The sequence below is a fragment of the Streptomyces olivochromogenes genome, assembly GCF_001514115.1.
Taxonomy (GTDB): Bacteria; Actinomycetota; Actinomycetes; order Streptomycetales; family Streptomycetaceae; genus Streptomyces; species Streptomyces olivochromogenes.
In genome coordinates, this window is the sequence record NZ_KQ948462.1 from 228356 (window position 1) to 313223 (window position 84868).

Below are 84868 nucleotides of genomic sequence, written 5' to 3' on the forward strand. Positions count from 1 at the left end.
CCGCCCGCCCCGCCCCGAGTACCGGGTTCCTCGCCCCGAGCGGGGTGTTCCCCGCCCCGGGCGCCGTCGATACGGTGTCGCCGTGCCCGCGTATCCGCCGATGCCGTCACGCCTCGAGACCGCCCGGCTGACGCTGCGGCCGTGGTCCGGCTCCGATGCCGAGGGTCACAGCGCGCTCGTCGCGGAACGGGGCGACGGGCCGCTCCCGGTCGGACGGAGCCGCGAGATCATCGCGACCCTGCTCGCCGCGGCGGCGTCGACCGGCATCGCCCTGCTGCCCGTCGACCGCCGCGACACGGGCGCCTTCATCGGCTACTGCGGGCTCCTCGTCGGCCGGGCCTGCCTCGACGAGCCCGAGATCGCGTACGAGTTGTTCCGGAGCGCGCACGGGTACGGCTATGCGACCGAGGCGGCCTCCGCGGTGCTCGCCGCCGCGAGCACGACCGGGCGCGGGCGGGTCTGGGCGACCGTGCGCACCTGGAACGCTCCGTCGTTCCGTGTCCTCGAAAAGCTCGGGTTCGAGCGCGACCACGTCTCGGCCGACGACCGCGGCGAGCTGGTGTGGCTCACGCGCGCGCTGCCCCGGGCGCGCCGGAGTGACTGACGGCAGGTCGACAGCATGCCGGGCATGACCCGGGGGCGCCCATGTACTAGAGTTATCTCGACATCGAGATATCTGCCGAGGTGCACCGCAGTCGCACATTGTCGTCAGGTCTGACGGTAAGGCTTACCTAACTTAGCCTTACCTTAGCGGATCGGCCAAGACGTCGTGGCGGCAGGATGCGGTGGGAACGCGCACATCAATGAAGGAGACTGTCGTGTCGGCGAACAGCTTCGACGCCCGCAGCACGCTGCAGGTGGGCGACGAGTCGTACGAGATCTTCCGGCTGGACAAGGTGGAAGGCTCGGCTCGCCTTCCGTACAGCCTGAAGGTGCTGCTGGAGAACCTGCTCCGCACCGAGGACGGCGCGAACATCACCGCCGACCACATCCGGTCCATCGGAAACTGGGACTCCCAGGCGCAGCCCAGCCAGGAGATCCAGTTCACGCCCGCCCGCGTGATCATGCAGGACTTCACCGGCGTGCCCTGTGTCGTCGACCTCGCCACCATGCGTGAGGCCGTCAAGGAACTCGGCGGCGACCCGGCGAAGATCAACCCGCTGGCCCCGGCCGAGCTGGTCATCGACCACTCCGTCATCGCCGACAAGTTCGGCACCAACGACGCGTTCGCGCAGAACGTCGAGCTGGAGTACGGCCGCAACAAGGAGCGCTACCAGTTCCTGCGCTGGGGCCAGACCGCCTTCGACGAGTTCAAGGTCGTCCCGCCGGGCACCGGCATCGTCCACCAGGTGAACATCGAGCACCTGGCGCGCACGGTCATGGTCCGTAACGGCCAGGCGTACCCCGACACGCTCGTCGGCACCGACTCGCACACCACCATGGTCAACGGCCTCGGTGTGCTCGGCTGGGGCGTCGGCGGCATCGAGGCCGAGGCCGCGATGCTCGGCCAGCCGGTCTCCATGCTCATCCCGCGCGTCGTCGGCTTCAAGCTGACCGGTGAGCTCACCCCCGGCACCACCGCCACCGACCTCGTGCTCACGATCACCGAGATGCTGCGCAAGCACGGCGTCGTCGGCAAGTTCGTCGAGTTCTACGGCGAGGGCGTCGCCGCCACCTCGCTGGCCAACCGCGCCACCATCGGCAACATGTCGCCGGAGTTCGGCTCGACCGCCGCGATCTTCCCGATCGACGCAGAAACGATCAAGTACCTCAAGCTGACCGGCCGCAGCGAGCAGCAGCTCGCGCTCGTCGAGGCGTACGCCAAGCAGCAGGGCCTCTGGCTCGACCCGGCCGCCGAGCCCGACTTCTCCGAGAAGCTGGAGCTGGACCTCTCGACGGTCGTCCCGTCGATCGCCGGCCCGAAGCGCCCGCAGGACCGGATCATCCTGGCCAACGCCGCGCAGCAGTTCGCGCAGGACGTGCGCAACTACGTCGACGAGGACGACGAGGCGGGCAAGGAGTCCTTCCCGGCCTCCGACTCCCCGGCCTCCACCAACGGCGTACCGACCCGTCCGACCACGGTCACCGCCCCCGACGGCTCGACCTACGAGATCGACCACGGCGCGGTGACGGTCGCGGCCATCACCTCCTGCACCAACACCTCGAACCCGTACGTCATGGTCGCCGCCGCGCTCGTCGCGAAGAAGGCCGTGGAGAAGGGCCTGACCCGCAAGCCGTGGGTCAAGACCACCCTCGCCCCGGGCTCCAAGGTCGTCACCGACTACTTCGACAAGGCGGGGCTCACCCCCTACCTCGACAAGGTCGGCTTCAACCTCGTCGGTTACGGCTGCACCACCTGCATCGGCAACTCCGGCCCGCTGCCGGAGGAGGTCTCCAAGGCCGTCAACGAGCACGACCTCGCCGTCACCTCGGTCCTCTCCGGCAACCGGAACTTCGAGGGCCGCATCAACCCCGACGTCAAGATGAACTACCTGGCCTCCCCGCCGCTGGTCGTCGCGTACGCGCTCGCGGGCTCCATGAAGGTGGACGTCACCAAGGACGCGCTCGGCATCGACCAGGACGGCAAGCCGGTCTACCTGGCCGACATCTGGCCCTCCGAGGCCGAGGTCAACGACGTCGTGGCGAACGCCATCGGCGAGGACATGTTCAACAAGTCCTACAAGGACGTCTTCGCGGGCGACGCCCAGTGGCAGGCGCTGCCGATCCCGACCGGCAACACCTTCGAGTGGGACCCGCAGTCCACCTACGTCCGCAAGCCCCCGTACTTCGAGGGCATGGCGCACGAGCCGTCCCCGGTCACCGACATCGCCGGTGCCCGTGTGCTCGCCAAGCTGGGCGACTCGGTCACCACCGACCACATCTCCCCGGCCGGCGCCATCAAGGCCGACACCCCGGCCGGCAAGTACCTCACCGAGCACGGTGTGGAGCGTCGTGACTTCAACTCCTACGGCTCGCGCCGAGGCAACCACGAGGTCATGATCCGCGGTACGTTCGCCAACATCCGCCTGCGCAACCAGATCGCGCCGGGCACGGAGGGCGGCTACACCCGCGACTTCACCGTCGAGGGCGCGCCCGTCGCGTTCATCTACGACGCCTCGCGCAACTACATCGAGCAGGGCACCCCGCTGGTCATCCTGGCCGGCAAGGAGTACGGCTCCGGCTCGTCCCGCGACTGGGCCGCCAAGGGCACCGCGCTCCTCGGCGTCAAGGCCGTCATCGCCGAGTCGTACGAGCGCATCCACCGCTCGAACCTCATCGGCATGGGCGTCCTGCCGCTCCAGTTCCCGGAGGGCGCCACCGCCGAGACCCTCGGCCTCACCGGCGAGGAGACCTTCTCCTTCACCGGCGTCGAGGAGCTCAACAACGGCACCACCCCGCGCACGGTGAAGGTCACCACCGACACCGGCGTCGAGTTCGACGCGGTCGTCCGCATCGACACCCCCGGCGAGGCGGACTACTACCGCAACGGCGGCATCATGCAGTACGTGCTGCGCAACCTGATCCGCAAGTAGGCGATCCGGTAAGGCGGCCGGGCCGCACTCCTCTTCGCAGGGGTGCGGCCCTTCGCATGCGACGGCACGTCCGCGCGCCTACACCCAGCCGCGCTGAGCCGCCCGCATCCCCAGCTGGAAACGGCTCGCCGCGCCCAGCCGCTCCTGCAGATCGCTCACCCGGCGGCGCAGTGTCCGCAGGCTCACCCCCAGGTGACGGGCGACCGCCTCGTCCTTCATCCCGGCGGCCAGCAGCCGCGTCAACGTCCGCTCTCCCTCGGTGAGTTCCCCGTCGGCGACCGGCCGGCCGAGCGGCGTCGCCTGCTGCCAGGCCAGCTCGAAGAGCCGCTGCAAGGCGTCGGTCACCGCCGAGTGCCGGACGAGCGCCGCGCAGTAGCCGCCCGCGTCCGCGGCGGTGAGCGGCAGCATCGCGGTATGCCCGTCGACCACCAGCAGCTTCACCGGCACGGCGGGCAACACCCGTGCCTGTTCGCCGAGTTCGACCATCCGTAACGCGTGCCACAGGACGTCCGGATCCTCCAGCGCGGTGGCCGCGTAGACCGCGCGGTAGGACACGCCGCGGCTCAGCAGATCGGCCTGCAGGTCCAACTGCGGGGTGCGCGGGGCGAGATAGGGCGGGGAGTCGAAGAGACACACCTCGTGTTCGGCGCGGGCGTACAGCTCCTCCAGCCGCGCGGCGTTGGCGCCCTCGCCGTCCACCACCTCGACCAGCCGGGCGGGCCGTTCGCGCAGCAGCCCCGCGTCGTACGCCGTGGACATCTCCTGCGCGGTGGCGGCCAGCAGCTCGGACTCGGTCTCGCGGCGCCGGATCAGGGCACGGATCGCCACCCGTGGGTCGACGGCCCGCAGTCCGCCGACCGAGTCCGGCGGCTGCAGCAGACCCAGGGCCAGCAGCCGTTCGCAGGCGTCCCGGACCTGGGACCGGGAGCCGCCGGTCAGCAGAGCCCAGCCCGCCGTACTCGCGTCGGGCTGGTGCAGGACCGCCCGGTAGAGGCGTTCGTCGAAGGCGGAAACCCCCACCGCGGCCCAGGGGCTCGCGACAGGGGTCCGTCCGAGTGCCGGTTCATAAGCCGTGTTCGCCATGGCCCGGCACGGTAGAGGATCTTTGTTAAGCCTGTTGCACCGCTGTGAGCAGTGGTCCTGTTTCAGGCCTACTTCAGGCCATACGCCCGCAGCACGGTCTGGTCGACCTGGTTTCCGGCGGCGTCGGAGGCCAGCACCCGCAGCGACACGAACTCCGCTCCCTTCGGGTGCCTGATCTGCGCCCGGCCGTGGCGGACCTTCACCTCCTTCCAGGACGCGCCGTCGTCGTAGGACACCCAGGCCTTGAGCGAACCGGCCTTGACGCTCCCCGCCTGGTCCCGGAGGGAGAGCCCGAGCTTCGTCTTCTTCTTGGCCTCGGCGCGGTTGAGCAGATCGAGCCCGTGCAGGTCGTAGTCGACGGAGAGCACCGGCAGCGCCGTCTGCGTGGTCGTGTGCGCCGAGGCGAAGGACCACTCGGTGTGCGTGCTGGTCGAGTACCGCGCCCAGTCGGCCCTGCGCTGGGCGTCGAGTACGAAGCGGTACGAGGTCTGCGCCGCCGGGACGGTGAGGACGCCGTACCCGCCGATGAGCGAGTCGCCGACCAGTTGTCCGTCCGCGTACAGCTTGCCCTTCGCGGTGTCCTGCGTGCCGTCCGCGTATCCGTAGTGGCCGATCGTGGAATCACCGAACTCGGGCACGGACATGGTGAGTTGGTCACCGGTGCGCTGCGAGGGGCCGTACTCCTCGCTGCTCGCCGGGCGGACGACCTGGCGCAGCCAGTCCTCGGTGGGTTCCGTGCCCGCCCTGTCGAAGGTCCGCAGCGGACTCCACTGGCCCTTGCTCGCCCGCCAGTCGGGGTAGACGACATGCCAGGTTCGGGTGTCGGGGTCGACGTTGTAGTACTCGGTGCGCGAGGTACCGAGTTGCATGTACTCGCCGCTGTCGGCGGAGAAGAGCTGATAGGGGCGGAACGTGTAAGCGGTGTCGTAGCCCATCTCGCCGGCCGCGCCCCCGTAGTAGCGGGCCGTCCGCTTCACGGTGTTGGAGCTGTCGACGCGGTACGTCTGGTTCGCGGAGACGGCGCCCTTCTGCGCGAACAACACGTTGTAGACGTACGGACTGACCGGCGTTCCGCCCAGCTTCAGTGTGACCTTCTTGCCGGTCCGCAGCAGGCTGGTGAGCTTGGCGCCCTCCTCGCCGGTGGCGATCATGAGGGGCACGGTGGTCGCGTGGTCCACGGCTTCGAGCCAGAAGCCGGGTGTCTTGCGGTAGGTGATGAGATAACCGGCCCCGGCCGCGGTCGCGTTGGCCAGGGCGGCATCCGACCGCTCGGTCGCGCCGAGCCCGACCACCGCCACCTTGCCCTGGACGTCGAGCCCCGCGAAGTCGGCCGCCGTGCCGCCGCCCGCGTCGACCGCCCGCACGGTGTGGCTACCGCTGATCCTCGTCGGGAAGTCGTTGTACGTCTGCGAGTAGTACATCGACAGCGGAAGCTTCTCCGGGCCGAGGACGCTCGCCGTCAACTCCTTCGCGTACAGGCGGAACTTGGAGTAGAACTCGAAGCTGCCCCGAGTGACCGGCTTGGTCGGCGCCACGTAGATGTGCTTGGTCCACCAGCCCTGGCCGTAGGACATCCCGAAGGAGCTGCCCGGCCCTTCGCGGTGCCAGGAGGTGGTGAAGCCCTTGGACTCGGAGTCCTCCTTCGTCTTCGGCTTGATCTCCACGGCCTTGCGGGCGTCGAGGGTGATCGTGGTGTCCCCGTCGACCTTGATCTCGGGATCGCCGACGACCGAGGTGCCGACGGCCACGCCGCCCCCGTCGCGGTCGTAGATCCAGGTGCCGATGGAGTACGTGCCGGCCGGGACCCGCCAGGTGTTGGCGCCGGTCATGAATCCGTACTGGTTGGAGATCGCGCCGTTCAGCTCCTGCATGGTGTACAGCGCGGACCCGGTGATCGGCGCTCCGTCGCGGCCGATCAGGTTCACCTTCAGCTCGAACGCCTTCGGAGCCTTCTCGAAGCCGACCCCCGTGGTGACCAGGGCGCCGTCGCCGCTCGCCGTGACGTGACCCGAGTACCGGCCCTGGTCCTCCTTCGCGGGGTCGACGGAGACCGGGACGGTGGCGGTGCCGCGCGCGGGCACGGTCACCGAACCGGCGCCGGGCGCGGCCTCGGCCAGGGTCGAGGCGAGCTTCAACTCCACCGCCTTGTCGGTGGTGTTGGTGTAGGTGATGTCCTTGCTGTCGATGCCGGTGGCGTCGTCGTCGTACGTGCCGAAGCTCAGCGTCGAGGTCCCGAAGACGCCCTGCTCGACCGCCCGGACCGCGTCCACCCGGCCGTCGCCCTGCTGGTAGACGTCGGCGTCCGACTGGGTCTTGGCGGTGCTCGCCAGATCCGCCTTGATCTGCTCGCCCGTCCAGTCCGGATGCGCTTGTGCCACCAGCGCCGCGGCGCCCGCAACGTGCGGGGTCGCCATCGACGTACCGCTCGCGGTCGTGTAGTAGTCGTCGACCGGCGTGCCCATGGAGGTGCCGGAGGCGCGGGCCGCGGTGATGTTCACTCCCGGAGCGGTGATCTCCGGCTTGACCGCGGAGTCACCGAGGCGCGGGCCACGGCTGGAGAAGGACGCCAGGTGGTCCGACTTGTCGACCGCGCCGACCGTGAGCGCCAAGTCCGCGATGCCCGGCGTGCCGACGGTCTCGTCGGAGGGGCCCGCGTTGCCCGCCGCGATGACGAACAGGGTTCCGGTGGACGCCGAGAGCCGGTCCACCGTCTCGCTCAGCGGATCCGAGGGACCGGACGCCGTACCGCCCAGGGACATGGAGACGATCTTCGCGCCGGAGTGGGCGGCCCACTCCATGCCCGCGATGATCCACGACTCCTGGCCGTGTCCGGTGTCGTCGAGGACCTTGCCCACCGCCAGTTCCGCGCCCGGCGCCACGCCCTTGTACCGGCCGCCGGAGGCCGCGCCCGAGCCGACGAGGGTGGAGGCCACGTGCGTTCCATGGCCGAATCCGTCCTGTATCCCTTCGTCGGGTACGAAGCTCTCGGACTCCGCGATCCTGCCCGCGAGGTCCGGGTGTCCGGTGTCCACGCCGGTGTCCAGGACGGCGATCTTGACGCCCTTGCCGTCGAAACCGGCCTTCCACACGTCGGGGGCGCCGATCTGCGGGACGCTGACGTCGAGGGACGCCGAGACCTTGGCGTCCAGCCACAGCTTGTCGAGGCCGTCGCCGAGCTGCCGGGCGGCCTTCGCGGTGGGGGAGGTGCCGGGGGCCGGGGCGATGTCCGCCCAGAACGTGGTCGACGCGGTCGACTTCCGCGCGTTCAGCGCGGCGCCGCCGATACCGGGCAGGGCGCGCGTCCGGCGCGCGCCCTCGGGGGTCTCGGCGCCCTTCTCGTAGGTGGCGATCAGTGGGATGGCGCCGGTCTTCTCGTCGGCGTACCCCTGCTCGAGGAGTTGGCTGACGTTGAAGAGGGCCGGGTCGAGGCGGCCCGCCTGGACGAGCGGGATCGCATCGTCGGGTGTGACGCTGACCTCGCCGTTCTGCTCGGTGGTCACGAAGTTGACGCCTTCGCGGCCCTTGCCGTGCCGGACGTCGACGGCGTACTTCCCGTCCGCGCCGCCGGTGAGGGAGACCGTGTCTCCGGTGATGAGGGTGACGGTCCGGGTACTGCCCTGCGCCGCGCCCGATGAGGGGTTCGACGAGGGGGTCGGGGCCGCTGCCGAGGGCGCGACCGCACCCGCGAGCAGAGCGGCGGCGCCTGCCATGGCCCAGAGGGCGTGGAGTCTTCGCATCTGTGGGCTTTCCTCCCCTTGAGAGACCTGGTGAGGTCTGGACCAGCGTGCGGGCCGAGCACGAAGGGGCTCAAGGGATTCCTGTGGCCGGGGCGTGCCAATGCCCCCTTCGGTCACGGGGGTTGAGGACCGCCGGTTCCTCCCGCTAGGCCCTTCGCACGGCTGCGGCAAAGTCGGAACACAGGGTTCTCCCAGCGAACCGGGACAGGATCGTCATATGTCTGGCACCCGAAGCGAACGTCTCCACGCCACACGCGCCTCCGGCGACCCCGTCCACGGCGAGCGCGCCGGCGAGCGCATCCTCGGCGACGCCGCCCGCGTGCGCGGCGAGCGAGACGGGGGCGAGCGCCTTCGCGGCGGACGTGACGGGGGCGAGCGCCTTCGCGGCGGACGTGACGGCGGCGAGCGCCTCCGGGGCGGACGTGATGGTGGCGAGTTCGTCCGCGGGGACCGTGCGCGCGGCGAGCGTGACGGGGGCGAGCGCCTCCGTGTCGGACGTGACGGCGGTGAGTACGTCCGCGACCGCGTACGCGGCGAGCGTGACGGCGGCGAGTTCGTCCGCGGGGACCGCGTGCGCGGCGAGCGTGACGGTGGCGAGCGCCCCCGTGCCGGACGTGACCGTGGCGAGCCAGTCCGTGGCGCCCGCGTGCGCGGCGAAGGTGACGGGGGCGAGCGCCTTCGCGGCGGACGTGATGGTGGCGAGCGCCTCTGTGTCGGACGTGACGGCGGTGAGTTCGTCCACGGGGACCGCGTACGCGGAGACCGCCTCCGTGGCGAGCGGCCCCGTGGCGAGCGGCCCCGTGGGGACCGGCTCCGCGTGCTGATCGTCGACGACGAACCCGCACTCACCGAACTGCTGTCCGTGGCCGTCACCGAGGCCGGCTGGCGGCCCTACCCGGTCGCCGACGGGCACAGCGCCCTGCGCGCCGCCCGCGGCTGCGCCCCGCACGCGGTCGTGCTCGACGGGATGCTGCCCGACCTCGACGGAATCCAGGTGCTGCGCAGGCTGCGGTACGAGAATCCGAGACTGCCCGTCCTCATGCTGACCGCACGCGACGCGCTGGAGCACCGCATCGACGGCCTGTCCTCGGGCGCCGACGACTACGTGACCAAGCCCTTCTCCCTGGAGGAGGTCGTCCTGCGGCTGCGCGGACTGCTGCGCGGGGCCGGCGCCGAACCGCTCCGGGCCGACGACTCCGTCCTGGTACTCGGTGATCTCGTCCTGAGCGAGGAGACCCGCGAAGTGCGCCGCGACGGTACGCCGATCCAGCTCACCGCCAAGGAGTTCGACCTGCTCGGCCTGCTGCTCGGCCGCCCGCGCCAGGTGCTGAGCAAGGCCCAGATCCTCGACCACGTGTGGAGCAGCTCCTTCGACGGCGGCGGCAACCTGGTCGAGGTCTACATCTCCAGCTTGCGCCGGAAGATCGACAAGGGGCGGGCGCCGATGATCCACACCGTGCGCGGGGTGGGGTACGCGATCCGCCCGGTGGAGGACGGGAGATGAACCTCCGAAGCACCAGGCTCCCCGGACGCACCCGGCTTCCCGGACGCACCCGACCCACGGCGCGGGCCGGACGTTCGCTGCGCGCACGGCTGTTGCTCTTCATCAGCGCCACCCTCGTCGCCGTCTGCGCCGCGATGGCCCTCACCACCGTCTTCGCCCAACGCTCCTACCTGCTCGGCAACCTGGACCAGCGCGTCACCGACGCCGCCGAGCGCAGCCAGGGCGGCCTCCAGCGCCGCAGCGGCGACGACACGGACCTGGGGTTCCTCAACGAACGGGGACAGGCCGTCGGCACGCTCGCCGCCCGGTTCGACGAGGACGGGGGCATCCTCGCCGCCGAGGTCGTCACCCACGATGGCGGGCAGCAGACCCTCACCTCCGTCCAGCGCGCCGCCCTCGACGGCATCACCACCGACGGCTCCCTGCACACCCGTACCGTCCCGGGCCTCGGCAGCTACCGTGTCACCGCCCTCGGCGGCGACGGCGTCCCCGTGCTCACCGGGCTCCCCATGGGCGACGTACAGGACATGATCGGCCGGCTGGTCGCGGTCGAGGGCGTGGTGGCCGCCGTCGGCCTCACCGCCGCGGGCTGCGTCTGCGCGGTCGTCATACGGCGCCAACTGCGCCCCCTCGGACGGGTCGCCGCCACCGCCGTCGAGGTCTCCCGCTCCCCGCTGGGCCACGGCGAGGTCACCGCCCTGACCCGCGTCCCCGAACGCGACACCGACCCCGGCAGCGAGGCCGGCCAGGTCGGTGCCGCCCTCAACCGCATGATCGACCACGTGGAGTCCTCGCTCGCCGAACGCCGGCGCGGCGAGGAGGAGATGCGCCGCAGCGAGGAACGCATGCGCCGCTTCCTCGCCGACGCCAGCCACGAACTCCGTACACCTCTCGCCTCCATCGCCGGATACGCGGAACTGATGAACCGCGGCACCGAGCGGATCGAACCGACCCTGGCCTGGCGCCGGGTCTCCGCCGAGTCGGCCCGGATGACGGGCCTCGTCGAGGACCTGCTGCTGCTCGCCCGGCTGGACGAGGGCCGGCCGCTGCACGCGGCAGAGGTGGACCTCGCCGCACTGGTCGCCGAGGCGGTGTGGGACGCGCGGGCCGCCGGGGACACCCACAACTGGCAACTGGCGCTGCTGCTAGACACCCCGGCCCTGGTCGTCGGCGACGAGGCGCGCCTGCACCAGGTGGTGGCCAACCTGTTGGCCAACGCCCGTGTGCACACACCCGCCGGCACGACCGTGATCGCCTCGGTGGAGGCCACGGAAGCGGCCTGCGTGATCCGCGTCCGTGACGACGGTCCCGGCATCCCGCAGCACCTGCTCCCGTCGGTCTTCGAACGCTTCACACGCGGCGATGTCTCGCGCGCCCGCGGCGGCCTCACGGAGGGCGGCTCCGGCCTCGGACTCGCCATCGTCGAGGCGGTCACCGCCGCCCACGGCGGTCGCATCCGCGTGGAGAGCGCTCCGGGCCGTACGGAGTTCACACTCGAACTGCCCCCGGCCGACGGCATCAGGACCCCGGACCCGGCGCCCACTCCGGCGTCCGCGTCGGCCTGAAGCCCGACCACCCTTGGTGCCGTCCCTCGGCGACCTTGTGTCGCCTGTGTCGCCTGTGTCGCCTGTGCGGCCTGTGCGTGAGCCATGAAGGTCAACGAAATTGTTGACACTTCCTTCGGTGGCGACATACGTTCGCAAGCGCTGGACCAGGCATCAGGCCAAGGTGTGCGCCAAGTGCGGGTGACGGAACAACGGCCCGCCCCGGCGCCCGGAAGGGAGCGGTTCGTTGCCGTCGACCAGGCCCTCCCTCCGTCGCACTTCAGGTTCGCCTCGGGCTGCTCCCCGGGAGTCGTGTGCGCCCAGCGGGGCGGCGGCGCGACCCAGAAGCGCGTCCACTGCATCATCCGCACGCCCAACGGCAATTCGGCAACGACTACGGGAAGGAGCTTCTTCGACAGCACCATCTGACGTCACCCCACCATCGGTGACGTGACCGACTCAGGTGGTTTCTCAGTCATAGGAAAATCAGTACCTGAGTGGTTTCTCCGTCATGGCGAGGGCCGCACCCGTTGTCAGGGGGTGCGGCCCTCGTGCGTGAAGCGCTTACACGTGAAGCGTTTACAGAGGTGCTTGTGCGCGCTAACGTCCGAATGAGGTGGGAGCGCTCCCATGTGGCGGACCGGAACCCGCCGGGAGTTGCTCCCGCCTCACCTCACTTTCCCGAGACACCGAGCGAAGGGTCTGTTCGGCATGTCTGGAACTGTCATGAACGTGACAAGGTCCCGATTATCGCGGCCCACCCGCCGCCGCTCCCTCCTCCTCGCCCTCCTCACCGTCGTCCCTGCCCTCGGCCTGGTCGTCACGACCGGCGGAAAGGCGGCGGCGCACGGCACTCCCATGAAACCCGGCAGCCGTACCTTCCTGTGCTGGCAGGACGGGCTGACCGACACCGGTGAGATCAAGCCCGTGAACCCGGCCTGCAAGGCGGCCCAGCAGGTGAGCGGCACCACGCCGTTCTACAACTGGTTCTCGGTGCTCCGCTCGGACGGCGCGGGCCGCACCCGCGGCTTCGTCCCCGACGGGGAGCTGTGCAGCGGCGGCAACCCCAACTTCGCCGGCTTCAACCTGCCCCGGAGCGACTGGCCGCTCACCCATCTCACCTCCGGTGCCACGGTCGACTTCTCCTACAACGCCTGGGCCGCGCACCCGGGTTGGTTCTACGTCTATGTCACCAAGGACGGTTTCGACCCGACCAAGGCGCTCACCTGGAGCGACATGGAGGACCAGCCGTTCCTGACCGTCGACCACCCGCCGCTCAACGGCAGCCCGGGCACGGTCGAGGCCAACTACTCGTGGACCGGACAGCTCCCCGCGAACAAGTCGGGCCGCCACATCATCTACGTGGTCTGGCAGCGCTCGGACAGCGCGGAGACCTTCTACTCCTGCTCGGACGTCGTCTTCGACGGCGGCAACGGCGAGGTGACGGGCATTCACGACCCCGGCAACCCCACCGAACCCCCGCCCGGCGTCTGCTCCGAGACCCGTCGGACGACCAACAGCTGGACCGGCGGTTACCAGTCGGAGGTGACCGTCACCAACACCGGAGACGTGCCGATGCTCGGCTGGATGGTCGACTGGACCCTGCCGGGCGGCCAGTCGGTCGTCAGCCTCTGGAACGGCGACGCGACCTACAGCGGCCAGGACGTGATGGTGCACAACGCCGACTGGAACGGTGCGCTGGATCCCGGGAAGAGCGCGACCTTCGGGTACGTCGTCTCGGGCTCCGGCGGTGATCCCGCGACCGTGCTTCCCTGCCAGGTCGGTTGACCGGGCTCTGGGCGGACCGGGTGGGTGGTGTGGAACTCACCCGGTCCGCGAGCCCGGGCGGGCGAGGGGGGTTGCTGCCCGGGTTGGGGGTCCCCTGCTCGAGCGAAACCGAGAGCTTGGGGGAGCGTGGCTTGTGACGACCGAGGCGTGCGACAACGTTGTCTGATGGTCTGTACATGACTCTACCGCCTCAACCGACAACGATGTCAAGCGAGTTGAGGGATCACTGGGGGGCGCGTTGCGCCATAGGGGTGTGCGCCGAGCGTGCCTGCGGGGCCGCACGCGGTCTTCCGTGGTACCCGTGGCGCACGTTACTGTCCCTGCGGCTTGTGCGACCTGTGGTGCGCGACCCGTCCGAAGGAGGAGGGGCCGCGTCATGCGTTTCCGTCCGTCATCCGTCCTGCTCGCCGTCGCCCTGGCGGCCGCCGGGATCACCCCCGCCGTCACCCCCGCGGCGGCTGCCGCCGCATCACCGGACCTCGTCCGGGACCCCACCACCTACGTCGACCCGCTCATCGGCACCAAGAACGGCGGCAACGTCTTCCCCGGCGCCGTCGTCCCCTTCGGCATGCTCTCCTGGAGCCCAGAGAACACCCGCGGCGACGCCACCCGTACGGCCGCGCCGGGCGGTTACCAGTACGACGCCACCCGCATCAGGGGTTTCAGCCTCACCCACATGTCCGGCACGGGCTGCGCGGGCGGTAGCGGTGACAGCCCCTTCTTCCCGTACGCCGGTGAGGTCACGTCCTCCCCGGCGAGCGACACCAAGGACGCGGTGTACGCGGCCGACTTCGCGCACACCGACGAGACCGCCGAGCCCGGCCACTACAAGGTCGGCCTCGCCTCCGGTGTCACCGCCGACCTCACGGCGACCGCGCGCACCGGCTCGGGCCGTTTCACCTTCCCCGCCGACAAGCCCGCCTCGCTGCTGGTCCGCAGTGCCAACTCCGAGATCGGCTCGACCGATTCGACTCTGAAGATCGACCCGGCGACCCGTACGGTCTCCGGGTCCGTCACCTCCGGGAACTTCTGCGGCTACCTCGACCCCGAGGGCCAACGCGCCTACTACACGCTCTACTTCACCGCGCGCTTCGACCGTGACTTCAAGTCGACCGGCACCTGGCAGGACGACAAGCTGAGCCCGGGTTCCACGGAGGCGAGCGGCGGTACCGGCGGCTTCGCGAGCGGCGGCCGTCCCGTCGCGGGCAAGGGCGCGGGCGGCTATGTGGAGTTCGAGCCCGGCGCCGACCCCGTGAACGTCAAGGTCGGCATCTCGTACGTCAGCCAGGCGGGTGCCGCCGCCAACCTCGCGGCCGAGAACCCGCCGTCCCGCTCCTTCGCCTCGGTCCAGGACGCCGCCCACCGGGCCTGGCGCGACCAGCTCGGCGCGATCAGGGTCGGCGGCGGCAGCGACAGCGACCGCACCACCTTCTACACCGCGCTCTACCACGCCCTTCTGCACCCGAACGTCATCAGTGACGCCGACCGCAGATACCGGGGACCCGACGACAAGGTCCATGTCGTCGGCCGCGGCCACCGGGCCCAGTACGGCACCTTCTCCGGCTGGGACGTCTACCGCTCCCAGGTCCAGCTGCTGACCCTGCTCAGCCCGGACACCGGCTCCGACATCGCGCAGTCGCTGCTCGAACTCGCCCGGCAGAACGGCGGCGTCTGGGACCGCTGGCTGCACGGCGCGAGCGGCACCCACGTCATGAACGGCGACCCGTCCCCGACCGCGCTCGCCGGCATCCGGGCCTTCGGCGGCACCGACTTCGACCTGCGCGGCGCGCTGGACTCGCTGGTCAAGGCCGCGACGGTACCGACCGAGGGCGACCTCTCCTCCTCGGGCAAGCCGGTCCTGTCCGTCGGGCAGCGGCCGTCGCTCGACAAGTACCTCGAGCAGCACTACATGCCGTCCGTGTCCAACGCCTGGGGCGGCGCCGCCGAGACCCTCGAGATGTCCGGCGCGGACTTCGCGCTCTCCCAGCTCGCCACGGCGGCGGGCAAGAAGCAGACGGCCGCCGACTTCGCCCAGCGCTCCCAGTGGTGGCAGAACAACTTCAACCTCGCCGCGGACTCGACCGGCGGCTATATCGCCAACCGCAAGGCGGACGGCAGCTGGGTCACCGGCTTCACCCCGGCGACCGGCAACGGATTCGTGGAGGGTACGGCCGCCCAGTACACCTGGATGGTGCAGCACAACCCGGCCGGGCTCTTCGCCGCGATGGGCGGCCGGGACAAGGCACTCGACCGCCTCGACACCTTCTTCCACAACGCCGACGGCAGCTGGGCCTTCTCGGGCAGCGGTGGCGACAAGTCGGAGCTGGACAACGAGCCCTCGATCAACGTGCCCTACCTGTACGCCTACGCGGGCGCGCCCTACAAGACGCAGGAGACCGTCCGCGCCGCGATGACGGGGTTGTGGTCGACCCAGCCGGGCGGCATCCCAGGGAACGACGACCTGGGGGAGATGTCGTCCTGGTACGTCTTCTCCGCGCTCGGCATGTATCCGCAGGTCCCCTCCCGCGCCGAACTCGTCCTGGCGTCACCGCTGTTCACTCGGGTGGAGATCAACCGGCCCGGGGGCAACGACATCGAGATCCGTGCGAACGGCGCAGTCGCCGACGCCCCGTACGTGCAGTCGCTGAAGGTCGACGGCCGTACCAGCGAACGCCCTTGGCTCCCCGCCTCCTTCGTCCGCGACGGCGGCACGCTCGACTACACGCTCTCCGGTACCCCGAACCGCACCTGGGGCAGTGACCCGGCGGCCGCCCCGCCGTCCTTCCGCGAGGGCGAGCAGCCGTACCAGATCGGTGTGGGCCCGACCACGGCGACGCTCGCACCCGGCGGCAGCACGAAGCTCGACATCCGTGCCCTCGCGCTGAGCGGCGGCGCCGGCCCCGAGGTCCGCTTCAAGGTGGACACCCCGGCCGGCGTGACCGCGACCCCCGCCGAGGGCACCGTGACCGACGGCGCCCAGGAGATCACCCTGTCCGCCGGTGACACCGCCCAGCAGGGCTTCTACGACGTCAAGGTCACCGTGACATCGGCCGCCACCTCCTACGAGCAGCCGGTGGCCCTGACCGTCGCGGCGCCCGGCTCCCTCCTGGCCGCCTACAACAACACCGGTGTCTCCGACGACACCGGCGACCACGACGAGGCCGACTACGACGGCGGCGGCTGGAGCTACTCCCGTCAGGCCCTCGCCGCCGCCGGCCTGACCCCCGGCACGCAGGGCACCGTGGACGGCCTCACCTACACCTGGCCCGGCTCTCCCACCGGCCGTCCCGACAACGCCTCGGCGACCGCCCAGACCATCGAACTGGCCCACCCGGCCGACCGGTTGTCCTTCATCGGCAGCGCGGTCAACGGCAACCAGCAGACCCACGCGACCGTCACCTACACCGACGGCAGCACGGACTCCGTCGACCTCTCCTTCACCGACTGGACCGTCGGCGGCGGAGGCGGCACCGTCCAGTACGGCAACGAGACCGTCGCCAGGGCCGCGTACCGCAATGTCGCGGGCGCCGACAAGGACCCGGTGGCCACGTACGTCTTCGCCACCAAGCCCTTCCAGGCCCCGTCCGGCAAGACCGTCAGGAGCGTGAAGCTGCCGGACAACGCGGATCTGCACGTGTTCACCCTCGCGGTGAGCTGAGACCTCGACCGCACAACAGGGCGGGCGCGGAGAGTGATCTCCGCGCCCGCCCCGCCCGTGTGAGGGTGTCAGCCCAGCAGTTCCACCTCCGCGAGCGTCGCCTCGCTGTCGAGGACCAGGCGGTAGTGCGCGTACGAGCCCGGATGCGCGACCGAGAACACCCGGGTCTGCTTGTCCCAGGTGAAGGACTCACCGGAGCGCTTGTCGAGGTCGGTCCACGTGGTGCCGTCGGAGGAGCCCTGCAGGACCCAGCCCGCCGGGGCCTTGGTGTGATCCGCGGACGAGGTCAGGGTGTACTGGACCCCCTTGGCCGCGGCGGACGTCGGCAGGTCGACCGAGGTGACCGTGGCGTCCGTCGCCGACGTGTTGTCGAAGAGCGCGCCGTCACCCTTGAGGACGTCCGCGCGGGGCGTGGGCACCTTGTCGTCCTCGGTGATCGACACGGGCGCCGCGTCCTTGCCCGTGCCCCACGACGACGGCTTGGAGCCCATGTCGAACTCCAGCACGCCGCCACGGGAGATGAGCGAGTGGGGGAGCGAAGTCGACGTCCAGCGCTTGCCGTTGAACTTCACGCCCTGCACGTACACGTTCTTCGCGCTGTTCTTCGGAGCCTTGACGACCAGGTCCTTGCCGTTCTCCAGGTGCACGGTCGCCTTGGTGAACAGCGGGGAGCCGATGGCGTATTCGCCGCTGCCCATCACCAGCGGGTAGAAGCCGAGCGAGGAGAAGAGGTACCAGGCGGACTGCTCGCCGTTGTCCTCGTCGCCGTGGTAGCCCTGCCCGATCTCACTGCCGGTGTAGAGGCGGGAGAGGACCTCGCGGATGTTCTTCTGGGTCTTCCAGGGCTGACCCGCCGCGTCGTACATGTAGTTCACGTGGTGGGCCACCTGGTTGGAGTGCCCGTACATGCCCAGCCGTACGTCACGCGCCTCGGTCATCTCGTGGATGACCCCGCCGTAGGAGCCCACGAAGTCCGGCGAGGCCGTCTCGGGGGTGGCGAAGTACGTGTCGAGCTTCTGGGCCAGCCCGCTCCGGCCGCCGTACAGGTTGGCGAGGCCCCGTGAGTCCTGCGGCGCGGTGAAGGCGTACCCCCAGCCGTTCGTCTCGGTGTAGTCGTAGCCCCACACTCGCGGGTCGTACTTCGATGAGTCCAGGCGCCAGTTGCCCTGCGCGTCGCGGCCCTGGAAGAACCCGGCCTTCGAGTCGAAGAGGTTCACATAGTCCTGGGCCCGGTTGAGGAAGTACGCGGACTCCTCCTTGTAGCGCTTCTTGCCGGTCTTCTTGTAGAGGGCCTGGCCCATCTCGGCGATGCCGTAGTCGTTGACGTATCCCTCCATCGCCCACGAGAGGCCCTCGCCGGTGGCGGTGCTGGTGTAGCCGAGGAAGGGGGACGTCGACATGCCCTTGCGGCCCACGCCGGAGGCCGGCGGGACGACGGTCGCGTTCTTCAGGGCGGCGTCGTAGGCCGCCTCCGCGTCGAAGTTCACGCCCTTGACGTAGGCGTCCGCGAACGCCACGTCCGAGGAGGTGCCGGTCATCAGGTCCGCGTACCCGGGGGAGGACCAGCGCGAGGTCCAGCCGCCGTCCTTGTACTGCTGCACGAACCCGTCGACCATCTCACCCGCCTGAGAGGGCGTCAGGAAGGAGTACGCCGGCCAGGTCGTCCGATAGGTGTCCCAGAAGCCGTTGTTGACGTACACCTTGCCGTCGACGATCTTCGCCCCGGTGTGGGTGGGGGTGTCAGGACCGGGCATCGCGGAGAACGGCGAGGCGTACTGGTACTTCGAACCGACCTTCTCGAAGCCGGAGTTGGGGTACAGGTACAGCCGGTACATGCTGGAGTACAGCGTGGTCAGCTGGTCCGGCGTCGCGCCCTCGACCTCGACCTTGCCGAACAGCTTGTCCCACGTCTTGCGCGCCCGCTCCTTGACCGTCCCGAACGACGTGCCGTCGGGGATCTCCTGGCGCAGGTTGTCCTTGGCCTGGTCGATGCTGATGAGGGAGGTCGCCAGGCGCAGGGTGACCGTGTGGTCGGCGCCGGGCTTGAACTTCAGGTACCCCTTGACGCCGGACGAGCCGCCGTCCGTCACCGGCGCGTCGAACACCCCGTAGACGAAGAGCCGGGTCGCACCCGTCGACAGCCCGGACTTGACGTCCGAGTACCCGGTGACGATCCCGTTGTCCTTGTCCAGCGTGAGGCCCGCCTGCTCGGTCACGTTGTCGAAGAGCACGCTCGCGTCCTCACCCGGATAGGTGAAGCGCAGGGCCGCGGCATGGTCGGTGGGCGCCATCTCCGCCTTGAGACCGTTCTCGAAGGTCACCCCGTAGTAGTACGGGCGCGCGGTCTCGTTCTCGTGCCGGAAGGCGAGCGCGCGGGCGGTGCGGCCGGTGTCCGGGGTGCCCGCGGCGGCCGAGGGCATCACCTGGAAGGTCTGCCGGTCACCCATCCAGGGGCTCGGCTCGTGGCTCGCGCTGAACGCCTCGATGGTCGGCAGGTTGTCCGCGTTGTTCGCGCGCGCGTAGTCGTACAGCCAGCTCAGCGAGCCCGCGTTGGTCACCGGCGTCCAGAAGTTGAAGCCGTGGGGGACGGCCGTCGCCGGGAAGTTGTTGCCGCGCGAGAAGCCGCCGCTGGAGTTGGTGCCGCGGGTCGTCAGCGCGTAGTCGGCCAGATGCGCCTTGGGCTTCTCGGGGGCCACGGTCTTCAGCGCCACGTCGTCCAGCCAGCCGCGGAACTTCGCCGGGCCCTTGGGGGAGTCGTACGCGAGGAGTATCCGGTCGACGGTCTTCCCGGCCGCGACCGAACCGATCCGCGAGGCGACGTTGTTCCACTGGTTGACGTACAGCACCTTGGCCGCGCCCTGTCCCTGCGGCGTCAGCGCGAACCCGTGCTGGTCGACCGCGTTCAGGTCACTCAGATAGGTGCCGTCCGTGAACGCCAGGTCCACCGACACGTTCGTGGCGTCGTAGTCCCGGTCGCCGTCCGCCATCGAGGGGAAGATCCGGTACGACAGCTCGCTGTCGCGCCCGACACCCACGTTCACGTCGAAGACCTTGTTGTACGAGTACGCCCGGCCGTCCGCCTTGTGCGTACCGGCGTAGCGCAGGGCCCGCTTGCCCGTGAAGCCCGCGCCGGCCTTCGCGGTGGGGGAGCCGCTCGGGCCCCGGTCCACCAGCGAGAGCATGTCCTTGGGCGTCGGGTCGTCGCTCTGCCCCGTGGAGAACTGGACGTCGGCGAGCTGGAGGATGTCGCCGCCGTTGTTCTTGGTGACGTCGAGCCGGAAGTGCTGGTACTCGACGGGGCTCGCGATGTCGTACGACTTCGTCTGGAACCGCTCGCCGAAGGACTCGCCGGAACGGGTGTCGAGGCTCTTCCAGTCCTTGCCGTCCGTGGAGCCCTGGAGGGTCCAGTCCTGGGGGTCGCGCTCGTCGTGGTCGTTGGCCGACGTCAGCGCGTACGTGACCACCTTGACCGGGGCGTCGAAGTCGAACTCCGCCCAGCCGGTCGGCTCGAAGGTCAGCCACTTGGTGCTCGACTCGTCGTCGACGAGGTTCTCCTTCACCTCGCCCCCGCCGGTGTTCTCGCCGCTCGCGCTGACGTCCGTGACGTGGTCGGTGACATTGCCGGGGATGCCGCTGCTGTAGCCGCCGTCGACACCCGACGCGCGCTTTGCGCCGTCTGCTCCGGTGTCCACCGTGTTGAGCCAGGTCGGTGCCGGATCGCCTGATTCGAACGAGGAGGCGAACTCGCGATCGGCGGACGCCGTTTGGGCCGGAAGGGCAATCGCGGTGCCCTGCGAGGCCACCAGCAGAGAAAGCGCTACCACCCCCATTATCGTTGAGGAACCCCATCTGGGCCGAACCGAAGAACTCCGTCTGTACCGAGCTCTGTGCTGCATGCGCGAGCACCCTCCCTTTTTTCCTGGCTCGTTCGCCTCCGGGGAGCTGTAGCCGATGTCAAGAGCCCGACCGTGCTCAACCCTTCGGGCCTGCGCGCGCTCGCGCTCTCGACATCGGCGCGCCCCTTCGGCTCACTCGCGCGGCCCTGGACAACGTTGTCAGATTTGCTACGCAAGGACCAGTAGGGAGTCAAGTTGTCAGTGGTGTCAAGGGTGTTGGATGTGGCGCCCGAGATGAATATCGTGCGACGAGCTGCGCATTACTCCCATGGTGGGAGATTGGTGCCCTGTCGATCTTCCCCCGGGGAAGTCGCGGACGCCCCATATTTCCGCGAGGTCTCAACTCGGAAAAGACCCGCGGGTAAACCGGCTTTCGATCTTGCTCCGCTGGCGGGAAGTGGACTATACCTGTCGGCACCCGCCCAGCCGTTCGACGGCCGCGGGCAGGCACGTCCCGGGGGGAATCGGGCGTCGGCGGCCAGTGTGACGGGCAGGGATCGCCGCGTTGACCGACTGAATCCCTCACGCACGACCCCAGCTTGACCTAACCGCGGTGCCGGGGAGGATCCGGTTCACCGCCTGAGTCCTGGAGAAGGCGAGGACTTGAGCATGGGATCCACTTCCGCCGAGAACAGCAACACCGAGGGTGTCGGACGCCGTGACCTGATCAAGCGGTCCGCGGCCCTCGGTCTGATCTCCGTACCGACGATGAGCTTCTTGTCCGCTTGTGCGAGCAGTGACAGCGGTTCCGGTGACAAGGCCAAGGCCGGCAAGAAGACCACGAAGAACCCGCTGGGCGTCAACGAGACGGCCCCGCTCGCCGTCGTCATCTTCGACGGCGGATTCGGTACGAAGTACGCGACCGACGCCAACGCCCAGTACAAGACGGCCTACCCGAAGGCCAAGGTCAACTTCCATGCGACCCAGAAGATCCAGTCCGAACTGCAGCCCAAGTTCAACGGCGGCACCCCGCCGGACCTGATCGACAACTCCGGTGCCCAGCAGATGGACATGGGCGTGCTCGTCGGCAAGAAGCAACTCACCGACCTGACCCCGCTCCTCGACGCGCCGTCCATCGACGACCCGTCGAAGAAGGTCCGCGACACGCTGCGCCCCGGCATCGTCGAGATGGGCCAGTTCGACGGCGCGCCGGTCTGGATCATGTACTACGCGTACACCGTCTACGGCGTCTGGTACTCGCAGACCGCCCTCGACAAGCTCGACGCGACGTACCCCGAGACCTGGGACGCGATGCTCGCGCTGTGCGAGAAGGCGAAGAAGAAGGGCATCGCCGGCTGGACGTACGCGGGCAAGTACCCGTACTACCTGCCGTTCTCGCTCTACCCCTTCATCGCCAAGATCGGCGGCCGGGAGGTTCTCGACAAGATCGACAACCTGGAGCCCAACGCCTGGAAGGACCCGGCCGTCAAGTCGGCGTTCGAGGCGTACTACGAGCTCTACAAGAAGGGTTACATCCTCCAGGGCACCCCGGGCATCGACCACATCCAGTCGCAGACCGCCTGGGCCAAGGGCAAGGCGCTCTTCATCCCGAACGGCTCCTGGGTGGAGAACGAGTCCGCGAACGTCATCCCGAAGGACTTCAACCTGGCCGTCAGCGGCCCGACCGGTCTGGACAGCTCCGACAAGATGCCGTTCGGCACCATCTGGGCCTCCGGCGGCGAGCCCTTCATCGTGCCGGCCAAGGCGAACAACCCCGAGGGAGGCATGGAGCAGCTGCGCATCATGCTCAGCGAGGCCTCGTCGAAGAACTTCACCAGCCAGGTGAAGTCGCTGACCGCCTACAACGGCGGTACCGACGGCATCACGCTGACCCCGGGCCTCAAGTCCGGTGTCGCTGCCCTGGACAAGGCCGGGACCAACGTGGTCAACCCGCGGCTCCAGGACTGGTACGTGAAGCTTCAGAAGGAGCAGATCGGTGTCGCCGGTCTCGGCGAGATGATGGCAGGACGGCTGACCCCGGCCGAGGCCATCAAGAAGATCCAGGGCTACGCGGACGCGGCGGCCAAGGACCAGTCCATCAAGCACTACAAGCACCAGTAGCGGCGCGTGTCCACGCGTCGCCGGCGGTGGCATCCGCGATTCGATCGGGGTCGGTAACCATGCAACACGGCAAGTACCGGTTCATTGTGGGGTTCTTGGTGGCCCCCTTGGCGTTGTACGCGATCTTCGTGATCTGGCCCTTCGTCCAGGCCATCTACTACTCGTTCACGGACTGGACCGGTCTGAGCCCCGACTTCAAGATGGTCGGTTTCGCCAACTACACCAGAATGCTGCACGACGACATCTTCTGGAAGTCGTTGCAGCACAGTCTGCTGTTCGCGTTGCTGCTGCCGCTGGTGACGCTGGGCCTCGCGCTCTTCTTCGCCTTCATGCTCAATGTCGGTGGGCGGCGCCGAAAAGGCGCCGCCATCACCGGAGTGCGCGGTTCGGGTTTCTACAAAATCGCCTACTTCTTCCCGCAGGTGCTGTCGATCGCGATCGTCTCCCTGCTTTTCCAATTCGCCTACAACCCCAACGACGGTGTGATCAACGGGACGTTGAAGGCCATCGGCCTCGGCAGTGTCCAGCCGGACTGGCTGGGCGACCCGAACCTCGCCCTGTGGTGTGTGATGGCGGTGCTGCTGTGGAGCACGGTCGGGTTCTTCGTCGTGCTGTTCTCGGCGGGCATGGCGTCGATTCCGAAGGACTTCTACGAGGCCGCGCTGCTCGACGGCGCGAGCCGCGCCACCACCTTCTTCAAGATCACCCTTCCGCTGCTCTGGGACACCGTGCAGTCGGGATGGGTGTACATGGGGATCCTGGCGCTCGGCGCCGAGGCGTTCGCCGCCGTGCAGATCATGACCGTGGGTCCCGGCGGCCCCGACTACTCGACCACGGTCCTTCCGCTGTACGTGTACCAATCGGCGTTCCGTGACGCGAACGCCGCCTACGCCACCACGATCGGTGTCGCGCTGCTCATCGTCACGCTGCTGTTCGCGGCGATCGTGATGCGACTGGGCCGGCGCGAGCGGTTGGAGTTCTGACATGAAGACCACTGACACCCCGCCGCCCGTGGAACCGGTCGAGGACCGTACTCAGGTGGTGAAGGAGAAGGTGCCGCCGGAGAAGGCGAAGAGCAGTGAGGGCGGCATCCTCAACGCCTTCTCGCACGGCATTCTCATCATCTGGGCGATCATGGTCGTACTGCCGCTGCTGTGGGCGGTGATGACGTCTTTCAAGGACGACGACTCCATTTTCAGCTCGCCCTGGTCACTGCCGGACAAACTGCACTTCGACAACTGGTCGCGCGCGTGGTCGCAGGCCCACATGAGCGACTACTTCGGCAACACGCTCATCGTGGTGGGATTCTCACTGGTCGGTACGCTCGTGCTCGGCTCGATGGCGGCATACGTCCTCGCCCGATTCGAGTTCCCGGGCAACCGTTTCATTTACTTCCTCTTCGTCGGAGGAATGAGTTTCCCGATCATGCTGGCCCTGGTGCCGTTGTTCTACGTCCTGAACAACATGAGTCTGCTGAACACGCTGCCGGGTCTGATCCTCGTCTACATCGCCTACTCGCTGCCGTTCACGGTCTTCTTCCTGACCTCGTTCTTCAGGACACTGCCGACCTCGATCGCCGAGGCGGCGTTCGTCGACGGTGCCTCGCACACCAGGACCTTCTTCCAGATCATGCTGCCGATGGCCAAGCCGGGTCTGGTCAGCGTCGGGATCTTCAACTTCCTGGGCCAGTGGAACCAGTACATGCTCCCCACCGTGCTGAACACCGACCCCGACAAGAAGGTCCTCTCCCAGGGCCTCGTCGAGCTGGCGACCAGCCAGGGCTACAAGGGCGACTGGTCGGGCCTCTTCGCGGGCCTGGTGATGGCCATGCTCCCGGTGCTGGCCGCGTACATCATCTTCCAGCGACAGGTGGTCCAGGGGCTGACGGCGGGGGCTCTCAAGTAGGCCGAGCGAGATAACGGCCGCCGAATCCGTCGAACACCGAAAATTCCTCGGAGTACGTAATCCCTTCCGAATGCACGGAGGGGATTACGCGTATTCGGTCCCGCGCATTGGGTCCCGCCTATCCAGTCCCGCGCATTCAGTCCCGCACATTCGGTTCCACGTATTCGATCCCGCCTACTCGCTCCCGCGCATTCGGTTCCACGCATTCGATCCCGCCGGCTCGGTCACGTCCTCCAGATCCCCTCCGCCGGATCCCGCCCACTGGGTCCCGCATTCCCCGGTCCCCCGGAAACGGCTCCACCCGCCCGGAGGGGTTCCGCGGGAGCCCACGCCCGGCGGGGCAGCGCCGTGGTCTTGATCTGGTACGGCGGAGGCTGCGACAACTTGTAATCAGTCCGGGTGTGACCTGGGCCATAGAAGGATCTACGGCCCAGTCTGTCCCGCACACGTGTGCTCATCCGCGCCGGATGCAGCTCAACCTCTTGACGGGAGGTAACCCAAACAGCTCAGCTTAGAGTTCACTAGTTGGACATAGGCGGGGCCTCATCGTGGCGGCCTCGTACGCGGGAGGTCGTCGTGGAGACTCCGGGGTCGCAGTCATCGCTGCACCGAGCCAATCTGGAGCGCGTCGTACGTGCGGTGCGCCTTGCCGGTTCGCTCACGCAAGCGGAGATCGCGAGGACGACGGGCCTCTCCGCCGCGACCGTTTCCAATATCGTCCGGGAGCTCAAGGACGGCGGAACGGTCGAGGTCACCCCCACCTCGGCGGGTGGCCGCAGGGCCCGCAGCGTGTCCCTGAGCGGTGACGCCGGCATCGTCATCGGCGTCGACTTCGGCCATACGCATCTGCGCGTCGCGGTCGGGAACCTCGCCCACCAGGTGCTGGCCGAGGAATCCGAGCCGCTGGACGTGGACGCGAGCGCCGCACAGGGCTTCGACCGGGCGGAAGAGCTGGTCAGCCGCCTGATCGCGGCGACCGGGGTGGACCGGTCCAAGATCGCGGGCGTGGGACTCGGCGTGCCCGGTCCCATCGACGTGGAGTCGGGGACCCTGGGGTCCACCGCGATCCTGCCGGGCTGGACCGGCGCGAAGCCCGCCGAGGAGCTGCGGGGGCGGCTCGGCGTGCCCGTGTACGTGGACAACGACGCCAACCTGGGCGCGCTCGGCGAGCTGGTCTGGGGCAGTGGGCGCGGGGTCAAGGACCTGGCGTACATCAAGGTCGCGAGCGGTGTCGGCGCCGGGCTGGTGATCGACGGCAAGATCTACCGCGGGCCTGGCGGCACTGCGGGCGAAATCGGGCATATTACTCTTGATGAATCCGGCCCCGTCTGTCGCTGTGGCAATCGGGGTTGCCTGGAGACCTTCGCGGCGGCGCGCTATGTGCTGCCGCTACTGCAGTCCAGCCATGGCACGGACCTGACCATGGAAGGCGTCGTCAGGCTGGCCCGGGAGGGCGATCCGGGTTGTCGTCGGGTGATCGCCGATGTCGGCCGTCACATCGGGAGCGGAGTTGCGAATCTCTGCAACCTCCTCAACCCGAGTCGGGTGGTCCTCGGCGGCGACCTCGCCGAGGCCGGTGAGCTCGTTCTCGGGCCCATCAGGGAGTCGGTAGGCCGGTACGCGATCCCCAGCGCCGCACGTCAACTCTCGGTGCTCCCAGGGGCACTTGGAGGCCGTGCGGAGGTGCTCGGGGCCCTTGCTCTCGCGCTCAGCGAGATGGGCGATTCGACCCTTTTGGACGGATCACTGTCCGCGGGTGCCCCTGCCTTCACTTAGAGAACGCATGGCACCGTTGCCATCTCGTTAAGTATTTACTTCTTGACGTCGCACGCGTGGCCGAGTTGACTTCCAGCCACCTCGGCCGCAACGACGCGGCCTCGTCAGGGAGGTTTCAAGAGTGAACACGCGTATGCGTCGTGCCGCGTTTGCCGTTGCCGCTGGTGCGATGGCCGTTTCGCTGGCTGCTTGTGGCAGTGCCAAGGAGTCCGGCGACAAGAGCGACAGCTCGAGCTCCGCCAAGAAGGGCGACGCGATCAAGGTCGGTCTGCTCCTTCCCGAGAACCAGACCGCGCGTTACGAGAAGTTCGACAGGCCCTTGATCGAGAAGAAGGTCAAGGAACTGACGAACGGCAAGGGCACGCTCCAGTACGCCAACGCCAAGCAGGACGCCACCACGCAGGCGCAGCAGGTCGAGACGATGATCACCGACAAGGTGGACGTCCTGATCGTCGACGCTGTGGACTCCGCGGCCATCAAGAACTCGGTCCAGAAGGCCAAGGACGCCGGCATCCCCGTCGTCGCCTACGACCGTCTCGCGCAGGGTCCGATCAGCGGCTACACGTCGTTCGACAACACGACCGTGGGCAAGACGCAGGGTGAGGCGCTCCTCGCCGCGCTCGGCTCCAAGGCCAAGTCCGGCAAGATCGTGATGATGAACGGGTCGTCCACCGACCCGAACGCCGCCCAGTTCAAGGCCGGTGCCCACTCCGTCCTCGACGGCAAGGTGAACATCGGCAAGGAGTACGACACCAAGGACTGGAAGCCGGAGAACGCCAACGCCAACATGGAGGGCGCCATCTCCGCCCTCGGCAAGAAGAACGTCGTCGGCGTCTACTCCGCCAACGACGGCATGGCCGGCGGTATCATCACGGCCCTGAAGGCCGCGGGCATCTCCGTCCCGGTCACCGGCCAGGACGCCGAGCTCGCGGGTGTGCAGCGCATCATCGCCGGTGAGCAGTTCATGAGCGTCTACAAGCCGTACGCCCCCGAGGCCGACGCCGCCGCCGAGATGGCTGTCGCGCTCGCCCAGGGCAAGTCGCTCGACACCGTCGCCAAGGACAAGGTCGACAGCCCGACCGACAAGGCGATCCCGTCGGTCATCGTCGCGGTCGTCTCGCTGACCAAGGCCAACATCAACGACACCGTCATCAAGGACGGCGTCTACACGGTCAGCGACATCTGCACGAGCGCCTACAAGGCCAAGTGCGACGCGCTCGGCATCAAGTAGTCCGAGCAACTGAAGTAGCCGCCGCAAGTCTCTATCCACGTACGGGAATTCGTTCTTGAATTTCCGTACGGGACTTGCGTCATAGAAGCCCCTCCGGCGCCCCGCATCCATCAGCCCCGCAAAGCTAGGGCGGGGCGCCGGACGGAACACCCCCTCCACAAACTTCTGCACAACCTCCCGCCGGGTCAGGCGGCGAAGGAGATGGTTCACGTGTCCGCTACGCCTGTCCTGGCGTTGCGCGGGGTCTCCAAGCGATTCGGTGCCGTCCAGGCGCTCACCGATGTAGAGCTTGAGGTCCACGCCGGTGAAGTGGTCGCCCTGGTGGGCGACAACGGCGCCGGAAAGTCCACGCTGGTGAAGACGATCGCCGGCGTGCACCCCATCGATGAGGGCGCCATCGAGTGGGACGGCAAGGCCGTCCACATCAACAAGCCGCAAGACGCCCAGGGCCTCGGTATCGCGACCGTGTACCAGGACCTGGCGCTGTGCGACAACATCGACGTCGTCGGCAACCTCTACCTGGGCCGGGAGCTGAAGAAGCGCGGCATCCTGGACGAGGTCGAGATGGAGCGCCGCTCCCGCGAGCTGCTGGACACGCTGTCCATCCGTATCCCCAGCGTCCGCATCCCGATCGCCTCGCTCTCCGGCGGTCAGCGCCAGACCGTGGCGATCGCCCGTTCGATGCTGGGCGAGCCCAAGCTCGTCATCCTCGACGAGCCCACCGCGGCCCTCGGTGTCGAGCAGACCGCCCAGGTGCTCGACCTGGTCGAGCGGCTGCGTGAACGCGGTCACGCGGTCATCCTCATCAGCCACAACATGGCGGATGTGAAGGCCGTGGCCGACAAGGTCGCCGTCCTGCGCCTCGGGCGCAACAACGGCATCTTCGAGGTCAAGTCGACCTCGCAGGAAGAGATCATCTCCGCCATCACGGGCGCCACGGAGAACGCCGTGACCCGTCGTGCGGCGCGCAGCAATGGGGAGGCTCAGAAGTGAGCATCGACAAGACCTCTGAGACCCCCGAGGACCACGTCGTGGAGAACCCCGAGGCGGCCGCCGCGGCGGTCACCGCGGTCGACCCCCGGCTCCTCGTGCGCGAGCAGGGCCTCGCGGGCTACGCCTCCGAGTTCAAGCGCAAGATGAAGGCCGGTGACCTGGGCTCCATCCCGGTCGTCCTCGGCCTGGTCATCATCTGGATCATCTTCCAGAGCCTGAACTCCAACTTCCTCACCGCGGGCAACCTGTCCGACATCTCCGTCGCCATGGTCGGCACGGGCATGATCGCCGTCGGTATCGTCTTCGTGCTGCTGCTCGGTGAGATCGACCTGTCGGTCGGTTCGGTCTCCGGTGTCGCGGGCGCCGCGTTCGCGGTGCTGAACGTCACACACGGCATGAACGAGTATCTGGCCTTCGTGCTGGCCATCCTCACGGGCACGGTCGCGGGCGCGATCCACGGCTTCGTGTTCGCGCGCATCGGTGTGCCGGCCTTCGCCGTCACCCTGGCGGGTCTGCTGTTCTGGAACGGCTTCATGCTCCAGATCCTGGGCAGCAACGGCACCATCAACCTGGACAGCAACGGCCTCGTCGCCAAGCTGACCAGCTACTACTTCACCGATGTCGCCGCCGCCTACGTGCTCGCCATCGGCGTCACCGCCGTGTTCTTCCTCAGCTCCTTCTACGGCAACAAGCGCCGCGAGGCCGCGGGTGTGCCGTCCCGGCCGCTGAGCGAGACCATCCTGCGCACCGCGCTGCTGGCGATCGTCGCCTTCGCCGTGGCGATCACCTACAACCAGTACAAGGGCCTTCCGCTCGCCGTGGTGATCTTCATCGCGGTGCTGCTGATCACGGACTTCGTGCTGCGCCGGACCGCGTACGGCCGGAAGATCTTCGCGCTCGGTGGCAGCGTCGAGGCCTCCCGGCGTGCCGGTATCAACGTGGAGATGGTGCGGATCTCGGTCTTCGCGATCTCCGGTACGTTCGCCGCCATCGGTGGTCTGTTCATCGCCTCGAAGATCGCCTCCGCCAACCAGGGCGCGGGCGCGGGTGACCTCCTGATGAACGCGATCGCCGCGGCGGTCATCGGTGGCACCAGCCTCTTCGGTGGTCGCGGTCGTACGTGGAACGCGCTGCTGGGTGTGCTGGTGATCGTGTCCATCCAGTACGGTCTGGCGCTGCAGGGCATCGCGTCGCCGATCCAGTACATGATCACCGGTGGTGTGCTTCTCGCCACGGTCGTCATCGACGCCGTCACCCGCAAGACGCAGAAGACGGCCGGTCGCGCCTAGCGGTCGTCGGGGCACTGCCCCACGCCCTTTGAACCTGTGCCCGGTGCCAATGGCGGTGCCGGGCACAGTCATGTCCTGGCGGAACATTAGACTCGACAGGCCCGGCAAAGCTCGAACAGCTCTACTGCAAGGAGGCACGGGTGCCGCTGCTGACCCGCATCAGGGGACCGCGCGATCTGGACCGGCTCAGCCTGGAGCAGCTGGACCAGCTGGCCGGCGAGATCAGGACCTTTCTCGTCGACGCGGTCTCCAAGACAGGCGGCCACCTCGGCCCCAATCTCGGTGTCGTGGAGCTCACCATCGCCCTGCACCGCGTCTTCGAGTCGCCGAAGGACAGGGTGCTGTGGGACACCGGTCACCAGTCCTACGTCCACAAGCTGCTCACCGGCCGTCAGGACTTCTCGAAGCTGAAGATGAAGGGCGGCCTGTCCGGCTATCCCTCGCAGGCCGAGTCCGAGCACGACGTGATCGAGAACTCGCACGCCTCCACGGTCCTCGGCTGGGCCGACGGTCTGGCGAAGGCCAACGAGGTGCTCGACAGGGACGACCACGTGGTCGCCGTCATCGGTGACGGCGCTCTCACCGGCGGCATGGCCTGGGAGGCGCTCAACAACATCGCGGACGCCAAGGACCGCCACCTGGTCATCGTCGTCAACGACAACGAGCGTTCGTACGCCCCCACGATCGGCGGCCTCGCGAACCACCTGGCGACCCTGCGCACCACGGACGGCTACGAGCGCTTCCTCGCCCGGGGGAAGGACCTCCTGGAGCGCACGCCGGTCGTCGGCAAGCCGCTCTACGAGACCCTGCACGGCGCGAAGAAGGGGCTCAAGGACTTCATCGCCCCGCAGGGCATGTTCGAGGACCTGGGCCTGAAGTACGTCGGCCCGATCGACGGCCACGACATCGAGGCCCTGGAGTCGGCGCTGGCCCGCGCCAAGCGCTTCGGCGGCCCGGTCATCGTGCACTGCCTCACCGAGAAGGGCCGCGGCTACCAGCCCGCCCTGCAGGACGAGGCGGACCGCTTCCACGCCGTCGGCAAGATCCACCCCGACACGGGCCTGCCGATCGCCTCCTCCGGCGCCGACTGGACCTCCGTCTTCGGCGAGGAGATGGTCAGGCTCGGCCAGGAGCGCAAGGACGTGGTCGCCATCACGGCCGCGATGCTCCAGCCGGTCGGCCTCGACAAGTTCGCCAAGGCCTTCCCCAAACGGGTGTACGACGTCGGCATCGCGGAGCAGCACGGCGCCGTGTCCGCGGCGGGCCTGGCGACCGGCGGACTGCACCCCGTCTTCGCCGTCTACGCGACCTTCCTCAACCGCGCCTTCGACCAGGTCCTGATGGACGTGGCCCTGCACAAGTGCGGCGTGACGTTCGTGCTGGACCGCGCGGGCGTCACCGGTACCGACGGCGCCTCGCACAACGGCATGTGGGACATGTCGATCCTTCAGGTCGTGCCGGGTCTCAGGCTCGCCGCGCCGCGTGACGCCGACCAGGTCCGCGCCCAGCTGCGCGAGGCCGTCGACGTGACCGACGCGCCGACCGTGGTCCGCTTCTCCAAGGGCGCGGTCGGTCCGGCGGTGCCCGCGGTGGGCCGGATCGGCGGCATGGACGTGCTGCGCGAGCCGGGCACCGACGCGCCCGACGTACTCCTCGTCTCCGTCGGCGCCCTCGCGCCGATGTGCCTGGAGATCGCCGGCCTCCTCGACCAGCAGGGCATCTCCACGACCGTCGTCGACCCGCGCTGGGTCAAGCCGGTCGACGAGGCCATGGCCCCGCTCGCCGAGCAGCACCGCGTCGTCGTCACCGTCGAGGACAACTCCCGCGTCGGCGGCGTCGGCTCGACGATCGCGCAGGCCCTGCGCGACGCGGGCGTCGACGTCCCGCTGCGCGACTTCGGCATCCCGCCGCGCTTCCTCGACCACGCCTCGCGCGCCGAGGTCATGGCGGAGATCGGCCTGACCGCACCGGACATCGCCCGGCAGGTCACCGGTCTCGTCTCCAAGCTCGACGGCCGCTTCCCGGGTGCCGCCGCGCAGGCGGTGGACTCGGTGGAGCCCGCCCGCGACTGACGTACCACCTTCGAACGCAGGTCCATTGGGCCGGTTTCGCCACCCCGCACGGGTGGCGAAACCGGCCCATTTGCGTGAATCCGACCGCACCGGGGCATGCGCGGTACACGCCCCCTCGATCATGTCGAGGACATCAAGCGTGGAGGTAGGCCCGTGAGCAGCACCCTCTTCAGGACTAAGAAGGTCGAACAGTCGATCTTGGACACTGAGGAGCCGGAGCACGCACTCAAGAAGTCGCTGTCGGCTCTGGATCTCACCGTCTTCGGCGTCGGTGTCATCATCGGAACCGGCATCTTCGTCCTCACCGGCAAGGTCGCCAAGGAGAACGCGGGCCCCGCGGTCTCGCTGGCGTTCGTCGTCGCGGGTGTCGTCTGCGCCCTGGCGGCGCTGTGCTATGCGGAGTTCGCCTCCACGGTCCCGGTGGCGGGGTCCGCGTACACCTTCGCGTACGCCTCGCTCGGTGAGCTGCCCGCCTGGATCATCGGCTGGGACCTGGTGCTGGAGTTCGCGCTCGGTACGGCGGTGGTGGCCGTCGGCTGGTCGGGGTACGTGCGCTCGCTCCTGGACAACGCGGGCTGGCATCTGCCGGGCTATCTCAGCGGGCGTGAGGGGTCCTCCGGGTTCGGCTTCGACATCCTCGCCGCCGCGCTGGTGCTGGTGCTCACGGCGATCCTGGTCATCGGCGTGAAGCTCTCGGCCCGCGTCACCACGGTCGTGGTCGCCATCAAGGTCACCGTCGTGATGATCGTGATCATCGCGGGCGCCTTCTTCATCGTGGGCGACAACTACACGCCCTTCATCCCCAAGGTGCAGGCCCAGGAGGCGGGCAGCAGTCTCAATGCCCCGCTCGTCCAGCTCATGTTCGGCTACACACCCACCAACTTCGGTGTGATGGGCATCTTCACCGCCGCCTCCGTCGTCTTCTTCGCCTTCATCGGCTTCGACGTGGTGGCGACGGCCGCCGAGGAGACCAAGAACCCGCAGCGGGACATGCCGCGCGGCATCATGGGCTCGCTCTTCATCTGCACCGCTCTCTACGTGGCCGTGTCGATCGTCGTCACCGGCATGCAGAGGTACGACCGGCTGTCCATCGACGCCCCGCTCGCCGACGCCTTCAAGGCGACCGGGCACCCCTGGTACGCCGGCGTCATCAGCTTCGGCGCCGCCGTCGGTCTGACCACGGTCTGCATGATCCTGCTGCTCGGCCAGACCCGGGTCTTCTTCGCGATGAGCCGCGACGGACTGCTGCCGCGGTTCTTCTCCCGGGTCCACCCCAGGTTCCGCACCCCGCACCGGCCGACCATCCTGCTCGGTGTGATCATCGCGATCGTGGCGGGCTTCACCAGCCTCAGCGAACTGGCCGAACTGGTCAACATCGGTACGCTCTTCGCCTTCGTGGTCGTCGCGATCGGCGTCGTCATCCTCCGCCACACCCGCCCCGACCTGCATCGCTCCTTCCGCACCCCGCTGGTCCCGCTGGTCCCGATCGTCTCCGTCCTCGCCTCGGTCTGGCTGATGCTCAACCTGCCGGCCGAGACCTGGCTGCGGTTCGCGGTCTGGATGGTGATCGGCTTCGGCGTCTACTTCCTGTACGGCCGCTCGCACAGCCGTCTCGGGCGGCACGGGGAGACGACCGAGGCCGGGGTGCACCCGCCGCGCCCCAAGACACAGTGATCGGACCTTATTGATGCTCCGGCCCCGTATGTCCCGTTTCGGTGGAGACCGCGGGGCCGGATAGCGTGCACCGTATGCTCGCCGGGCTCCTGGAAACACCACGCTCCGCAGCCGCGTCACGGATGTCGGGCCCCGGCTACTGGAGACGGCTGCTGCCCGTCCTCGGGGTGCTGGTCTGTCTCACCCGGGCCCCCTCCTTCGTACGGCCGCTGTGGAACCCCGACGAGGGCTATCTCGCCGTACAGGCGCGGATACTGGCGGGCGGGGGAGAGCTGTACGAGACCGTCGTGGACCGCAAGCCTCCGCTCGTGCCGTGGCTGTACGAGGCGGCGTTCGCGGTGTTCGGCTCCGGTTCGCTCACGTCCGTGCGCGTCCTCGCGATCGTGGCCCAGCTGTCGACCGCCGTGCTGCTGGCCTCGCTGGCCCGGCGTCGCTGGGGCGATCAGGCCGGGCGCACGGCCGGGGTGCTGTACGTGCTGGTCTCGATCGGGCTCAACCCCGAAGACGCGCAGGCGGCGACCTTCGAGGTGTTCATACTGCCCTGCACGACGGCCGCGATGTGGTGCGCCGACCGGTGCCGCTGGGGCGCCGCGGGGGTCGCCGTGGCCTGCTCCTTCCTGACCAAGCAGACCGGCGGGGTGGTGCTCGTGCCGGTGCTCTGGATGCTGTGGCGGCAGGAGACGGCACCTCGAAGAGGCCTGCTGCGGCTCGGAGTTGGCGTGGTCTGCCCGGTCCTCGGCGCGGCGCTGCTCACCACCCCGGCGGGATTCCTGTTCTGGACGGTCACCGGTTCGGGTGCCTACGTCTCCTTCACGGGCTCCGAACTCCACGTCCTGTCACGCGGGTTGACCAACACGGGGATCCTCGCGGCGGCCTGCGCGGGCCTGATCCCGCCGATCCTGCGGGCGCTGCGCGTGGCCCGCACCGGCGCGGCCGAACTCTGGCTGTGGCTCGGCTCGTCGGCGGTGGCGGTCCTGGTCGGCTTCCACTTCTTCGGCCACTACTACCTTCAACTCATCCCGTCCCTGGCCCTGTTGGCGACGGCCGCGCTCCAGATCCTGCCCCGCGAACGCCTGGTGACCGCCGTCCTCGCCTCGGGCTGCTGCTGCGCGCTGTTTCTGGCCTGGGGCCTGCTCGCGCCACGGCCCGAACTCGGGCACGCCCAGCGCCTCGCCGCCGCCCTGGACCACCGTACGGATCCCGGGGACCGCGTCCTCGTGTGGGGCATACACCCGGAGACGTACTGGCTGGCGAACCGGACCCCCGCCAGCCGCTATCTGACCGCCGGGCTCCTCACCAACTACAGCGGGGGCCGCGACGGTCCCCAGGTCGGCGAGAAGTACGCCGTCGAGGGCGCCTGGCCGGTGTTCCGCGCGGAACTGACGGCCCACCCACCGGCCCTCGTCGTCGACGACTCCCGGGGCAAGCCGTACGCCCCCGACCGGGTCGGCTCGCTGCGCCGGCTGCTGGCCGCGGGGTGGGAGGAGGCGGGCACGGTGGACGGGGCGGTGCTGTACACCCGCACGGGGCCGCCGGACTGACCCGGGGCCGCGCCGCACACCCGGGCTCGCCCCACCCGCTCGCCCGCCGACCTGCCCCGGCCCACCGGTCGCGCGCCGGCTCAGGAGGGCCCCCGTACCGTCCGGGGTCCCGCCACCTCCGCGCCCGACTCGGTCACCCTGCGCCGCAGTTCACGGTCCGCCGTGATGACCAGGACGGGGCGGTCACCGGCCTCGGTCACCACCTCCACGATGCGGTCGTCGCCGCTGCCGGGTGCCTCCACGACCCGTACACCGGGGACGGACTCCACACCCTTGGCCGCGCCCTCCACCACGAGGACCAGCTCCACCGGACCCTCGTGCCCGGGCAGCCCGTCCCGGACGAGCCGGTCCCGCAGCCGCTCCGCGGCACCCCGGCGGTCGCGCCACCAGCCGTCGGGGACGGAGCCGACGACGTTGGCGGCGTCGATGATCACGAGCAGAGGCTGGTCGGTCATCCGACCAGCGTCCCATGAACGGCTGTACGGACATCGGCTTGAACAGCCGTTTGAACGGCCGTCACACAAGCTTGAGGAAACGTTCATCCTATGATGGGGCGCGCTAGGCCTCCCGCGTGCCCGCACGCGGAGGCGGCAGGGGAGCCGCGCCGAGTGTCATGGGAAAGGGCAGGTCACGTCATGCGGACCAGATCCGGGCGCGCCGCCGTCCGGGGCAGAGCGAAGGCCGACGCCGACGCACCCGGGGGAGCCGGGCGGCACGTGGCGGACACCGTCGTCGGCGGCCCCTGGCTGGTCCTGGGCAAGGACGGCAGGCTCAGCGCTTACGCTCACGGCCGTGCGGGGCTGCTGCGCTGGACCGAGGCCCGGCGGGGCGGCTCGCGGTGGACGGGCCCGGACGTCTTCCCGGCGGCCGATCTGACGTGGGTGTCCGTGGCCCAGGGAGCCGATGGCTATGTCCACTTCCTCGGCCGGCGCGAGGTCCGCAAGGGGGAGGGTCCGCCCGCCGTCGAGATCGTCCACGCCATCCAGTACCAGACCGACCGCCCCGTCGCCGAGTGGCGCTCGCTCGGCAATCCGCACAAGGACCGGGACAAGGCGGCGCGGCTCGGCGTCCCGTCCGGGGCGGTGGGCCCGGACGGCACGGTGCACGTCTTCGTGCGCAACGCCGGGGGCGGTGTGATGCTGCGCAGGGAGCTGCCGGGCGGCAAATGGGGCCCCTGGACCGACCTCAAGGGCAGCCGCGTGCAGGATCCGGTGGCCGCGGTGGTCCATCCCTCCGGTCGCGTGGAGGCGATGGCCGGGGGTGACGGCTGTGTCATGCGCTGGGTCCAGGAGGAGCCCGGCGGGGACTTCCGGCAGGCCCCGAACATCCCGCTCGCGGTGGCTCCCGGCAGCGCCGTCGCACTGGCGACCGGGCCCGACCGGGCGACGTACTACTGGACCGACCCGGCCACCGGCGGGATCGTCGCGCACCGGCCGGGGAGTTGGGTGATCCCGCTGGGCGGCGCGCCGGCCGGGGAACCCGTGGTGGCGCTCCGCGCGGTTCTCGACGGCTACGACTGCACGGTGCTGGCCCATCGCGACCTCGACGGTCAGATCATGCTCGCCGCCTGCGGCACGGAGAACGAGCAGGCCGGGCTGTGGTGGTCACCCACCGGCGAGCGCTGCGTGGGCGCACCGGCGGCGGCCCTCGACGCGTACGGGCGTGTCGTGCTCGGGATGATCGGCGCGGACGGTGCGTTGTGCGTCGCGCGGCAGAACGGTGACGGGGGTCTGGTGATGGCCCCGTCCATCCGCGTCTGACAGCGGAGACCGACGGAACGGTCCTGGCGGAACGGTCCTGGCGGAACGGTCCCGGCGGAACGGTCCCGGCGGAATGGGTCCGACGGAACCGAAGCGACGAAACGGCGTGCGTCGGCTTCCGCCTGTCGCCTCCACGCGTCCGTCCGGCCCTCGCCCACGGCACAGTGGGCTCATGAACGCAGATGACAGGGACCTTCTGGCCCGGTCCCGTGTGGTGACCAGGCTGCCCGCCGAGGAACGGCCCGGCGGGCAGTTGTACCGGTGCGGAGGCGCGGAGTTCGCCCTGTTCCGGTCGGCGGGGACCTCGCCCGGCACCTTCACGCAGATGGGGTGGGACGTCGACGACATCGAGGGCGCGTGGTTCCGCGACAGCGAGGGGAACCTGCCCAGCCTTCAGCAGTCGGTCTTCTGAGCGGGTCCCCCACGGCGTCCTTCAGGACGTGGTGCCGCCCGTCGCGGGTGACTTCTTGGCCGACTCGGGGACCGTCTCGTCCTCGCGCAGGGCCTTCCAGAGTCGGCCGGCCTGCGGCTGCGCGGCGACGACCCGGTTGGGGTCCTGGGTGTCGTACCGGACGGGCAGCATGATCGTTTCCATGCTGCCGGGGTCGATGGCCTTGAGGCTGCCCCCGTACTTGGCGAGCTTGGTGAGGGAGCCCAGGCCGGAGTCGGTGGTCAGCGCCTTGGTGGCGGAGCTGGCGATGTCGTACAGCTTCGCCGGGCTGCCCAGTACGTCCTGGCGCTTGACCTCAGCGAGCACGGCGAGCATGAACTTCTGCTGGAGACCGATGCGGCCGAGGTCGCTGCCGTCGCCGTAGCCGTAACGGGTGCGGACGAGCCTGAGGGAGTCGGTCCCGTCGAGGTGGTGGGAGCCCGCGGTCAGGTCGAGGCCGGTCTTGGAGTCCTTGATCGCCTCGTCGAGCTTGATCGTCACTCCGCCGAGGGCGTCCACGAGGTCCTTGAACCCGGCGAAGTCGATCTCCATGTAGTGGTCCATGCGGATGCCCGAGATCGACTCGACGGTCTTCACCACGCAGGTCGGACCGCCCAGTGAGTAGACGGAGTTGAACATCACGCGCTTCGCCGCGGGCAGTTGTCTGCCGGAAGCGGTGGTGCAGGCGGGGCGGCTGACGAGCGTGTCGCGGGGGATGCTCACCGCGGTCGCGCGCGTGCGCCCCTCGGGTATGTGCACCACCAGCGCGGTGTCGGAGCGCGCGCCGCTCACGTTCCCGGTGTTGAGGGCGGCGTTGGCGCCGGACCGGGAGTCCGAGCCGAGCACCAGCAGATTCTGGCCACTGGTCGGCACCTTCTCGGGGCGGTCGTCCCCGAGAACCTTGTCGATGTCGACGTCGGAGAGGTTCGAGTCGAGGCTCTCGTACATCCACCAGACCGTTCCGCCCGCCCCGAGCAGGACGACGGCCAGGCCCAGGGCGATCCAGCGCCACACCCGGCGGCGCCGCGGCGGCTTGCCGTCGCGCTTCGACGGCGCGCGCCTGGATCTACGGGGGCCCGACTCCGTCTCCGTCAGGGCGTGCGTCATTCCGCGGTGTCCTCTCGCTGCCGGCTCGCTGCCGAAAATCGAACGGGGGAGGGCACGAGTGGGGGGAGAGGCCGAGCCCGAGGCGGCTCACGTGCCGCGATGTGGCAGAACTATAGACCGACTTTCGAACAAACTCGGCGGCGGCCGGTTCATGAGGGCGTTACCGGAGGTTCACCCCAGCTGTGGACAGCTGTGTGTTTTCTGTCATTTGTAATCACTGTTGACAGTTGATGATTCACCTAGTGATGATGTGCCAGACCTGTGAAGGTTAAATCTTTGGTGTGAATGAACCGTCGATGTTGACGGTGTGGACGCGGTCGCGGATTCGAGCCGGGGGGCACGAGGGCAGGCGACCGTAAGTGTGCTCGCCGTCGGTTTCCGGCCAGGCGAGGAATGAGGAGGGTGGCTGTGCCGCTGCATGCGTCTGCCCATGAGGGGCAGCGGGTGTGACGACCGTTTCCGACCCCGCCGTCCATCGGGCGGTGGGTGACTCCGGCGGTGCCTCGGGGGCTCGCACCGGTGCCGCCGAGCAGGCCTCTGCCCGGCCGGGGCACTCCGCGCCCGACCCCGAACGGGGCGACGTCTACGTCGAGTCCGGCCTGACCCCGCTCTCCGCCCGCGAGGCGAACCGCAGCGCCCTCACCGCACTGCTCGCCACGGTCGGCGTCGGGTACTTCGCGGTGCGCGGCACCTCGGACCACGGCACCGTCGTCGCCGTCGCCGAGGAGGACCGCGAGCGGGTGCTCGGTGTGCTGTTCCGGGGTCTGAGCCAGTACCCGGGACACCTGAGCGTCACCGATCCCGACCGGCCCCGCCAGGCCGGCCCGGTCTCCTCGCGCGACCCGAAGGCCTGGCGTGAGGTCGCCACCGCGCGCGTCCTCCAGGTCAGCTGGTCGCGCACCGATCCCGGCCGCCATCTGCTGCTCGGCCACGAGTACGGCTGTGCGATCGAGTTCTGGCAGCGTCAGGGCACCCACCTCGTGGCGCCCCGCGCCAACCGCGTCACCTGGGCCGTCGCCGCCGACGGCGTGAACGTCCTGGGCGCCGCCCGGCTGTTCAGCCGGTTCGTGTCGGACTGGACCGAGCGCCGCCTCGCGCCCGCGCTCGCCACCCGGCCCGAGTTCCTGGTGAACTGCGCCGACGACATCGCCTTCCCCGTCGACGCCGTCTACACCTGGGTGGACGGCAACGATCCCGCCTGGAAGCAGCGCAAGGCGCAGGCGAAGGGTGAGGTCTACCACGCCGAGTCGGCGAGCGACGCGCGTTTCATCAGCCGTGACGAGCTGCGCTACTCGGTGCGCTCGCTGCACCTGTTCGCGCCCTGGATCCGCAACGTGTACATCGTCACCGACGACCAGGTCCCGGACTGGCTGCGCGAGGACCTGCCGGGTCTGCGCATCGCCTCCCATTGCGAGATCTTCCGCAACCCCGCGGACCTGCCGACCTTCAACTCGCACTCGATCGAGAGCCAGCTCCACCACATCGAGGGGCTCGCCGAGCACTTCCTGTACTTCAACGACGACATGTTCATGGGCCGCCCGGTGGCGCCGCACTCCTTCTTCACCCCGAGCGGCACCGCGCGCTACTTCCCCTCCCGCAACCGCATCCCGCAGGGGCCGGTCGTCGCGACCGACACCCCGGTCGACGCGGCGTGCAAGAACAACCGCGCGCTATTGAAGAAACGTTTTGGCAGAGTGATCACCCAGCCCATGGAACACATCCCGTACGCCCTGCGCCGCAGCGCGATGGACGAGGCCGAACGGGACTTCCCCGAGGCCTGGGCGCGGACCTCCGCGAGCCGCTTCCGGGCCATGACGGACCTCTCACCGACCTCGTCCTTCGCGCTCTACTACGCGGCGCTCACCGGACGGGGCCAGCCGGGCTCCATGCCCTTCACCTATCTGCAACTGGCCGTGCCCGACCTGGCCGACCGGCTGCAACGGCTGCTGGACGGCAGGGACCAGGACACCTTCTGTCTCAACGACGCCTTCTCCACACCCGAGGACATCGAGGCCCAGCAGGAACTGCTGGACGGATTCCTCAACGCCTACTTCCCCACCCCCAGTCCCCACGAGATCGGCCCGCACGAGGCGGGCCCCGACCCACTCGACCCAGACCCCTCCGGTCCCCACGAGCGATGAAACGGAGTTCATGACGTGTCCGACCCGACGTCGATGAGCTCCGCGGCCCACGTCTACAAGCGACTCGTTCCCCAGCCGCTGCGCTCCGCCGCGGCCGGCACCGTCCCCCTGCGGGTCCGCCGCAAGGTCAAGCGCGGGCTCGCCCGGACCCTCGGCCGCCGCGAGGCACGGCTGCACCGCCGCGCCCTGCGCCGGGTGCGCAAGGCGGAGTTCGGGCACTCCGAGCGCCGGATCACCGCCCCCGACGGGCGGGTGGGCCACATCCACACCGGCCTGACGATCGACCTCGCCCGCCGTCTCGACCACGACCTGGTCACCTTCGCGCTGGACGCCGCCGACATCCCGTGGTTCGCGGTGCCCGCGCTCGACGACCGCCGGATCTGCCTGGCCGTGGAGCAGCGGGACAAGGGCGCCGTACGCCGTGCCCTGCGCGCGCTGATGGAGGAGCACACCGGATACGTCGTGTCGGTGTCCCCCGCGAAGAGCGACACCGAGACCGTCCCGGCCAGCCATCTGAAGGCCTGGAAGCACTTCGGCAAAGCCAAGGTGATCCGCCTGACCTGGCTGCGCACCGAGCCCACCGAGAACCTGTGGGTCGGTGAGGACCAGGGCATCGAGATCGAGTTCTGGACCGTCAACACCGACCTGCCCCAGGAACGGCTGGTCGGACCGCGCCCCAACCGGGTCCAGCGCACCGTCCCGAGCGACGCGCTCGGCATCGAGATCGGACTCGACCGGCTCTCCGGGTACTGCGACATCGACGGCGACATGGACCCGACGATCACGCTCGAGAACTTCGACATCCCCCGGCTGGAAGAGATCACCTTCCCCGTCGACGCCGTCCTCCTGTGGCAGGACGCCACCCCCTGGGGCGAGGAACTGCTGCGCGCCGCACTGCGCTCGCTGCACCAGTACGCGCCCTGGGTCGACGTCGTCCACGTGCTCGCCGAGGCGCCGGTGCCGGGCTGGCTGCGCGCCGACGACCGGCTCGACATCGTCCGCGCGGCGCCGGGCGCCGAACGGGCCCTGCACCAACTGCCCGACCTCGCCGACCACTTCCTGCTGCTGCGCCCCGGTGCCCTGATCGGCCGCCCGGTCCGCCCCTTCGACTACTTCAGCCCGCACGGCGCGACCCGCCCCCGGCGCGGCCCCTGGAACGCCGAGGAGTCCTTCGCCCCGTGGACCCGCGCCGCCTACACGGCCACCGGCCGCGTCACCGCGCACGGCTACACCGCGGGCCCCCAGCCCTACCGCCGCGACACCCTCGCCCGGCTCGCGGCGGCCGGCACCACCCCGCCCGAACCCGCCGACGGACAGCGGCTGCCAGCCGTACCCGGCACCCACCCCATGGACGGGCTCGTCCACCACTTCGGGTACGTCGAAGGTCTCGCCGACCCCTCCGGCGAGGCGTCCGTGCTGCTGCACGCCGCCCTGCCCGGGATCGAGAACCGTCTGGAGCGACTCCTCGTCCGCCGGGACACCCAGCAGATCCACCTCTTCGGCCTGGGCTCCGAAGAGGCACACCGCCGGGGCGGCACCGACGCCGTCCACGACTTCCTCCGCCGCTACTTCCCCGTCGCCTCCGCCTTCGAGCACGGGGAACCCGAAGACCCGGACACGCATTCGTGAGCACTGGCAATCCCGAGGCATCCGCCGCGGTCGGGGTGTACCGCACTCTGGTCCCCACCGGCCTCAGACGCCGGATCGCACGGCGCGTGCCGATGCGGCTGCGCATGGCCCTCAAGCAGCTGCTGCGCCGTCTGCAGTCCCTCACCCTGGGGGCCAGGTTCTTCCGCGGCCTGCGGGCCCGCCGCCGCTGGCCGCACCTGTTCGGCGAGGGCGAGCGGCTCGCGGTGCTCCCCGGACGGGGCGCGCAGATCGCCCTCGTACGCCCCACGGTGTCGCCGCTCGGGTTGCGCGAGGCCAACCTCGAACTGGTGGCGACCCTGCTGGAGGAGGCGGGCGTCGACTACTTCGCGATCCGCGGCAACTCCGACTTCCGCTCCAGCCTGGCCGTCGCCGAGGCCGACCGCGACCGGGTCCGGGGAGCCCTGGACCGCTCCGCGCGCACCGGACCCGTCTACGTGAGCGCCTGCCACGGCGACAAGGCGACGGGCCGTACGGCGCTGTGCGGCTCCCGGCGCGGCCGGCACGTCACCCACGCCTCGCGGGTGCTGCGCGTCGGCATGGTGTGGAGCGACCCGAAGGGTTCCCTCGTCCTCGGCCTGGAGTACGGCTGCGACATCGAGTTCTGGCAGCCGAGCGAAGGGCGTCTGATGGCCCCCCGCCCCAACCGGGTCACCGAGGACGTCGCCCCCGACGAGCCCCGGGTCACCATCCCGGTCAGCCGGCTCACCGGCTTCGCCGCCCTGCACACCCGCCGCACCCGCTCGGTGCGCACCATCCGGCCCTGCGCCGACGCGCTCCCCGAGGACGTGCGCTTCCCGATCGACGTCGTCTACACCTGGGTGGACGGCAACGACCCCGCCTGGCAGCAGCGGCGCGCCGCGTTCGGACACGGCGGCTATCACACCGAGTCCGCGAACGCGGCCCGCTACATCAGCCGCGACGAACTGCGCTACTCGCTGCGCGCGCTGGAGCAGAACGCCCCCTGGGTGCGCCATGTCTACGTGGTGACGGACCGTCAGCGCCCGGCCTGGCTCAACGACCGCCACCCGCGCGTCACCGTCGTCGACCACTCCGAGATCTTCGACGACCCCAGCGCGCTGCCCACCTTCAACTCGCACGCCATCGAGAGCCGGCTGCATCACATCAAGGGCCTGTCCGAGCACTTCCTCTACTTCAACGACGACATGTTCCTGGGCTGCCCCGTCACCCCCCAGGACTTCTTCCTCTCCAACGGCATGACCCGTACGTTCTTCTCGCCGTCCCAGGTGCCCCGCTGGGACCTCACCCAGGGCGACCGCCCCGTCGACGCCGCGGGCAAGAACAACCGGCGCCTCATCCTGGACAACTTCGGCTCGGCCATCGTCCAGAAGCTGCGGCACGCGCCCTACGCCCTGCGACGCAGCGTCCTTCAGGAGATCGAGCGCGAGTTCGCCGGCGCCCACCGGCAGACCTCGCTCAGCCGCTTCCGCAGCGCCACCGACATCTCCATCCCGTCCTCGCTCTACCACTACTACGCCTACTTCACCGGCCGGGCGGTGCCCTCGACCATCGGCTTCGCCTACCTCGACCTGGCGAAACCCGAGATCCAGCGGCGCCTGGGCATCCTGCTGGCCCGCCGCGACCGGCAGGCGTTCTGCATCAACGACACCCTCTCCGACGGCCAGGACACCGAACGCCAGACAGCCATGCTCAGACGATTCCTCGACGCGTACTACCCCGTGCCCAGCCCCTTCGAGCGGAAGGAACCCGAGATCCGGTGAAGATCTCTTTCCTCATCAACAACATCTACGGCATCGGGGGCACCAACCGCACGGTCATCAACCTCGCCGAGGCGCTCGCCGTCCGCCACGACGTGGAGATCGTCTCCGTCTTCCGGCGTTCGACCACCACCAAGTTCGAGATCTCGCCGCGGATCACCGTGCGCGCCCTCGTCGACCTGCGCCCCGGCTCCACCGACCGCGGCGCCGCCGGCAGCGACGAACCGAGCGAAGTGGTGCCGCGCCAGGAGGAGTTCTACGCGCAGTACAGCAGGTTCACCGACGGGCGCATCATCCGCGACCTGCAGAAGACGGACGCCGACGTCGTCGTCGGCACCCGCCCCAGCCTCAACCTCTTCGTCGCGGCCCACACCCGCGACGGCGCGCTGCGCGTGGCCCAGGAGCACATGACCCACCTGGCCATCCCGCCCGCCGTACGCGCCGAGATGTCGCGCGTCTACCCGCGCCTGGACGCCGTCACCACCGTCACGGAGGCCGACGCCCGGTCGTTCCTGGAGAACACCCCCATCCCCGGCATCCCCGTGGTGGGCATCCCCAACAGCGTCCCGCAGCCCGCCGTACCGCCCTCCGACTGCGCGCACAAGGTCGTCGTCAGCGCCGGCCGCATGCACCACATCAAGCGCTACGACCTCCTCATCCGCGCCTTCGGCATGCTCGCCGAGGAGTTCCCCGACTGGCAGCTGCGCATCTACGGCGACGGCGGTGAGGCGGGCACACTGCGCACCCTGGTACGGGAACTGGGCCTCGCCGGCCGCGCCCTGCTGATGGGCGGCTTCTCACCGATCGAGTCCGAGTGGGCCAAGGGGTCGATCGCGGCGGTCACCTCCAGCGCCGAATCCTTCGGCATGACCCTCGTCGAGGCCATGCGCTGCGGCCTGCCCGTCGTCTCCACCGACTGCCCGGTGGGCCCCCGGGAGATCCTCCGCGACGGCGAGGACGGCTTCCTCGTCCCGAACGGCGACGCGGAGGCGATCGCCCAGGGCCTGCGCCGCCTCATGGCCGACGAGACACTCCGCCGCGACATGGGCGCCGCCGCACTGCGCAACGCCGCCCGCTACGACCCCGCCGCCGTCGCCGCCCGCTACGTCGACCTCTTCGAGGACGCCGCCCGCCGCCGCGCCGCCGCCGTCCGCGGCTACCGCGCACCGGCGGGCCCCAAGGAGGCCGCCACCGCCCAGGTCACCGTGCCCCCGGTCTCCCTCGGCGCGGCCACCGTGGACGTCACCGCGGACGACGCGGGCTGGCTGCGGTTCGCCGCCGACGGCCCCGGCGAGGGGCGGCAGCGCTGGCAGTTCGTGCTGCGCCACAAACCCTCCGACGACGACCGCCGCCCCGACCTGCCGCTGCGCACCGTCCGCAGAACCCTCGACAACGGCGGCACCCGCTACACGGCCGCCCTCACCCCGTCCGCCCTCGACGAACTCGGCGACGGACGCTGGCAGGTGACCATGCGCAGCCCGAAGTCGCCCGCCGTGCACATGAAGGCCGGCCTGCGCGACACCCGGGCGCTCATCGACGCCCGCGCCCGCCTCATGGCCCGCCCGACGATCCGCTCCGTCGGCTGGAACCTCCCCTACGCCCAACCCAACGGCCGGCTGATGCTGCGCACCGTGCTGCGCCAGGAACACGCCGAGTGCACCTCGGTCGAGGTGACCGACACCGGCATCAGCCTTGCGGGCGTCCTGTGCGGGGAGCGCCGGGTCGAGCCGGGCGCCCTCTTCGTGGTCAGCCGCCGGGGCCGCTACGAGAGGAACCTCACCGTTCCCGTCGAGATCCTGGGCCGTCAGGGGTTCCGTGCCGAGGTCCCCGTCCGGCGGATCGTGGACCTGCGCCTCGCGCGCTGGGAGGACTGGGACTGGTGGCTCCAGCCGAACCCCGCCGACCGCCGCAAGGTCCGCGTCTGCCACCTCCTCGAGGACTTCCCCGACGTCAAGGGCGCCTACGCCTATCCGTCCGTCCCGCTCGCGGGCGACGAGCCCTCCCCGTACGCCGTCGTCCACCCGGCACGCCCGGTGTGGGTACGGCCCTACTGCTCCGCCTCCGGAGCCATGGCCATGAATGTGGTGGACCGATGAACCAGACGACTCGCTCCCTCCTGCACATCGTCGCCCACCAGGACGACGACCTGTACTTCATGAACCCCGACCTCGTCAGATCCCTGCAGGACGGCGACCTCGTCACCACGGTCGTCCTCACCGCCGGCGAGGGCGACGGGATCAACGCCGACACCAACGACCCCGAACGCGCCGCACTGCCACCTGACTTCACCGGCTACAGCACCGAGCGCGGCTGCGGACTGCGCTCCGCGTACGCCCGGATGGCGACCGGCGACCGCGACAGCCGCTGGCGGCGCGAACCCGTGGACCTCGTCCCCGGGTTCGCCGCCGAGCGGTTCACGCTCGCCGACCGGGACGGCGTGTGCCTGTACTTCCTCCAGCTCCACCAGGGCGCGCCCACCGACCGCGGCCGCACCCGGATCCACGAGCTGTGGGAGGGCGCCCTGCGCACCCAGGCCACGCTGCCGGTGCGTGGCTGCACGGTCGGCGAGGTGCAGCACGTCACCCGGGAACAGGTCGTCGGCGCGCTGACCGCGCTGCTGGCCCACGTCCGCCCCACCGTCGTACGGACCATGGACCCCGACCCCGAGCACGACGGCGGCAAGGAGGAGTACGTCTGCTCCGACCACGTCGACCACACCGCCACCGCGCACTTCGCGCTCGCCGCCCTCACCCGGCACCGCGAGGCGGGCCACACCCCGGTCGTCGAGCACTACCGCGCCTACGCCAACCGCTTCTGGGGCTACAACCTCGACTCGGCGGCGGTCTCGGAGAAGGCCGAGTACCTCGCCACCTACGCGGGCCTCGACGCCCCGCAGGCCTGCCCGCACGGCACCTGCGAGCGGTGCGGCGACCGGCAGCTGGGGCCGAACCCCTTCCGCAGCACACACATGAGAAGCGCCGCCTACCGCTACTCGCCCACGACCGACTGGCTGCGCCTTGGCCCCGACGGCCGGCTGAACGCCTTCGGGGTGCTCGCCGGACGGCTCGCCTTCTGGACGGAGACCGCCCCCGCGAGCGGCGAGTGGAAGGGCCCCTTCGTCCTCGGTGACGGCTGGCTCGCCCCCACCCTCGCCGTCACCGGAGTACCCGGCGGCCCCGCCGAACTCGTCGGCCTGCGCCGCCAGTCGGTGGTCGGCAGCGGGGTCACCGTCGATGTCGTCCACACCGTGCAGGACCCCGACGGCAACGGCTTCAGCGGCTGGCGGACCCTGGAGAACCCGGACTGGTCCCACGGCGACGGCCGCCGCCAGCGCGAGGTGGGCGTGCCGTCGGCCGCCGTCGACGGCATGGGCCGACTCCACGTGTTCGTGCGCGACTTCGCCCAGGGCATCAGCCTGCGCCGCCGCGACACCACGGGCGCCTGGGCCCCCTGGGAGAACCTCGGCGGCTCCTTCGTCCAGGACGCGGGCACGGCCCTGACCACCGAGAACGGCACGGTGGAGCTGTACGTCCCCGGCAAGAACACCGTATGGCGCTGGTACCAGCCCGAACCCGGCGGCCCCTTCACCCTCGACGACACCCTCAAGACCGGCCGCCCCGCGACCGGTGGCATCACCGCCGTCGACTCGGGTGCGGGCCGCACCTGCCTCTACTACCGGGAGGCCGGCACCCAGCAGGTCATGGCCTACCGGCAACACGCCGACGGCCGCTGGCCCGGATCCGGCGCAGGGCTCGGCGGCCACGGCGGTACGGGAGCCGTGGCCGCGCTGTGGGCACCCGAACGCGGCGCCCGGGAGGCGTTCCTGGCCCACCGGGGCAGCCGTGGCCGCCCCGTCGTGTCGCTGCCCGACCGCGACAAGGACGTCTCCGGCAGCCACTGGCGCGAGTCCGGCGACATGTTCACCCACGCCCCCGCGATGGCACGCGACGCCGCGGGCGCCGTCGTTGTGGCGGTCATCGGCACCGACGGGCTCCTGCACGTCCGCCGCCAGCTGTCACCGGCCGCGGGCAGCCCCCTGGGCCCCTGGCGATGACGAGTGGGCCCCGGATTAAAGTGATCCGGTGAACGGCGAATGGCTCAGACGCGGTCGCGACGGCAGGCTCAGTGTGTACCTGCTGTCGGGCACCGCCGTCCACTGCCGGGCGGAGCGCGGCCCCGGCGGCCCCTGGGACCCACCGCGCACCATCGGCGGCGAGCAGCGCCTGCACCCCGTCCTCGCCGTCGGCCAGGGCGCCGACGGCTACGCCCATCTCGTCTCCTGGCGCCCCACCGTGCCCGGCGAGTCCGGGCTCGTCCACACCACGCACTTCCGGCCGCGGCTCGCCGCGCTCGACTGGCACTCGATCGGGCACCCCAACAAGACGGGTGACCGCACCGGTACGCCGGCCGTCGCGGTCGACGGGCAGGGGCGCGCCCACGTCTTCGTGCGCAACAAGGGCGGCGGGGTCAGCATGGTCGCCCAGAAGGAGAAGGGCGGCTGGGATCCCTGGCGCGACCTCAAGGGCAGTGACGTACGGGAGGATCTGGCGGCCGTGACGGGGGAGTCAGGGCTGGTCGAGCTGTACGCGGCCGTGTCGGACGGGATCGCCCACTGGCGCCAGGAGGAGCCGGGCAAGCACCCGGTGCTCCAGGAGTCCCTGGAGACATCCGTACGTCCCGGAACCCTCCGCGCCCTCGCCACCTCCGCCTCCTCCACCACCCTCTTCTTCACCGACGAGGCGGGTGACGTGTGCGCGTGGCGCCCGGGCACCAAGTCGGTCGCCGTGCTCGCGTCGGCCGGTCCCGGCCCCGTCTCGGCGATCCGCTGTGAACTCGACGGCCACGACTGCACGTTGCTCGCGCAGCGGTCGGCGAGTGGTCGGATCGTCTTCGCCGCGTATCCCACCGAGCAGGAGGCGGCGGGGGCGTGGTGGACCGAGTCGGGTCCCTCGCTGCCCGTCGGGGCCGAGGTGTCTCTTGCCGAGGACGAGGACGGGCGTGTGGTGGCGGCGACCGTGGCCCCTGGCAGCGAGGAACTCCTCCTCACCCGACGCAAGGACGAACCGGGCTTGGCCCTGGAGGCGTGGCACCCGGTGTGACAACCGGGGGTGTGTTCTTCGGCTGCGGCTGGGCGGGGCTGCGCCCCGATTCCCCGCCCGGCCGTTTTCGTTCGGCTGCGGGACGGTGGGGGCTGGTCGCGCAGTTCCCCGCGCCCCTGGGCGGGGCTGCGCCCCGATTCCCCGGCCGGCCGTTTTCGTTTGGCTGCGGGACGGTGGGGGCTTGTCGCGCAGTTCCCCGCGCCCCTTTAGGGCGCTGGCGCGCATCTTCAGCCTGTCCGGCGTTTGAGGACGAGCCCTTCAGGCGATCGGGGTCGAAGGGGCGGAGCCCCTGGGGGATGGGACGGGTAGGGGCGGCGGGGGCGAGGGAAACGGCGGGTGCCCTGTACGCCGCGTCGGCATACAGGGCACCCTGAGACAGAGCGGAGCGGCTACGCGGGGACGGAGGCCACCCCGACCTCGAGGAACCGCTTGCCGGTCACTCGCTCGGAGACGCCCTCACGGTCCAGGTACGGAGTGATCCCGCCCAGGTGGAAGGGCCAGCCGGCACCGGTGATCAGGCAGAGGTCGATGTCCTGGGCCTCGGCGACGACACCCTCGTCGAGCATCAGACCGATCTCCTGGGCGACCGCGTCCAGGACACGGGCACGCACCTGCTCCTCGGTGAGGACCACGTCGCCCTGCTTCAGGAGCGCGGCGACCTCGGGGTCCAGCTCCGGCTTCCCGGAGTCGTACACGTAGAAGCCGCGCTTGCCCGCCTTGACGACGGCCGCGAGGTTCGGGGAGACCGTGAAGCGGTCGGGGAAGGCCCGGTTGAGGGTCTCCGAGACGTGCAGACCGATCGCGGGGCCGACCAGTTCGAGCAGGACCAGCGGAGACATCGGCAGACCCAGCGGCTCCACCGCCTTCTCCGCGACCTCGACCGGCGTGCCCTCGTCGATGACGTTCTGGATCTCGCCCATGAAGCGGGTGAGGATGCGGTTGACGACGAACGCCGGGGCGTCCTTCACCAGCACCGCGGTCTTCTTCAGCTTCTTGGCGACGGCGAACGCCGTGGCCAGCGAGGCGTCGTCCGTCTGCTCGCCCCGCACGATCTCCAGCAGCGGCAGGATCGCGACCGGGTTGAAGAAGTGGAAGCCCACGACCCGCTCGGGGTTCTTGAGCTTCGACGCCATCTCCGTCACCGAGAGGGAGGAGGTGTTGGTGGCGAGGATCGCGTGCGCCGGGGCGACCGCCTCGACCTCCGCGAACACCTGCTGCTTGACGCCGATCTCCTCGAAGACGGCCTCGATGATGAAGTCGGCGTCGGAGAAGCCCTCGGCCTTGTCCAGGACACCGGTCACCAGCGCCTTGAGGCGGTTGGCCTTGTCCTGGTTGATGCGGGACTTCGCCAGCAGCTTGTCGATCTCGGCGTGGACGTAGCCCACACCCTTGTCGACGCGCTCCTGGTCGATGTCCGTGAGGACGACCGGTACTTCGAGGCGGCGCAGGAAGAGCAGGGCGAGCTGCGAGGCCATCAGGCCCGCGCCCACGACGCCCACCTTGGTGACCGGACGGGCCAGGCTCTTGTCCGGCGCGCCCGCGGGGCGCTTGCCACGCTTCTGGACCAGGTTGAAGGCGTAGATGCCGGAACGCAGTTCGCCGCCCATGATCAGGTCGGCGAGGGCGATGTCCTCGGCGTCGTAGCCCTTCTGCAGGTCGCCGTCCTTGGCCGCCTCGATGATGTCGAGGGCGCGGTACGCGGCCGGAGCCGCCCCGTGCACCTTGCCGTCGGCGATGAACCGGCCCTTGGCGACGGCCTGGTCCCAGGCGTCGCCGCGGTCGATCTCGGGACGCTCGACCGCGATGTCGCCCTTGAGGACGGACGCGGTCCAGATCAGCGACTGCTCCAGGAAGTCGGCGCCTTCGAAGAGGGCGTCGGCGATGCCGAGGTCGAAGACCTGCTTGCCCTTGAGCTGCTTGTTCTGGTTGAGCGAGTTCTCGATGATGACCGAGACGGCCTTGTCGGCGCCGATCAGGTTCGGGAGCAGCGTGCAGCCGCCCCAGCCCGGGACCAGACCGAGGAAGACCTCGGGCAGGGAGAAGGCCGCGATGGCCTTCGACACCGTGCGGTACTGGCAGTGCAGACCGACCTCGACGCCGCCGCCCATCGCCGCGCCGTTGTAGTACGCGAAGGTCGGGACGGCCAGCGCCGCGAGGCGCTTGAAGACCTCGTGGCCGCCCTTGCCGATGGCGAGCGCGTCGTCGTGGTTCTTGAGGAGCTCGACGCCCTTCAGGTCCGCGCCGACCGCGAAGATGAACGGCTTGCCGGTGACGCCGATACCGACGATCTCGCCGGCCGCGGCCTCCTTCTCGACCTGGTCGATCGCGGCGCTGAGGTTCGCCAGCGAGGCCGGGCCGAAGGTGGTCGGCTTGGTGTGGTCGAAGCCGTTGTCAAGGGTGATGAGCGCGAAGCGCCCGGCACCGAACGGCAGGTCGAGGTGGCGTACGTGCGCGGACGTCACGACCTCGTCGGGGAACAGCTCGGCCGCACCCTTCAGGAGTTCAGCGGTGCTCACTTGTTGCCTCCGGCGTCCTTGTGGTGCGGGTTCTCCCAGATCACCGTGGCGCCCATGCCGAAGCCGACGCACATGGTGGTGAGGCCGTAACGGACCTCCGGCTGCTCCTCGAACTGGCGGGCCAGCTGCGTCATCAGACGTACGCCGGAGGAGGCGAGGGGGTGGCCGTAGGCGATCGCGCCGCCGTACTGGTTGACGCGCGCGTCGTCGTCGGCGATGCCGTAGTGCTCCAGGAAGGCGAGCACCTGGACGGCGAAGGCCTCGTTGATCTCGAAGAGGTTGATGTCCTCGATCGACAGGCCGGCCTGGGCGAGAGCCTTCTCGGTGGCCGGGATCGGGCCGTAGCCCATGACCTCCGGCTCGACGCCCGCGAAGGCGTACGAGACCAGGCGCATCTTGACCGGCAGGCCGTTCTCGCGGGCGAAGTCCTCGGAGGCGAGGATCGACGCGGTCGCACCGTCGTTCAGACCGGCGGCGTTACCGGCGGTGACCCGGCCGTGGACGCGGAACGGGGTCTTCAGGCCGGCCAGGTTCTCCAGCGTGGTGCCCGGGCGCATCGGCTCGTCGGCGGTGACCAGGCCCCAGCCGGTCTCACCGGCCTGCGCGTTGGTGTTGCGCACCGAGATCGGCACCAGGTCCTGCTGGATCTTGCCGTTGGCGTACGCCTTGGCGGCCTTCTCCTGCGAGCGCACGGCGTACTCGTCGGCGCGCTGCTTGGTGATCGTGGGGTAGCGGTCGTGCAGGTTCTCGGCGGTCATGCCCATGAACAGGGCGGACTCGTCGACCAGCTTCTCGCTGACGAACCGCGGGTTCGGGTCCACGCCCTCGCCCATCGGGTGGCGGCCCATGTGCTCGACACCACCGGCGATGACGGCGTCGTACGCACCGAAGGCGATGGAGCCCGCGGTCGTGGTGACGGCGGTCAGCGCGCCCGCGCACATACGGTCGATGGAGTAGCCGGGAACCGACTGCGGCAGCCCGGCGAGGATGCCCGCGGTCCGCCCCAGGGTCAGACCCTGGTCACCGATCTGCGTGGTCGCGGCGATGGCGACCTCGTCGATCTTCTTCGGGTCGAGGCCCGGGTTGCGGCGCAGCAGCTCCCGGATGGCCTTCACGACGAGGTCGTCGGCGCGGGTCTCGTGGTAGATGCCCTTCGGGCCCGCCTTGCCGAACGGGGTGCGGACGCCGTCGACGAAGACGACGTCCCTGACGGTACGAGGCACGATGGCTCTCCTCCAGATGCGGGATGGCACTGCTGCGCGTCGCACGCGACTGAGCGCGCGCTCACCCCGTCATGCTACTTGCGAGTAACCACCCTGCCCACCCCCGACGGCGGGAGCGGTGAACGTCACACGAAAGCCGTCCGAGGATCTTGGCGTGATCTCGACGTCGATCTTTCGCTTCAAGGGCCCCGAAAGGGGCGCGGGGACCTGCGCGAGCAACCCAGAACAACCCGCAGTCGCCGTACGACAGAACCACGTACGGCGACTAGGCACTAGGCCCCCTTCACCGCCAGTGCCTCCACCAATACCGGTGTGACCAACTCCACCTGCCAGGCCCGAGCCCCGTACCCGGCGAGCGCGGCCGAAACGGACTCGGCGTCGGCACCGGCCGGCGGCTCCCAGCACACCCGCCGCACCGTGTCCGGAGTGATCAGGTTCTCCTGCGGCATGTTGAGCTGCTCGGCCAGCGCCGACACGGCGGCCCGCGCCGCGGAGAGCCGGGCGGCGGCGGCCGGGTCCTTGTCGGCCCAGGCGCGCGGCGGCGGAGGCCCGGTGACGGGCTGCCCCGGCTGCGGCAGCTCGGCGTCCGGCACTGCCTTCGCGCGGTCCACGGCGGCCTGCCACTGCTCCAGCTGGCGCCGCCCCATCCGGTGCCCGAACCCGTTCAGCGCGGCAAGCGCGTGCACGTTGGCCGGAAGGGAGAGCGCGGCCTCCACGATGGCCCCGTCCCCCAGGACCTTGCCCGGCGAGATGTCCCGGCGCTGGGCGATCCGGTCGCGGGTCTCCCACAGCTCCTGCACGACCGCCATCTGCCGACGGCGGCGCACCTTGTGCATCCCGGACGTACGGCGCCAGGGGTCCTTGCGCGGCGGCGCGGGCTCGGCCTGCGCGATCGCGTCGAACTCCTGTCGGGCCCAGTCCAGCTTGCCCTGCCGGTCGAGCTCCTTCTCCAGGGCGTCGCGCAGGTCGACGAGCAGTTCCACGTCGAGCGCGGCGTAGCGCAGCCACGGCTCCGGGAGCGGGCGCGTGGACCAGTCGACCGCGGAGTGCCCCTTCTCCAGTACGAAGCCGAGCACGCTCTCGACCATCGCGCCCAGGCCCACTCGGGGGAACCCGGCCAGGCGTCCGGCCAGCTCGGTGTCGAAGAGCCGCGTCGGCACCATGCCTATCTCCCGCAGACACGGCAGGTCCTGGGTGGCGGCGTGCAGCACCCACTCGACGCCGGAGATGGCCTCGCCGAGCCCGGAGAGGTCGGGACAGGCGACGGGGTCGATCAGTGCGGTGCCGGCGCCCTCACGGCGCAGCTGCACCAGATAGGCGCGCTGGCCGTATCGGTACCCGGACGCGCGTTCGGCGTCCACGGCCACGGGGCCGGAGCCGGCGGCGAAGGCCGCGATCACCTCGGCGAGCGAGGTCTCGTCGGCGACGACGGGCGGAATGCCCTCTCGGGGCTCAAGCAAAGGGATCGGCGCCGATTCGACGTCGTCCGGAGGGCCGCCTCCGGTGGTTCGCAGTGAGCTGTCTTCTGCGGTCTCTTGGGCGTCGGTCACCTGTCAAGGGTATCTGTGTATGGACTGCGCCCGCCGACGGAACGTTCCGTCGACGGGCGCAGGAGGGTCGTAAACCAGTCAGGTCGGTGAAAGTTCCGGTCCGGTGGGGGGTATACCCCGTTTCAGTGGATGATCCCCGTCCGCAGGGCGACCGCCACCATCCCGGCACGGTCGCCCGTGCCGAGCTTGCGGGCGATGCGGGCGAGGTGGCTCTTGACGGTCAGCGCGGACAGGCCCATGGAGACGCCGATGGCCTTGTTCGACTGGCCCTCGGCGACGAGCCGGAGCACCTCGACCTCTCGGCCGGAGAGCTCGCGGTAGCCGCCCGGGTGGCTCGGGGCACCCGGGGGGCGGCGGTGCATACGGGCGGCGGCCGAGCCGATGGGCGCGACACCGGGTCGGGTGGGGAGCCCGACGTTCGTGCGGGTGCCGGTGACGACATAGCCCTTGACGCCGCCCGCGAGGGCGTTGCGCACGGCGCCGATGTCGTCGGCGGCGGAGAGGGCGAGGCCGTTGGGCCAGCCCGCGGCTCGGGTCTCGGACAGCAGGGTGAGCCCGCTGCCGTCGGGCAGGTGGACGTCGGCGACACAGATGTCGCGCGGGTTGCCGATTCGGGGACGGGCCTCCGCGACGGACGACGCCTCGATGACGTCGCGCACTCCGAGCGCCCAGAGGTGGCGGGTGACGGTGGATCGGACCCGTGGGTCGGCCACGACCACCATGGCGGTCGGCTTGTTCGGGCGGTAGGCGACCAGGCTTGCGGGCTGCTCGAGGAGAACGGACACCAGGCCTCCTGGGGGTGCGGGACGGGGACCGGCTGTGGGGATGAAGCCGGGGCGAACCGTGCTTTCAAGGTCACAGACGTCTTCGGCATCAAACCCGTCCGCCTTTAGAGAATGATCACGATTTGGTGAGTAACAATCCGTGCAATTCGGACACGCGATCGATCATCCGAAGATCGAACCGAGTCGTTCCGTGTCGCGACACGGCTGAAAGTGGCCGTATCGACAAAACCTCGGCAAGGAACTCGGCAAAGGGCGCGGCGTTCCGCGAGGTCGAAAAGGGCGCCCGTTCGACATGACACGGGCGCCCCGGAAGACGGAGAGACGAAAGAAGGGCGTTCAGCGGGACTGCGGCCCCCGGCGCTGCGGGAGGGTCACCACCGAGCCGTCGCCCGGCCCCGCCGGGGGCAGGCCCGCGATCTGGCAGAGCAGATCGCACCAGGCGGCGAGGTGCGCGGCCGTGTCCGGTACGCCGCCCAAGCCCTCGCGAGGCGTCCAGGAGGCCCGGATCTCGATCTGGGACGCGGCGGGGCGCTCGGACAGCCCCCCGAAGTAGTGCGAGCTCGCCCGGGTGACGGTGCCGCTCGGTTCGCCGTACGACAGACCGCGGGCCTGCAACGCGCCGGTCAGCCACGACCAGGAGACGTCGGGGAGCAGCGGGTCGGCCGCCATCTCCGGTTCCAGCTCCGCGCGGACCAGCGTCACCAGCCGGAAGGTGCCCTGCCAGGCGTCGTGCCCCGCCGGGTCGTGCAACAGGATGAGCCGGCCGTCCGCCAGGTCCTCGTCGTCGGCGACGACCGCGGCCTCCAGCGCGTACGCGTAGGGGGCCAGGCGCTGTGGCGGGCGCGTCGGGTCGATCTCGATCTCGGGCCGCAGCCGCGCGGCCCTCAGTGCGTCGACGGCAGCCCGGAAGGGCGGCGGAGCCGTCTCCCTCGCATCCCGGTCCCCCTCCTTGGCATCGTCCATTTCGCCAGCGCCGTCCGACAGTCGTCCCTGAGCCGCAGCCATGCGGGGAAGATTAAGGGGAACGGAGCCCGCGCGCAGGGAGAGACACCCGTGCGCCGGACCACTGTCCGGATCGTGCCGCGCGAAAGCGCAGGCGGGAGCGGACCGCTCCGGGCGCCGGAGCCCGGCACTTGCGGGTCGGTGGGGCGTGCGAGACTTTCCGTCGTGAGTGCCAATGACCGCCCCGCCACGGGCCAGCCGCCGACAGCCACGTACGAGTCCGCCTTCCTGAAGGCATGCAGGCGCGAGCCCGTGCCGCACACGCCGGTGTGGTTCATGCGGCAGGCCGGTCGCTCACTGCCCGAGTACCTCAAGGTGCGCGAGGGCATCCCCATGCTGGAGTCCTGCATGCGGCCCGAGCTGGTCGCCGAGATCACCCTCCAGCCGGTGCGCCGGCACAACGTGGACGCGGCGATCTACTTCAGCGACATCGTCGTCCCGCTGAAGGCTATCGGCATCGACCTCGACATCAAGCCGGGCGTCGGCCCGGTCGTCGCGAACCCGATCCGCACCCGCGCCGACCTGGCCCAGCTCCGTGATCTGACCCCCGAGGACGTCTGGTACGTCACCGAGGCGATCGGGCTCCTGACGGCCGAGCTCGGCGAGACCCCGCTCATCGGTTTCGCGGGCGCGCCTTTCACCCTCGCGAGTTACCTCGTGGAGGGCGGTCCGTCCAAGAACCACGAGCACACCAAGGCGCTCATGTACGGCGACCCGCAGCTGTGGGCCGACCTGCTCGACCGTCTCGCCGAGATCACCTCCGCCTTCCTGAAGGTACAGATCGAGGCGGGCGCGAGCGCCGTCCAGCTCTTCGACTCCTGGGTCGGCGCCCTGGCGCCCGCCGACTACCGGCGCTCGGTGATGCCCGCGTCCGCCAAGGTCTTCGAGTCCGTGGCCGGGTACGGCGTGCCGCGCATCCACTTCGGCGTCGGCACCGGCGAACTGCTCGGCCTCATGGGCGAGGCGGGCGCGGACGTCGTCGGCGTCGACTGGCGCGTCCCGCTCGACGAGGCCGCGCGCCGTGTCGGCCCCGGCAAGGCGCTCCAGGGCAACCTCGACCCCGCCGTCCTCTTCTCCACCACCGAGGCCGTGGAAGCCAAGACCCGCGAGGTGCTGGACGCCGCCGCCGGTCTGGAGGGCCATGTCTTCAACCTCGGCCACGGCGTCATGCCGAGCATCGACCCGGACGCGCTGACCCGCCTCGTGGAGTACGTCCACCAGCAGACCGCGCGCTGACCTCCTACGGGGGACGACACACGCCTCGACGCCGCCCGCCTCACCAGCTGTGCCGCGCCTGTCTGCCGAACAGCAGGCTGCGCGGTTCCGGCGGTGGCGGGGTGCCCGGGCGCAGCGGCCAGGCCAGCAGCATCCCCACGAGGAAGCCGACCACGTGGGCCTCGTACGCCACGGTTCCGGCGGTGGAGACGCCGCCGCCGGACGAGTACACCGCCTGCAACGCGAACCAGAAGCCCAGCACCAGCCACGCGGGCAGTCGCAGCGGCAGGAAGACCAGGAACGGGACGAGCACCCAGACCCGAGCCCTCGGATAGAGCACCAGATAGGCGCCGAGGACTCCGGCGATCGCTCCGGAGGCGCCGATCAGCGGGTCGCTCGAGTCGGCGTTGAGGTACGCGAAGCCGTACGCGGCCGCGTAACCGCACGCCACGTAGAACACCGTGAACCGCACATGTCCGAGGCGGTCCTCGATGTTGTTGCCGAAGATCAGCAGGAAGAGCATGTTGCCGAGCAGGTGCAGCCAGCTGCCGTGCAGGAACATCGCGGTGAGGACCGAGAGCGGCGGCGACTTGTCGTACGTCGGCGGCCCCACCAGGCACCCGGGGCCCCCGGCCCCGACGCCGACGTCGCCGGTCGGGACCAGGCGGGGCAGTTGGTGGTGGACCAACTCCTGTGGCACCGCGGCGTAGTGCTCCAGGAACGCGTGCAGATGGCACAGCTGGGAGAGCCCGCTGTCACCCGCCACCGATCCCGCGAGGCCGGGCGTGTAGAGGAACACCAGAACATTGGCGGCGATCAGCGCATACGTCACATAGGGCGTGCGGCGCACCGGGTTCACGTCATGGACGGGGATGACCACGAGGAACTAGTGCCCGGGATACGCCGGGTGAATCCGTGAACGTCCCCGCCCCCGCGTCCGTATGTCTCCTCAACCGCCCGCGCCGCGACGAAGACGCGACACGAGAGACGTGAGGACACAGGCGATGAACGACCGAGTTACTCCTCCGATGCATGCCCTGCCCGACGGCGAGGCGGAAATCGCCCTGGTGCTGCACCTCCCCTGGGAGGACGTCGCCGCGCTCGGCCAGGAGGCCGGACGGCTCGCGGCGCGGATGCAGCGGCCGGTGACCCTCGACGAGGCCGTCAGCCACCGACTGCGCTCCGCGCGATCGGCCGCCCACGCCAAGCCGCCGGTGGCTCAGCCGGCGGCCGTGACCTCCTCGGCGTCGGTGTCCTCGTTGCCGGCACGGCCGCCGGCCGAGCAGGCGCGGCAGGCGATAGACCGCATCAATGGGAACTCGGGGCACGAGTCCGCGTAGGAGCGCAGCGGTCGGTCGTGTGTTGGCTGCGGATCCGTTGTGGCTGGTCGCGCCCACGCGGCGGAGCCGCATATGTCACAGCCCCGCGCCCCTACGGGGCGCTTCGCCGTACCGCCGTCACCGCCTTGCGTGCCGCCACCAGGATGGGGTCCCACACCGGTGAGAACGGGGGCGCGTAGCCCAGGTCCAGGTATGTCATCTGTTCCACCGTCATGCCCGCGGTCAGCGCCACCGCGGCGATGTCGACCCGCTTCGCCGCGCCTTCCCCGCCGACGATCTGCACGCCGAGCAGCCGCCCCGTGCGGCGCTCGGCGAGCATCTTCACCGTCATGAGGTCCGCGTCCGGGTAGTAGCCCGCGCGGCTGGTCGACTCGATGGTGACGGCCTCGAACCGCAGGCCCGCCCGGTGCGCGTCCTTCTCGCGCAGCCCGGTGCGGGCGATCTCCAGATCGCAGACCTTGCTCACGGCCGTGCCGACGACACCGGGGAAGGTCGCGTACCCGCCGCCCACGTTGGAGCCGATGACCTGGCCGTGCTTGTTGGCGTGCGTGCCCAGCGCGATGTGCCGTTCGCGTCCCGAGATCAGCTCGAGCACCTCGACGCAGTCGCCGCCGGCCCAGATGTTCTCGTGTCCGCGCACCCGCATCGCCAGGTCGGTGAGCAGCCCGCCGTGGTCGCCGAGGGGGAGTCCCGCGGCCCGTGCGAGCGTGGTCTCGGGGCGTACGCCGATGCCGAGCACGACCACGTCCGCCGGGTACTCCGTGTCCTCGGTGGCCACCGCGCGGACCCGGCCCGCGTCCCCGGTGAGGAGCTTGGTGATCTCGGCGTCGTTGACCATGGTGACGCCGAGGTTCTCCATGGCCGTGTGCACCAGGCGGCCCATGTCGGGGTCGAGGGTGGACATCGGCTCCTTGCCGCGGTTGACGACCGTCACCTCGTACCCGCGGTTGATGAGCGCCTCGGCCATCTCCACGCCGATGTAGCCCGCGCCGACGACCACCGCGCGACGGCCCTCGGTCGTCGCCAGCGTGTCCAGGAGGGCCTGACCGTCGTCCAGGGTCTGCACGCCGTGCACGCCCGGAGCGTCGACGCCCGGCAGGTCGGGGCGGATCGGACGGGCGCCGGTCGCGATCACGAGTTTGTCGTACGAGGTCCACTCCTCGGCCCCGGTCTCGAGGTCGAGCGAGCGGACGCGGGCCCCGGCGACATCGATCTCCGTGACCTCGGTGCGCATCCGCAGGTCGATCGCGCGCTCCCGGTGCTCCGCCGGGCTTCGGGCGATCAGCCGGTTCCGCTCGGGGACGTCGCCGCCCACCCAGTACGGGATGCCGCAGGCCGAGTAGGAGCTGAAGTGACCGCGTTCGAACGCCACGATCTCCAGCTCGTCGGGCCCGCGCATCCGGCGTGCCTGTGACGCGGCGGACATGCCCGCCGCGTCACCTCCGATCACGACCAGTCGCTCCGTACGGCTCATGCTCATGCGAACACGCTACGGGGACCGGGCATTTCAGTCCTCGTCGCCACCCTCTTCGCGCACCGGCGGCGCCACCGGCAGCGAACCCGCGCTCGCGGGAGCCGCTTGGGTCCCGGGCCGGCGCGGCCGCCCCGTGCGGGCGAGCCGCAGCCACAGCGCCAGGAGGAGCCCGGCGCTCAGCAGGAACGGGAGCACTACGCCGAACACCACGGCGATCCAGCGCAGCATCGTGACGAACGCGTCCCAGCCGCCCGTCAGCGCGTCCACGAAGCCCGGCGTGTCGGACTTCTTCGCGGCTTCCTTCGGCGGGGTCTCGGAGAGGGAGAGCGTGATGGTGGCCAGGCTGGTGCGGTCCTTCAGGGACGCCTGCTGGGCGAGCAGGGCGTCGAGGTCCGACTCACGGGTGCTCAACTCGCCTTCCAGGGCGACCACATCGCTGAGCTTGGTGGCCCGGTCCATCAGCTCGCGGACCCGGGCCACGCTGACGCGCTGCGACTTGACGCGGCTCTCCACGTCGACGACCTGATCGGTGACGTCCTCCGCCTTCGCCGTCCGCTCGACGACCTTCCCGGTGCCCTCCAGGGAGGAGAGCACCGCGTCGTAGTGGTCGGTGGGCACACGCAGTACGGCTCGGGTGCGCTCGCGGCCCCCGCCGTCCCGGGTGGTCGTCTCGTTGCCGACGTAGCCGCCCGCGTCGACGGCCGCGGTGCGGGCGGAGTCCAGCGCCTTGGGCACATCCTTGACCTGAAGGGTCAGCGAGGCGGTGCGGATGATGTGGCTGCCGGCCGGCACGGACGTGCCGGTGGCCTTGGACGGGTTGGTGGACTTCGCGCCGCCCGCGCCCGAGGCGACGCTGCCCGCCGCGTCCGAGCGGGCGTTCTCGGCGCCCGGCGTGGCCGCCTTGTCGGCGCTGGAGGCGGAGTCACCGCCGGCGGCGCCGCAGCCCGTCACCGCGAGCGCGGCGGCGAGGACCATCCCGGCGAGAACCGGGCCGGTTCGTGCGGAACGTCGTTTGTTCATGTGGGCGTACCCCCCGTGGCTGGCGACTGCTGACCTTCCTTCGACGCCGGGGCCGGGTGCGACGTTTGTCGGATCCGATCGCGATGCGGTCACGGTCGGGACTCGCGCAGGACACCGCCACACGGGACGGCGGATCCGGGTCCCGGCGGTCCTGTCAGCGGGGTCTGAGAAGGTGGAGTCATGCGCGCACAGGACAGTCGTACGGGTACGGGACAGGTCGTCGTCATCGGGGGCGGCATCGCCGGTCTGGCCGCCGCCCACCGCCTGCTGGACCGCGGCGCGCGGGTGACCGTCCTGGAGGCGTCGGACCGCGTCGGCGGCAAGCTGCTGCCCGGCGAGATCGCGGGAGCGCGGGTCGACCTCGGCGCCGAGTCGATGCTCGCCCGCCGCCCGGAAGCCGTCGCGCTCGCCCGCGAGGTGGGCCTCGCCGACCGCCTCCAGCCGCCCGCCACCGCGACCGCCTCCCTGTGGACGCGCGGCGCGCTGCGCCCCATGCCCAAGGGCCACGTCATGGGCGTGCCCGGCACGGCCGCCGCCCTCTCTGGAGTCCTCTCCGACGAGGGCCTGGCCCGCATCGAGCGCGACGCCGAGCTGCCCCGCACGGAAGTCGGCGACGACGTGGCGGTGGGGGAGTACGTGGCGGCACGCCTCGGCCGCGAGGTCGTCGACCGCCTGGTCGAGCCCCTCCTGGGCGGTGTCTACGCGGGCGACGCGTACCGCATCTCGATGCGGATGGCCGTCCCCCAGCTGTTCGCCGCCGTCCGCACCCACGCCTCCCTGACCGAGGCGGTCCGCGAGATCCAGGCGAAGGCGGCCGCGGCCCAGCAGACCGGGCCGGTGTTCATGGGCATCGAGGGCGGAGTGGGCCAACTCCCGCTCGCCGTCGCGCGGTCGGTGCGCGCGCGGGGCGGCGAGATCCTCACCGGCGCCCCGGTGACGGAGCTGCGCCGCGCCGAGGACGGCGGCTGGCGGGTCGTGGCCGGGGGACGCGTCCTGCACGCGGACGGAGTCGTCGTCGCGGTGCCCGCGGGCGCGGCCGCCGCCCTGCTGAGGGCCGAGGCGCCCGCGGCGGCCACCGAGCTGGCCGGTGTCGAGTACGCCTCCATGGCGCTGGTGACGCTCGCCTACCGGCGCGCGGACATCACCCTCCCCGAAGGGAGCGGCTTCCTGGTGCCGCCGGTGGACGGCCACACCATCAAGGCATCCACCTTCGCCTCCCGGAAGTGGGGCTGGATCGCCGAGGAGAACCCCGACCTGCTCGTCCTGCGCACCTCCGTCGGGCGGTACGGCGAGACGGAGGTGCTGGGCCGCGACGACGCCGACCTCGTGGACGTCTCCCGGCACGACCTGCGCGAGGCCACCGGCCTGGCCGCCGAGCCCGTGGCGACCCGGGTGACCCGGTGGGACGACGGCCTGCCGCAGTACCCGGTCGGGCACCACACGCGTGTGGCCCGCGTCCGCGAGCACGTGGCCAAGCTCCCGGGGCTCGCCGTCTGCGGCGCGGCGTACGACGGGGTCGGCATCCCCGCGTGCGTCGCGAGCGCGTACGCCGCCGTGGACCAGCTCGGCGGCGACCGCGCCGGACTGGACGCGCTCAGGGCGAACCCGGTGCAGAGCCTGCACGGCGGAGCGGGAGAATAGCCTCATGAGTGACGACGCCCCCACCACCGAGTCCGGCAGGGTCCCGAACAAGGGCAAGCTGGCCAAGGACCTCAACGAGGTCATCCGCTACACCCTGTGGTCCGTGTTCAAGCTGAAGGACGTGCTGCCCGAGGACCGCGCCGGCTTCGCCGACGAGGTCCAGGAGCTCTTCGACCAGCTCGCCGCGAAGGACGTCACCGTCCGCGGCACGTACGACGTGTCGGGGCTGCGCGCCGACGCCGACCTGATGATCTGGTGGCACGCCGAGACCAGCGACCAGCTCCAGGAGGCGTACAACCTCTTCCGCCGCACCAAGCTGGGCCGCGCCCTGGAGCCGGTCTGGTCGAACATGGCACTGCACCGCCCCGCCGAGTTCAACCGCTCGCACATCCCGGCGTTCCTCGCCGACGAGACGCCGCGCAACTATGTGAGCGTCTACCCCTTCGTGCGTTCCTACGACTGGTACCTGCTGCCTGACGAGGACCGCCGCCGCATGCTCGCCGACCACGGCAAGATGGCCCGCGGTTACCCGGACGTGCGCGCCAACACGGTCGCCTCGTTCTCCCTCGGCGACTACGAGTGGATGCTCGCGTTCGAGGCCGACGAGCTGTACCGCATCGTCGACCTCATGCGCCACCTGCGCGCCTCCGAGGCCCGCATGCACGTCCGCGAGGAGGTCCCGTTCTACACGGGCCGCCGTAAGTCCGTGGCCGAGCTGGTCGCCGGGCTCGCCTGATCAGGGAGCCTGACGGGTCGTCTTCGCGTCCTCACGGGCCTGTGCGTCGTGCCGGGTGGTCTTGTCACCGCCCGGCGCCGCCGGCTCCGGCTCCGCGTGCGGGGCGCACGCCGCGCGCCGCTCCGGGAGGCGGCCCTCCAGGAGGTACGCCTCCAGGTAGCCGTTGACGCACTGGTTGGGCCCGCCCGCGATCCCGTGCGTCCCGGCGCCGTTCTCGGTCACCAGGACCGAGCCCGACAGCCGCCGCTGGAGCTCCACCGCCCCCTCGTAGGGCGTCGCCGCGTCCCGCTCGGCCGCCAGGATCAGGACCGGCGCCAGCGCCCCGGGCAGCGTCCGGACATCGAGGGGCTTCTGCCGCGGCACCGGCCAGTACGCGCACGGCAGGTTCATCCACACGTTGTCCCAGGTCTCGAACGGCGCCACGCGCGCGAGCCGCGTGTTGTCCCGGTCCCAGGTACGCCAGTCCGTCGGCCAGGACGCGTCGTTGCACTCCACGGCCGTGTACACCGCGTTGCCGTTCTCCGCCTCGGCCGACGCCTCCGGATGCGGCCCGGCCTGCTGGATCAGCGGCTTCGGGTCGCCCTTCAGATAGGCGGACAGCGCCAGGGCGCGCTTTGGCCAGTAGTCGTCGAAGTACCCCGCCTCCAGGAACGCGCCCTGCAACTGACGCGGCCCCACCTTGCCGCCCGCGGGCGCCGTGGCGAGCCGTGCCCGCGCCTTCTCGTAGTTGCGCAGCACCGCTTGGGGCGTGGTGCCGAGCGCGTACTCCTTGTCGTGCTTGGCGATCCACGCGCGGAAGTCCGTCCAACGGGCCTCGAACGCGGCCGACTGGTCGAGGTTGTTCCGGTACCAGATCTGCCGGGGGTCGGGGTTGACCGCCGAGTCGAACACCATCCGGCGTACGTGCGAGGGGAAGAGCGTCGCGTACAGGGCGCCGAAGTACGTGCCGTACGAGGCCCCCATGAACGTCAGTTTCCGCTCGCCCAGCGCGGCGCGCAGCACATCGAGGTCGCGGGCGTTGTTGAGCGAGGTGTAGTGCCGGATGCCCTGCCCGGAGCGCTTGAGGCAGCCGCGGGCGTACGCCCGCGCCTCCGCGATGCGCTCCTTCTTGTACGTCTCCGAGGGGTTCGTCGGCGACTGTGCGGGCCCCTTCAGGAAGTGCTTCGGGTCCTCGCAGGACAGCGGGGCCGAGCGGTCCACGCCGCGCGGGGAGTAGCCCACGAGGTCGTACGCGGCCGCGATGCGTTTCCACTCGGGGAGGATGCCGATCATCGGGAAGTACATGCCGGACGCGCCCGGGCCGCCCGGGTTGTAGACGAGGGAGCCCTGACGCGGCACCTTGTGCTTGGAGTTGCGCAGGTCCTTGCCGGTGGCGCCGGAGCGGCTGACGGTCAGTTTGATCTTCTTGCCGTCAGGGTGCGCGTAGTCCAGCGGCACGGTGACCGTGCCGCAGCGCATCTCGACCGGGAAGTGGTCCGCCTTGGGGCACGCGCCCCAGTGGACGCCGGCCGTCGCGGCGCGGGTGACGGCGACCACGGTGCCGCGCGCCTCGAGGGCGGCCGCGGGGTCCGGCCACGCCGCCGCACCGCCCGCGGGGGCGGCGACGAGGCCGCTCAGAAGCAAGGACCCGGTGGTTCCGTACAGGACGGCAGCTCTCATCGCGTATCCCCTTCGGCGCACGGCAGCGACAAAAGGGATGTTTGGTTCGTCAGTTGATGAAGTAAAGCACCTGGTGCCGGTGTCGGCCCCAATGACCCCTATGCGCCCCCTCGGGCGCCGTCAGCGCTGCCGCTCGGGGCTTCGGTCGCGGTGCGCGAAGGCCGCGCGCAGCTCCGGCTCGCCGACCGCGCGTACGCCGCGTACGGCGACCGAGGTGAGGTACGTACGGTCGTCGCCGGTGGCGTCGGGGTGCCGGGCGAGGGTGCCGAGCAGCCGCTGTCCGGCCGGGGAGGCCCAGCGCGTGTACGGGTGGACCTCGATGCGGGCGATGGCGAGACAGCTCACGGTGAGGATGAGCGGCAGCGAGAACCACACGGCGATCGGCACGTCGTTCTCGCTCGCCCGGGACTGGGAGGGCATCAGCACGGCGACGGCGCCGAGCGCGAGGACGGCCGCGGCGGCGGCCTGGACCTGGCGGATGGCGCTCGCGACGGTGGTGCGGGCGCCGTCGGGCACGGCGAGGCCCGCGGCGACGAGACGGTCGGCGAGGCGGCGTACGGAGTCCGCGGCGGCCGTGCTCGCCCGTACGGGCGCTATCCGGGACTGCCCCTGCGGACCTATCGCCCCTATCACCGAGCGCTCCATCTCGTCGCGACCGCGCGGGTCCACGACGGTCGCCCAGCCCGTGTGCGCGAGCAGCAGCCGCCGCTGACGGGCCATCGACACCAGGGTCAGATCGGCGACCCGGGCGGGGCCGCCGGACAGGAACGCCGCCTCGTACAGCGTGAGGTGGTGTCCGCGCGCCGCGTCGGCGTCGACCGCCGCCGCGCGCACGGCGGCCAGGCACAGCCGAGTGCAGGAGATACCGGCCGCGGCCCAGGCCAGGAGCAGGAGAAGGACCCAGAACATGGCGTGTTTCTACGCGAGGAGTCCAGGTCGGCGCCACGGTATGCCCGCGATATGGACGGAGCGTTGTGGCTCTGTGACGTTTCGGTGCCCGCCGACGCGCTCCCCAAGGGGCGGCGCGCGGCTAGCCCTTGGGGCGGGACGCGGCCGGGGGCAGTGGATAGGTTCCGGCCGGGGTGACGGGGACGGGGCTGTCCGGGGACTCGGTGGGACCCGGCGGGGCCGGGGATGCCGTCAGCGGGGGCGGGCTCGCGGTCGCGGCGTCCTGGGCGAGGGCGTCGAAGTCCACGTACCCGGTGGCTTCGAGGACCTTGATGTGGTCGAGCACCGTGGTGTTCGCGTCGTCGGCGAGGTCCCGTACGAGGGAGTTGCGGGTGTTCGCGCGGACTTGAGCGACGACGGAGAAGACCTTGCCGTGCGCCCTGCGCAGGATGTTCGCGAACTTCTGGTCGTAGTCCGTGCCGTGCGCGGCGTCGAGCGTGGCCAGCCAGCCGCGCTGCTGGGCGTTGGGCTGGTTCGGGAGTTCGAGTCCGAGCCGCGCGGCGACGTTCCGGACGCGCGCGTCGAGGAACGTGTGGCCCTCGACGAGGTGCGCGCCCGCCGTCTTCACGGCCTGGGTGGTGCCGCGCTCCTCGGCCTGCTGGCCGGCGGGCAGCTCCCACAGCCCGGCGAGCCGGACCTTGGTGACGAACTCCCGGTCCAGTGCGGACAGCGGACCGAACTGCGTCGACACGGACTGGGCGTTCAGGGTGTCCAGGCCGGTCCCGGCGCGGTCCGCGTACGACCAGATCGGAAAGATCAGGGCGGCGACGGTCGCGCTGAGGGCCGCGATGATGAGTCCTGTCCCACTGACCAATCCGGTGCGGTTGATGGATCGCATGGTGCCTCCTGTTGCGGCACCGCACGCTAGTGCGCTACGGGTGCGGGTTGGCATATTACTTCGGGCACTACGCCAACTGCCGTACGAGGAGAAAGGGTTGCCGGGTGGGAGGAAGGCGCCGAATGAGGTAGTTCGACCGGAGTCCATACCATCAGGAAACCCAGGAAACCAGACACGGAATCCGGCCGGGAGGGGCCCGGTGTTAACCCCGGCACACTCTGCCGGGGCGAGGCACTACGGCGCGCGTAGCAGTGCGCGTCGGGTCCTGCGGCGCGGGCGGGGTCAGCGGCGCAGCAGTACCCGGCGGGTCGCGCGGGCCAGCCGGGCCGCGGGCCGCTGCGACGGCGGGGTCGGGCCGGACCGCTCCAGCCACCATGCACGCAGCCGCCGCCGCGTCTCCGCGTCCTCGGGGTGCCCCGCGAGCAGCATGTACTCGGCGAAGTCCAACGCGTCGCGCCGGTACCCACCGCTCATCGGATGCCCTTGCGCGTACGCGAGGAACGCCGGCCGGTACGCGTCTTCGAGGATCTCCGGCAGCTCCGCCGCCACCTTCGCGACGACGTCCGCCCGCTTGGCCGCGAGTGCCCGCGCCTGCACACCCAGCCGCCCCCGGTCGAACCCCTCGGGCACGGGGGTACCCGCGACGAGCGCGGACAACAGCGCGGCCTGCCCGAGCGCAAGCCGCTGCCGCGTACCCACGGCCACGTCGGCCGCGCGGCTCCCGGCTGCCCCGGAGGCGCCGCTCGCAGGAGCGGCGGCCTCACCCGAGTGCGGGCCTGCCGGGGTTTCGGACGGCGTCACGACCCGTGCCCGTGCCTTCGTCAGGGTGACTCTGATCGCCCCGAGCTCCCTCTCCAGTTCGCCCGGGTCCGGGAAGTTCTCGTCGCGTTCCAGGAGGACCCCCGGTGGGGTCACGCGGGAGGCGAGGTCGGCCAGGATGTCGAGGACCTGACGGGGGACGGGGTGGGCGTGGCTGTCGTGCCAGACGCCGTCCCGCTCGAAGCCGCCGGCGACGTGGACGTAGGCGATGGCCTCGACGGGGAGTTCGTCGAGGGCCTTCGAAGGATCCTCGGCCCGGTTGACGTGGTTCGTATGGAGGTTGGCCACGTCGATGAGGAGGCGTACGCCGGTGCGCTCCACCAGGTCGTACAGGAACTGCCCCTCGGTCATCTCCTCCCCGGGCCAGGAGATCAGCGCGGCGATGTTCTCGACCGCGAGCGGGACGGGAAGGGCCTCCTGCGCGATACGGACGTTCTCGCACAGCACGTCGAGGGCGTCCCGGGTGCGGGGGACCGGCAGCAGGTGTCCGACCTCCAGCGAGGGCGACGCGGTGAGCGCGCCCCCGGCCCGTACGAACGCGATGTGCTCCGTGACGAGCGGCGAGCCCAGCGCCTCGGCCCGCTCCGCGAGGGCGGCGAGGCGGGACTCCTCGGGCCGGTCCGCGCCGCCGAGGCCGAGCGAGACCCCGTGCGGCACCACCGTGACGCCCCGCTCGCGCAGCCGCAGCAGCGACTCGGGAAGATGCCCGGGGCACAGGTTCTCCGCCACGGCCTCGACCCAGTCGATGCCGGGCATGCGCTCCACGGCCTCGGCGATCTCCGGCCGCCACCCGATTCCCGTCCCCAACCACCTCGGCTGTGTCATGTCGCCTCCTCCGTCACCGCTCGAACCCCGGCTGCTGCAACCCCGGCCGCTGTCTCCTCACGACGGAGCCGTGTTCCGGCGTGACGGAGTCATGGCCCCGGGAAGCGGGGCCGAACCCATCACGCCGGACGTTCAGAGCAACATTTGAGGTTCCGCCGGCACCCCGAGGCGCCGGCGGCCGCACCGGCTACCGCAGCACGTTGTCCGGATCCGAGGGCTCCGGCCGGGAGGTGTTGACCTGCCCCGGCGGCGCGGGCGACGGACTCGACGTGGCGACGACGCCGTCGGCCGGCTGCACCGGCGGCGCGGAGGGCGCCGTGATGCCCGCGACCGGCGCCGGGGGACCGGTCGGGCTCGCGGTCGACAGGGCCGCCGTGTCGTTGGCGATCGCGTCGAAGTCGACGCTCCCGGTCTTCTCCAGGATGGTGATGTGGTCCAGCACGGTCTGGTTGGCGTCGGAGGCCAGCTGCCGGACCAGCGTGTTGCGGGTGGAGTTACGGACCGCGCCGATCGCCGGGAAGATCTTGCCGTGCGCGGCCCGCAGCAGGTTCACGAACTTCCGTTCGTATTCCGCGCCCGTCGCCGCGGTCATCTCCTGCAGCCAGCCCTGCTGCTGCGCGTTGGGCTGGTTCGGCAGCTCGACATTGAGCTGGGCCGCGATGACCCGTACCCGCTTGTCGAGGTCGGTGTGGCCGACGATCAGGTGGTCGCCCACCTCCTTGATCGCCTTGTTGGGGGCCCGCTCGAGCGCCTGCTGTCCCGCCGGCAGTTCCCAGAGTCCGGCCAGCCGCACGCGCACGATCAGGTCGCGGTCGGAGGCGGACAGGGGCCCCCACTGTGTGTTCACCGTCCCCGCCGCCAGATTCGCCTGCCCCGTGCCGGCGCGGTCGGCGTACGACCACACAGGGAACACGAGCGCGCCGACAGTGGCGGCGAGCGCCGCGATGACGAAGGCGGAACCATTGATACGCCGCAAAATGAGCCTCCCGGGGGAAACCAACTGGTCGTTGGAAACCTGTACTTGGCCAGCGACGTGAGATACGTGCGGGACGCCGGGAATGTTCAAGCACGACTAAAGCGAACCTTCGGTTCAGGTCAAATCGGCTGTGAATCCGCGCCATCACCCGACAGCGGCCACTTCTCCGGTGTACGTCCGAGCAGCCGCAGTGCCTCGTCCAGCGGATCCGCGCCCATGGGCACGTCGACCGGCGGCGCGAACGCGAACCCCGGCCCGCGACCGGCCGGATCCGTCGGTACGAGGCGGGCGACGGCCAGGGCCGCCCCGCGGACGTGGTCCGGCAGTTCGAGTCCGACGCCGAGCGTGGCGGCGACGTCCCACGCGTGCACCACGTAGTCGACGAAGTGGAAGCCGAGGGCCATCCCGCCGGGGAACGCGCCCCCCGCCCTGATCTCCGGCAGTACGAACTCCCCCTCCGTCACGCCCGGTTCGGCGAACGCGGCCAGCACCGCCGTCGCCGCTCCCCGGTAGGTCCGCTCCGGGTCGCTCATGTCCTGCGGCTCCCGCCAGTGCGCCGTCTCGTGCCCCGCTCCCCGGGCGGCGGCCGCGAACCCGTGGTGCTGTGCGGCCATGTGCGCCACCAGCCGCCGCAGCGTCCACCCCGCACACGGTGTGTCCCGCTCCCAGTCCGTGCCCCGCGCCAGCCCGACGAGCCGCAGCGACTCGTACACGGCGATCCGGTCGAGCTCGACGATGTCCACTCCGGTCGATGTCATACGGCCGAGCATAAAACTGAGCGAACGATCGTGCTACTTGTTTTCGGCCGTGATGGTTCCCTCGTCAAGGCTCGGCGGGTCGGGAGGGCTCGGCGGCTCAGGAGGGCTCTGGCGCGAGGGACGGGTCGGTCGCCGCGGCGCGCAGCCGGGAAAGGATGGCGACGCGGGCCCTGCGATAGACGTCCGTCTCGTCGCGCAGCACCGACACCGCGTTCGCCGTCTCCATCAACGCGATGAGCTCGAAGGCGAGTTGCGCGGCATCCGTGTCGGAGCGCAGCTCACCCAGGTCGCGGGCCTCGGTGATGGTGTGCTCCACATGGGCCGCCCAGTCCCGCTGGGCCTGCGCGACGGCGTCGTGCACGGGCCCCGACCGGGCGTCGAACTCGGCGATGACCTCGTAGAAGAAGCAGCCGCCCGGGAAGACCCGGCCCTGGGAGTAGTCCAGCCAGAGTTCGCACAGCCGCCAGATCCGGGCGACACCGGCGGGGGTCTCGGACGCGGGCCGGATCACCTGCTCGACGTAGATGCGCGCCGCTTCCCGCACGGTGGCCAGCTGCAGTTCCTGCTTGGAGCCGAAGAGCGAGAAGACCCCGCTCTTGCTGAGCTGGAGCTCGGTGGCGAGACGGCCCACGGACAGTGCTTCCAGTCCTTCGACCGAGGCGATGTCGACCGTGCGGCGGAGCACCAACTGCCGCGTGCGGTTGCCGCGTTCGACCCTGCCGTCCAGCCGGGTCCCGGCCATCGCGCCTCCTCGGGTCCGTAGGTCACTCAGGGTCGGTCGGGATCGGTCAGGAGCGCAGCGCCGGATGGTCGGCCACCACGGTGCACGACCCCGGCGCGATCTCCGTGAACCCGGCGTCGCGCACCAACGGCAGCCCGGAGGTGGTGAGTCCACTCCAGCGGGCCGGGTCGGCGGTGCGGACGGCGAGGGGGAAGCCGGCGTCGCGCCAGGCCGCCCGCTCCTCGTCCGACAGTTCCCACCAGGCCAGCTGCGCGCCGTGCCCGGCCTGCGCCATCGTCTTGCCGGCCGACATGTCGAGATCGGGGTTGAGCCACAGCATGGGCGCCGTCGGGTCCGCGTCCACCGGCGGCTCCGGGTCGTCGAGGTCGGTGCCGGAGACCTGGAGCTTGACCAGGTCCTTCGGCCAGCCGTCCAGGGGGACCGGCGGGAAGACGCGCACCTCGGCGGACTTCCCGGTCACCGTGATGCCTGGCAGAGCCTCGGCCCGCCGCCACTCGGCGCCACGCGCCCGTCGTACGACCTTGCGGATCCGGGCGTCCTGCCAGTCCCGCACAGCCTGCGCCCACTCGCCGTCCCCGAGGGCCCGCTCATCGCTGAGGATCGTCAGCACGGCGCGGGCCGCGGTCTCCAGCGCGTCCGTGCGTGCCGGGGGAGCGGCCTTCTCGATGCGCACGACCAGCGGCAGCACGAACTGCGGGGCCTCGTCGCGCGCGGTGCGCTCGGATCGGAAGGGGCTGTCCTCGGCCGAGCCGGGTACGTCGGGTCGGCCGGGTGCGTCGGCTACGGTCGGGTCGCTGCTCACGCCCTCCAGTGTGCCAGGCGGAAGATCGGTTCTTCGGCGGGCGGTCACACCACCGCCACCGTCACCCGGAACAGGCGGTCCGCTGTGCCTCCTGCCACTCGCAGACGGGGCACAGCGTGATCCCCTTGTACGACTCCGGGTACTCGGTCGGCTTCCGGCACAGCACGCACTCGGCGAACGGCGGCCCGGCGTCGGTCGGGTCCGGTGCCGGGGTGGGGGCCGCCGGGGTGGCGCAGTAGTCCTCGCTCATGGTCCCAGCGTAGGCCGGGACCGGAGCACGCCTACGTGGTGCCGTGCCGCTCGCCCTGCGTCGCCGAGCCGATCATCTCGGAGACCTTCACGAAGCGGAAACCCTTCTTCCGCAGCTCGGGGACGATCGTCCGCAGGGCCTGTTCGGTCACCGGAGCCGCGCTGCGCGTGCAGTGCATGACGACGACGGATCCGGGCTTCACACCCTCCAGCACCTGCCGGGCCACGGCGTCGGCGTCGGTCGCGAAGGCGTCCCCGCTGACGACGTCCCACTGCACGGCGGTCACGCCTACGGCGCTCAGCGTGCGCAGGGCCTGCTGGTCGTAGCACCCGCCGGGGAACCGGAAGTAGGGCATCGCGTGCGGCACGCCCGCCTTCTTGAAGGCGGTGTAGGCCTCCTCCACCTCGGCCCGCATCCGCTCCTGGGGCACGATGGGCAGGCCGTAGCAGTTGTCGGTGAAGGCGTAGTGACTGTACGAGTGGTTGGCGACCTCGAACAGCGGGTCCTGCCCGATGTCTTTGGCCTCCTTGGGGTACTCGTCGGCCCATCGTCCGGTCATGAACAGGGTCGCCGGTACCTTGAACGCGCGCAGCGTGGCGATCAGTTCGGGGTTGTCGAAGTGCTCCCCGGCCGCGGCGCGTGTCCCCTCGTTGGCGGTCATGTCCGCGTCGAAGGTCAGCGAGACGATCTTGTCCTTCGTGCGCGGACCGTTGGTGAAGACGGGGGTGATACCGCTGGAGCCGGGGGCGAGTGTGGGGGGTCGCGGGGGCTGGGCGTTCGCGCTGCCCGAGGCCGACGCGGGGTGCCCTGGGCGGGCGGCGTGCGGGGTTCCTGGGGTCCCGCAGGCGGCGAGCGCGACCCCGAGTGCGCCGAGGGCGCAGGTCGCGACGAATCGTCGTACTGGAATGATCACCCGATGAAGATATGTGGGTAATACCGACTATTCCCCCATTTTTCGCACGAGCCCGGCGACGGGGGCACGGAAGTCACCCGGCTGGACCCGGCGGAACGCACGCCGCCTCTCACGTCGTCTCGTACGTCGGTCTCATCCGTCGGTCTCGTACGACGGTCTCGTATGTCGGTCTCGTACGTCGGTTCCCTTTTCCCGTGTCCGCGTGCAGGATCGAACCCCGCCGCCTGGGCGGGTCCGTGCAGGTCAGCTGTCCTCCAGTAGCCGCTGCCTGGCCTGCGCCACGTCGAAGTCGGCCTTCGGGTACTGCGGGTCCAGTGCCTCGAGGTGTTCCAGGAGCAGGGTGCTGATCGCCCAGTTCCGGTACCACTTGCGGTCGGCGGGGACGAGGAACCAGGGGGCCTCCGGTGTGGAGCAGCGCTCCAGGGCGATCTCGTACGCCTTCTGGTACGCGGGCCACAGCTCACGGTCGTCGATGTCGTCGGGGCTGAACTTCCAGTGCTTGTCGGGGTTGTCGAGCCGGCGGAGGAGCCGGCGGTGCTGCTGGTCGTAGGAGATGTGGAGGAAGCACTTCACCACGGTGACGCCGTCGTCGGCGAGGGACTTCTCGAAGCGGTTGATCTCGCCGTATCGGTGGGCGATCTCCTTGCGGGGAGCCAGTTCGCGGACGCGGGCGATCAGCACGTCCTCGTAGTGCGAGCGGTCGAAGATGCCGATCTCGCCGGGTTCGGGCAGGGCCCGTCTGATCCGCCAGAGGAAGGAGTGCCCGCGCTCCTCGGCGGTCGGCGCCTTGAAGCCCCGGATGCGGCAGCCCGCGGGGTTGAAATGCCCGATGACGTGCTTGACCGTGCCGCCCTTGCCGCTGGTGTCCATGCCCTGAAGGACCAGCAGGACCCGGCGGCGGTCACCCGCCGTGCTCGCGGCCCACAGGCGTTCTTGCAGGTCGGCGAGGCGATCGGCCATCTGGGGGATGGCGGCCAGCCCGGCGGCCTTGTCGCGGGGACCGGCGGGCGTGGCCCTGGCGCCGTACGAGGAGAGGTCGACGTCCTTGCCGCTGGGAACACGCAGCAGTCGGCGCAGCGGGGCCGGGGTTCCGCTCGTGCCCTGTTCGCCGTCCTTCGTGCCCCTGCCGTCCTTCGTACCCTTGCCGTCCTTCTTGGCCACCGCGTACCCCTTCCGGCCGTGTCCCTCGATGGTGCGACGGGAGCCGGGTACCCGCGAGTCGTGCTCAGGCCTCTTCGAGGGTGACCAGGACGGCCGGTCGCGGACGGCTGTCGGGGTCGATGTTCACGATGAGGCGCAGCCCGTACGGGGTCGTCACGGTCGCCGCGAGCCGCCCGCTCGTGGTCTGCCAGTCCGAGAAGCCGTCCTCCAGGACCCCGCAGGTCGCGCCGAGCGCCTCCGGACCGCCCCAGGTGTCGAAGTCGGTCGGTTTCGGCAGACGGTTGGCGACCAGCCACCTTTGGATGTCGACGGACGTGGTGCGGAACTCCATCCTCAGGACCGTCCTGCCGGTCGTGCCCCTCGGGGTCCCGGCCCGCGGGCGGAGACGGGCGGTGTCGTAGCGCAGGTCCGTCGCGTGCTCGGGCAGTGCCAGCGCGGCCGCGTCGGCCTGCTCCGCCAGCGGCACGGTGCTGTCGGAGCAGGCCCGCGCGTCCGTCCGCGGGAACACCGGGCGGAGTTCCGCGTACAGCGCCCCGCCCCCGGCCAGCGCGAAGACCGCTCCCAGCACGGCCACCGACCGCCACCGCTGTCTCAACCACCCCTGGCGCACCGGAAGTTTGTCCACGGCGCGGAAATCTAGCCGATCAGCTCGGTGCTGCGGGCGCGGACGAGACGGGTGATGCGGTCCAGCGCCTCGGTGGCGGGCCCCGGGTCGAGGCGGCGGCCGTCGCGCAGGCGCAGGGCGATCTCGTCGGCCGCGGTCTCCCGGGGGCCGATCACCGCCTGGTACGGGACCAGACGGGCGGCGCGGATCCGGGCGCCCAGGGTGCCCTGGTCAGGGGTGATGAGCCGGGCTCGGAGGCCCCGGTCCAGGCAGCGGCGTACGAGATCGGCCGCCTGTTCGACCTCGGCCCGCGCGTCGGAGACGGGCAGGGCCACCAGCTGGGTCGGGGCGAGCCAGGGCGGGAAGGCGCCGCCGTGCGCCTCGATGAGGTGGGCGACGGCCCGCTCCAGGCTGCCGATGACACTGCGGTGGACCATGACCGGCCGGTGCTTCGCCCCATCGGCGCCGATGTAGTGCAGGTCGAAGCGTTCGGGCTGGTGGAAGTCGACCTGGACGGTGGAGAGGGTGGACTCCCGGCCCGCCGGATCGGCGATCTGGACGTCGATCTTGGGGCCGTAGAACGCGGCCTCGCCCTCGACCGCCTCGTACGCCACCCCGGAGCGGTCGAGGACCTCGCGCAACAGTGCCGCCGAGCGCCGCCACAGCTCGGGGTCGGCGACGTACTTGCCGCCGGGGCCCGGCAGGGAGAGCCGGTGGCGGGCCGCGCGGATGCCCATCGCCTCGTATGCCCGGTGGATCAACTGCAGTGCCGCCGAGGCCTCTTCGGCGACCTGCTCCAGGGTGCAGAAGAGGTGCGCGTCGTTGAGCTGGATGGCGCGTACGCGGGTGAGGCCGCCGAGGACACCGGACGGCTCGGAACGGTACATCCCGCCCAACTCGGCCATGCGGAGCGGGAGTTCGCGGTAACTGTGGGAGCGGGAGCGGTAGATGAGCGCGTGGTGGGGACACAGGCTCGGGCGCAGCACCACCTGCTCGCCGCCGAGTTCCATCGGCGGGAACATGTCCTCGCTGTAGTGCGACCAGTGCCCGGAGATCTCGTACAGCTCCCGCTTGCCCAGCACCGGTGAGTACACGTGCTGGTAGCCCGCGCGCCGCTCGGCGTCGCGGACGTACTCCTCCAGGGCGTGGCGCACGGCCGCGCCGTCGGGCAGCCAGTAGGGCAGGCCCGCGCCCATCAGGGGATCGGTGTCGAACAGGTCCAGTTCACGGCCGAGTCGGCGGTGGTCGGGGAGGGTGGTCATGGTGGTCTCCTCGCTTCTCGAGGGGCGAGTGACCACACGGCGAAGCCCCGGGGCACTCGCCCCGGGGCTTCGGACTCGTCAGCAGTCAGCGCGCCGGGACACTCTCCGGCGTCGTCGTCTTCACGGCGGCACGCTTCATGGGAGGCACGCTAGCAGGGAGTCGGCGGGCGGTCGCGGCAATTGTCGGGGGTGATCATTCGGGGCCGGGGAGAGGGCTTGCGTCGGGGTTGTCGAGCGGGAACTCGTCGTCCTCCGGCTCCTCGCGCCTGAACTTGTCGCCCTTGGGTTCATCGAGCACGAACTCGTCGTCCTTGTGCTCGTCGGGCCGCGGACGCGTCGGTATCTGCTCCACCGTCGGCGCCCCCGGCTGGACCTGCGCCCGTTCCAGGAACCGCAGCAGTTCCACCGGGAAGGGGAGCACGAGGGTGGAGTTCTTCTCGGCGGCGACCGCCACCACGGTCTGCAGCAGCCGCAGTTGGAGCGCGGCGGGCTGTTCGGACATCACCCCGGCGGCCTCCGCCAGCTTCTTCGAGGCCTGGAGCTCGGCGTCCGCGTTGATGATGCGGGCGCGCCGTTCCCGGTCGGCCTCGGCCTGCCGGGCCATCGACCGTTTCATCGTCTCCGGCAGCGACACGTCCTTGATCTCGACCCGGTCGATCTGCACACCCCAGCCCATGGCCGGACTGTCGATCATCAGCTCCAGGCCCTGGTTGAGCTTCTCCCGGTTGGAGAGCAGATCGTCCAGGTCGCTCTTGCCGATGATCGAGCGCAGCGAGGTCTGCGCCATCTGCGAGACGGCGAAGCGGTAGTCCTCGACCTGGATGACGGCGTCGGCCGCGTCGACCACCTTGAAGTAGATGACCGCGTCGACCCGGACCGTGACGTTGTCCCGCGTGATGCCGTCCTGCGCGGGGACGGGCATCGTCACGATCTGCATGTTGACCTTACGCAGCCGGTCCACACCGGGGATGATCATGGTGAACCCGGGCGGCCTGATGCCACCCCGGAGCCGCCCGAGCCGGAGCACCACGCCCCGCTCGTACTGCTTGACGACCCGGGCCGCCGCGACGACGTACACCACCCCCGCCGTACCGACCACCGCGGCCGTGGCCAAGAGCTCTTCGAGCATGACGACCCCCTTTCGAGCCGCCGCATACCACCACTGATCCCACGATATGCCCAACGACGGGCTCGCGGTCGAGGTTCCCCCCGACCGCGAGCCCGGGGGTCAGCCGGTGGTCACCTTCACCGGTTCCGTCCCCGCCGCACTGTGCCGCGCCGACCAGTTCTCCAGCGCGGTCCGGCAGGCGTGATCGAGGTGGTGCAGGCCGGAGAGGTCCAGCTCGACCGGGCGGTCCTGGGGCAGTGCCTCAAGGCTGTCGAGGATCTTCGGCAGCCTCAGGAAGGTCGCGTTGCCCGACAGATACGCCTGGACGGGACCCGCACCCTTGTCTATGACCTCCAGGCGGACGTGCGAGGCCTCCCACGCCGTCTTGGCGATCGCCAGGGCGAGCCCGATGAGCACCCCCTCGAACATGCTGACGGCGACGATCGACACCGCCGTGACGACGAGGATCAGCGCCTCGCCCCGGTGCTCGCGCCACAGCGAGACGACCTCGCGCAGCGGGACCAGCTTCCAGCCCGCGTGCACCAGGATGCCGGCGAGGGCGGGCAGCGGGATGACGCCGAGCGCGGCGGGCAGCAGCGCCGCGAACAGCAGCAGCCAGACGCCGTGCAGCACGCGGGACGCCTTCGTCCGCGCGCCCGCCTGGACGTTCGCAGCGCTGCGCACGATCACCGCGGTCATCGGCAGCGCGCCGAGCAGTCCGCAGAGCGTGTTGCCCGTGCCCTGCGCCATCAGTTCCCTGTCGTACTCGGTCCGGGGGCCGTTGTGCATCCGGTCCACGGCCGCCGCGCTGAACAGCGACTCGGCGGAGGCGATCAGCGTGAAGGCGAGCACCGTGCCGAGCACGCCCACGCTCGCGAGCTCTCCGAAGGCCTCCAGGCTCGGCAGCCGGATCGAGCCGACCAGCCCCCGCACCTCGACTTTGGCCACCGGCAGTCCGAACCCCGAGGCCACCAGTGTGGCCAGCACGACCGCGCCGAGCGCCCCCGGCACCGTACGCACCCGGCGCGGCAGCCGTTGCCACAGGACGAGCACGGCGATCGTGCCCGCCCCGAGTCCGACCGAGGTCAGCGCCTCGGTGCTGCGGGCCGCGTCGACGACGGCCTCCGGCAGTCCGGCGAGCTTGTCGAGTCCGGAGGCGGGGGCCTTGAGCCCGGCCATCGAGTAGAGCTGGCCCGCGATCAGCACGAGGCCGATCCCGGCGAGCATGCCCTCGACGACGGCCAGCGAGATGGCCCGGAAGTAGCGCCCCAGCTTCAGGGCGCCCATGAGGAGTTGGAGCACACCCGTGGCGAGCACGACGACTCCGAGGACGGCGAGGCCGTACTCGCGTACGGCCTCGAAGACCAGCACGGTCAGTCCGGCCGCCGGCCCCGACACCTGAAGGCTGCTGCCGCGCATCAGGCCGGTGACGAGACCACCCACGATGCCGGTGACCAGGCCGAGTTCCGCCGGGACACCGGAGGCCACGGCGACGCCCACGCACAGCGGCAGGGCGACCAGGAACACCACGATCGAGGCGGCGAAGTCCTGCCGCAGGTGGGGGAGTCTGTCCATGAGGCTCGAAGTGTTCATCGCGCGGCTCACAGGGCCTCGAAGGTGTCGGTGTGCGCACGGTGTTCGCGCACGGCTCCGGTGTGGACCTCGTAGTACCAGCCGTGCAGACGCAGCCGGCCCCTCGTCAGGGCCCTTTCCACACAGGGGTATCCGCGGAGCCTGAGCAGTTGCGCGAGGACGTGGTTCTGCACCGCGTCGGCGACGGTGGGGTCGTCGCCCGACGCGTCGGACGGGCGCTGCGCCTGCGCGAGCCAGTCGCGCACGGCGGGTACGGCCGTCAGGTCCTCGCCGCGCACCAGCGCGCCGACGGCGCCGCAGTGCGAATGGCCGCAGACCACGATCTCGGACACGCCGAGCACGTCCACCGCGTACTCGACGGTGGCCGCCTCGGAGGTCGGCCGGCCGGGGACGTAGGGCGGGACGATGTTGCCCGCGGTGCGCAGCTCGAAGAGCTCGCCCGGGCGGGCGCCGGTGATCAGGGCCGGAACGACCCGGGAGTCGGAGCAGGTGATGAACAGGACCTGCGGGGACTGGCCGTCGGCGAGCGAGGCGAACTCCTCGGGCCGCCGGCCGAAGGAGCGGGCATGGTCGATGAGGGGCTGCATGTCAGTTCCTCCTGGCGCGCCCTGAGGGCGCGTCGGCTTACAAGACGGAGCGTGGGGGGACACGCTCCGCTCAGCAGCGGAAGACCTGAAGTGCGGCGCGGGAGCGGGCGGTCGAGGATCTCGACGTGCGCGGGTGCGCCGCTGCGGGCGCGAGCGGCGCGTACGAGGCCGCGGGGTCACTCGCGAGCAGGGCGCGCGGGGGTGTGTCGGGGACGAGATCCTCGTCGCGGGTCCGCTGACGGGCGCCCAGAGGGGGTGCCACCTTGTGCGGATGCTCCGCTTCGGCGCAGGAGACGACTTCGCCCCTGTGCGCGGACGCGAACGCCTCGGTGGGGGCGAAGAGCTGGAGGCTGATCAGGACGGCGGCGAGTACCACGTACAGGGGTCGGGCCGTCGTGCCTCGTAACATGCGCCCCCTCCCGGCGTCTCGTCCTCCATGTCAATACATAGGTTAACGCGGCAAGTTGTTTGCAGGGTTAACTCGACGTTTCACAGTGAAGTGGGCCGAAAACGCTGTGGAGGGGCCGAAAAACTACGCCTCGACGAGCCCCTTGGCGTCGCGGGCCAGCGCGGTGAGCCGGGAGATCGCACGGAAGTACTTCTTGCGGTAGCCGCCGTTCAGCATCTCCTCGCTGAAGAGCTGGTCGAAGGGCATCCCGGAGGCGAGGACGGGCACCTCGCGGTCGTACAGCCGGTCGGCGAGCACCACGAGCCGTAGCGCCGTCGACTGGTCGGGCACCGGCTGGACGTCGGTGAGGCAGACGGCCTTCAGGTCGTCGGTCAGGGCGCCGTAGCGGCTGGGGTGCACGCGCGCGAGGTGGTCGAGCAGATGCGGGAAGTCGTCGAGGGAGGCCCCGGCCGTGGCGTACGCGGCCTTCGTGACCTGCTCGTCGGTGAACGGCGCCGGGGCCTCGGGCAGCCCGCGGTGGCGGTAGTCCTCGCCGTCGATGCGCAGCGGCCGGAAGTGCGCGGACAGCCCCTGGATCTCGCGCAGGAAGTCGGCGGCCGCGAACCGGCCCTCGCCGAGCTTGCCGGGCAGGGTGTTCGAGGTGGCCGCGAGCGCGACCCCCGCGTCGACCAGCTTGCCGAGCAGGGTGGAGACGAGGACGGTGTCGCCCGGGTCGTCGAGTTCGAACTCGTCGATGCACAGGAGGCGGTGCCCGGAGAGCGTCTGCACGGTCTTCTGGAAGCCGAGCGCGCCGACCAGGTTCGTCAGCTCCACGAAGGTGCCGAAGGCCTTGAGCGCGGGCTCGGCCGGGGTGGCGTGCCACAGGGAGGCGAGCAGATGGGTCTTGCCGACGCCGTAGCCGCCGTCCAGGTAGACGCCCCGGGGGCCGGCCGGGGTCTTCGGTGCCTTGGCCTTGCCGAAGCCGAAGAAGCCCCGCTTGCCGCCGCCGACCGCGTGCGCCCCGCCGAGACCGGCCGCGAAGCCGGCGAGGACCTGTACGGCCTCGGTCTGGCTCGGCTGGTTCGGGTCCGGAATGTACGTTTCGAAGCGCACGGAGTCGAAGCGCGGCGGCGGCACCATCTCGGCGACCAGCCGGTCCGCGGGGACGTGCGGCTCGCGGGCGCACAGGGACGTGGGGGCTGCTTCGGGTATCGGTTCGATCCCGGAAGCGGCGGTGGAGGACGACACGGTTCCCCACTCTAAGCGCCGTGCCACACTGCACGACATGCGACGCCTGTTCCCTGTGACCTACGAAACAGCAGCCCAGGCCACCGCCGGGGCCCCCGACGCCCCTCGTGCGGCTGTGGCGGATGTGACGGATGCGACGGACCGTGAGTGGGAACTGCTGGAGCTGGCGGAGGCGTACGCCTACCCCGAGCCCCGCTCCGCCGGTGTCCGGGAGCCCTGGCTGCGGGCCAACATGGTCTCCACGCTCGACGGCGCCGCCCAGCACGACGGGAAGTCCCAGGGCATCTCCAGCGCCGCCGACATGCGGATCTTCGGGGTGCTGCGGGCTCTCGCGGACGTCGTGGTCGTCGGCGCGGAAACGGTACGCCAGGAGGGTTACCGTCCGGCACGCGCGCGTGCGGAGTTCGCGGGGTCCCGGGAGGCGGCCGGACAGGGCCCGGCGCCCGTGATCGCCGTCGTCACCGCGAGCCTCGACCTGGACTTCTCGCTGCCCCTGTTCACCTCTCCCCTGGTGCCCACCCTCGTCCTGACGGGCGCCGCGGCGGCCCCCGACCGGGTGGCGGCGGCCGAGAAGGCGGGCGCCGAGGTGGTGATCGCAGGGGACGGGACGGGCGTGGACCCGGTACGGGCCGTACGTGCCCTCGCCGAGCGCGGCATGACCCGGCTGCTGACGGAGGGCGGCCCGCGGCTGTTGGGCCAGATGGTCGCGGCGGGTGTCCTCGACGAACTGTGCCTGACCCTTTCCCCGACGCTCACCGCGGGAGACGCGCAGCGGATCGCCGGGGGGCCCGCGATGGCGGTCCCCCAGCGGTTCGAACTGGCGTCCCTCCTGGAGGAGGCCGGATTCCTCTTCGCCCGATACCGTCGCCCCTGACCGGCGGGCCCTGGCGTCGGTCAGGGAAAGGTAGCGGAGTAGATCGTTCCGATTATCTTCCGCTGGGCACACTAAAAATCGCAGTCCCCGTGCGATCACGGGGCAGGATGGTTTCCGCAGGGGGCCAGGGAGGCCCACGGAGGAGAAGGGCGCCTGTCGTGTTCACAAGCGTATTGATGATCGAGAAGGCCCTGACGTCCGCCGACGTGGAGTTCGTCACCACCTTGCACGGTGACGAGGTGGTCGCCTTCCATGTGCTGCTCCAGCCGCGGGGCGACCAGGCGGACCGGCTGCTGCGGGCCATCGACGACGTCGCGCTCGGGGAGCTGGACGAGGCGGCCCACGAGCGTGAGACGCCGGAGGGCGCGGACGCGGCCGGTCAGGGGCAGCAGGCCCTCGACGTGTCGCTGGTGGCGCTGCGCTCGGCCGGCAGCGTGGCCGAGGGGCGGCTCATCGAGAACCACCCGCTCGACGCGCTCAAGGAGCTGGTCGACGAGATCGACGCGGACGAGGTCATCGTGCTGACCGACCCGCACTACGTGGAGGAGTTCTTCCACCGCGACTGGGCCTCGCGGGCCCGCCACAAGGTTGGTGTGCCGGTGCTGAAGCTGTTCTCGCACAGCAAGGTGTAGGGCTCCCGCCGGGCGTGGGCGTGGACGTCGTGGGGGCCGCCGGGATCGGTCGGATGCGGCCCGCACGTGGCTGGTCGCGCCCACGCGGCGCAGCCGCGCATGTCACGGCCTCGCGCCCCTGGGAGGTTGCGGGGGGCCGCACGGAATAGGCTGGGGCGGGCTCCTGTCTGCGGGAGCGCGCTCACCGTCGTACCGGATCTTGGGAGATACACGCATGGCACCCGGCCTTCCTACCGCCATGGACCGACCGCACTTCATCGGCATCGGCGGCGCCGGGATGTCGGGCATCGCCAAGATCCTGGCGCAGCGCGGGGCGAAGGTGGCGGGCAGCGACGCGAAGGAGTCCGCCACCGCCGAGGCCCTGCGGGCGCTGGGCGCGACCGTGCACATCGGCCACGCGGCGGACCACCTGGCCTCCGACGCCACCTGTGTGGTGGTGTCCTCGGCGATCCGCGCGGACAACCCGGAGCTGGCCCGCGCGGCCGAGCTCGGCATCCCGGTGGTCCACCGCTCGGACGCCCTCGCCCGGCTGATGGACGGCCTGCGTCCGATCGCGGTCGCGGGCACGCACGGCAAGACCACGACCACGTCGATGCTCGCCGTCTCCCTCTCCGCGCTGGGACTGAACCCCTCGTACGCGATCGGCGGCGACCTGGACGCCCCCGGCTCGAACGCCCTGCACGGCGACGGCGAGATCTTCGTCGCCGAGGCCGACGAATCGGACCGCAGTTTCCACAAGTACGCCCCCGAGGTCGCGATCGTCCTCAACGTCGAGCTCGACCACCACGCCAACTACGCCTCCATCGACGAGATCTACGAGTCCTTCGAGACCTTCGCGGCCAAGATCGTGCCGGGCGGCACGCTGGTGATCTCCGCGGACCACGAGGGCGCGCGGGAACTGACCCGGCGCCTGCCGGCGGACGTACGGGTGGTGACGTACGGCGACGCGCCGGACGCGGACGTACGGGTCCTGTCCGTGATCCCCCAGGGCCTGAAGAGCGAGGTGACGGTGCTCCTCGACGGCACGGAGCTGACCTTCGCCGTCTCCGTCCCCGGCCGCCACTACGCGCACAACGCGGTGGCCGCGCTGGCGGCGGGCGCGGCGCTGGGCATCCCGGCCGCGGAGCTGGCCCCCGCGATCGCCTCCTACACGGGTGTGAAGCGGCGTCTGCAGCTCAAGGGCGAGGAGGCGGGCGTCCAGGTCGTCGACTCGTACGCGCACCACCCGACCGAGATGACGGCCGACCTGGAGGCCATGCGCGCGGGTGCCGAGGGCCGCATCCTGGTGGTCTTCCAGCCCCACCTGTTCTCCCGCACCCAGGAGCTGGCCAAGGAGATGGGCGAGTCCCTGGCGCTGGCCGACGCCTCGATCGTGCTGGACATCTACCCGGCCCGCGAGGACCCGATCCCGGGCGTCACCAGCGAGCTGATCATCGAGGCGGCGCGGGCGGCGGGCGCGGACGTGACACCGGTCCACGACAAGGCGCAGGTGCCCTCGGTCGTCGCGGGAATGGCGAAGCCCGGTGATCTCGTTCTCACCATGGGCGCGGGAGACGTGACGGACCTCGGTCCCGAGATCCTGACCCGCCTGTCGAAGTAGCCGTGACGTTTGTGAGGGGTTGAGCTTCATGTCGTACGACATCGAAAAGCCGGACGAGCAGTGGCGCGCGGAGCTGACCCCGGCCGAGTACACCGTCCTGCGGAAGGCGGGCACCGAGCCCGCCTTCACGGGCGAGTACACCGACACCAAGGCCAAGGGTGTCTACTCCTGTCGGGCCTGCGGCGCCGAACTCTTCACCTCGAACGAGAAGTTCGAGTCCCACTGCGGCTGGCCGTCCTTCTTCGACCCGAAGGACTCCGACGCGGTCGAGCTGATCGCGGACCGCTCGCACGGGATGGTCCGCACGGAGGTGCGGTGCGCTCGCTGCGGATCGCACCTCGGCCATGTGTTCGAGGGTGAGGGTTATCCGACTCCGACCGACCAGCGGTACTGCATCAACAGCATCTCGCTGCGGTTGGCTCCGGACGAGGACTGAGGTCGCGTCAGACGCGGCCGTCGAGGCAGGGGAGCGCAAGGGGTGCGCATCGGGATGCGGGGATCCAGTCCTGTGACCCACGCGCTGTACCGCTTGCGCACCTCGCTCGGTCGGTGCTCCCTCGCACCTTTGAGC

Annotated in this window: 64 protein-coding genes; 32 read left to right on the forward strand and 32 right to left on the reverse strand. The window is 70.5% G+C overall.

The annotated features are described in order from the left end of the window. Positions 1-100 precede the first annotated feature (100 nt). Both AQJ27_RS30075 and acnA read left to right on the forward strand, forming a co-directional pair. Positions 101-604, forward strand: coding sequence for a GNAT family N-acetyltransferase (locus tag AQJ27_RS30075; RefSeq protein WP_067375547.1), 504 nt, complete (start codon positions 101-103; stop codon positions 602-604). A 214-nt stretch (positions 605-818) separates the two neighbouring features. Then, positions 819-3533: an aconitate hydratase AcnA gene (acnA, locus tag AQJ27_RS30080; protein WP_067375549.1), complete on the forward strand. Its 2715-nt coding sequence runs from the start codon at positions 819-821 to the stop codon at positions 3531-3533. Positions 3534-3611: 78 nt separating this feature from the next. Here the strand turns inward: acnA and AQJ27_RS30085 are convergent, their stop codons facing one another. From AQJ27_RS30085 to AQJ27_RS30095, 3 genes are all read right to left on the reverse strand, one after another. Then, complete coding sequence (locus AQJ27_RS30085; protein ID WP_067375413.1) at positions 3612-4616, reverse strand: LuxR C-terminal-related transcriptional regulator; 1005 nt, start codon at positions 4614-4616, stop codon at positions 3612-3614. A gap of 68 nt (positions 4617-4684) precedes the next feature. Then, positions 4685-8353 (reverse strand): S8 family serine peptidase, encoded by a 3669-nt coding sequence (locus AQJ27_RS30090; protein WP_067375416.1) that lies wholly within the window; start codon positions 8351-8353, stop codon positions 4685-4687. A 145-nt stretch (positions 8354-8498) separates the two neighbouring features. Continuing rightward, positions 8499-9095 carry a hypothetical protein gene (locus tag AQJ27_RS30095; protein ID WP_067375418.1) on the reverse strand — a complete coding sequence of 199 codons (597 nt, stop codon included), beginning with the start codon at positions 9093-9095 and terminating at the stop codon, positions 8499-8501. A 75-nt stretch (positions 9096-9170) separates the two neighbouring features. Between AQJ27_RS30095 and AQJ27_RS30100 the strand changes: the two genes are divergently transcribed. The 4 genes from AQJ27_RS30100 to AQJ27_RS30120 all read left to right on the forward strand — a co-directional run bounded on the left by AQJ27_RS30100 (position 9171) and on the right by AQJ27_RS30120 (position 16847). Continuing rightward, a complete protein-coding gene (locus AQJ27_RS30100) occupies positions 9171-9857 on the forward strand; it encodes a response regulator transcription factor (RefSeq protein WP_067375420.1) in 687 nt (228 codons plus the stop codon). Continuing rightward, complete coding sequence (locus AQJ27_RS30105) at positions 9854-11422, forward strand: sensor histidine kinase (RefSeq protein ID WP_067375421.1); 1569 nt, start codon at positions 9854-9856, stop codon at positions 11420-11422. Before AQJ27_RS30100 ends, AQJ27_RS30105 begins: the two co-directional genes overlap by 4 nt. Before the next feature lie 705 nt (positions 11423-12127). Beyond that, a complete protein-coding gene (locus AQJ27_RS30115; RefSeq protein WP_067375425.1) occupies positions 12128-13189 on the forward strand; it encodes a lytic polysaccharide monooxygenase auxiliary activity family 9 protein in 1062 nt (353 codons plus the stop codon). Between the two features lie 376 nt (positions 13190-13565). Continuing rightward, positions 13566-16847: a GH92 family glycosyl hydrolase gene (locus AQJ27_RS30120; protein ID WP_067375427.1), complete on the forward strand. Its 3282-nt coding sequence runs from the start codon at positions 13566-13568 to the stop codon at positions 16845-16847. A 68-nt stretch (positions 16848-16915) separates the two neighbouring features. Here AQJ27_RS30120 and AQJ27_RS30125 read toward each other — a convergent pair whose 3' ends face one another. Continuing rightward, positions 16916-20677: a GH92 family glycosyl hydrolase gene (locus AQJ27_RS30125; protein ID WP_235613655.1), complete on the reverse strand. Its 3762-nt coding sequence runs from the start codon at positions 20675-20677 to the stop codon at positions 16916-16918. Positions 20678-21352: 675 nt separating this feature from the next. On the opposite strand from AQJ27_RS30125, the gene ngcE reads away from it, so the two are divergent. From ngcE to AQJ27_RS30175, 10 genes are all read left to right on the forward strand, one after another. Further along, the gene (gene ngcE, locus AQJ27_RS30130) at positions 21353-22804 is read left to right on the forward strand and encodes an N-acetylglucosamine/diacetylchitobiose ABC transporter substrate-binding protein (protein ID WP_067375429.1); all 1452 of its coding nucleotides are present in this window, start codon (positions 21353-21355) and stop codon (positions 22802-22804) included. Positions 22805-22863: 59 nt separating this feature from the next. After that, positions 22864-23787 carry a carbohydrate ABC transporter permease gene (locus AQJ27_RS30135; RefSeq protein ID WP_067375431.1) on the forward strand — a complete coding sequence of 308 codons (924 nt, stop codon included), beginning with the start codon at positions 22864-22866 and terminating at the stop codon, positions 23785-23787. 1 nt (position 23788) lies between these two features. Further along, the gene (locus AQJ27_RS30140; RefSeq protein WP_067375433.1) at positions 23789-24709 is read left to right on the forward strand and encodes a carbohydrate ABC transporter permease; all 921 of its coding nucleotides are present in this window, start codon (positions 23789-23791) and stop codon (positions 24707-24709) included. 576 nt (positions 24710-25285) lie between these two features. Beyond that, positions 25286-26485 (forward strand): ROK family transcriptional regulator, encoded by a 1200-nt coding sequence (locus AQJ27_RS30145; protein WP_067375435.1) that lies wholly within the window; start codon positions 25286-25288, stop codon positions 26483-26485. Positions 26486-26618: 133 nt separating this feature from the next. Next, positions 26619-27716, forward strand: coding sequence for a sugar ABC transporter substrate-binding protein (locus AQJ27_RS30150; protein ID WP_067375437.1), 1098 nt, complete (start codon positions 26619-26621; stop codon positions 27714-27716). Positions 27717-27917: 201 nt separating this feature from the next. Beyond that, the gene (locus AQJ27_RS30155; RefSeq protein WP_060899984.1) at positions 27918-28709 is read left to right on the forward strand and encodes an ATP-binding cassette domain-containing protein; all 792 of its coding nucleotides are present in this window, start codon (positions 27918-27920) and stop codon (positions 28707-28709) included. After that, complete coding sequence (locus AQJ27_RS30160; protein ID WP_067375439.1) at positions 28706-29998, forward strand: sugar ABC transporter permease; 1293 nt, start codon at positions 28706-28708, stop codon at positions 29996-29998. The genes AQJ27_RS30155 and AQJ27_RS30160 overlap by 4 nt, the downstream gene beginning before the upstream one ends. A 140-nt stretch (positions 29999-30138) precedes the next feature. Then, positions 30139-32070, forward strand: coding sequence for a 1-deoxy-D-xylulose-5-phosphate synthase (gene dxs / locus AQJ27_RS30165; protein ID WP_067375441.1), 1932 nt, complete (start codon positions 30139-30141; stop codon positions 32068-32070). 153 nt (positions 32071-32223) lie between these two features. Next, complete coding sequence (locus AQJ27_RS30170; protein ID WP_067375443.1) at positions 32224-33744, forward strand: amino acid permease; 1521 nt, start codon at positions 32224-32226, stop codon at positions 33742-33744. A gap of 74 nt (positions 33745-33818) precedes the next feature. Continuing rightward, positions 33819-35285, forward strand: coding sequence for an ArnT family glycosyltransferase (locus AQJ27_RS30175; RefSeq protein WP_067375445.1), 1467 nt, complete (start codon positions 33819-33821; stop codon positions 35283-35285). A gap of 80 nt (positions 35286-35365) precedes the next feature. Here AQJ27_RS30175 and AQJ27_RS30180 read toward each other — a convergent pair whose 3' ends face one another. Then, positions 35366-35740 carry a PIN domain-containing protein gene (locus AQJ27_RS30180; protein ID WP_067375447.1) on the reverse strand — a complete coding sequence of 125 codons (375 nt, stop codon included), beginning with the start codon at positions 35738-35740 and terminating at the stop codon, positions 35366-35368. 180 nt (positions 35741-35920) lie between these two features. Between AQJ27_RS30180 and AQJ27_RS30185 the strand changes: the two genes are divergently transcribed. Together AQJ27_RS30185 and AQJ27_RS30190 are read left to right on the forward strand one after the other, a co-directional pair. Next, complete coding sequence (locus AQJ27_RS30185; RefSeq protein ID WP_067375450.1) at positions 35921-37045, forward strand: PLL family lectin; 1125 nt, start codon at positions 35921-35923, stop codon at positions 37043-37045. 172 nt (positions 37046-37217) lie between these two features. Next, positions 37218-37457 (forward strand): hypothetical protein, encoded by a 240-nt coding sequence (locus AQJ27_RS30190; protein WP_079065361.1) that lies wholly within the window; start codon positions 37218-37220, stop codon positions 37455-37457. Positions 37458-37478: 21 nt separating this feature from the next. Here AQJ27_RS30190 and AQJ27_RS30195 read toward each other — a convergent pair whose 3' ends face one another. After that, a complete protein-coding gene (locus AQJ27_RS30195; protein ID WP_067375454.1) occupies positions 37479-38582 on the reverse strand; it encodes an LCP family protein in 1104 nt (367 codons plus the stop codon). A gap of 446 nt (positions 38583-39028) precedes the next feature. Here AQJ27_RS30195 and AQJ27_RS30200 point away from each other — a divergent pair, with 446 nt between their 5' ends. From AQJ27_RS30200 to AQJ27_RS30225, 6 genes are read left to right on the forward strand one after another with little or no spacing between them, the layout of a single operon-like run. Continuing rightward, positions 39029-40723: a stealth family protein gene (locus tag AQJ27_RS30200; RefSeq protein WP_079065362.1), complete on the forward strand. Its 1695-nt coding sequence runs from the start codon at positions 39029-39031 to the stop codon at positions 40721-40723. A gap of 15 nt (positions 40724-40738) precedes the next feature. Then, on the forward strand, positions 40739-42352 hold the full coding sequence (locus tag AQJ27_RS30205) for a sugar phosphotransferase (RefSeq protein ID WP_067375456.1): 1614 nt from the start codon (positions 40739-40741) through the stop codon (positions 42350-42352). Next, positions 42349-44112 carry a stealth family protein gene (locus AQJ27_RS30210; RefSeq protein WP_067375458.1) on the forward strand — a complete coding sequence of 588 codons (1764 nt, stop codon included), beginning with the start codon at positions 42349-42351 and terminating at the stop codon, positions 44110-44112. Before AQJ27_RS30205 ends, AQJ27_RS30210 begins: the two co-directional genes overlap by 4 nt. After that, positions 44109-46205, forward strand: a complete 2097-nt coding sequence (locus AQJ27_RS30215; protein ID WP_067375460.1) for a glycosyltransferase family 4 protein — start codon at positions 44109-44111, stop codon at positions 46203-46205. The genes AQJ27_RS30210 and AQJ27_RS30215 overlap by 4 nt, the downstream gene beginning before the upstream one ends. Then, on the forward strand, positions 46202-48163 hold the full coding sequence (locus AQJ27_RS30220) for a PIG-L family deacetylase (RefSeq protein WP_067375462.1): 1962 nt from the start codon (positions 46202-46204) through the stop codon (positions 48161-48163). The genes AQJ27_RS30215 and AQJ27_RS30220 overlap by 4 nt, the downstream gene beginning before the upstream one ends. Before the next feature lie 28 nt (positions 48164-48191). Then, entirely contained in the window at positions 48192-49208 is a 1017-nt protein-coding gene (locus tag AQJ27_RS30225; RefSeq protein ID WP_067375464.1) for a PLL family lectin, read from the forward strand. Between the two features lie 389 nt (positions 49209-49597). Here the strand turns inward: AQJ27_RS30225 and AQJ27_RS30230 are convergent, their stop codons facing one another. The 5 genes from AQJ27_RS30230 to AQJ27_RS30250 all read right to left on the reverse strand — a co-directional run bounded on the left by AQJ27_RS30230 (position 49598) and on the right by AQJ27_RS30250 (position 56245). After that, positions 49598-51724 (reverse strand): 3-hydroxyacyl-CoA dehydrogenase NAD-binding domain-containing protein, encoded by a 2127-nt coding sequence (locus tag AQJ27_RS30230; protein WP_067375466.1) that lies wholly within the window; start codon positions 51722-51724, stop codon positions 49598-49600. Next, positions 51721-52947 carry a thiolase family protein gene (locus AQJ27_RS30235; RefSeq protein WP_067375468.1) on the reverse strand — a complete coding sequence of 409 codons (1227 nt, stop codon included), beginning with the start codon at positions 52945-52947 and terminating at the stop codon, positions 51721-51723. Before AQJ27_RS30235 ends, AQJ27_RS30230 begins: the two co-directional genes overlap by 4 nt. A 272-nt stretch (positions 52948-53219) precedes the next feature. After that, positions 53220-54497, reverse strand: a complete 1278-nt coding sequence (locus tag AQJ27_RS30240) for a ribonuclease D (RefSeq protein WP_067375470.1) — start codon at positions 54495-54497, stop codon at positions 53220-53222. 122 nt (positions 54498-54619) lie between these two features. Next, positions 54620-55282, reverse strand: a complete 663-nt coding sequence (locus tag AQJ27_RS30245) for a response regulator transcription factor (RefSeq protein WP_054234007.1) — start codon at positions 55280-55282, stop codon at positions 54620-54622. Positions 55283-55618: 336 nt separating this feature from the next. After that, complete coding sequence (locus AQJ27_RS30250; protein WP_067375472.1) at positions 55619-56245, reverse strand: DUF3000 domain-containing protein; 627 nt, start codon at positions 56243-56245, stop codon at positions 55619-55621. 204 nt (positions 56246-56449) lie between these two features. Here AQJ27_RS30250 and hemE point away from each other — a divergent pair, with 204 nt between their 5' ends. Beyond that, entirely contained in the window at positions 56450-57520 is a 1071-nt protein-coding gene (gene hemE / locus AQJ27_RS30255; protein ID WP_067375474.1) for a uroporphyrinogen decarboxylase, read from the forward strand. Between the two features lie 40 nt (positions 57521-57560). Here hemE and AQJ27_RS30260 read toward each other — a convergent pair whose 3' ends face one another. Next, a complete protein-coding gene (locus AQJ27_RS30260) occupies positions 57561-58379 on the reverse strand; it encodes a rhomboid family intramembrane serine protease (protein WP_067375476.1) in 819 nt (272 codons plus the stop codon). A 124-nt stretch (positions 58380-58503) separates the two neighbouring features. Here AQJ27_RS30260 and AQJ27_RS30265 point away from each other — a divergent pair, with 124 nt between their 5' ends. Then, positions 58504-58839, forward strand: a complete 336-nt coding sequence (locus AQJ27_RS30265) for a hypothetical protein (protein WP_201264368.1) — start codon at positions 58504-58506, stop codon at positions 58837-58839. A 91-nt stretch (positions 58840-58930) separates the two neighbouring features. Here the strand turns inward: AQJ27_RS30265 and AQJ27_RS30270 are convergent, their stop codons facing one another. Together AQJ27_RS30270 and AQJ27_RS30275 are read right to left on the reverse strand one after the other, a co-directional pair. Then, the gene (locus AQJ27_RS30270) at positions 58931-60319 is read right to left on the reverse strand and encodes an FAD-dependent oxidoreductase (protein ID WP_067375480.1); all 1389 of its coding nucleotides are present in this window, start codon (positions 60317-60319) and stop codon (positions 58931-58933) included. A 27-nt stretch (positions 60320-60346) separates the two neighbouring features. Next, entirely contained in the window at positions 60347-61333 is a 987-nt protein-coding gene (locus tag AQJ27_RS30275) for a DUF4349 domain-containing protein (RefSeq protein WP_067375482.1), read from the reverse strand. A gap of 180 nt (positions 61334-61513) precedes the next feature. Between AQJ27_RS30275 and hemG the strand changes: the two genes are divergently transcribed. Together hemG and hemQ are read left to right on the forward strand one after the other, a co-directional pair. Further along, complete coding sequence (hemG, locus tag AQJ27_RS30280; RefSeq protein ID WP_067375484.1) at positions 61514-62974, forward strand: protoporphyrinogen oxidase; 1461 nt, start codon at positions 61514-61516, stop codon at positions 62972-62974. A gap of 4 nt (positions 62975-62978) precedes the next feature. Further along, complete coding sequence (gene hemQ / locus AQJ27_RS30285) at positions 62979-63710, forward strand: hydrogen peroxide-dependent heme synthase (protein WP_067375486.1); 732 nt, start codon at positions 62979-62981, stop codon at positions 63708-63710. Here the strand turns inward: hemQ and AQJ27_RS30290 are convergent, their stop codons facing one another. From AQJ27_RS30290 to zapE, 18 genes are all read right to left on the reverse strand, one after another. Further along, positions 63711-65369, reverse strand: a complete 1659-nt coding sequence (locus AQJ27_RS30290) for an alpha/beta hydrolase (protein ID WP_067375488.1) — start codon at positions 65367-65369, stop codon at positions 63711-63713. 120 nt (positions 65370-65489) lie between these two features. Next, positions 65490-66278 carry a TIGR04222 domain-containing membrane protein gene (locus AQJ27_RS30295; RefSeq protein ID WP_067375490.1) on the reverse strand — a complete coding sequence of 263 codons (789 nt, stop codon included), beginning with the start codon at positions 66276-66278 and terminating at the stop codon, positions 65490-65492. A gap of 121 nt (positions 66279-66399) precedes the next feature. Next, positions 66400-67155, reverse strand: a complete 756-nt coding sequence (locus AQJ27_RS30300) for a DUF4142 domain-containing protein (RefSeq protein WP_067375492.1) — start codon at positions 67153-67155, stop codon at positions 66400-66402. A 282-nt stretch (positions 67156-67437) separates the two neighbouring features. After that, positions 67438-68799 carry an MbnB/TglH/ChrH family RiPP precursor modification enzyme gene (locus tag AQJ27_RS30305; protein ID WP_067375494.1) on the reverse strand — a complete coding sequence of 454 codons (1362 nt, stop codon included), beginning with the start codon at positions 68797-68799 and terminating at the stop codon, positions 67438-67440. Positions 68800-68986: 187 nt separating this feature from the next. Then, positions 68987-69775: a DUF4142 domain-containing protein gene (locus AQJ27_RS30310; RefSeq protein WP_201264369.1), complete on the reverse strand. Its 789-nt coding sequence runs from the start codon at positions 69773-69775 to the stop codon at positions 68987-68989. A 119-nt stretch (positions 69776-69894) separates the two neighbouring features. Next, complete coding sequence (locus tag AQJ27_RS30315) at positions 69895-70533, reverse strand: TIGR03086 family metal-binding protein (protein ID WP_067375555.1); 639 nt, start codon at positions 70531-70533, stop codon at positions 69895-69897. A gap of 97 nt (positions 70534-70630) precedes the next feature. Beyond that, positions 70631-71275: a TetR/AcrR family transcriptional regulator gene (locus tag AQJ27_RS30320; RefSeq protein ID WP_067375496.1), complete on the reverse strand. Its 645-nt coding sequence runs from the start codon at positions 71273-71275 to the stop codon at positions 70631-70633. A 46-nt stretch (positions 71276-71321) separates the two neighbouring features. Next, positions 71322-72077 carry a peptidyl-tRNA hydrolase gene (locus AQJ27_RS30325; RefSeq protein WP_067375498.1) on the reverse strand — a complete coding sequence of 252 codons (756 nt, stop codon included), beginning with the start codon at positions 72075-72077 and terminating at the stop codon, positions 71322-71324. A 61-nt stretch (positions 72078-72138) separates the two neighbouring features. Then, positions 72139-72327 (reverse strand): hypothetical protein, encoded by a 189-nt coding sequence (locus AQJ27_RS30330; protein ID WP_067375500.1) that lies wholly within the window; start codon positions 72325-72327, stop codon positions 72139-72141. A 31-nt stretch (positions 72328-72358) separates the two neighbouring features. After that, positions 72359-73240: a polysaccharide deacetylase family protein gene (locus AQJ27_RS30335; protein WP_096240096.1), complete on the reverse strand. Its 882-nt coding sequence runs from the start codon at positions 73238-73240 to the stop codon at positions 72359-72361. Positions 73241-73483: 243 nt separating this feature from the next. After that, positions 73484-74401 carry a PPK2 family polyphosphate kinase gene (locus AQJ27_RS30340; RefSeq protein ID WP_067375502.1) on the reverse strand — a complete coding sequence of 306 codons (918 nt, stop codon included), beginning with the start codon at positions 74399-74401 and terminating at the stop codon, positions 73484-73486. A gap of 64 nt (positions 74402-74465) precedes the next feature. Continuing rightward, positions 74466-75026 carry a hypothetical protein gene (locus AQJ27_RS30345; protein ID WP_159064421.1) on the reverse strand — a complete coding sequence of 187 codons (561 nt, stop codon included), beginning with the start codon at positions 75024-75026 and terminating at the stop codon, positions 74466-74468. 11 nt (positions 75027-75037) lie between these two features. Further along, positions 75038-76303, reverse strand: coding sequence for a threonine--tRNA ligase (gene thrS / locus AQJ27_RS30350; protein WP_305793829.1), 1266 nt, complete (start codon positions 76301-76303; stop codon positions 75038-75040). Between the two features lie 157 nt (positions 76304-76460). Beyond that, the gene (locus AQJ27_RS30355) at positions 76461-77396 is read right to left on the reverse strand and encodes a slipin family protein (RefSeq protein ID WP_079065364.1); all 936 of its coding nucleotides are present in this window, start codon (positions 77394-77396) and stop codon (positions 76461-76463) included. A 99-nt stretch (positions 77397-77495) separates the two neighbouring features. Then, on the reverse strand, positions 77496-78968 hold the full coding sequence (locus tag AQJ27_RS30360; protein ID WP_067375509.1) for a SulP family inorganic anion transporter: 1473 nt from the start codon (positions 78966-78968) through the stop codon (positions 77496-77498). Between the two features lie 8 nt (positions 78969-78976). Beyond that, positions 78977-79555, reverse strand: a complete 579-nt coding sequence (locus tag AQJ27_RS30365) for a carbonic anhydrase (protein WP_067375511.1) — start codon at positions 79553-79555, stop codon at positions 78977-78979. A gap of 70 nt (positions 79556-79625) precedes the next feature. Then, on the reverse strand, positions 79626-79964 hold the full coding sequence (locus AQJ27_RS30370; protein WP_067375513.1) for a hypothetical protein: 339 nt from the start codon (positions 79962-79964) through the stop codon (positions 79626-79628). 123 nt (positions 79965-80087) lie between these two features. Then, the gene (gene zapE, locus AQJ27_RS30375) at positions 80088-81230 is read right to left on the reverse strand and encodes a cell division protein ZapE (RefSeq protein WP_067375515.1); all 1143 of its coding nucleotides are present in this window, start codon (positions 81228-81230) and stop codon (positions 80088-80090) included. Between zapE and AQJ27_RS30380 the strand changes: the two genes are divergently transcribed. From AQJ27_RS30380 to msrB, 4 genes are all read left to right on the forward strand, one after another. Further along, positions 81229-82065 carry a pyrimidine reductase family protein gene (locus AQJ27_RS30380; RefSeq protein ID WP_067375517.1) on the forward strand — a complete coding sequence of 279 codons (837 nt, stop codon included), beginning with the start codon at positions 81229-81231 and terminating at the stop codon, positions 82063-82065. The genes zapE and AQJ27_RS30380 overlap by 2 nt on opposite strands. A gap of 158 nt (positions 82066-82223) precedes the next feature. After that, positions 82224-82697, forward strand: a complete 474-nt coding sequence (locus AQJ27_RS30385) for an indole-3-glycerol phosphate synthase (protein ID WP_079065365.1) — start codon at positions 82224-82226, stop codon at positions 82695-82697. Positions 82698-82911: 214 nt separating this feature from the next. Further along, a complete protein-coding gene (murC, locus tag AQJ27_RS30390) occupies positions 82912-84297 on the forward strand; it encodes a UDP-N-acetylmuramate--L-alanine ligase (RefSeq protein ID WP_060900764.1) in 1386 nt (461 codons plus the stop codon). 28 nt (positions 84298-84325) lie between these two features. Then, the gene (gene msrB, locus AQJ27_RS30395; RefSeq protein ID WP_067375521.1) at positions 84326-84733 is read left to right on the forward strand and encodes a peptide-methionine (R)-S-oxide reductase MsrB; all 408 of its coding nucleotides are present in this window, start codon (positions 84326-84328) and stop codon (positions 84731-84733) included. The last annotated feature ends 135 nt before the right edge of the window (positions 84734-84868 follow it).

Coding starts and splice junctions, on each gene's coding strand:
- AQJ27_RS30075 (WP_067375547.1), top strand. CDS start 101: ATGCCGTCACGCCTCGAGACCGCCCGGCTGACGCTGCGGCCGTGGTCC.
- AQJ27_RS30085 (WP_067375413.1), bottom strand. CDS start 4,616: ATGGCGAACACGGCTTATGAACCGGCACTCGGACGGACCCCTGTCGCG.
- AQJ27_RS30090 (WP_067375416.1), bottom strand. CDS start 8,353: ATGCGAAGACTCCACGCCCTCTGGGCCATGGCAGGCGCCGCCGCTCTG.
- AQJ27_RS30105 (WP_067375421.1), top strand. CDS start 9,854: ATGAACCTCCGAAGCACCAGGCTCCCCGGACGCACCCGGCTTCCCGGA.
- AQJ27_RS30115 (WP_067375425.1), top strand. CDS start 12,128: ATGAACGTGACAAGGTCCCGATTATCGCGGCCCACCCGCCGCCGCTCC.
- AQJ27_RS30120 (WP_067375427.1), top strand. CDS start 13,566: ATGCGTTTCCGTCCGTCATCCGTCCTGCTCGCCGTCGCCCTGGCGGCC.
- AQJ27_RS30125 (WP_235613655.1), bottom strand. CDS start 20,677: ATGGGGGTGGTAGCGCTTTCTCTGCTGGTGGCCTCGCAGGGCACCGCG.
- ngcE (WP_067375429.1), top strand. CDS start 21,353: ATGGGATCCACTTCCGCCGAGAACAGCAACACCGAGGGTGTCGGACGC.
- AQJ27_RS30135 (WP_067375431.1), top strand. CDS start 22,864: ATGCAACACGGCAAGTACCGGTTCATTGTGGGGTTCTTGGTGGCCCCC.
- AQJ27_RS30140 (WP_067375433.1), top strand. CDS start 23,789: ATGAAGACCACTGACACCCCGCCGCCCGTGGAACCGGTCGAGGACCGT.
- AQJ27_RS30150 (WP_067375437.1), top strand. CDS start 26,619: ATGCGTCGTGCCGCGTTTGCCGTTGCCGCTGGTGCGATGGCCGTTTCG.
- AQJ27_RS30155 (WP_060899984.1), top strand. CDS start 27,918: ATGGTTCACGTGTCCGCTACGCCTGTCCTGGCGTTGCGCGGGGTCTCC.
- AQJ27_RS30175 (WP_067375445.1), top strand. CDS start 33,819: ATGCTCGCCGGGCTCCTGGAAACACCACGCTCCGCAGCCGCGTCACGG.
- AQJ27_RS30180 (WP_067375447.1), bottom strand. CDS start 35,740: ATGACCGACCAGCCTCTGCTCGTGATCATCGACGCCGCCAACGTCGTC.
- AQJ27_RS30185 (WP_067375450.1), top strand. CDS start 35,921: ATGCGGACCAGATCCGGGCGCGCCGCCGTCCGGGGCAGAGCGAAGGCC.
- AQJ27_RS30190 (WP_079065361.1), top strand. CDS start 37,218: ATGAACGCAGATGACAGGGACCTTCTGGCCCGGTCCCGTGTGGTGACC.
- AQJ27_RS30195 (WP_067375454.1), bottom strand. CDS start 38,582: ATGACGCACGCCCTGACGGAGACGGAGTCGGGCCCCCGTAGATCCAGG.
- AQJ27_RS30220 (WP_067375462.1), top strand. CDS start 46,202: ATGAACCAGACGACTCGCTCCCTCCTGCACATCGTCGCCCACCAGGAC.
- AQJ27_RS30250 (WP_067375472.1), bottom strand. CDS start 56,245: ATGGACGATGCCAAGGAGGGGGACCGGGATGCGAGGGAGACGGCTCCG.
- AQJ27_RS30265 (WP_201264368.1), top strand. CDS start 58,504: ATGAACGACCGAGTTACTCCTCCGATGCATGCCCTGCCCGACGGCGAG.
- AQJ27_RS30270 (WP_067375480.1), bottom strand. CDS start 60,319: ATGAGCATGAGCCGTACGGAGCGACTGGTCGTGATCGGAGGTGACGCG.
- AQJ27_RS30275 (WP_067375482.1), bottom strand. CDS start 61,333: ATGAACAAACGACGTTCCGCACGAACCGGCCCGGTTCTCGCCGGGATG.
- hemG (WP_067375484.1), top strand. CDS start 61,514: ATGCGCGCACAGGACAGTCGTACGGGTACGGGACAGGTCGTCGTCATC.
- hemQ (WP_067375486.1), top strand. CDS start 62,979: ATGAGTGACGACGCCCCCACCACCGAGTCCGGCAGGGTCCCGAACAAG.
- AQJ27_RS30290 (WP_067375488.1), bottom strand. CDS start 65,369: ATGAGAGCTGCCGTCCTGTACGGAACCACCGGGTCCTTGCTTCTGAGC.
- AQJ27_RS30295 (WP_067375490.1), bottom strand. CDS start 66,278: ATGTTCTGGGTCCTTCTCCTGCTCCTGGCCTGGGCCGCGGCCGGTATC.
- AQJ27_RS30300 (WP_067375492.1), bottom strand. CDS start 67,155: ATGCGATCCATCAACCGCACCGGATTGGTCAGTGGGACAGGACTCATC.
- AQJ27_RS30305 (WP_067375494.1), bottom strand. CDS start 68,799: ATGACACAGCCGAGGTGGTTGGGGACGGGAATCGGGTGGCGGCCGGAG.
- AQJ27_RS30315 (WP_067375555.1), bottom strand. CDS start 70,533: ATGACATCGACCGGAGTGGACATCGTCGAGCTCGACCGGATCGCCGTG.
- AQJ27_RS30320 (WP_067375496.1), bottom strand. CDS start 71,275: ATGGCCGGGACCCGGCTGGACGGCAGGGTCGAACGCGGCAACCGCACG.
- AQJ27_RS30330 (WP_067375500.1), bottom strand. CDS start 72,327: ATGAGCGAGGACTACTGCGCCACCCCGGCGGCCCCCACCCCGGCACCG.
- AQJ27_RS30355 (WP_079065364.1), bottom strand. CDS start 77,396: ATGCTCGAAGAGCTCTTGGCCACGGCCGCGGTGGTCGGTACGGCGGGG.
- AQJ27_RS30360 (WP_067375509.1), bottom strand. CDS start 78,968: ATGAACACTTCGAGCCTCATGGACAGACTCCCCCACCTGCGGCAGGAC.
- AQJ27_RS30365 (WP_067375511.1), bottom strand. CDS start 79,555: ATGCAGCCCCTCATCGACCATGCCCGCTCCTTCGGCCGGCGGCCCGAG.
- AQJ27_RS30370 (WP_067375513.1), bottom strand. CDS start 79,964: ATGTTACGAGGCACGACGGCCCGACCCCTGTACGTGGTACTCGCCGCC.
- AQJ27_RS30380 (WP_067375517.1), top strand. CDS start 81,229: ATGCGACGCCTGTTCCCTGTGACCTACGAAACAGCAGCCCAGGCCACC.
- zapE (WP_067375515.1), bottom strand. CDS start 81,230: ATGTCGTGCAGTGTGGCACGGCGCTTAGAGTGGGGAACCGTGTCGTCC.
- murC (WP_060900764.1), top strand. CDS start 82,912: ATGGCACCCGGCCTTCCTACCGCCATGGACCGACCGCACTTCATCGGC.
- msrB (WP_067375521.1), top strand. CDS start 84,326: ATGTCGTACGACATCGAAAAGCCGGACGAGCAGTGGCGCGCGGAGCTG.